We start from the raw sequence: 115343 nt of genomic DNA on the forward strand, positions 1-115343 counted from the left end.
CCAGGCGCAGGGCCGAGAACACCGCTTCGTCGGGGATGAAGTAGGGGCTGGTGATCCATACCCGCTGCGTCGCTGCGTGGATGGCTTCGACGAAGAACAGTGAACAGGTTTCATAGGGGTCGGCCGGACCGCTGGCGAGCAATTGGCAGAGCACGCCGTCTTCCGGGTAGGCGTCCGGCAATATCAGCGGCGGTAGTTCGCGCGCGGCCCAGAACCAGTCTTCGGCAAACGATTCCTGCAAGCACGCCACAACCGGGCCGGTCACCTGCACATGGGTATCGCGCCATGGTGCCAGTGGTGGTTTCTTGCCCAGGTATTCATCGCCGACGTTATGCCCGCCGACAAACCCGGTAATACCGTCCACCACCACGATCTTGCGATGGTTGCGGAAGTTGACCTGAAAGCGATTGAGCCAGCCGCTGCGGGTGGCGAAGGCTTTGACGTTCACCCCGGCGTCGCGCAGCGATTGCACATAACGATGGGGCAGGGCGTGGCTGCCGATGCGGTCATACAGCACGTAGATGGAGACGCCTTCTGCGGCCTTTTCCTTCAACAGGGCGTGCAACTGCCTGCCAAGTTCGTCGTCATGAATGATGAAGAACTGGAACAGCACCGCCGTCTTGGCGCTGCGGATTGCCGCGAAGATCGCACTGAAGGTGGCGTCGCCATTGATCAGCAAACGCACTTCATTGTTGGCCAGGCACGGCATGCGGCCCAGCTTGGGCATGGCGCGCAGCGAAGCGTAGGCGCTGGAGTTGCGTGCCGCCAGGGCTTCTTCGACCCACGGGCGCCAGTTCAGCTCGGTGATGGCGGTGTGCATTTCCTGGTTGGCCTGGCGACGGGCCTGGATGTAGGCGTCGAACGTGCTGCGGCCGAAGATCAGGTACGGGATCAGCGTGAGGTAGGGCATGAACATCAGCGACAAAGCCCATGCGATTGAGCCTTGGGCGGTCCTGACGGTCAGCACCGCGTGGATCGCGGCGAGGGTCCCGAGGAAATGCAGCGTGGCGATGAAGTAGGCGAGCAGGTGCGGGCCAAAGAAATCCATGGACGACGTTACTCCAGGCAATCCAAGTGCCTAACAGACCATGTCTGGTCAGGAATGTCGCTATTTTATTTGCCGTGCAACCCTGGCACCTTTGCGGCGTCTAACGCCCAACATTACCCAGGAGTTACCCGATGAATGCTCGTCTGCTGTCTTTGGCCATGATGATTGGTGTGTCGCTGCCGGTGGCGGCGCAGGCGCAGATGCTGGCGCCGGGCTTGTGGGAACTGACCACCAGCAATATGAAAGTCGATAACCAGGACCTGCCGGACCTGTCACTGATCCTCGGTCAGCTCAAGCAACAGATGACCCCGGAACAACGCGCCATGCTCGAAAAACAAGGCATCACCATGGCCGGTAAAGGTGTGCAGGTGTGCCTGACTCCGGCGCAGGTCGCCTCCGATTCGATCCCGCTGACCGACCCGCAATCGGGCTGCAAGCAGGAAGTGACCGACAAGACCGGCAACCAGTGGAAATTCCGTTTCAGTTGCCCGAAAGCCCAAGGCACAGGCGTAGCAACTTTCCAGAGCCAGAAAGAATTCACCACCACCGTCAACGGCACCTTCAATGCCACCGGCATTCAACAGAAGGGCAGCCTGGACAGCCATGCCCAATGGCTGGGCAACGATTGCGGGACGGTCAAGCCTCGCGCTTGAGCCTTTCGCACAGGGCTTCGACACTCATCTGACCGAGGTCTTCCCCCAGGCGGCTACGCAGGCTGACGTAGCCGCCGGCTTCTTCCCTCTCGCCAACAATCACCAGATACGGCACTTCATGCAGGCTGTGCTCGCGCATCTTGTAGCTGACCTTCTCGTTGCGTCGGTCCACCACCGCCCGTATACCCACACGTTTCAATGCTTCACAGACCTGCTGGCCGAAGTCGGCCTGGCTTTCACTCAGGGTGAGTACAGCAGCCTGCTGGCTGGCCCAACAGGTGCCGTAAATGCGTTGCTGCGACGCGTTGATGGTGACCTTGGTCAGCTTGAAGGCTCGGATCACACCGGTGCTGGGCACATGAAGACCTTGGCACAGGGTTTCAAAATCGCCCAGGCGCCGCACCGAATGATTGGTGTTCGCCAAGTGGCGCATGCGTTCTTCGATCTGTTCAAGGTCGACCGGTGTGAAGGCGCGTTCGTAGGCCAAGTCGTAGAAAAAACCATCGTCGATGGGCGACCCGGCTGTCAGTTGAGCGATAGGAAACAGTTGCTGAGTGGCCATCGCCAACAGACTCGCGCAGGAGCGTCGCAGAATCTCCAACCCCTCGGGATCCTGGGTGGTGATGATCTGGAGCCGGGCGTCCTGCTCCAGCAGGTGTTCGCAGCCCACCAGCACACCGTCAACGCGGCCGGCGACCGACGTTTTGGCCAGCCCCACGCCGATGCTGGCAGCGACTTCGTAAACCGACAGCGCCTCGTCGTACTCGCGTTGCGTGCCGTCTGGCAAGGTGATGCGGATCATCGCCGTCGTCTCTAACGCTGGAAATGCAAAGGTAATCCTTGGCAGCTGTCGATTACCTGGCCGTTATGAAAAGCCAAGTGGCCGGAAACCAGGGTGGTGCTGACACTGTGACGAAAACTGCGGTCGGCGAAGGGCGTCCAGCCGCAACGGGCCAGGATAGGTTGGCTGCTGACCGGCTTGCCCTCGGGCTCGGGTTTGATCAGCACCAGGTCGGCCCAATAACCTTCACGCAGATAGCCGCGATCGGGGATGGCGAATAGGTCGGCGACGCGGTGGCTGGTTTTTGCGACCAGCGTGGTCAGCGGCAGCAGCCCATCGGCCACCAGCTCCAGCAGCGCCGGCAGCGCGTGCTGCACCAGGGGCAATCCCGACGGCGCCTCGCGATAAGCCAACTGTTTTTGCGCCCAGGTATGCGGCGCGTGATCGCTGCCGATCACGTCCAGGCGGTCGCTCAGCAACGCCAGGCGCAGGGCGTCACGGTCGGCGCGGGTCTTGATCGCCGGATTGCATTTGATTTGGTGGCCGAGGCGATGATAGTCGCGGTCATCGAACAGCAGGTGGTGCAGGCAGACCTCGGCGGTGATGCGTTTTTCGGCAAGGGGCTTGTCTTCGAACAGCGCCAGTTCGCGGGCGCTGGTCAGGTGCAGCACATGCAGACGGGTGCCATGGCGCTTGGCCAATTCCACGGCAAAGGATGACGAGCGATGGCACGCCTCGGCATCGCGGATCAGCGGGTGCGCGACGGCGGGGATGTGCTCGCCGAAACGCTCGCGCAGGCGCAGCTCGTTGGCCTGGATGCTCGGCGTGTGTTCGCAATGGGCCAGCAGAATGGTGGGCACTTCGGCGAACAGGCGTTCCAGGATCCGAGGGTCGTCCACCAGCATATTGCCGGTTGAAGCGCCCATGAACACTTTGACCCCGGCCACCTCGCGTGGGTCGAGGGCGGCGACGGCGTCGAGGTTGTCGTTGCTCACGCCGAAATGAAAGCCATAGTTGGCCACCGAGTGCAGGGCGGCGCGGCGTTTCTTGTCGGCCAGGGCGTCCAGGTCGAGGGTGGCCGGGTTGGTGTTGGGCATGTCCATGAAGCTGGTGATACCACCGGCTACCGCTGCGCGGGATTCGCTGTAGAAGCTGCCTTTGTCTGGCGCGCCAGGTTCGCGAAAATGCACTTGGTCATCGATCATGCCGGGCAGCAACCAGTGACCTTGAGCGTCAATGGCGACGGGCGCGTTGCTGTCCTGGATGCTGCTGGCGATCTTTTCGATACGACCATTGGCGACCAATACATCGGCGTCGAATTCCTGGCCTTCGTTCACCAGGCGGGCGTTGCGGATCAGCAGGCGGCTCATGGTTCAGAACTCGTTTTGCAGGGCTTTGTAGCCGCGCACCAGGTCAACGTTGGTGCGCGCCACGTCTTCGGAAAATTCCGAGGCACTCACGCTCACCGGCGGGAATTGCGAGAGGTCGGTGTTGGGTCCGATGCGGGTGGTGGAGGGCACATAGAACGCCGCAGGCAAATCACGGCCGTCGACCACCGAGTTGTGGCGCACCACGCAGCCGTCGCCGACGGCGCAGTTGAACAGCACGCTGTTGAAACCGATGAACACGCGGTCGCCGACGGTGCAGGGGCCGTGGACGATGGAGCGGTGCGCAATGGAGGTGAATTCTCCGATGGTCACTGCCGCGCCGGATTTGGAGTGGATGACCACGCCGTCCTGGATATTGGAGTTGGCGCCGATGATGATCGGGTCCATGCCGCCGCTGGCGTCGACTTCGTCGGCACGGATCACGGCGTAGGGGCCGACGAAAACGTTTTCGCCAATGATGACCTTGCCGCAGATGATGGCGGTCTTGTCGACGTAGGCCGACTCGGCAATCACGGGCAGATCGCCGGACGGGTTTTTGCGGATCATGCTAAGGGCTCCGTAATGATGTGGACGTAGTCGCCGTCGATGGCGTTGTAGAAGCAGGTCGGCCGACCGGTGTGGCAGGCCGGACCTTGCTGGTCGACGATCAGCAAGACCGCGTCGCCGTCGCAATCCAGGCGTGCTTCCACCAGCTGTTGCCAGTGACCGGAGCTTTCGCCCTTGCGCCACAACCGCTGACGTGAGCGCGACCAGTAGCAGACCTGCCCGGTGCCCAGGGTTTCCTTGAGGGCCTGGCGGTTCATCCAGGCCAGCATCAACACCTCGCCGCTGCCATGTTGCTGGGCAATGGCGGCGATCAGGCCGTCTCTGTTCCACGGCAGGGCATCGAGCACGGGTTCGAGGGGAAAGCGGCTGCCGACGGTAGCCCCTTCCAGGTCGAGCATGCTCAGGGTCATGGCTTGCTCAAGGCTGCGCACAAGGTATTGAGGTTGTATTCGAACAGCCCGGTAAAGGTGCTGGCCGGGCCTTCAGCGGCGAGGGCGTCGGAGTACAGCGTGCCGCCGATCTGCGCGCCGCTTTCGTCAGCGATCTGCTTGAGCAGGCGCGAATCCTTGATGTTTTCCATGAACACGGCTTTGACTTTGTCTTTGCGGATCTGGGTGATCAGTGCGGCCACTTCGGCTGCGGACGGCTCGCGTTCGGTGGACAGGCCCTGTGGCGCAAGGAACTCGATGCCGTAGGCCTGGCCCAGGTAACCGAAGGCGTCGTGGGAGGTGACGATGCGACGATTACCGGCGGGTAGAGCGCCGAACTTGGTCTTGGCTTCGGCCAGCAGACGATAGATTTCTTTCAGGTAGGTTTGGCTGTTGTGCTGGTAGTCGGCCTTGTTGGCCGGGTCGGCAGCGATCAGCGCCTTGGTGATGTTGTTCACGTAGATTTCGGCGTTCGCCAGGTTGTGCCAGGCGTGCGGGTCGGGGATGGTTTCGCCGTCCTCGTCCATGGTGTGGGAGATCACGCCTTTGCTGGCGGTCACCACCGTGGCTTTGGTTTCGGTGCTGGTCACCAGACGGTCCAGCCAGGGTTCGAAGCCCAGGCCGTTCTTGATGATCACCTTGGCCTTGAGCAATGCCTTGGCATCGTCCGGGGTAGGCTCGTAGGTGTGGGCGTCGGCGTCGGGGCCGACCATGTTGCTGATCTGGATGTGATCACCACCAATCTGGTGAGTGATGTCATCGAGGATGCTGAAGCTGGTAACCACCTGAAGCTTGTCGGCGGCCTGCGCCGTCGACAACGACAGGACGAGACTGAACAGCACGAGTAGAGCGCGCATCGGGAAACACCTCATTGGGATGACAGCAAAGGCGGGCGGCGCAGCAAGCCGTGCACCGGACCGAAGACTACGGACAGCAGATACCCGGCGCCCGCCACCAGCACGATCGCCGGGCCGCTGGGCAACGAGTAGTAGAACGACAGCAACAAACCCAGCCATACCGACAGGCATCCCAGCACCGCCGATACCGCGATCAACACCGGCAGGCGCCGGCTCCAGAAACGTGAAGCGATGGCCGGCAACATCATCAGGCCCACCACCATCAAGGCGCCGATGGCCTGGAAGCCGATCACCAGGTTCAGCACCACCAAAGTCAGGAACAAACCATGGGCCAGCGGACCGAGGCGGCTGACGGTTTGCAGGAACAACGGGTCGAGGGTGTCCAGCAGCAGGGGTTTGTAGATCAACGCCATGGCGATCAGGCTGAAACTGGAAACCCACAGCATGCCGGTGAGGGTGGTTTCGTCCACGGCCAGGGCGGAGCCAAACAGCAGATGGAGCAGGTCCAGGCGTTTGCCGGCGAGGCCCAGGATCAGTACGCCGGCGGCGAGGGAGATGGGATAGATGGCCGCGAGACTGGCGTCTTCGCGCAGGCCGGTACGACGAGTGATCCACGCGGACAGGCCGGCCATGCTCAGGCCCGCGCCGAGGCCGCCGATGGTCAGGGCGGGCAGGCTGAGGCCGGCGAACCAGAAGCCGAGGGCTGCGCCGGGCAGGATGCCGTGGGCGACGGCGTCACCGATCAGGCTCATGCGTCGCAGGATCAGGAACACTCCCAGTGGCGCAGTGCTGCAGGCGAGCACCAACCCGCCGATGAGGGCGCGGCGCATAAAGACGAAATCAACAAAAGGCATCCACAGGTGGGCGGCGAAATGCATTAGGCCACCTGCATCTGTGGCTGCGGGCGGATCAGCTCTTTGCTCGGGCCGAACACGCAGCCGCTGCTTTTGATCTGCACCACTTGCTGGGTGTGGTGGCGCACGGAGGCGAGGTCATGGCAGACCACGATCAGCGTGCGACCTTGCTCATGCCACGCGTGGATATGTTTCCAGCACAGCGCCTGGCCTTCTTCATCGAGGGCGGCGTGGGGCTCGTCGAGTAGCAGAACCGGCGCTTCGGCCAGGCTCATGCGGGCGAGCAGGGCGCGTTGCAGTTCGCCACCGGACAGCGCCATCAAGGGGCGGTGTTCGAGGCCGCCAAGGCACCACTCTTCCAATACCGCTTCCAGGCGCTGGCTGCGTTGTTGCGGGGAAAGTTGCGTGCCCCAGAAGCCGGCAGCGACCAGCTCTTGCAGGCTGATGGGAAACTGTCGGTCCAAGTGCTGCTGCTGGGGCAGAAACGACAGGCCGCCACGGCGTGGAACATCCACCGTGACTTTACCCGCCAGGGGTTTCTGCAGGCCGGCGATGACTTTAAGCAGGCTGCTTTTGCCGGTGCCATTGGCGCCGATGATGCCGGTGAGGCTGCCTTTTTCCAGGGTGAGGTCGATGGCGGGCGTCAGCGGCTGGCCGGGTGCGCCCCAGCGTAAAGCGGTGCAGGTGATCATGCAGGGTGTCTCGTCCAGCGGCTTTCAGCCACGGCATCGTGCGCGTGCAGGCTTTCGGCATGGACCACTTTCAGGTGGAAGGCTTTGACGGCATCCGAGCGTTTCAAGGCGAGGTTCAGGCGGCGGGCGGCGTCTTCGCAGAACATCAGGTTCTGCCCGTTGGCCAGGGCGAAGGCTTGTTCGTCCGCTCGTTTTACGGCGGTTTGTACGGCGGTGCCGAGGGCGGTTTCGACGGTGTCGATCAACGCTGTGAGAGGCACTTGCTCGCCTTGCAGCTCGACATGCAACTGCGCACTGCTGCGCTGGCTATGAGGCGTGGCGACGATGCCGTTGGCGCTGCCAAGCCAGGTCAACACGTCTTCATGCTGCAACGGTGTGTTGGCGAAGTCGTCGAGAAATTGTTGCTGAATCAACTGCCTGGCGAGGGCAGCGGAGCATGGGCACGTTGAGGAATAAGTAACGTCAATTTTTAGTTCCACGTGGAACATCTGGTTTTCCATACGCGCTTCGATGCTCACCGGGTAGCCTTTCCAGCCGGCCAGCGGGCTGACCAGCGCCGGGCGTTTGAGCAGCAAATCGGTATGAATGCGTAGGTAGGCGTTATTAGATAAACCTTCATGACTGTCGAGAAAACGCTGCAGTACATTACGCAGAAGTGCGGGCGTAAGCGGTTGCTGGTCGAGCATCTCCAGCGCCAGGTACAGGCGAGACATATGAATGCCACGGGCGGCGCCATCGTCCAGGCTCACGCCGGCATCGGCGGTTGCGGTCAAGCGCTGGCCGTCGATGAGAATCGGCAGGGCGATACCGCACATGCCCACCCAGTCGAGTGGCAAGGCTTGGCGTGAAGCCTGCGCGGCGATATCCGGCAGAGTCAGCGCATTCATGAGCAGGTCCATCGTTGGGAATAAAAAGACATGTTATATTATAACTATTGAGTCGACGATGATTTTTCTGCTCCAGCCTTTTTTCAGTCATGTCGAGCAGGGACGCTCCTTTATTTGCGGTATTTTTCATGCACAGACGTCAGCTCCTAAACCTGCTTCTGGCCAGCCCGCTGTTCACCTTGCCGTTTACCGCCCACGCCACGCAGATCAGCAACGCCCGCCTGTGGCGCTCGGACGACAAGCTGCGGCTGGTGTTCGATCTCAGCGGTCCGGTCCAATACAAGACGTTTACCCTGAGCGCGCCGGAACGCTTGATCATCGACCTCAGCGGCGCCGGGCTCAGTGGTGATTTCTCTCAGTTGGCGCTGAAAAACAGCGGGATCACCTCGATCCGCTCCGGGCATTTCGGCAAAGGCGATACGCGCATCGTGCTGGACCTTGCCGCACCGATGCAGCTCAACAGCTTTCTATTGCCGCCCCAGGATGGCCAAGGCCATCGCCTGGTGTTGGACCTGACCAGCGCCACCCAGGCGCCTCGCCAGATTGCGGCCGAGCCCAAGCCTTTGGTGGACAAGGCCCACCCCAAACGCGACATCATCGTGGTGGTCGACCCCGGCCATGGCGGCAAGGACCCAGGCGCCGTCGGCTCCAAAGGCCAGCGCGAAAAAGATGTGGTGCTGTCCATCGCCCAACTGCTGGCCAAACGTTTGAAGCGCGAGAAAGGCTTCGACGTGAAGTTGGTGCGCAACGACGATTTCTTCGTACCGCTGCGCAAGCGCGTGGAAATCGCCCACAAGCACAATGCCGACATGTTTATTTCGGTGCATGCGGACGCGGCGCCGCGTATCACGGCGTCGGGCGCTTCGGTGTATGCCCTGTCCGAAGGCGGCGCCACTTCCGCTACGGCGCGATTTATGGCGCAACGGGAAAACGGCGCCGATCTGCTCGGTGCCACCAGTCTGCTCAATCTGAAAGATAAGGACCCGATGCTCGCCGGGGTGATTCTGGATATGTCGATGAACGCCACCATCGCGTCCAGCCTGCAACTGGGCAACTCGATCCTGGGCAGCCTGGAAGGCATCACCAGCCTGCATCAGAAGCGCGTGGAACAAGCCGGATTCGCGGTGCTCAAGTCACCGGATGTGCCGTCGATCCTGGTCGAAACCGGGTTTATTTCCAACGCGCGGGACAGTGCGCGGCTGGTCACCGCGCGTCATCAACAGGCGGTTGCCGATGGCCTGTTCGAAGGCCTGAAGAAATACTTCCAGAAGAACCCACCGATGAACAGTTACATGGCGTGGGTGCAGGAACAGAAGAACGGCCAGGTCTAACAGCCGGTTATACGGCTACAGGTGAATTTGGCGCTGGCGCCGCCTGAACTGGAGAACCGGTTGAGGGTGGTCCAGCCCACGCGTCGTGTGTAGCCGACCCACGCCTCACCATCCGACGCCAACCCGGTAAAGAACGTCAGTTGCCCGTAGCGGCTGTTGGTCTGTGCCCAATAGCGTTTGCCGATCACCTCGTACCCGCGCAAATACGTGGTGCTGCCGACCGTCGCCACGCTGTAGGCGTTGCCTAAAGGGTCAACGCAAGCGAGCAGGTTGGCGCTGCGCGTGCAGTTGGCCAGCAGGCTCGGCACCTGGGCGCAGACAGGTCCTGCGGCAACCAATAACAGGGCGCACACCAAGCGTTTCATCGGGTTTCTCAAGGTCGGAAAGTATTCAAGCATTGCGCCCTTCGTCGTGGCGAGCAAGAGGGGATGGCTTATCTGCATTGTTATACTATAACATTAAAAAACAGCCTGACCCGTGAACCGCTCCCCATGACTGAACAAGACCTCCTGGCCCAGCCTTCCGCCAACTACATGAATGAAGCCCAGCAAGGGTTCTTCCGTGAGTTGCTGCTGAGCCAACGTAGTGAATTGCAAGCCCGCATCGACGCCGAGTTCCTGGTCCTGCGCGAGCAGGAAACCAACAGCGACCCCGCCGATGTCGGCAGCGCCGAAGAACAGCGCCAATGGCAGCTGCGCCTGCTGGAGCGGGAAAAGAAGCTGTTGGACAAGATCGACGACGCCCTCGACTTGCTGGCGCGCGGCGAATATGGCTGGTGCCGCGAAACCGGCGAGCCCATCGGCCTACAGCGCTTGTTGCTGCGTCCTACCGCCACCCTGTGTATCGAAGCCAAAGAACGTGAAGAGCTGCGCGAACGCCATAAACGGGCGATTTGACCGGCCAACCCTGATGAGGAATACCTGATGCCCAATCGTCTCCCCGTTACTGTGTTGTCCGGCTTTCTCGGCGCCGGTAAAAGCACGCTGCTCAACTATGTCCTGCGCAACCGCGAAAACCTGCGGGTGGCGGTGATCGTCAACGACATGAGCGAAATAAACATCGACGGCAGTGAGGTCCAGCGCGACGTCACGCTCAATCGCGCCGAAGAAAAACTGGTGGAGATGAGCAACGGCTGCATCTGCTGCACCTTGCGGGAAGACTTGCTCGAAGAAGTCGGAAAACTCGCCAAGGAAGGTCGTTTCGATTACTTGCTGATCGAGTCCACCGGTATCTCCGAACCCTTGCCCGTGGCCGAGACCTTCACCTTCCGCGACGAAAACGAGCAGAGCCTCGCCGACATCGCACGCCTGGACACCATGGTCACCGTGGTCGACGGCATGAACTTCCTGCTCGACTACCAGGCCGCCGAAAGCCTGGCGTCACGTGGTGAAACCCTAGGTGAAGAAGACGAGCGCTCCATCACCGACCTGCTGATCGAGCAGATCGAATTCGCCGACGTGATCCTCATCAGCAAAATCGACCTGATCAGCAGCCGCGAACGCGAAGAGTTGATGGCGATCCTTGAACGCCTCAACGCCCAGGCGGAAATCATCCCGATGGTCATGGGTGAAGTACCGCTGAACAAAATTCTCAACACTGGCCGTTTCGACTTTGAACGCGCCGCGCAAGCGCCGGGTTGGTTGCAGGAATTGCGTGGTGAACATGTACCGGAAACCGAGGAATACGGTATTGCTTCCACCGCTTACCGTGCGCGCCGTCCCTTCCATCCACAGCGTTTCTTCGACTTCATCGACCGCCCGTGGGTCAACGGCAAACTGCTGCGCTCCAAGGGTTTTTTCTGGCTGGCCAGCAAGCACCAAGATGCGGGCAGCTGGTCCCAGGCCGGTGGTTTGATGCGCCATGGTTTTGCCGGACGCTGGTGGCGCTTTGTGCCAAAAAGCCAGTGGCCTCAGGACGAAGAAAGCATCGCGGCGATCATGGGCAACTGGCAACTGAGCACCGGTGATTGCCGCCAGGAACTGGTGTTTATCGGGCAGAACATCGACTTCACCCAACTGCGTGCCGAGCTGGACGCGTGTCTGCTCAACGATGAAGAAATGGCCCTGGGCGTCGACGGTTGGCGCCTGCTGGCCGATCCTTTTGGCCCTTGGTATGAGGAGGCAGCCGCCTGATGCTGGCCCCGGTGATTCCCCTGCGTCCCGTGATTCGCCAGACCCGTGGCGAAACCCCGCTGGCGCTGTCCGACATCCTGGAAGATGGCGTCAACCTGGCCGTGTGGGAGCGGCAGTTGCCGTTGCACATCGCCGAGTTCGGCGCCTTGCTGGTGGCGCTCAACGAGCCGTTGGCCGACTCCATGGTGATCGAGCTTAACAACGAAGACGCCATGCCCGACTTGCAGGGTCTGGCGTCCAGTTGCCGTGATCTTGAGGGCTACGAAGGCTTTATTGCCGATGTGTCGTGGCTGGTCAGCGCATTCGCCTGCTTGCTGGGCGCCAAGCGTATTGGTGTGCGTTTGAGGTTGCTGGATAAGGCGATGTGCCCACGTTTTCACGTCGACCATGTGCCGGTGCGGCTGATCACCACCTATGCGGGGGTCGGCAGCCAGTGGTTGCGCGAAGGCGTGATGGACCGGCGCAGGCTGAGCCAGCCGGAGGCCGAGCCCACCGAGCGTGTCGAACAGATTCACTGCGGCGAAGTCGCCCTGCTCAAGGGCACCAAATGGCACGGTAATGAGAATTACGGCTTGATCCACCGGTCACCGGCGCTCAAGGCCGATGAGCGCCGATTGATCCTGACACTGGATTGGCTCGCATAACCGCGTAGGATCAAACGCTCTACACGGTCCGAACGATGCCCTTCATGCTGCAGAACATTCCCACCCACGTGATTGCCGGGCCTTTGGGCGCCGGCAAGACCAGCCTCATCAAGCACCTGCTCGCCCAGCGTCCGGCCAACGAGCGCTGGGCCGTGCTGATCAACGAGTTCGGGCAGATTGGCCTGGACGCGGCCTTGCTCACTCAGGATGACGACGGCATTGCCTTGGGCGAAGTCGCCGGAGGCTGCCTGTGTTGCGTGAACGGTGCACCGTTTCAGGTAGGACTGGGTCGTTTGTTGCGTAAGGCCAAGCCCGACCGGCTGTTTATCGAACCGTCAGGTCTGGGCCATCCGGCGCAATTGCTCAAGCAGTTGCGACAGGCGCCATGGCAGGGCGTGCTGGCCGTCCAGCCTTGCGTGCTGGTATTGGATGCCCAGGCGCTGGCCGCAGGGAAACCATTACCGCCAGCGCAGCAAGAGGCTCTGACGAGTGCCGGGTTGCTGGTGTTGAACAAGGATGAAGGGGTGGACGCTGGGCAGCGCCGAGCGATCGAACTGCAGTTGCCAGAATGCCCGCTCTACTGGACCCGTCAGGCGCAATTGCCCCTGCAACAATTACCCGGCCTGAACACACAGGCTTCAGCCGCTGTGGATAACATCGAAGTGCCCGAAGGCCTCGCGCAAATGCCGGCGGTGTGGAGCGATCCCACTCAACCGATCTGCCTGAGTCAGGCCCAAGAGGGTGGTTGGAGTGTCGGCTGGCGCTGGCACCCGAGCCAGCAGTTCGATACCCGCCGCCTCGACCAGTGGCTGACAAGCCTTGAATGGCGCCGCGCCAAACTGGTTATCCACAGCGCCGAAGGGTGGGTTTCGACCAACGCGGTGGATAACAGCGAGCTGACTTGGCAGGCCAGCGAGTGGCGCCGCGATTCACGTATCGAATTGATTTTCAGCGAGCCACAGGACCTGGCTGCCTTGCAGGCCGCACTAAAGGCCTGCCGTTACTGACGGTTCTTGGCGTGGTCCTGGCGCCACTGGCTCAGCTCGATCACCTCGGCACTGGGCAGCGGCGTCTTGATCTCGAACGGGTAGGGCGCCAGTTCGATCTGCGCACTGTGGGCGCCAAATTGGGTGATGGTGCCCGGGTGGCGGGTTTCGCCGGTCACGGTGAATTCAAAGTTGTAGATACGCGCCAGGCGCCGCCGCCCGTTGGCATCTTTCACAAACCCGATGCGCTTGAGCGCCACCGCGCCGTCCAACAGTTCGATGTCGAGCTTGGCGCAATGCTGCTTGACCCGCTCCAGTGCCCGCTCGCGCAGGCCGTGGTTGTGCCACACCCAGGCGGCACCGGTCGCCAGCAGCATCAACACGAAGATGTTTCCCAGGGTCAGCATGCGAAAGACTCCAACAAAGTGAGAGCAGCTTAACTGTGTCGCCGGTCTGTCGTACAGGCTGCGTTTAGTCGCATACTGCGCGGCCAGAATTTCAATGGCTTTACGGAAATCCCGCGCATGAAACGCACACCTCATCTGCTTGCGATCCAGTCTCATGTGGTCTTTGGCCACGCCGGAAACAGCGCCGCCGTATTCCCCATGCAGCGTGTCGGGGTGAACGTCTGGCCGTTGAACACGGTGCAGTTCTCCAACCACACCCAGTATGGCCAATGGGCGGGCGAAGTGCTGGCGCCGCAACAGATTCCGGCGCTGGTGGAAGGCATCGCCGCGATTGGCGAGCTGGGCAACTGCGATGCGGTGCTGTCCGGTTACCTGGGCAGTGCAGACCAGGGCCGTGCGATTCTCAGCGGTGTGGCGCGCATCAAGGCCATTAACCCCAAGGCCCTGTATTTGTGCGACCCGGTGATGGGCCATCCGGAAAAGGGCTGCATCGTGCCCCAGGAAGTCAGCGATTTCCTGCTGGACGAAGCCGCGGCCATGGCTGACTTCCTGTGCCCCAACCAGCTGGAGCTGGATAGCTTTGCCGGGCGCAAGCCGCAATCGCTGTTCGACTGCCTGGCTATGGCCAAGGCGTTGCTGGCACGCGGGCCGAAGGCAGTATTGGTTAAGCACCTGGATTACCCCGGCAAGCTGCCGGACGGTTTCGAGATGCTGCTGGTGACCGCCGATGGCAGTTGGCACCTGCGCCGGCCGCTGCTGGCGTTTCCGCGTCAGCCCGTGGGCGTGGGCGACCTGACCTCGGGGTTGTTCCTGGCGCGGGTACTGTTGGGCGATAGCCTGTTGGCGGCGTTCGAGTTCACTGCCGCAGCGGTGCACGAAGTACTGCTGGAAACCCAGGCTTGCGCCAGTTATGAACTGGAGCTGGTGCGTGCTCAGGACCGTATTGCCCATCCACGCGTGCGGTTTGAAGCCACCCCTATAGATCTATAAGTACACAAAACTCCATGTGGGAGCGGGCTTGCTCGCGAATGCGGTGCACCAGACCCTGATGAGCCGGCTGACACACTGCCTTCGCGAGCAAGCCCGCTCCCACAGTTTGATTGGGTTTACAGTTTGAGATTTACGGCGCTTCAGCCTTTGATTTCCTGATACCGCTTCTCCAGCTCCTGGCGGATCTGCCGGCGCTGCTGTGCCTGAACGAACCGGCGCTTATCTTCGCTGTTCTGCGGCTGCAACGGCGGCACGGCGGCCGGTTTGCGCTGGTCGTCCACGGCCACCATGGTGAAGAAACAGCTGTTGGTGTGGCGCACCGAGCGTTCGCGGATGTTCTCGGTCACCACCTTGATGCCCACCTCCATCGAGGTGTTGCCGGTGTAGTTGACCGACGCGAGGAAGGTCACCAGCTCGCCGACATGGATGGGTTCGCGGAAAATCACTTGGTCCACCGACAACGTCACGACATAACGGCCGGCATAACGGCTCGCACAGGCGTAGGCCACTTCGTCGAGGTACTTGAGCAGGGTGCCGCCGTGGACATTGCCTGAAAAGTTGGCCATATCAGGGGTCATCAATACCGTCATCGACAGCTGGGCGTTTCCGGGTTCCATAGCACACTCACGGGTTGTAGGCATTGGTTGGGGGGCACCTCTGCGGGTGCTGGACTCTTTGCTGCGCCTTCCTTAACGGGACGCCAGTGGTCGGCTTGCCGTCACGCGCGTACCGATCTGTTTCCATATATTGCACCGGCTTTCTGCCGGAAGTCGCGGTGTTAACCTTCAAAAGCCCATCCCAGGGCATTTCTTACGATCAAGGCAGACTTTTCCTTTCGCTCTTTGCGACATTTCAAAGGCGCGGGCGGAAGTGGGAAAAGCGCCAGTACCCTCAAGGAGCCCCTCGCCATGCACGCCATCAGCTTTATCCAGGACCTGGCCGTGATCATGCTGGTGGCTGGGGTTGTCACCATCCTGTTTCACCGCCTCAAGCAGCCGGTGGTCCTGGGCTACATCGTCGCCGGGTTCATCATCGGCCCCCACACCCCGCCATTCGGCCTGATCCACGACGAAGACACCATCAAGACCCTCGCCGAGTTGGGGGTGATCTTCCTGATGTTCTGCCTGGGCCTGGAGTTCAGCCTGCGCAAGTTGTTCAAGGTTGGCGCCACTGCGTTTATCGCGGCCTTCCTGGAAATCATCCTGATGATCTGGATTGGCTACGAGATCGGCCGCTGGTTCGACTGGAACACCATGGACTCGCTGTTCCTCGGCGCGATCCTGGCGATTTCCTCTACCACCATCATCGTCAAGGCACTCAATGACCTGAAGATGAAGAACCAGCGCTTCGCCCAGCTTATTTTCGGTGTGCTGATCGTCGAGGACATCCTCGGCATCGGTATCATCGCCTTGCTGTCGAGCATTGCCGTCAGCGGCACGGTCAGCTCCGGCGAGGTGTTTTCCACGGTCGGCAAACTGTCGTTGTTCATGATCGTCGCGTTGGTCATCGGCATTTTGCTGGTGCCGCGTTTGCTGGCCTACGTGGCCAAGTTCGACAGCAACGAGATGCTGCTGATCACCGTATTGGGCCTGTGTTTCGGTTTCTGCCTGCTGGTGGTCAAGCTGGAATACAGCATGGTGCTGGGCGCGTTCCTGATTGGCGCGATCATGGCTGAATCCCGTCAGTTAATTAAGATCGAGCGCCTGATCGAGCCGGTTCGCGACATGTTCAGCGCCATCTTCTTCGTGGCCATCGGCTTGATGATCGACCCGCAGATTCTGTTGCAATACGCCTGGCCGATTGCGGTGATCACCGTGGCGGTGGTGCTGGGCAAGATGTTGTCCTGTGGCCTGGGGGCGTTTATCGCCGGCAATGACGGCCGTACCTCACTGCGTGTCGGCATGGGGCTGTCACAGATTGGTGAGTTTTCCTTCATCATCGCGGCGTTGGGGATGACGCTACAGGTGACCAGCGACTTCCTTTACCCTGTCGCCGTAGCGGTTTCAGCGATTACCACACTGCTCACGCCGTACCTGATTCGTGGTGCCGACCCACTGTCCTTGAAGATCGCGGCTGTCATGCCCAAGCGAATGAGCCGGGTGTTCGGCATGTACGGTGAATGGCTGCGCAGTATCCAGCCCCAGGGCGAAGGCGCGATGTTGGCGTCGATGATCCGCAAGATCATCCTGCAAGTCGGGGTGAACCTGGCGCTGGTGGTGGCGATCTTCTTTGCCGGCAGCTTTTTCGCGGCGCGTATCGGTGGGTATCTGGAAGGCTGGATCAGTGATCCAAGCTGGCAGAAGGCGTTGATCTGGGGTGGGGCGTTGCTATTGTCGCTGCCATTCCTGATCGCGGCGTATCGCAAGCTCAAGGCGCTGTCGATGCTGTTGGCGGAGATGAGTGTGAAGCCGGAAATGGCCGGGCGGCATACCCAGCGCGTACGACGGGTGATCGCGGAGTTGATCCCGATTCTTTCGCTGCTGGTGATCTTCCTGCTATTGGCAGCCTTGTCGGCCAGTATTCTGCCGACCAACAAGTTGCTGGTGCTGATCGCCGTGGTCACGGCTGCAGTGGCGGCTGTGCTCTGGCGGTGGTTCATCCGCGTGCATACGCGGATGCAGGTCGCCTTGTTGGAGACGCTGGATAACCACAAGGACACGCCCGAACACTGAGGTAAGCGGGCCGCTTACTGTGGTGAGCGAGCTTTTTGTGGTGAGCGAGCTTGCTCGCGCTGGGCTGCGTAGCAGCCCCAGTCCAGGCGACGCGTTCTTTCAGGTTTTGCGATGTGAGGCTTTGGGGCTGCTACGCAGCCCAGCGCGGGGCAAGCCCGCTCACCACAGCAAGCCGGTCACCCTTGGTGCAGGGCTCAGCTTTCCAGCCAGACGTCCCGCGCCCAGTGCCACACCGATTCCCAGGTTTCCTCGGTGACGATTTCTTCTTCGCCAGACCACAGCACCACAGTGCCGTCTTCCTCAACGCAGTAGTAGTCGTCGCCGTCCTGGCAGATCGGGATCAGGCTACGATCAACACCGGCGTCCCAGGCGTTGGCGGCCACGTCCGGCAGGTAGGTGTGGGATTGCGGGTCGGTGACGGTCACCGGCTCCAGGCTGCCGTACACCACGTCGCTGACGGTCAGCAGGAATTCACGAAAGACGAACGGGATGTCGATGAACAGTTGTTCCTCGATTTCCACCAGTTGGTCTTCGTCAGGCAGCTCCAAAGGAACCGGGACCGGTTCGTTGGCTTCACGCAATTGTTCGATGATTTCTTCCACGGCCGGGATCCTCTTGCTAGATGGCGCGGTTTATAGGGGCGTTTTATACAGTAGCTCGCTATAAGTGCAACCGTGAAATAGAAAACCCCGGACAGGTCCGGGGTTTTTTGTAACTACTTGCTCAAGCGTGCAAGGATCAGCCGTTCTGGCGGATACCGGCGACCAGCCAAGGCTGGTTGTCGCCCTGGGCACGTTCCATGTTCCAGCTTTCGCTGAACACTTCGCCCTGGTCGAAACGCGAGGTCTTCGACACACCGCTGAAGGTCAGGGTGGCGATGGTCTTGTCGGCGCGGTCATCCACACCTTCCAGTTGGACGCGCAGGTCGTCGATGTAGGTCGACTGGAAAGCATCGCCAATGTCGGCACGTTCGCGCTTGAGGAACTCCAGCAGTTGCGGGGTCACGAACTCGGCGATCTTGTCCATTTCGTTGGCGTCCCAGTGCTGCTGCAGGGACTGGAAGTGGCTACGGGCCGCCTCGACGAAACGCTCTTCGTTGAACCAGGCCGGCGCGTTGATCACCGGACGGGCTGCAGCAGGCGCTGCCGAACCACCGAAGATCGAACCCATGGCTGGTTTTTGCTCGAACACTTCACGTTGCATCGGCGCGCCGGCTGGAGCCAGGTGCTCCTGCTGCTTGCGGCGACGAGCGGCGATAAAGCGAAAGATCACAAAGGCGATGACCGCCAGGATCAGCATGTCGAAGATCTGCATGCCTTGGAAGCCGCCACCCATGAACATGGAAGCGAGCAGGCCACCGGCGGCGATGCCGGCCAGGGGGCCCAACCAGCGCGAAGCACCGCCGGCCTTGGCAGCGGCGCCAGCAGCACCGGCTGCGCCTGCGGTCGCGGCTGCACCGCCCATGCCGCCGGCGGATGGAGCCATTTGGCTGGTCTGGTGAGTCGGTGCCGCACCGGAACTTTTGCCGCCACCGAAGCGTTTGGCGTTGGCGTCGATGCTCATCGTCAGGCCGATGCACAACGCCATGGCGATGCTAAGAAAACGTTTCATAAAGGGAATTCCCATTTGTGGATTGCACGCGCGCCATGTTGCACAGGTGGAGTGACAGTGGCTAGCGACATAATGTTTCGGGCTTTTGCGTAAGATCGATTCAGAAGGGTCTGTAGGACTGATTACAGATATTGGCCCGAGCGGGTAAAAAACAAGGGAGGGGCGCGATTCTTCACCTTTAGGAGCCCGGCTTGCCGGCGATAGCAATCTTAAGGCCGCTATCGCCGGCAAGCCGGGCTCCTACAATAAGGGTGCAGTGTTTCAGATGGCTTCGAGCTTCGCGTAACCCATCATCAGCCATTTGCTGCCTTCGGCGAAATTCACCTGCACTCGCGCCTGGGCGCCCGCGCCTTCGAAGTTGAGGATCACGCCTTCGCCGAATACCGAATGCCTCACCTGCTGGCCAAGGCTGAACTGGGTTTCCGGAATCTCGGAACCGGCGAACAAGGTGCTGGCGCTCTGCTGCTGGCCACCACCGAACGGGCGGCTGACACTGTTGGACAGGCGCACTTCCTGGATCAGACCCTTCGGCACTTCACGTACGAAGCGCGACACCTTGTTGTAGGTCTCGCTGCCGTACAGGCGTCGGGTCTCGGCGTAGGTCATCACCAGGTTCTGCATGGCGCGCGTGATGCCCACGTAGGCCAGGCGGCGTTCTTCCTCAAGCCGGCCGGGTTCTTCCAGGCTCATCTTGTGCGGGAACAGGCCTTCTTCCATGCCCACCAGGAACACATAGGGGAATTCCAGGCCCTTGGCGCTGTGCAAGGTCATCAGCTGGATGCTGTCTTCATGCTCATCCGCCTGGGTATCGCCGGCTTCCAGCGATGCATGGCCGAGGAACGCGGCCAGCGGGGTCAGCTCCTCGTCTTCCTCGGTGTTTTCGAACGCACGGGCGGCGCTCACCAGTTCTTCAAGGTTTTCTACCCTGGCCTGGCCTTTCTCGCCTTTTTCCGCTTCGTGGTAAGCGATGAGCCCGGACTGTTCGATCACGGTCTGGGTCATCAGGTGCAACGGCATTTCCGCGCACTTGGCCGCCAGGTTCTCGATCAGCTCGACAAACACGCCCAAAGCGCCGGCTGCGCGGCCGGTCAGGCCTTTATTGACGATGAGCAAGCGCATGGCTTCCCACATCGACACATCGGCATGGCGCGCATGGTCACGAATCGCTTCGACGGTTTTCTCGCCGATGCCACGGGCCGGGATGTTGATCACCCGCTCCAGCGCCGCATCGTTGCCACGGCCTTCCAGCAAGCGCAGGTAAGCCATGGCGTTCTTGATTTCGGCACGTTCGAAGAAGCGCTGGCCGCCATAGATGCGATACGGGATGCGTTCGCGCAGCAAGGCTTCTTCCAAGACCCGCGATTGGGCGTTGGAACGGTACAGAATCGCGATGTCGCTGCGCGCCAGGCCGGTCTTCAGCGCGCTTTCGATGGTTTCCACCACGTAACGCGCTTCATCGTGCTCGTTGAACGCGGCGTACAGGTTGATCGCCTCGCCTTCGCCGCCGTCGGTCCACAGCTCTTTGCCCAGGCGCCCGGTGTTATTGGCGATCAAGGCGTTGGCGGCCTTGAGGATCCCGGCGGTGGAGCGATAGTTCTGTTCCAGACGGATGGTCACCGCGTCCGGGAAGTCTTCGGAATACTGATAGATGTTCTCGATTTTCGCGCCACGCCAGCCGTAGATCGACTGGTCGTCGTCGCCCACCACCATCAGGCTGTCACCGCCCTTGGCCAGCAGGCGCAACCAGGCGTACTGCACGGCGTTGGTGTCTTGGAACTCGTCCACCAGGATGTGGCGGAAGCGTTTCTGGTAATGGGCCAACAGGCCTGGGTTGTCGCGCCACAGGTCGAGGGCGCGCAGCAGCAGCTCGGAGAAGTCGATGACCCCGGCGCGCACGCAGGCAGCCTCGTAGGCTTCATAAATGCTGCGCATGGTGGCCAGGAACAAATCGCCGCTGGCCTGGATATGTTGCGGGCGCAGGCCTTCGTCTTTCTGGCCGTTGATGAACCATTGCGCCTGGCGCGCTGGCCAACGCTGTTCGTCGAGGCCGAGCTCGCGGATCACGCGCTTGACCAGGCGCTGTTGGTCATCGCTGTCGAGGATCTGGAAGGTCTGGGCCAGGCCCGCCTCCTGCCAGTGCGCCCGCAACAGGCGGTGCGCCAGGCCGTGGAAGGTGCCTACCCACATGCCGGCCGGGCTGATGCCCATCAACTGCTCGATGCGGTGGCGCATCTCGGCAGCGGCCTTGTTGGTGAAGGTCACCGACAGGATGGAATGCGGGGACGCGTTTTCGACCTGGATCAACCAGGCGATACGGTGCACCAGCACTCGGGTTTTACCGGAGCCAGCACCGGCCAGGACCAACTGACGGCCAACGGGGGCCGCTACGGCCTGGCGTTGGGCATCGTTGAGGGAGTTCAGCAAAAGGGAGAGATCATCGCGCATCGGCGCATTCTAGGGTGCCCGGGGGAGTGGGGCAAATACCAATGCCGGGTGGTCGACGGAAAACCGCCAGGCTGATGACCGGTCGGTCAATGGCCACAGCCCGCGCGGCGTCTCGCTCAAGCCGTCTGGCCCGGAAGTTTGCGCTGCGCGACCGTGCAGTTTTTATGACGCAGAGCAGTTTGGCCCAGGCGCTTGCTTGTGTATGCTCCGTCGACGTTTCGGGCTCACCATTATAAGAACACTGCCTATGACCCTCAGCACCGACCTGCTCGGCCCCTCGGCGGCCCCCGCGCAGGTTCTTCGCAAACACTACGCCACGGAGATGGCGGTCGAGCGCACACGCCTGCTGTATCAAGGCTCGCTGCTGCCGACCCTGTTGATGCTGGTCAATGGCCTGGTCTGCGCCTGGCTGTTGTGGAACCCCAAGCAATACCTGCTGGACAGCATCTGGCTGGTCTGGCTGCTGGCCCTGGTGGCGATGCGCGTGATCCAAGTGGCGGCGTTCGATTCGGCTATGCCCAGTCGCCAGGCCCAACCGGTGTGGCGGCGTATGTTCATGCTCGGCTCGGCCGTCAGCGGCCTGACCTTGGCTACGGCCGCCATCGCGCTGGTGCCGGTGGACAGCTTCATGCAACAGGCCTGGGTGTTCGGCCTGATCGGCGCGGCGACGCTGTCGGCCAGCGTGGCCTATGCCGTGAGCTTGCCGGCGTTCTTGTCGTTTGCCTTGCCGTGCCTGGTGCCGGCTATCGTCTATTTGTTCTGGACGGGCGATCCGCAGCAGCGCGGTTGGGGCGTGCTTGGCCTGATCCTGCTGGCGTCCTTGAGCCTGGTGGCGTGGCAGGTCAATCGCCTGATCCAACGCGGGCTGCTGCGCCGTTTTCAGAATCAGGCGCTGATCGAACATCTGCAACAGGCACAACAGCGCAGCGAGCAGCTCAATCAGGAGTTGGTGCGCGAAGTTGAACAACGTCGTCAGGTCGAGCAAGAACTGCGCGAAGCCCAGATCAGCCTGCAAGACCGCGTGGCCCAACGCAGCCAGGAGCTGGACGCTGCCAGCCTGGCCCTGAATAAAAGCGAAGCGCGCCTGGCCATGGCGCTGCAAGCCAGTGAGTTGGGCCTGTGGGACTGGAACCTGCAAACCGACGAAGTCCATCACACGCAGCTCAAGGAACTGTTCGGCCTGGAGCCGGAATACGTCACGGCGATGCTCAGCCACCTCAAGCCGCGCCTGCATCCCGAAGACCTGCCGCTGCTCAAGCGTGCCTTGGTGGAACACCTTAAGGGTCGCAGCGAGGACTACCAGGTGGAATACCGCGTGCGCCACGGCGATGGGCACTGGGTGTGGATCGAAGACCGTGGCCGCGCCGTAGAGCGCACGCCCAGTGGGCGGGTGACGCGCATGCTCGGTACACGCCGCGATATCACTGCCGGCAAGGCTCTGGAAGAACAGCAGCGTTTGGCATCGACGGTATTCGAGGCCGCCAGCGAAGGGATTGTGATCCTTGGCCCCGACTACAAGCTGATCGCCGTGAACCAGGCGTTCAGCCGCGTCACAGGCTTTGAAACCGACGACATGATCGGCCGCAATGTGGTCGAACTGCCCAGCAGCCGCGATGCACGTCGCCACTTCCCGGTGATCCGCCAGGCGTTGCTCAGCCACGGCACTTGGCAGGGTGAGTTGGTGGAAACGCGCAAGAACGGCGAGCTGTACCCGCAGTGGCTGCAATTGAATGTGGTGCGCGATATCCGGGGAAACGTCAGCCATATCGTGGGCTTCTTCGCCGATCTCTCGGCGCGACGTGAGTCCGAAGAGCGCATGCGCTACCTTACGCATTACGACGAATTGACCGGCCTGGCGAACCGCTCGCTGTTCCGCGAACGGCTGCGCGAGGCCCACCAGCGGGTCCGCCAGGGCGGGCGTAGCCTGGCGCTGCTGCACATCAACCTCGACCGCTTCAAGCTGCTCAATGACAGCCTGGGTCATGAAGTCGCCGACCAACTGCTGCAAAAAATGGCGCGTCGCCTGATCAATGCGTTACCCGAGGCTGACACTATCGCTCGTCTGTCCGGGGATGAGTTCGCCGTACTGTTCGACGCCTACGGCAACCTGTCGAGCCTGGCGCGGGTCGCCACGCGGCTGCTGGCCAAACTGCGGGTGCCGGTGACGGTGGAAGGGCATGAATTGGTAGTGAGTGCCTCGATGGGCGTCAGCCTGTTGCCGGACAATGCGCGGGAAATTTCCGCACTGGTCAGCCAATCCAATATGGCCATGCAACATGCCAAGCACCTGGGCGGCAATAACTTCCAGTTCTACACCGACAGCCTGCAAGCCAGCACGCTGGAGCGATTGCAGCTGGAAAATCATCTGCGCAAGGCTATCGAAGAGCGCCAGCTCACGGTGTTCTACCAACCCAAGCTGTGCCTGGCCACCGGCAAGTTGAATGCCGCTGAAGCGTTGATCCGCTGGGAGCATCCGCAGTGGGGCATGGTGCCGCCGGGGGATTTTATCGGCCTAGCCGAAGAGACCGGCCTGATCGTGCCGCTGGGCGAGTTCGTGCTGCGCGAGGCCTGCTGGCAGGCGTGTGAATGGCAGCGCCAGGGCCTGGCGCCGATCCGGGTGTCGGTGAACCTGTCGGTGCATCAATTGCGCCAGGGCAAGCTGGTCAGCCTGGTGCGCCAGGTGCTCGAAGAAACCGGCCTGGACCCGCAATACCTGGAGCTGGAGCTGACTGAAAGCCAATTGCTCGACAGCGTCGAACACATCATCGCGACCTTCCAGCAACTGCGGGACCTGGGCGTGAAGCTGGCGATCGACGATTTCGGCACCGGTTATTCGTCCCTCAGCTACCTCAAGCGCATTCCCGTGGATTACGTGAAGATCGACCAGACCTTCATCCGTGGGCTGGGCCAGGGGCGTGAAGACGCCGCTATCACCCGCGCCATTATCGCTATGGCCCACGGCCTTGCGCTCAAGGTGGTGGCTGAAGGCGTGGAAGATCAGCAGCAGTTGGATTTCCTGCGCGGTGAGCGTTGTGACGAAGTGCAGGGCTATTTGATCAGTCGGCCGATGCAGGCCGAAGGGCTGGCAGATTTGTTACGGAAAAATGCAGATTTTTCCCAGTGATGCCTGGGGCGCCCCTGTGGCTACAACTTGGCCGCCCCTAGATTCAAAGGGGAGCAGGGCGATTTAGTGATGCGTCGGACGGGCAAAACGACAATTCTTGTAGTATAACTACAAGCTTGCTACATCCCTGGCCCTGCCCATAACAAGAGTCCTGCCCTTTGAACCTGTTGCAACATATCGCCCAGTCGCGCCACCTGTTACGCAAATCGGAACTCAAGGTTGCCGATCACGTGCTGCTTGACCCTGCGGCTGTGATGCACAGTTCCATGGCCGACCTGGCGCACAGCGTGGGCATCAGCGAACCGACCATCGTGCGCTTCTGCCGCGCTATTGGTTGCTCCGGGTTCCAGGACTTGAAACTCAAGCTGGCGCAAAGCCTGGCCGCTGGCGCCAGCTTCGGCCAATTTGCGATCCATGAAGACGACTCCGTCGCCGACTACAGCCTGAAAATCTTCGACACCACCTTGCACACCCTGATGGAAGTGCGCGAGAAGCTCGACCCGGTGGAGTTGCAAAAGGCCGTGACCGCCATGTCCCAGGCCCAGCGTGTCGAGTTCTATGGCTTTGGTGCTTCGGGCGCGGTGGCTGCCGATGCCCAGCACAAATTTTTCCGTTTGCTGCTTACCGCCGCGGCCTACAGCGACCCGCACATGCAAGCCATGTCGGCGGTGACCTTGAAGCCTACGGACGTGGCCATCTGTATTTCCCAGTCGGGCCGTTCCAAAGACCTGCTGATCACCGCCAACCTGGTGCGTGAAAGCGGTGCGTCGCTGATCACCCTGTGCCCGAGCCAGACGCCGTTGGCGGAACTGTCCACGGTCAATTTGGCGATCGACGTGCATGAAGACACCGAGATCTACACGCCACTGACTTCGCGCATCGCCCACCTGGTGGTGATCGACGTGCTGGCGATGGGCGTGGCCATGGCGCGTGGGCCGAGCCTGGTCAACCACCTTAAGAGCGTGAAGCGCAGTCTGCGCAGCCTTCGCCTGTCACCCAAGTCCGTCAAAGCCCTGGATGACTAAAGCGGTACACAGAGCAAAATGTGGGAGGGGGCTTGCCCCCGATAGCAGTGGGTCAGCCAATGAATTTGCTGGCTGATACACCGCAATCGGGGGCAAGCCCCCTCCCACATTTGGATCTCCTGCGAACCCAGAATCTTCATCAGTCTGTCATCGCTGCGTCATCGCCCAGGGCCATTCTGAACTCCCCGTACTCGCATTGGGAGACTCCAAATGGCCCGGCCCTACGAAGACAGCAACAGCTCCGTTAAAACCCGTCGTCAGCAGGAAGACCAACGCCGCATGGCGTTCCGTCGCGCAATCGAAGACCGTTGCGAGGAGCGCCAGTTGCTCCAGAGCATCAGTGACTACCCGGAACTCCACTGGCAGGCACCCGCGGCTGCCCAGCGAAACGCTCAGCCAGCGCGCTGATCTGCACCCTCTCGCTGCGGATAAAGCCCAGGAACGCATGGGCTACCGGTGACAGGCGCTTGGCCTTGGCCTGTACCAGGCACCAACTGCGGTACAGTGGCAGCTCTTCCACCGGCAGCTCCTTGAGCCCGCCGGTGGCCAGTTCCATGTTGACCGCGTGACGCGTCATCAGCGCCACGCCCAACCCCGCGCATACACACTCACGCTGCGCCTCGGCCGAGGCCACTTCCACCGTCTGGGTGAAGTGCACGCGTTTCTCCTTGAAATACTCCTCGCACGCCAGCCGCGTACCGGAACCCGGTTCGCGCACCAGCAGTGTGTAGGGTTCCAGATCCTGCAGGCGCAGCGGCCCTTGCAGGCTCAGCGGGTGATCGGGTGGCGCCACGGCGACGATCGGGTTGTTGAGGAACGGCAGGAATTCCAGGCCCATGTCCTGAGGCACCATGGACATGATCACCAAGTCATCGCGATTGTCCGAAAGCCTGCGGATCACCTGGGCGCGATTCACCACCGTGAGGTGTAACTGCACTTCCGGGTGCTGGCGCTTGAAGGCGGCAAACAGGTGCGGCACGAAGTACTTGGCGCTGGACTCAATCGCCAGCTTCAACTGGCCTTGCAGCGAACCCTGCATGTCCGACAGCTGCATATCGAGGTTTTCCAGGCGCCCGAAAATGTCGCGACTCGCCCGCTGCAAGGCTTCAGCGGCCTCGGTCATGTAAAGCTTTTTGCCGACATAATCGAACAGCGGCTGCCCGATCAGCTCTTCCAACTGGCGAATTTGTAGGCTAACGGCGGGTTGTGTGAGGGACATTTCCTCGGCAGCGCGGCTGTAGGAGCGCAAATCGCACACTTCATTGAAGATCTGCAATTGACGCAATGTCATACGCATCAATGACTTACGCATATTTAGCACGCTCCCGCTGAACCTGATGAGTTCAACTATAAGTCTTTACTTATGTACGACCCAATAATTATTGATTTTTGTTAATCCCTCGGCGGGCTTAGTGTGTGTCTCGCGACTGTCATGAAACATTTGGTCACGCGCCGACCCGGATCCAGCGGGTCAAAGAACGCAGCAATCGGCTCAAGGGAATTTCCAAGTGATAAAAAAGATCCTGATCGCCAACCGTGGTGAAATTGCCGTACGAATCGTGCGTGCCTGCGCCGAGATGGGCATTCGCTCGGTCGCGGTCTACTCCGACGCCGACCGCCACGCGTTGCATGTCAAGCGTGCCGACGAAGCCCACAGCATTGGTGCAGAGCCCCTGGCTGGCTACCTGAACCCGCGCAAGCTGGTGAACCTGGCGGTGGAAACCGGCTGCGATGCGCTGCACCCCGGCTACGGCTTTTTGTCGGAGAACGCCGAACTGGCGGACATCTGCGCCGAACGTGGCATCAAATTCATTGGCCCGTCGGCGGAAGTGATTCGCCGCATGGGCGACAAGACCGAAGCGCGACGCAGCATGATCAAGGCCGGTGTGCCGGTCACGCCGGGCACCGAAGGTAACGTTGCGGACATCCACGAAGCACTCACCGAAGGCGACCGCATCGGTTACCCGGTGATGCTCAAGGCCACCTCCGGTGGCGGTGGCCGTGGTATCCGTCGCTGCAACAGCCGCGAAGAACTTGAACAAGCCTTCCCCCGTGTCATCTCCGAAGCCACCAAGGCCTTCGGTTCGGCGGAAGTGTTCCTGGAAAAGTGCATCGTCAATCCCAAGCACATCGAGGCGCAGATCCTCGGTGACAGCTTCGGCAACGTGGTGCACCTGTTCGAGCGCGATTGCTCGATCCAGCGTCGTAACCAGAAGCTCATTGAAATCGCTCCAAGCCCGCAACTGACACCGGAACAGCGCGCCTACATCGGCGACCTGTCGGTACGTGCGGCCAAGGCGGTGGGCTACGAGAACGCCGGCACCGTGGAGTTCCTGCTCGCCGAGGGCGAGGTGTACTTCATGGAGATGAACACCCGCGTGCAGGTGGAACACACCATCACCGAAGAAATCACCGGGATCGACATCGTCCGCGAACAAATCCGCATCGCCTCGGGCCTGCCGCTGTCGGTGAAACAGGAAGACATCCAGCACCGTGGCTTCGCGTTGCAGTTCCGTATCAACGCCGAAGACCCGAAAAACAACTTCCTCCCGAGCTTCGGCAAGATCACCCGTTACTACGCGCCCGGCGGTCCTGGCGTGCGCACCGACACGGCGATCTACACCGGCTACACCATCCCACCGTTCTACGACTCCATGTGCCTGAAACTGGTGGTGTGGGCGTTGACCTGGGAAGAAGCCATGGACCGTGGCCTGCGTGCCCTGGACGACATGCGCCTGCAAGGCGTGAAGACTACCGCCGCCTACTACCAGGAAATCCTGCGCAACCCGGAATTCCGCAGCGGCCAGTTCAACACCAGCTTCGTTGAAGCCCACCCTGAACTGACCAACTACTCGATCAAGCGCAAACCCGAAGAGCTGGCCCTGGCCATCGCCGCCGCCATCGCCGCCCACGCAGGCCTGTGAGGAATACAACAATGTCCAAGAAAATCTTTGTCACCGACACCATCCTGCGCGACGCCCACCAATCGTTGCTCGCGACCCGCATGCGCACCGACGACATGCTGCCGATCTGCGACAAGCTCGACAAAGTCGGCTACTGGTCCCTGGAAGTCTGGGGCGGCGCGACCTTCGACGCCTGCGTGCGCTTCCTGAAAGAAGACCCGTGGGAGCGCCTGCGCAAACTGCGCGCCGCGTTGCCCAACACCCGCCTGCAAATGCTGCTGCGCGGCCAGAACCTGCTGGGCTACCGCCACTACAGTGACGACGTGGTCAAGGCATTCGTGGCCAAGGCTGCCGTTAATGGCATCGACGTGTTCCGCATCTTCGACGCGATGAACGACGTGCGTAACCTGCGCGTGGCCATCGAAGCGGTGAAAGCCGCTGGCAAACATGCCCAAGGCACCATCGCCTACACCACCAGCCCGGTGCACACCGTTGAAGCGTTCGTGGCCCAGGCCAAGCAACTGGAAGCCATGGGTTGCGATTCCATCGCGATCAAGGACATGGCCGGTCTGCTGACGCCGTATGCCACCGGCGAACTGGTCAAGGCGCTGAAGGCCGAGCAGACCCTGCCGATCTTCATCCACTCCCATGACACGGCTGGTTTGGCCGCGATGTGCCAGCTCAAGGCCATCGAAAACGGTGCCGACCACATCGACACCGCCATTTCCAGCTTCGCCTGGGGCACCAGCCACCCAGGGACCGAGTCGATGGTCGCCGCCCTTAAAGGCAGCGAATTCGACACCGGCCTGAGCCTGGAACTGCTGCAGGAAATCGGTCTGTACTTCTACGCCGTGCGTAAGAAATACCACCAGTTCGAAAGCGAATTCACCGCCGTCGACACCCGTGTGCAAGTCAACCAGGTGCCGGGCGGGATGATTTCCAACCTGGCCAACCAGTTGAAAGAGCAGGGCGCACTCAATCGCATGAGCGAAGTGCTGGCCGAAATCCCGCGCGTGCGTGAAGACCTCGGCTTCCCGCCTCTGGTGACGCCGACCTCTCAGATCGTCGGCACCCAGGCGTTCTTCAACGTGCTGGCCGGCGAGCGCTACAAGACCATCACCAACGAAGTGAAGCTCTACCTGCAAGGCGGCTACGGCAAGGCGCCGGGCACTGTGAACGAGAAGTTGCGTCGCCAGGCCATCGGCAGTGAAGAAGTGATCGACGTACGCCCGGCCGACCTGCTCAAGCCGGAAATGACCAAGCTGCGCGGCGAAATCGGCGCGTTGGCCAAGTCCGAAGAAGACGTGCTGACCTACGCCATGTTCCCGGACATCGGGCGCAAGTTCCTCGAAGAACGCGACGCCGGCACCCTGGCGCCGGAAGTGCTGTTGCCGATTCCTGAAGCCGGCGGCGTGTCCCGTGCCGGTGGCGAAGGCGTGCCGACCGAGTTCGTCATCGACGTGCACGGTGAAAGCTACCGCGTGGACATCACCGGTGTGGGCGTGAAGGCTGAAGGCAAACGTCACTTCTACCTGTCCATCGACGGCATGCCGGAAGAAGTGGTGTTCGAACCGCTCAACGAGTTTGTCAGCGCCGGCGGCAGCAAGCGCAAGCACGCCACTGCGCCGGGTCATGTCAGCACCGCAATGCCGGGCAATATCGTCGACGTGCTGGTCAAGGAAGGCGACGTGGTCAAGGCCGGCCAGGCCGTGCTGATCACCGAAGCCATGAAGATGGAAACCGAAGTGCAGGCAGCGATTGCCGGCAAGGTGACCGCCGTTCATGTGGCCAAGGGCGACCGGGTCAACCCTGGCGAAATCCTGATTGAAATCGAAGGCTGATACAGCCTTCGACACGACCGTTTAATCCTCGGGGGGGCAGGTGCTCCCCTTTTTTTTGCCCGAAATTTGACGGGGTTAGAAGCTCATCCTCCATTGGCCCATCAAGCCTTGGTTACGGCTGTTTGTACCGGTTTGGGCGCTGTAGGTCAGGCCTAAGGTGTGTTGTGTCGACAACGCGAGGTCCAGGCCGGCTTGCAGGTCCAGGCTATTGCGGTCGATCGAGGTGCCCTTGACGGTGAAGCCGTCTAGCAGTCCTGGCAGGGCACGGTAGGAATGGCGGACTTTGCTGTCGACTTCGCCGTAGAGGTGCTTCCAGCCTGTGCTGAGGTGAGGGGTGAGGCTGATCTGCCTATCGAACCGATACACCGTTGCCAGGCGCAGGCCAAAGGTGCTGCTCAGGTTTTGTTGGGTTTGCGCGCCCACGTTCAACGCGGTCATACCTCCCGTTTCCTTGAAACTGTCGCGGTGGTAGCGTTGGAAGCCGATGCCAGCGAAGGGCTCGACGCTGACATCGGCGCTGCCCAGTTGATAGCCTAGCTCGGAGAACAGGGTTTGGCTTTGAGCGTTGTAGCTGCCCTTTAGCTGCTCCTTGTAGTCGAGCAGGTTGACGTTACGTTTGTTCCGGCCGGCATGGTCGCTGTAGATCGCTCCCAGACGTAGGGCCAGTGGCCCGTCCTTACGCACGGCATAACCCCCCAGGTGCCAGCTGTCCAGGTCGGCGGAGAAGCGTTGTGCATTGAGATTGCTGCTGGATTTGGCGCCCATGACCCCAACCCGCCAAGCATGATCCAGTGCCCAGTCGGCACCCAACAACAGACCGTGGGTATCGTGTTTCAGGCCGGCGCTGCCGCCTTGTTTGTCGAGGCTGCCGCCGTTGCCCACGGCCTGCACCCAGAAGTGACCGTTGTCGTCAGCGGGCAGCGTGCGCAGCGTCGAGAGCAATTGGTTACTCAGTTGCTGCGTGGTGTTTTGCGTTGCGCCAGCGAGGTTGGCGTTCTGGCTACCGGCCAATTGCTCAAGGCTTGCGCCGATCCCGCCGGGTTGCTTATCCAGCGCATCGCCAAATTTTTCCAGGGCTTTGATTTCCTCGGAGGTCAGCTCCCCGGACTCCAGTAACCGAGTCAGCGCAGGCTCCAGCACCTTGGCCACTTGCAAGCCATTGTGGGAGCGGGCCTGTTGGATGAGATAGCCGTCGAGGGGCGCGGCTTCGATTTCGGGCTCGTCAAACCACTCATCTGGCAGCGCATCGTAGGGTTGAAACATGTAGGGCGTGTATTCGATATCGCCTCGCGCTTGCGCGGATTGAAGGCTGGCGGCACTGAGGGCGAGGGCGGTGACAAATGCAAGTCTGTGCTGTGTAAAGGGCATGAATTTCCAACCTCTGATGAATGAGGCCGGGAATTTAGCGAGATGGCGAGGCGATAACTGTCAGGCTACCGACCTCTGGTTTGCGAGAGTTGTCTCTAGTGCGGCGCGATTAAAAACGCATCTGTTATTGGCCGCCTTGAGCTTAGCGGTTGATGGATTTGCATTTTATTGCGTTTTTTAGACAGCGTTCTTTGATTTTATGCACTATATTGCAGTTTAAGTGACGACCCTTGACTTCCAGGTGCATTAAATTGCCGATAGACGCCCCTCTCAGGCTTACCCTCCAGGTTTTTGAAACGGGCCGTTGGCAGGACGCAATGACCTTGGATTTTGCCGAGCCGCAAAAAGGCTTCGACAGCCCGTGTCGTTTTGGCTTGCGTGACCTCGATCAGCGCTTGAAAACCTGGGGGTTGAGATGAGCCTTTCGATTGATCAGCGGGCGCACGTCATTGAGAGTATTGAACAAGGCCTAACCAATGGTTCGCTTGAGATAGGCGACGCCGTACGCCGTCTGCGCACCGAAGTCACTGGCCTGCACCAAAGCCAATTTGCCAGGATGTGCAAAATCTCGGTGCGGACCTTGGTGCATATCGAGCATGGCGAGGGCAATCAGACCCTGAAGTCGCTGAATGCGGTGTTCAGGCCGTTCGGGTTGAGGATGGGCGTGGTGAAGGTTCGGCGCGATCTTTGACGCGACTGTTCCCACCCCTGTGGGAACAATCCTCTACATCATCAGGCCCGGCACTGCGCCAGGCTTTTCACCTGCCCGTCACCGCTCTGATTGGCCTGCGACAACCACTCCTCAAAACCCGCCTCAATCTTCGGCCACTCCGAATCGATGATCGAGTACCACGCGGTATCCCGGTTCTTGCCTTTCACCACTGTGTGCTGGCGGAACACGCCCTCAAAGCTGAACCCCAATCGCTCGGCTGCGTATTTGGAACGGCCATTGGCGTTGTTGCACTTCCACTCCAGGCGGCGGTTGCCTTGGTCGAACGCGTATTTGGCCAGCAGGTATACCGCCTCGGTGCTTTTCGGCGAGCGCTGCATCGGCGCGCCAAAGGTGACGTGGCCGATTTCAATGCGACCTTGCTCGGGGACGATGGACATCAGGCTGAGTAGACCCTGAACCTGGCCGGTGACGCGGTCGATCACACTGAAGAAATACGGGTCTTTGTGGGCCGCGTGGTTGTTCAGCCAGTCATTGAAGGCGCTGCGCTCCGGGAATGGGCCGTAGGGCAAGTAATCCCACAGTTTCGGGTCGGCATTGGGACCTTGCAGCGCTTGAAATAAATCATCGCCATGGCGCGTGGGGTCGAGTTTTTCCAGGCGGATAAAACGCCCTTCAAGCAGTTGCACGGTCGGTGCCGGGACGCCTTTCCAGTCGGCGAGGGAAGTGGACATGCTGCGCTCCTTAAAGGCCTTTGCGAAATTGGATGAAACCCGGGCGTTCGGCGATGCGTTCGTACAGCTGGATCGCGGTGGCGTTGGTTTCGTGGGTCAGCCAGTGCACCTTGGCACATCCATCGGCCTTGGCGGTGGCGTAGACGAATTCGATCAGCTTGCGGCCGACACCGGTGCCGCGTTGGGTCGGCACCACGAGCAGATCCTGCAGGTAGCAGGAGTTTTCGATGCTCCAGTTGGAACGATGGTAGATGAAGTTGACCATGCCCACCGCTTTGCCATCCTGCCAGGCCAGCGCCGAATGGGTCGGCTCGTTGGCGTCGATCAGGCGTTGCCAGGTGCTTTGGCTCACAGCGTCCGGCAGTTCTGTGTTGTAGAACGTCAAATATGCCTGCCACAACGGCAACCACGCGGCGTGGTCGGCGGCGGTGACGGGTCGGATGTCGATCGGGCTCATTCTGAAGCTCCTTGTGGAATGAAGCGGGCGAGGGTCTGGTCGCGCACGTCGGGGCTGGCGGCCAGGCCTTCGCGTACGCCAGCCATGTCGGCCGGGCTGCGGTTCTGGCTGAGTTTGCGTTTGCCGATCAGGCGCTCCACCGGCAGGGCGAAGCCGACGATGGCCTTGAGCATGCCGTCAATGTAGTCGGCCGGGGCGTCGCTGACTTTCCAGGGTTGGGCGCGCCCTGATTCATGGCGATCCGTCAGCGCCGTGACCACGCTGAGCAAGCGCTCGGCGTCGCTGAATACCTCAGGCGTGCCATAGGCGTGCACCGCGATGTAGTTCCAGGTGGGCACCACTTTGCCGTGCTCGGCCTTGGCCGGGTAAAACGCAGGGCTGATATAGGCCTCGGCACCGGCAAAAATGACCAGGGCTTCGCTACCGTTCTGCAAATCCTTCCATTGAGGATTGGCTTTGGCCAGGTGCCCGTACAGCGTGCCGTTCGCGCCCTCATCGGGGTTAAGCAACAGCGGTAAGTGGCTGGCCAGCAAGCCTTGCTCACCAACGGTCACAAGCTGTGCCAGGCGAGTGTGCTGGATCAGTTGCTGGATTTCGGGCAAATCATCGAGGGCAAAGGCGCGCGGTGTGTACATGCAAATATTCCTTGGCGAATGCTTGCATCCTAGGCAGGCTAATGGCTGGTTTAAAGATCCATCTGGCAGCCATTTCATAGGTCCAATATGTCGCCTGTCTCACCGCCCTTGTCGTTCAACCCCGCCGGTATTGAGCTGGACCGTCGCCAAGGGCTGACGCGCCAGCTGTATGAAGCCCTGCGCCAGCGCGTGCTGGACGGGCGGCTGGTCAGCGGCACGCGCTTGCCGGCTACCCGTGACTTGGCGGCAGCGTTGTCGATTTCCCGTAACAGCGTGGTGCGCGCCTATGACCAGTTGTATGCGGAGGGGTTTATTGAGAGTCGGGTCGGTGACGGCACTTACGTAGCCCAATTGCCCACGGCTAAAAAACTATCCACAAAAGTATCCACAGGGTTATCGACAGGCTTATCCCCAGCCTTATCCACAAAATGGGCCAATTTACCGGAGGATCTGGACAGTGAAGTTATCCACAGCCGGGGCTTGGCGCAGATAAAAACCAACCATCTGCCCCAGCCTCCAGCGGGACCGCCACGGGCATTTCGGGTAGGCGTACCGGCGTTCGATCTGTTCCCATTTGAGGTATGGGCCAAGCTGAACGGGGCGTTTTGGCGCAAGCCGGACCTGGAACAACTCTGTTACGGCGACCCTGCGGGCGACGGTCGCCTGCGCGGTTTGATCGCCGCCTACCTGCGTAGCTCACGGGGCATGCAGTGCACGGCTGAACAAATAGTGATCACCAGTGGCGCGCAGCAGGCGATCAGCCTTTGTGCACAGTTGCTGGTCGAGCCGGGCAACGGCGTGGCGCTGGAAAACCCAGGCTACCGCGCGGCAGGGCATGCGTTCGCCTTGGCCGGCGGGCGTTTGCACGGCATACCCGTGGACGGTGAGGGCATTGATTGCCAGGTGCTCAACACGCTGGATGACTGCCGGGTGGCCTATGTCACCCCGTCTCATCAGTATCCGCTGGGTGTGGTCATGAGCCTGGCGCGGCGCCTGGAATTGCTGGCCTGGGCCGAGCGCACGAGCGGTTGGATCATCGAGGATGACTACGATGGCGAGTACCGCTACAGCGGCGCGCCGCTTTCGCCCCTGGCGGCACTGGACCGTGGCGGGCGGGTGTTGTACGTCGGCACGTTCGGCAAGGTGGCCTTTCCCGCGTTGCGCCTGGGCTACCTGGTGTTACCGCCGGGCCTGGTGGATGCCTTCTCCCGGCGGCGCGCGGTGGACATGCGCCACTCCGAAGTCAGCACCCAGGCCGTCATGGCCGAATTCATGGCGGCCGGGCATTTCCAGCGGCACATTCGCCGGATGCGGCGTGCGGCGTTGAGTCGGCGCAACGCGCTGCTGGCCGGCTGGCCTCAAGGTTTGCCGGGTGTGGGCAGCCTGCCGCAGGTGATGGCCGGCTTGCACCTCACCGTGCGGGTCGACAGCCTGGCCCGCGAGCGTGAGCTGCTGGAGCTGGCTCACGCGGTGGGGGTCGAGGTCAATGGCTTGAGCAGTTACTGGCTGCCGGATTCCAACACCGCGCCGGACGCGCGTGCCGGCCTGGTGCTGGGATTTGCCGCCGTGCCTGAGGACGCCATCGATCAGGCGTTGGCACGCCTGCGCGAGGTGTGGCGCTAATCCTTGAAAAACAGTGACCGCGCCAGCTTGGGCCCGATTTCACTGCGGTACACGGCAATATTGCCGCGATCATCGCGCGGGCCAGGCGATTGATACTTGCCGCCCAGGCGCCGCTGCGCCTTGGTCTTCAAGTGCGCGGCGGTGTAGGCCGCTTCGGGCCCGACCAGTTCGTTGTAGTGAAAGTGCGCGTACCACAGCGCGTTCGAGTTGGCGGCGTCGAGGATTTCGTACTCCTTCAAATACCCTTTGTTGCGCCCGGCGAGCTTAGTGCGTGAGCCCGGTATCGGGTTGATGGTGACCTCTTTTTCGTTGTACAGCAGTTCAACATGTGCGGCCGTCGGCGGGCGCTGCTTGAGCATGTCGAGCTTGACCCGGCGGCCCTCGGTGTAGAGACGCTTGATCGCCGTGTCCAGGTTGCGATTGATCTGGGCGGCTGACGTCGATGTACTTTCGGTCAAGTTGGCAGCGGTCAAGGCCTCTTCGATCTCGCGGCCGGCCTCTTCCAATTGTCCGGCCCGGCGGTGAAAGCGCTCTTCGATCTCCACTGGCAGCCGCCGTATGTCAGCGGACAGGCTTTTGGTGCGCTCAACGAAGTGGTCGGTATCATCGAACAACGTCTGGGCACTGGCGATAGTGGCGGTCAAGCTACGCGATGTCGGCCGCACAGGCGGCAAGGTGGGGGACTTGTGTTCAACCCACAGTCCGTCCTTTTCGTGAAAGACGGCAATCACTTTGCCGGTCAATGGCTGCTTGACCTCGACCAAAGGGGTTTTCTCGGCGCCTAGCGGCGGCCGCTCTTCCCCGACGACTATCCCCTTGAAACGGGTCTTGATCACCCTTTGGCGCGGTGTGGACGTAGATGGGCCGGCACTGACCGGCTCTAACGCTTTGCGTTCACGCAACAGCGTAACCAGGCGTTTGACTGCCCGTTGCGCAAATTCTTCGGTGAGGTTTTTCAAAGTTTCGAGAGACGGCCGGTGCACGTCCAGGGGGAAATCCGCCGGCAAGTCTGCCAGGCTTTGATCCACCCCCGTGAATTGGTCCACCAGGTTGTCGAGGACCTCAATCTGTTCATCCAGCGGCGTGAGGTTGTCCGGTTGCAAGGTTTCGCACAGGCTTTGTACCGCCAGGTCGGCTCTGTCAACCAATTGGCCGATGACCGAATAGGCGCCGTCCGGGCTCACCTTAGTGCCGTCGTTCAGGCACAGATAGCGCGACAGCGTAATCCGGAAAGCCTTGAGCTCATCCAGTCCTACTTTGGACAACAGTGGTTCGTAGTGCTGAACCAGTTCTGCGCCTTTGAAACCCAGTGAGTGGGCTTCCTTGAAGCGTGAGTGCATGTATTGGATACGGTCGATCACGTTCTGGGTGGAGGTGTCGACGGCACGGCAATCTTCAAGCGCCATGGGGGTGTCTGGCAGGTCTGTCTTGTCCAGGAATTCCGTGACGGTATGCAGCCCATCCCGAAAGCGAATGAGTTGCTCGGTAGCGGCGCTTTGCCCCAGGATGATCTGGTCCTCAAGGTAGCTGAGCATGGCCTCCTGATAACGAGGCACGGTATCGAGGATGTTCAGCGACTTGAGCTTTGCGATCGGCACGTCCAGTTCCTCAAGGCGCGCGCTAACTTCGGTCAGGTAGGTGGTGCGCGCTGCGGCCTGATTGCCGGGTGATGCCTGTTTGATGGCGGTCTGGAACCCCACCATTTGCTGGCGCCGTCGCTCTGTCTGAGCGTCGAATGCCTCCAGTTGCTCTCGCAACTCCTGGATTTTTGGTGGCCGCAGGGCCTGGCCTTTGCGCCGTTGGCTGCGTAGCCCGCCACCCCGCAGGCGCAGACGGGTGTCGACAAACCATTGGCCCCGCAGGTTGTTGATCAAGGCGGGGCCCTCTCGGCTCGGGTTTTTGGGGTCGATGATCAGCACGGTCTCGTTTTCATCGAACGTCACTTCAAACCAGCGCTGTGCGACGGGGACGTACCACTTCTCGCCCTTCGGGTAGAGGTGCAGGTACGGCCCGGCAGTAGTGTTCTGCCGCCCCAAGCCTTCGGGCTTCGCCAGGCTGAAACTGTCCAGCGTATGGGACAGGCCCAGCGGGCTGCGGGTCAGGGCACCGTGGGTAAGCAGCGTGAGTTCATGGCCAGGGGGCAGGTGCCCGGTTTCGATCAAGGGTTTTTGAAGGATTGACGGTTTGGCCGGCAACGCAGGGGCAGGCGTGATGCCTGGCTTTTCAGGCTCGCTGGCTGGCGCGTGTCGCTGGCTGATGTGCAGCGCCAGGGCCATGGCCAGGTTCAGAAAAATGTCTACCACGGCTGAAATGGTCGTGGTTCGGTCGCCGCTTTCTTTGGCGTCGATGATGACCTGCAGGTCGTCCATGATTTGCCAGATCCAGGCCGCCGCGCCTGCCGTGCGGCCCAGGAACGGCAGTGCAGCGTTAAGGACGATCCAGCCTGCGTGTTTGAAGCTTTCCCAGCGCGCCTCGGCATTGGACACCGACTGACGGTCTGCCAGTGTCAGCAGGGCGCGGGCGTTGGCATTATAAAGCGCCGCGAAGTAGTTTGAGCCCAGTGTCTGGGTGCCGAACTCGATCGGGCCAACCATCGCCAGCGAACTCATGGGTCTGCTGAGCAGCGCGGGCAATACCCAAGGCGAAGGCACTTTGCCAGGGAAGACAAATTGGGCGTAATTCAGGCGTACATTGTCAGGCAACCAAGCAAGTACTGCGTCGCGCAACGGCGTGTCCTGCTTGATTGCGTAAAGCACGTTGGTCAGTGACGGGAACTGCATCAGCGGTTCGTTGGAAAGCGGTCGATACAACAGGCACGGGCCGTTTTTGGGGTCCTGTGGCCCGATGATAAACATGTTTTCGACCCGGTCCGCACCGCCGCCCAGGCGCCATGTGGGGCGCAACGCCAACGGCCTGATTTCGACCGTATAGCCATCCACCTGCCGCTGGTGCGTTTCAACGGTCATCACAGCGCACACATAGCGATAGCCCCGTTCGTCAACGTTGAACAGGCCACGAATCTTGTATTGCAACGCCAGCAAGGGCAGTTGCAGGCGCAGTTGCTCGGCGTACAGGCCTTGACGCTGCAAGACTTGCCCGGGGTTGGCCAGCAGCAGTGTGTTGACCAGTTCGGGGTAGTGTTTACCGATATCAGCTTGGGTGACCAGTCGATCGAGGTACGCTGCTGTCATCCAGTTTGGCGTTGGGCTGCCATCCCGGTAACGCACGGTTTTGTTGCCCAGTGGCAGCGCGACGAGGTTTTGCAGGGCCAGTTCGACAAGGCTTAATGTCACGGTCTGCGTTTCGCCGGGAATCGCCACTGTGCCCCAGACCACTTGGCTGGTGACGGTGATCTCGACATGATCAACGTTCAGGTGGGTGGCTTCGGGATGCTCCTTGATGAGCTGCGCACGAAGCGCTTGGCGGGCAAAGTCGGTGAGGGTTGGCAGATCGTCGACGAAGGTTTTGCCTTCGTTGCGCGTCGTCAGAGCGGCCAGGTCCATCAGGTAGCGCCCATAGTCCGACTGGTCGGTTTCCGAGGCCTGCAGTAGCCAGGACGGCAATGCACGTTGTACGCTGCGAATACGCGTTTGGTTGATCACGGAAAGGTCAGCCGCTTGCGCGCCGACAGGTTCGGCAGCCAACTGCGTGGGCCTGTGGGTTGGCGCCGCACCGATCTGACCGATGGCCTCAATTTGCAAGCCAATCACGCTACAGGCCTGTTGCTCGAAAAAATCACCGTCCGGTTCCAGCAACCGCCAGTTCAGGGTCTTGCCGTTTAAGTTGCCTGCGTAAGGCAACAGTGATTGGCCGAAGGCTTCCAGGTCGGCGAACTTTGCATACCCGCCACCGATCGAGTGGCTGAGGATGATGGTGCGCGCGCCGTGGGTGGCGATCAGCACGGAAAGCGCGCTGACGTTCAGGTGCCGCACGGTTGTACCGTCCTGTATATCGAGGTCGACTAGGTAGGCTCGTGTGCCGTATTTGTCGTGAGGCAGGCGCTCTGCGTAAACGGGATAGTGATACATCGCAAGCGCCACGGCGCAGTCGTCAGCGTCCCAGCCTTCGACCGCTTGTACATTCCAGACATTGCGCAGTGACTTGGCAAGCATTCGCCAGCGTGGGCCATTGGCGTCGACGGTGTGGTTCCAGAACGCCAATTGCTGTTCCTGGTGAGACACAAATAACAGCGGTGCCAGTTCGTTGATCAAGCGGGCTATCGCGTCGATCCTGACGGGAAGGTGTACGTCAGGCTCGTTGCCCAAGGGGTAGACCAGAAAGTGCATGCGATCGAGACAGACCACCGGCTTGTGCGAAACTGCACTGCGCGCCAATAGGCCGGTGAGGGTTTCGGAATGCGGCTCGCCGCGGATGATTTCACCGTCGCGAAGGTACCATCGCGGGTCGTTCACGGTGGCCAGGTCCGGGTTGATGTCCAACCGCGGGTAAAGTTCGCGCAACGCCTCGCGCAAGGTTACCGAGGCGACCTCACGCAGGGACGGGCCGGTAGTCACTTGAGTGAGTAATTCGCTGTTTACTGAGGAGATAAGGTCGTTCATTGAGGCATTCCTTAGCCTTGGAAAAGTGCGATGTCGCAGGTTTGCGTCATGTGGCGAAGAACCATGGCCGCTCCTGACGTGAGGCGCGGTTAGGGCTGGCACACGTTAGGAGCGGCGTCAGGTTGCGGGGTGTTAATTAGTTAGCAGGCTGCGGTTCCAGTGCCAGGAACATCGCTACGGTTTCAGGGGCGGTGAGCTTGCGTTGCTCATAGTCGATGGGTGTCAGGGCGCTTAATTGCTCGCGCAGGGCGGGCATCAGGGTCGCAAGGTAGGGTTCGGCGATTTTCAGGTGGGCCGCACTGAATTGCTCGGCCGGCATGTTCAGGCCGACATAGTGAAAATGCGCGACCCACAGGGGCGCGTCGTTTCGGCTGCGATCCAGGATTTGGTATTCCTGGAAGTAGTCCTGAGCTTTTTGGGTCAGGATCTTGCCGCGTGGGTCACGTTGCAGCTTGATCTGCTGGTGGTCCAGCAGCCACTGAAAGTACGTTTGCCGCGGCTTTTTGCGTTTGAGCATGTCGGCGTGGACGCCAATGCTCGCCCGACGGGTTCTTTCGGCGATTTCGCGCAGTTGCTTGGGCAAGGTGCTGACCGGAAATTCTGAAGAGCCTTCCTCGGTTTGTTTCGCCAGTATGCGTTCGACATCGCGCGCCGCTTGCTCGTATTTGCTTGCCTGCCGGTCAAACAGATGATCGACATCCTCGGCAATTCGGTAGTAGCGCTGTGCATCTAGCGTAGTGCGTTGGATAAACCCGTCGACGCTCTCCGGCAGGCTCAGTTCCAGAGCTTGTTTAACGATAGTGGTGTCGCTGCCGGTGATGGATGTGGGCGTGACGGCCTTGGGCGTGATGATGATCAATTCGGCGGACTCTTCGTCCAGGGACGATGCAGGCTCTGCCGGTGTTGGCGGGCTTGCTGTGGCCTTGCTGGATTTTTTGGCCGCACGGGAAGTGCCAGCCTGGGCCGGAGCGTTTTTTTGCTGTTTGCGTTGTTCGCGCAATAGCGTCACACGTTGTGAAATGGTGTGTGTCTGAAACCCTTGGACCAGCGTGAGCACGCGTTCAAGGGGCCCGCTCTCCAGTTGCTCGGGATACTGTTCAGGCAGTTGCGCCAGGCGTTGGGCAGCGTCGGCAAAACGGTCCACCAGGCCGTCCAGGGTGGTGACATCCTGGCTCGCCGTGGCCGGCGTTTTCTGGCTTTTTTCCCAGCGCAGCAGTTCACTGGCGGCGGTGCAGGTGACCTCGAAAAGCTGCGCCACCGCCGTGCGTGCCTGTGCGTTGGCAGCGTTCCAGGGGAGACTGATACACAGTTCACCGGACAGTCCGATTTCATTGATTTGTAAATACTGCACGTCACGTTGCTTGAGCACGCGCGACGCATTGGCGTTGACCATCCTGATTTTTTCTATTTGTGTCCTGGATAAACTCGGGTTGGTGATCATGGTGGTCAGGCCGGGGCTGGCTTTTTCAAATGTCTGGATGTGATCGATCATTTCGCGTCCCAGCGCAATCACCTGGCGAGTGTGTTCCAGATGTCCGGCATTGGCGGGCACGGTAGTGAAGTCGATGCCGTCCATGGCGGCGCGGGCCTTGACGTTGTAGGTCAAGCGGACATCTTTGAGCCATTGGGTAACGTAGAACAGATGTTCGGCGGTGACTTTCAGGCGCGTTTCGTGGGCCGCCCGCGACCGCCCACCCAGCGTTAACCACTCGTTGAACTGATTGATGGCGCCCTGGCATTGATCCATGGTGATCTTCAATTGCCGCAAGTAAAGGTCCAGGGTTTCCTGCCGGGGGAGCTGCTCATAGGCGTGTTGCCCCATGTCCGCGCGGGCTTTGCGCGCCAGTTGGTTCTTGAGTTGGACAAATTCAGTCAGTTGCTGGTCCAGCGCCGCGAGTTTTGCTTTTCGAGCGAGTTCGGCTTGGGTTTTTCCGCCACCACGCAGGCGCAGTTTCAGGTCCCAATACCATTGTTGGGTAACGGTGTCGTATTTCACCTCGAAACCGGTCCGTCCAGGTTGTTTCGGGTCCTGGATCACATGGGGACCGTTTGGCGTGACCTTGATCTGGAACCAGTGCGCGCCCACCGATGCGTAGTGTTTGCCCTCCCATTCATAGAGGTGGCTGGCTGCGTTCAAATGCGCTTCGATTTCGGTGTGCCTTGGCACGGTGAAGGTGCTGATGTACTGCTCGAACCCAATACCACTGCGCGGCGCGGCGATGACCTCGGGCGCCAAGGCCCCCAGGTGTGGGAGCGGTAGCGTACCCGTGAGCGCAAGCGGTTCGTGGGTGATGCTGACACGCTGCTTGGCCGGAGGCGGGCCGGATGGGGTCGTGGCGAGCCCTTCATGCTTGCCGGCCATGCGTCGTTGCGCCACGCGTTGAGCCATGAGGATGCTGAATGCCAGAAGTACATCGGCAATCGACTTCCAGTTAATCAAGCCCACGCCTTTTTCGTAGTCGCCCAGCGCCCGCTGGATTTTATCGATGCTTTGCCAGACCCACACGGCAGTGCCTGCCGAACCGGTGAAAAAGTTGCTCGCCACGCTGAACACGGCCCAGCCACTTTCCCCCAGTAACGCCCAGCGTCGTTCGCGGTTGGACACCGATTGACGGTCAGCCAGCGCTATAAGCGCATCGGCGTTTTCCCGGTACAGGTGTTCGAGCACGTCGCCGCTTACAGGTGTGGTATCCAGGCTCACATCGCCGATCATGTCCAGATGAATCAACGGCTCGAAAGCCAGTTGGGTCAGGGTCCACAGTGAGGGCAGGTGTTGGCCGAACACATAGCTGGCGTACTCGAAACTCAAGGCCGGGGTGGCCAGCCAGGCCAATACGTTTTCCCGCAGTTCGCCATCCTGGTGCAGCGCGTACAGCAGGTTTTGCGCCGAGGGAAATTGCAGGAACGGTGGGTCGAACATGGGGCGATAGAGTACACACAGCCCATTGGGCGAACCCTGCGCGGTGATGATGAACATATTGGCGACTCGATCGCTGGAACCGCTCAAGCGCCGCTGCGGGATAAACGCCAGTGGGCGTATAACCGCGCCGGTTGCCGGTTTTTCCAGACTCTGGCAGACCAGGCGGTAGCCACGTTCGTCCATTGCACCCTGATGCCTGAGTTTGCACTCCAATGCCCGCATGGGCAGCAACACGGGCAACAGGCGCATGTAGCTGGCCTTGTGGCGAGTTGCCTGAGCGGCATCGTCAAGTAAGGTCTGCTTGATCAGTGCAGGGTAGGTGTCGCCAATATTGAGCTGCTCTGCCTTTTGGTTGAGGTAGTCAAGTGTCAGCCAGTCGGGAACGCTGGTTTGATCGGTAAAGGCGAGGGAGCCCATGAAGGGCGGCGTGTTTTGCAGGGCGAACTCACCCAGCGTTTCTTTTTTGCGGCTGGCGGGATCAGGCAGTAGCAGCCCGCCGACGTCCATGCTGTCGGTGGTGGTGATCGTCAGGTTGTCGAGTATCAGTGCCTCTGCCCCAGGCTTTTTATCGGCTGTAATCGCGTCGCGCATTTTGGTTTGGGCGAAGCTACCGATGGGGAGGATGTCGCCGTTGGCGGCCGACATATCGTATTGCGTGTGAAGTTTGCCCAGGGTTCTCAAATAACGGCTGTATTCCAATTGATCGTCCATGGATGCAGTTTTCATCCAGTCCGGCATCGAGGCTTGGAGTTGAGTAAGGCCAGCTTTGTCCTCGGAGGAAAGCTGGTCCACACGTTGAGTATCGTTATCAAAAGAGGGCATGCCGCCCCCTGAAAGCGTACCGGCGGCCTGGATGTACGCAGCGATAAGGGCCCAGACGACGTAGTCGAAAACACTGCCGTCGGGCTCATAAAGGCGCCAGGTGAGGTGTGACGCGTCCAGATCCCTATCGAGGCGCGCAGCGATGGACTCGCCCAGCTTGCTCATGGATTCAAACGCTTCGTAGCCGTGGCTGATGCTGTACATCAGGTGCATGGCCTGGCGTCTATAAGTGCCACTGATAATCACAGCACCGTCGAGCATCAGATGTTGGTGCTGTTCGCCTCCGACCTGATCAATGTCGGGCAGGCCAACCTTGATTGTGGCTAACGGCGTGAGCAATCGGCGCTCTGCCAGGGTGGGGTTGTCCGCGATCAAGCGGGCCAGGGTGCAGTGGTCTGTGTTCCAGCCAGGTACTCGGCTGACATTGAGTGCCTCCTTGAGCGTCTCGGACAGCTTCTTCCAGCGCGGCAGTCGTTCGACGGTGCCGTTCCAGAAATCCAGCTGACGCTCCTGGCAGGTGACAAACAGCATTTGGTTGCAGGCGTTCAGCAGCCCGCTCAGTTGCGTCATGTCCACATCCAGTTGCACGGGAGCAGCGGCTGTTGGCGTCAGCGTCAGGAAGTGCAGGCCGTTGAAGTAATCGGCGCTGCCACCTTCCAGGGCTTGGGTAATCAGAGTGTGGGTCAGGCTTTCAAAGACAAACGTCTGGTCTGACATGGGCGTGGCGATGGTCGCGCTGTCGGGGTCGATATCCAGCGCAGGCTCAAGGGTTTTCAGTGCGTCGCGCAGCAGTTGGGTGGCCACTTCGTAGAGCGAGGGGCCGAGGTTGGTTTGGTGAGTCAGGTCACTTAGGGTCAGCAGGGCGTTCATGCAGGCAGTCCTGGTCAGGCGGGAAATTCCCGAATGAGCAGAACGTAGCGAGAGACAGTCAGCCCCGGGTAGTAACTAACTGTCCCTTGGCGCAGGGGCTCAGGTGCCCGATTTGATCTTGGTCCAGGCCCGCGTGCGGGCGCGCTCGGCGTCACGGGTCAGCGGCTTGAGCGTGTAGAGCGTGGCCATCGCCGCCTCGGTCGGGTACAGATTGGGGTTGTTGCGAATCGATGGGTCAACCTGTTCGGTGGCGTCCTTGTTGGGGTTGGGGTAGCCGACAAAATCGCTGATCGGTGCGATTACCTGCGGTTGCAGCAGGTAGTTGATGAAGGTGTAGGCGTCCTGCGGGTTTTTCGCACCTTTGGGAATGGCGAGCATGTCGAACCAGATTGGCGCGCCTTCTTTGGGCAGGCGCATGTCTACGGTCACGCCGTTCTTGGCCTCCTTGGCCCGGTTGGCGGCCTGGGAGAAGCTGCCGGAATAGCCGACGGCCACGCAGATGTCACCGTTGGCGATGTCGGCCATGTACTTGGACGAGTGGAAATAGGTGATGTACGGGCGGATTTTCATTAGCAGCGCTTCGGCTTTCTCATAGTCCTTGGGGTTGCTGCTGTTGGGGTCCAGGCCCAAGTGTTGCAGGGCCAGGGGCAGGATTTCCGAAGGCGAGTCCAGCAGGGCGACACCACATTGCTTGAGCTTGCTGATGTTCTCTTCCTTGAAAATCAGGTCCCAGCTGTCGACCGGTGCGTCGCTGCCCAACGCTGCCTTGACCTTGTCGGGGTTGAAGCCGATCAGGATGGTGCCGTACATGTAGGGCACGGCGAATTTGTTGCCCGGGTCATTGGCTTCGATCAGCTTCATCAGCTTGGGGTCGAGGTGGTTCCAGTTGGGCAGTTGGCTGCGGTCCAGCGGTTGGAAAACTCCGGCCTCGATTTGCTTGGCCAGGAACACATTGGATGGCACTACCACGTCATAGCCGGAGTTTCCGGTGAGCAGTTTGGCTTCCAGGGCTTCGTTGGTATCGAAGATGTCGTACACCAATTTGACCGTGGGATTTTGTGTCTTGAAGTCTTCGAGCGCCTTGGGCGTGATGTAGTCGAACCAGTTGTAGACCCGCAGGGTTTTCTCTTCGGCGTGGGCCGCGCCGCCGAGAACGGCAGCGCAGAGGGCAACGTACTTGAGCATCTTCATGGTGCTGATCCTTGTTCGAAACCTTCGAGGACGTTAACGGCGTTGATGCCGATTTCTTCGACGGCGTAGCCGCCTTCCATTACGAACAGCGTGGGTTTGCCCAGGCGGGCGATACGTGTGCCCATCGCCAGGTAGTCCGGGCTGTCGAGTTTGAACTGCGAGATAGGGTCGTCTTTGAAGGTGTCCACGCCCAGGGACACGACGATGATGTCGGCGCCATAGCGTTCAATCTCGGCGCAGGCCTCTTCAAGCGCTGTGCTCCACTGGTCCCAGCCGGAACCTGCAGGCAGCGGGTAATTGAAGTTGAAGCCTTCACCTGCACCTTCGCCCAACTCATCGGCATAACCGAGAAAGAACGGGAACTCTGCTTCCGGGTGGCCGTGGATCGAGGTGAACAGCACGTCGCTGCGCGCATAGAAGATCGACTGCGTGCCGTTGCCATGGTGGTAGTCGACGTCGAGGATCGCGACCTTCTGGTGGCCGTGATCGAGAAAGGCCTGGGCGGCGATGGCGGCGTTGTTGAGGTAGCAATAACCGCCCATCAAATCGCTGGCAGCGTGATGGCCTGGCGGGCGACACAGCGCGAAAGCACTGTGCGCGCCTTGCTGGATCGCCTGTTGCGCCGTGAGCGCCACTTGCGCCGCGCTATACGCTGCTTGCCAGGTGCCGGCGGTGATCGGCGCGCCGCCGTCGAAGCTGTAGTAACCGAGTTGGCCGTGCAGGCTGGTGGGCAACACACGGCGCAAGGTGCGGGCGGGCCAGGTGTAGGGCAACAGGTCGCCGTCCTGGCCGTAGGCGGTCCAGCGTTGCCAGGCGCCTTGGAAGAAGTCGAGGTAGTCGCGGCTGTGGATGCGTTGCAGCGGTGCCAAGCCAAAGTCATGCGGGGCGTGGACCGGGCCCAGTTCGCGGTCTTTTACCCGTTGCAGCACGTGATCGGCCCGCGAGGGCATTTCGAAGCAGGGCATCAGTTGCCCGTCCATCAGTTCACAACGGCCGTGGTGCAGGTGGTGATCGTCTGAGTAGATCGTCAGCATTTGTTGTTCTCCGCAAGCTGTGTCAGTCAATGCAGTCTTGCGGTGGGGCGGTTTTAAGAAAACGGCAAGAGCGGCCAAAAGGGGATAAATACGGCCAAATTGTGTGTCCGCAATTCGCCCCGTTAGCGCGCATCGGCGCGCCATTGCGATGCGTCAGGGGCGAAATTGACTGGGGGCCACACCACTCCAGCGTACAAATGCGTGGCGAAAGCTGGCTGTTTCACTGAAACCGAGTTGTTCGGCGATTCGGTAGATTGGCAGTTCGTTCTGCCCCAGCAACTGTTTGGCGCGGTCGAAGCGCAGCTCGTCGAGCAGTTCTTGGTAGCTGCTGCCCAAGTCATGCAGACGCCGACGCAAGGTTCGCGCGGAACAGTTCATCTGCTCAGCCAAACCTTCAATGCCGGGCGCGGCGTGGAGCTGGGCGGCGAGCAGGCGGCGGATTCGACCCAGCCAGGCCTGACGCCCGGTGAACTCCAGGTTCTGCTTGCGACAGCGATCGGTCACGGCTTGATGGGTGACGGCGTCGGCCAGTGGCAGCGGCTGGTCGAGCCAGCGCTTATCAAACGCGAAGGCGTTGGCGCTGGCTTCAAAATGCAGCGAGCACGCGAAGCACTCGTGGTAGCGCGCGTGATAGTCCGGCGCGCTGTATTCGAAACACGCGCCGAGTAACGGCAGCGGCTGGCCCAGCAGGTCGTCGCAGATGAGTTTCAGCGAAACCAGGCAGAATTCGACGTTGAACATTTCCAGCGCGGGCGTTTCCCGGTAATCGGCGGCAGTCAGCCAGATACGCTCACCGTCGTTTTCCAGGCTCAGCTCGAAAAGTGTTCCCAACAGCGCCGGGTAGCGTAGAGCCAGGCGCAAAGCGTCACCGAAGGTGGCACAGGTGAGCAGGGCATAACCGAGCATGCCGTAGGACGACACATGCATCTTGCGGCCCAATTCGAGGCCAATATCCCGCCGCAGCGCGACTGCGTTGGTACATACACGCATCTCCTGGTTGGTGGTGATGCAGGCGTCGGCGCGGCTCAAGTCCGCGGCGCAAATGCCGCTGCCCGCGAGCAACGTTTCAGCGGGCAAGCCTTCGGCCTTGAACGCATCAATGACCAGCGAGACGGCGTTGAGGGTAGTGAGGTGGGAGTGCAACATAGAGTCTTCCAGCCACGGGATGGCTGGAAGAGGAGCAAGTTACATGCCGCTCAGCGCAACTCGCCGCACAGGTCCAGCTCCACCAGGCGGCGGACTTCCTGGGTAGCGAGCCCGGCACCGATCAGCGCATTGAGCTTGCCGAACGCTGCTTCCCGGGTCATGCCGCCGCCGGACAATACGCCCACGCCGCGCAGGCGACTGCCGGCTTCGTAGACGTCCAGCTCTACGCCGCCTTCATGGCATTGGGTGATGGCTACGACCGCAATCCCTTCAGTCTGCGCGCGCTGCAGGCTGGCGAGGAACGCGGGGTTGTCGCTTGGCCCGGTGCCGCTGCCGAAGCATTCAAGGATCAGTGCCTGGATGCCGCTGACGATCAGCGCATCCAGTTGCGCGGCAGCAATGCCAGGCACCAGCGGCAGCACGCCGACATTAGCCAACGCTTTCGGCTGGCGAAAATGCAGCGCCGCCGGGATTACATCGGCCTGGGCCACGCCGCCGTTGCGTTGCAATGCGGCAAACGGATGACGGCCAAAACTGCGGATCTTCGCGCAGCGGGTCGGCGCCATCAGCGCGCCATGGAAATACAGGTGAACGCCGGGCGCCAGGCCTGCCCCCAGGGCAATCAACGCGCCGCTGACGTTTTCCCAGGCATCGCTGTCGGGCACGCCGGCGGGCAACATCGAGCCGGTAAACACCACTGGCGCAGGCAGGCCGAGCAATTGGAAGCTCATGGCCGCCGCGCTGTAGGCCAGGGTGTCGGTGCCATGCAGGATCAGTACGCCATCGCAGCCTTCATCCACCGCCTCGACCACGGCCGTGCGCAAACGCTGCCAGTAGTCCGGGGTCATGTTGGCGCTATCGATCAGTGGCGACATTTCCCGAAAACGCCAGTTGGGCAGTTGCTCGTTGGCAAGCTGTTCGCGCATGCGGGCTTCGAAGCCGGATGCGGGGGCCAGGCCATTGGCGCTGGCCTGCATGCCGATGGTGCCGCCGGTGTAGAGCACCATGACGTTGTTGGATGCTGACATTGAGATTCTCCTGAACGAAAAACGCCGCCGGGCCCAGAGCATGCCCAAGGCGAGGCGGCGTGTCATCTATCTACGCTTAGCGTTGCGTTTGAGCGCTCAGCTCTGCCGATGGCGCCGCTTCCGGTTTTACCGGATTGGCCGGCCAGGCCTTACGGTCCAGGTCCAGGTCAGGGAATTGACTGGAATCGAACACCGGGGTCTTGATGCCCGCTGCGCGCTGGTTGTCGTAGTCGTTCAGGATGCGCATGGCGATCTTGAACAGGAACGCCAGGGCGAACAGGTTGACGAACGCGAGCATGGTCATGGTGATGTCAGCGAAGGCGAACACGGTGCTCAGGTTCTCGATGGAACCCCAGAAAATCAACACAAGCACCAGTGCGCGGTAGCCCATCAGCACCTTGCGGTTGTTACCGACCAGGAAGCGCAGGTTGCTCTCGCCGAGGTAGTAGTTGTACATGATCGAAGTGAACACGAACAACGCCAGGGCCACGGAGATGAACATGCGGCCCCAGTCGCCGACCACAGCGGCCAGGGAGTTCTGGGTCAGGGCAATGCCGTCGCCTTCAAAGCCTGGGGTGTAGAAGCCGGAAAGCAGGATCAGCAGCGCAGTACAGGTGCAGATCACGAAGGTGTCGAGGAACACGCTGAACGCCTGGACCACGCCCTGGGCAATCGGGTGTTCTACAGAAGCCACCGCCGCCACGTTAGGCGCACTGCCCAGACCGGCTTCGTTGGCGAAGACGCCGCGCTTTACACCCATGATAATTGCACTGCCGACCAAGCCACCGAAGGCTTGGTCGAGACCGAAAGCACTCTTGACGATGGTCGCGAGCATGGCCGGAACGTGGTCGAATTGCAGCACGATCACATACAGGGTCACGGCGATGTACACCAAGGTCTTGACCGGCACCAGCAGGTCGGCAATCGAGGCAATACGCTTGATCCCGCCGATGAACACCAGGCCCAGCAATACAGCCAGCGCAAGGCCGGTGTAGGTGGTGTCGAGGCCGAAGGCGTTGTTCAGCGAGTGAGTCACGGCGTGGGCTTGCAGGCCATTGAACGCAAAACCAAAGGTCACCAGCAGCAGGAAGGCCATGACCATACCCAGCCAGCGCTTCTGCAGGCCGTGCTGGATATAGTAGGCCGGGCCGCCACGGAAGGTGCCTTCGGCGTCAGTGCGTTTGTACAACTGGCCGAGGGAGCACTCGATGAAGCTCGAAGACATGCCCACCAACGCGGTGACCCACATCCAGAACACGGCACCGGGGCCACCCAGGGTCACGGCAATGCCGACGCCGGCAATGTTGCCTGCACCCACACGGCCGGCCAGGCTGAGCATCAGCGCCTGAAAGGAGCTGAGCTGACCGGAGCTGCTCTTCAGGCTGTCTTTGAACACCGAGAACATGTGGAAGAAGTGACGCAGTTGAACGAAACGCGAGCGAATCGTGAAATAACCGCCGAGCCCGACAATGAGCACGATCAGTACTTTCCCTGAGAGGAAGTCGTTGATGACTTCGAGCATGGAGTGTTCCTCGCTGATTTTTCTAATGGCAAACGCAGGACGGTCCGACCACGCCGCATGGCACCAGGCAGTGCGCGGCAGTTCGACCCCAATCCTTTTGCGGGTTGTTATTCATGCGGTTTCGCGCTGTATCCGGGCCTCGTTACCGACGGCCGCAGACGCGAAGAGGGGCGGCACTATACCTAGGCGAACGTGATCCGTCTGCCCGAGGCGATTAAAGGTTTCAGCACTGAGGCGGGCATGCAGGGCGATATTGGATTTTTTATGGGCGTCATTTCACAACCTTGAGGCAAAAAAAAGGGCCTGAAGAACGAGCCTTCAGGCCCTCAAAAGGTGAGAGGTGTCTAGTCCCTCAACCTGGTGAGCGGTGCAACAAACGCTTAGGCCTTCAGCGGGACCAAACGTGGAGCGATCATGTTTTCGGGGCGCAGGATGTCGTCGAGCATGGCGTCGTCGAGCAAGCCTTCTTCACGCACCAGTTCCAGCACGCCGCGGCCGCTTTCGAGGGCGATACGCGCGATGCGGGTGGCGTTTTCATAGCCGATGTACGGGTTCAGCGCGGTGACCAGGCCGATGGAGTGCTCGACCAGTTCGCGGCAGCGTGCTTCGTTGGCGGTGATGCCGACGATGCAGTGCTCGCGCAGCATGTCCATGGCGCGTTGCAGCAGGCGGATCGAGTCGAAGATCTTGAAAGCGATCAGCGGCTCCATCACGTTCAATTGCAATTGGCCGCCTTCGGCTGCCATGGTCAGGGCCAGGTCGTTACCGATGACCTGGAATGCAACCTGGTTCACGGCTTCCGGGATCACCGGGTTGACCTTGCCGGGCATGATCGAGCTGCCTGGCTGGCGGGCCGGCAGGTTGATCTCGTTGATGCCGGTACGTGGGCCGCTGGACAGCAGGCGCAAGTCGTTGCAGATCTTCGATAGCTTCACCGCCGTACGCTTGAGCATGCCGGAGAACAGCACGAAGGCGCCCATGTCGGAGGTGGCTTCGATCAGGTCGGCTGCCGGCACCAGCGGCTGGCCGCTGATGGTGGCCAGGCGTTGTACGGCCAGGGCCTGGTAGCGTGGGTCGGCGTTGATGCCGGTGCCGATGGCGGTGCCGCCCAGGTTCACTTCGGTCAGCAGCTCTGGCGCCAAGGTTTTCAGACGGGCCAGGTCTTCGCTCAGGGTGGTGGCGAAGGCACGGAATTCCTGGCCGAGGGTCATCGGCACGGCGTCTTGCAATTGGGTGCGGCCCATTTTCAGCACATGGCCGAACTCGACGCCTTTGGCGGCGAAGGCTTGGATCAGGCTGTCGAGGCTGGCCAGCAGCGCGTCATGGCCCAGCAGCAGACCCAGGCGGATCGCGGTTGGGTAGGCGTCGTTGGTCGACTGCGCCATGTTCACGTCGTTGTTCGGGTGCAGGTACTGGTATTCACCCTTGTTGTGGCCCATGGCCTCCAACGCGATGTTGGCGATGACTTCGTTGGCATTCATGTTGGTTGAAGTGCCAGCGCCGCCTTGAATCATGTCCACCACGAACTCTTCGTGGAAATCGCCGCGGATCAGACGGGCACAGGCTTCGCTGATGGCAGCGTGCTTGGCTTCGCTGAGCTGACCCAGCTCGCGGTTGGCGTCAGCCGCCGCTTGCTTGACCATTGCCAGACCGACCACCAATTTCGGGTAATGCGAAATCGGAACGCCCGAGAGGCGGAAGTTGTTCACCGCTCGCAGGGTCTGGATGCCGTAATACGCTTGAGCCGGTACTTCAAGTACGCCAAGCAGGTCTTTTTCGGTACGGAATGATGCAGCAGAGGACATGACGGAAATCATCTCGATAGGGACCCGGAACTGGCCGGAACGCTGCGAATGCTAGGCTTGTGGAAGTTTTTGGGCCAATGCTGTTAAACACTGGCCTATGCACAAACGGCATAATGCAGGTGTGACCCGGTTATCATGGCGGGCGTGTGTGCCAAAATGGTGCGTACCCGTGGGAGGAAGTGATGAACCTTGAGAGCAAATGGCTGGAAGACTTCAGCGCCCTGGCGGCCACCCGCAGCTTTTCCCAGGCGGCGGAGCGACGCTTCGTGACCCAGCCGGCGTTCAGCCGACGGATTCGCAGCCTGGAGGCTGCGCTGGGCCTGACCTTGGTCAACCGTTCGCGCACGCCGGTGGAATTGACGGCAGCGGGGCAACTGTTCCTGGTGACTGCACGCACGGTGGTCGAACAACTCGGTGAAGTGCTGCGCCATTTGCATCACTTGGAAGGCGGGCAGGGCGAAGTCATGCAAGTGGCAGCGGCCCACTCCCTGGCGCTGGGTTTCTTCCCGCGCTGGATTGCGCAATTGCGTAACGAAGGCTTGAACATTGCCACGCGTTTGGTCGCCACTAACGTCGGTGATGCCGTGCATGCCCTGCGCGAAGGCGGTTGTGACCTGATGCTGGCGTTCTACGATCCGGATGCGGCGATGCAGATGGACTCGGAAATCTTCCCGTCCCTGCACCTGGGCAACACTGAAATGCTGCCGGTATGCGCCGCCGATGCCGATGGCAAGCCGCTGTTCGACCTGGAAGGCGAGGGCAGCGTACCGTTGTTGGCCTATAGCGCCGGTGCGTTTCTTGGCCGTTCGGTGCACCTGCTGTTGCGCCAGCGCGCCCTACGCTTCACCACCGTGTATGAAACCGCCATGGCTGACAGCCTCAAGAGCATGGCTTTGGAAGGGCTGGGCATCGCCTGGGTGCCGCAACTGAGCGTACGGGCGGAGTTGGCGCGCGGTGAGCTTGTGGTGTGCGGCGGCCCGCAATGGCATGTTCCGCTGGAAATTCGCCTGTATCGCTGTGCCCTGGTGCGTAAGGCAAATGTGCGGTTGTTGTGGCGCAAGTTGGAAGGTGGGGCCGCTGCCGAACGCGCCTGACTGTAGGAGCCGGCTTGCCGGCGATCACGGTGGGTCGGCGAGCCTTATAGTGGCTGGTACACCGCTCTCGCCGGCAAGCTGGCTCCTACAAGGAATGGGGTGCTTTCGCTGACCTGAAAGTCAATAAAACCGCCGCTTTGCGCCACTGGACAGATGGTCATTCAAGGGGCTGTTTATCTGCATTATTACGGTATACTGCGCGGCCTTCGGCCGGTCCAACCGGCCAAAATTCGTACAACAAGCCACGCCGGATTTCCCGCGTGGCTTGTTGTTTTTTGACGCGCCTGCGGGCGCCCAGAGAGAAGAGGCACGACGATGAGTGCATTGGTTGGCGTGATCATGGGCTCCAAGTCCGATTGGTCCACCCTTAGCCACACCGCCGATATGCTGGAAAAGCTCGGCATTCCCTACGAAGTGAAAGTGGTCTCCGCCCACCGCACTCCGGATTTGCTGTTCCAGTATGCCGATGAAGCAGAATCCCGTGGCATCGAGGTGATCATCGCCGGAGCCGGCGGTGCAGCGCACCTGCCCGGCATGTGTGCGGCCAAGACCCACCTGCCCGTGCTCGGTGTACCGGTGCAGTCGGCGATGCTCTCGGGCGTGGATTCGCTGTTGTCCATCGTGCAGATGCCGGCCGGGATCCCGGTGGCCACCCTGGCGATCGGCAAAGCGGGCGCGATCAACGCCGCGTTGCTGTCCGCGAGCATCCTGGGCGCCAAGCACCCGCAATTCCATGCGGTGCTGAAAAAATTCCGTGCTGAGCAGACAGACAGCGTGCTGGACAATCCAGACCCACGTATCGCCTGAGGTTGTTGACGATGAAAATCGGTGTAATCGGTGGCGGCCAGCTGGGCCGCATGCTGGCCCTGGCGGGAACCCCGCTGGGGATGAACTTCGCTTTCCTGGACCCGGCCCCGGACGCCTGCGCGGCCGCGTTGGGTGAACACCTGCGGGCAGACTACAGCGACCCGGACCACCTGCGCCAACTGGCCGACGAAGTCGACCTGGTGACTTTTGAGTTCGAAAGCGTTCCGGCTGAAACCGTGGCCTTCCTGTCGCAGTTCGTGCCGGTGTACCCGAGCGCCGAAGCCCTGCGCATCGCTCGCGACCGCTGGTTCGAGAAAAGCATGTTCAAGGATCTGGGCATTCCGACCCCAGCCTTCGCCGACATCCAGTCCCAGGCAGACCTGGACGCTGCCGTTGCCAGCATCGGCCTGCCGGCCGTGTTGAAAACCCGCACCCTGGGTTACGACGGCAAGGGCCAGAAAGTCCTGCGCACCGCCGCTGATGTGGTGGGCACCTTTGCCGAACTGGGCAGCGTTGCCTGCCTGCTGGAAGGCTTCGTGCCGTTCACTGGCGAAGTCTCGCTGATCGCCGTGCGTGCTCGTGATGGCGAAACCCGCTTCTACCCGTTGGTGCACAACACCCACGACAGCGGCATCCTCAAGCTGTCCGTGGCCAGCACCGACCACCCGTTGCAGGCCCTGGCGGAAGATTATTCCAGCCGTGTGCTCAAGCAGCTGGATTACGTCGGCGTGATGGCGTTCGAGTTCTTTGAAGTCGACGGTGGCCTCAAGGCCAACGAAATCGCTCCGCGCGTGCACAACTCCGGGCACTGGACCACCGAAGGCGCTGAGTGCAGCCAGTTCGAAAACCACCTGCGGGCGGTAGCGGGCTTGCCACTGGGCTCCACGGCCAAGGTCGGCGAGAGCGCCATGCTCAACTTCATCGGTGTGGTCCCGCCGGTGGAAAAAGTCATCGCCATCGACGACTGCCATCTGCATCACTATGGCAAGGCTTTCAAGGCTGGGCGCAAGGTCGGCCACGCCAACCTGCGCTGCAAGGACCGCGCAACCCTCGAAGCGCAGATCCTCAGGGTCGAAGCACTGATCGCCGAGTAATAAGCCTGGGGGCGGCGGGAACCATTCGGTGACTGTTATCCTCTGATTGCAGGATGCCAAAGCCTGACTAGGCTTTGGCATAGTTCACTTTCAATCAGAGGGAAATGCCATGGGTATCATCGGAACCATCTTTATCGGCTTGATCGTCGGCCTGCTCGCGCGTTTCCTCAAGCCTGGCGACGACAGCATGGGCTGGATCATGACCATCCTGTTGGGTATCGCTGGCTCCCTGGCCGCGACCTACGGTGGTCAGGCGCTGGGTATCTACCAGGCGGGTCAAGGCGCAGGCTTCCTCGGTGCCTTGGTCGGCGCCATCGTGCTGCTGGTGATCTACGGCCTGATCAAAAGAAAGTAATCAGCCGACAAAGCCCTCTGCGCTGCGCAGGCGCAGAGGGCTAGAATGCTCGGCACTTGTACTTGCCGAGCCTCTCCATGCGCCGTCTTCTGTTGACTCTTCTTTTGCTGGCCTCCGGCCTTGCGCACGCTGGCGAATTGCCGGAAACCGACTGGCTGGACCTGATGCCGCTTTCCGACCAGAAAGCCCTCGAAGCCATGCCCGAGATCGACCACAACTCCCCCGAAGCCCAGGGCACCTTCACTGACAAAGGTGGCCTGAAGCAGAGCAAAGGCTTACCGGCGGTGATGTATTCCACCAAGACCGTGGCCGCCATGAACGGCAAGAGCATCCGCATCGGCGGTTACCCGGTGCCGCTGGAAACCGACGCTAAGGGCCGCAGCACCTTGTTCTTCCTGGTGCCGTACCCAGGCGCATGCATCCACGTGCCACCGCCGCCGCCTAACCAACTGGTGCTGGTGCGTTATCCCAAGGGATTGACGCTGGATGATATCTACACACCGCTGTGGGTCACGGGCACCCTCAAAGTCGAGAAGGTCAACAATGACCTGGCCGATGCGGCCTATGCCCTGGAGGCGGTGAAAGTGCGGGCGGTCAAGGAGTCGGATCTTTAACCCATTGTCGACCACCCTGCTTGTGCGGATCACCAGTGTGTCGAGTCATTCTGGCAACGCTGGGTAAAACACCCGCCTGGCCTGTGGCCAATAGATCTCTGCACGATGAATATCCAGGCGCGAGCCTTCGCGAGCAGCATTGGTTTGAGCGTTTGCCCCCAGTGATCGCTGTGCCTGTGTCTTAAGATGGATTTTGCCGGGGACGGTGTGGGAGGCCTGTTCAAAGTGCATGTGAGCGTAGGCCCACGGTTTGTCTCTCACGCGAATCTCAAACTCGTCCAGGAAATCTGGAACTTTTATCCAGGTTCGGCCGCCCGGCTTTTGTATCTGTCGGGTTCCTGCTACTCGGTCCAGGGTTTTACGGAGGCTCAGCACACCCGGTTGACTGTGCAAGAACGCCAGGGCGTTGCCATTGGGGGCTTGCTTGGAAATCAGCTCCAGACGCAACGCTTTCGCCATGAGGTTATAGCGGGTGGCGTTCTCCCTGAAGCGGGTCGCTTGCGCCAGCAGACCTTGTCGGGTTGCCTCATCGGTGATGGCACTGCAGGCCGCCTGAAGGTCATCGGCGCCCTGATTGAGCTTGGTCGCACCGGACATGATGAGCGCTTCGGCACCCGCTGGTTCGGCCGACGTGCTTTTCCGGTAAAACACGATGAGGTCATCATACTCTTCAATCAAATATTGCATTTTCCTGGCGGCAGCGTTCAGTTCCTGCGTGATAGCTGTTTGGTTGGAAGATGCTGGCGCACTCGGCTCTTTGATCTTGATGTTGGATTTGAGCCAGAGCTTGTCTTCGCCGACCCTGATATAGGTGTCGAGGCGCTGACCACGACTGTCGAGGACGTCTGCGACGTCACTGTTCCCGGCTCTGGGCTTGGCGAGTACGGTTCTGGTTGTGAGGGGGTCGTCGCCGGCAATCAGTATTGAGATGCGATTTTTCGGCTCAGTATTTGGGGGCGCCGGCGGCAGAGGGGTGGTGGACGGTGGTTTCGGCGTGCCAGGCGGTACGGAGAGGACGCGTGATGGCCCGGCTGTATTCACCGGGGGTTTTTTCACCGGGAGTTTTTCCAGGACGTCGAGCATGTTTTCCAGTTCTTCGTCCAGCAACGACTTTAACACCTTGGTCTGCTCGATTATGGTGTTAACGACCTTCCGTTTAGCGTCGAGAAAATCGGTAAGCTGTTTAAGTGCGGCATCTTGCTTATCGAATATGTTGGCCTCTATCAACCGTTGAAGACTTTTTTGCTGGGCCTCCAAATAGCCTTCCAGGTTATCAACGATTGCCGCATAACGCGGGCCAAGATTGTCAGCCTTTTCAATGGACTCGATCAGCCGAGCCCTGCCGAGGTCCGGTGTGGTAACGAATTCCTTGGGTTTGAATACTGGAAAGCTACTGTGCTTTGCGTATACCAGGCCCAATTCTTGAGCGGTCTCCAAGTGTAGGAGCGCTTTATCAAACAGCATATTTATCGTATTGAATTCGATTGATCGAATCGCCTGATCCAGCAGGATTGTAGAGGCCTCAACCTTCACGAACATTTGTTCGTAGTGCGCATCCTGTTTGGCATTGGCTTTTCTAAGTTCCTCCAGCCGTCCCCCGGCATGCCCACTTTCGTCGACCGGGAACCAAACCCCGTCCTTATTGACGATGCGGTAAGCAGGGCGTGTTTTGTTGCGCGGGTGAACGATATAGAACTCGACTTCACCTGTGAGGCTGTGGCGGGTTTCGACGACATACCATTGCCCGCGGGCACGCACATAGCTCTGCTGATTTTTTCCATCGTAGATGCCGTTGGCCCGACGGCTGAATTCTGCGGCTTGCTCATACGAGACGGGCGCGATGTAGTCGTCAAGATCCGGGATTTTTTGCAGGCCCGCTTCGCCCCATGGGATGTATCGGGGGCCGAAGACTGTATTGGTCAGTGGATCGATCAGGCGATATTCGGGCAACAGATCGGTGCCGACACTGCGCATGGGAATATGATCGACGCCTGCCACGGTAAACAGACTGTCCTGCGTTTCAAGGGGTTTCCAGACTCGCGGGTCTACCGACTGTAGCGTTCGGCCAGTGGGTGCGATCATTGGTTTACCCAGCGCTTTTCTGAACAACGCCAGGCCTGCATCTACCTGACGCCCAGCTGCAGCGCTGAGCCGCAACACACCTAAGCCTCCGAGTTTGAGCAGAGCTGGCACCGCTTCCAGCGGGTTTAGCTCTCTGATGGCGCCCAGTAAAAAGGTTTTGGTGAGTGTTGCGAACTTCGGTAGCGCCGCCTGAAAACTGATTCTCCCAGCTTGTGCAATTAAGCGTGTCGAACCGCCGACGTATTTACCGATGGGAACCGCGAAGGAGACCAAGTCGGTGAACAATGACAACGCCCCTCTCTCCACGCGTTGCGGATCGCCCGAGGCGATGTCCTCGACGCCGCCCCAGAAGGGCACCAGCATCTTGGCGTAGTAGAGAAAGTCGTCAACGGTTTGTTGCGGGATATCAAGCACGTCAACGTTACGCTTGGCGGTCAATTTGAGCTGAGATTCGTCAGTGTGAAATAGATCATTGGCAACGATGGCTGCCAGTGCTCGACTGCGCAATGAAGACAATGATTGTGCTTCCCACATAGTTTCCGAAGGGGCGGGCGCGGTGGCGGGTAACACCTGGCCGATCTGCTCGGCGATCACCAGGCTGGACTCACCGTCTCGAGGACGACGGCTGTGTTGGTAGGCTTCCCAGTCGAACGGCATGGAGGTCGCGCGCCGAAAGGTTCCTTTGCCCGAACGGCTTGAGCCGCCTGTTGTTTCCACGACAACATTGCCATTGATCGTCAGCGTTTTAATATCCGGGCGTGCGCGGATGATTGCCGCCCGAGGGAACACCTCATAATAAGTGGTGCGGTGCTTCACTTGGGCCCGGATGATGAAGCCGTGGCGGCCTTTGGCGGCAGCGGTGTTCTGCGCGTTTTCTTGCCCAACCTGCAGGTCGCGAATCTCTTGGCGCAGGGCATACAACGTTACCTCGCCGTTTTCGATCGCGGTGCGATCAAGCAATGACAGGTTGGGCAGCAAGGCCCTGATCAAGGTTTGGTAGGCTGCTTTGACACCGCTCAGGTAATCACTAAACCCCACGTCGAAGGCGTCATCCGTGGTGAAGCGCCAGCGGCCAGGTGGTGCTTGAGAAATCGTTTCGGTTGCCTGAATCATTTCCTGTTCGTGTTGCTCCAAGGCTTCTACGGCCAATTGGACTTGTTCAGGGGTGAAGTCAGTTTTTGCCGACGTTAATACGCCATTGGCTTGGGCCCATTCCAGCGTTGGCCCCAATCTGGCTATCGAGATGACCATTTTTTGCTCGGGCGTCGCATCCCGGCTTGCTGTCGCGAGTAACTCGAGCAATTGTTGGAAGGTCATGTGTTGCACCGCGTCGGGTGCAATGGCTTGCGCAAGCATCACGCCAGCCTTGAAATTCACCCAGGCGATGGAGCTGGCGTAACGCAGATCGTCGGGAATGTCCCTCACCCAGATTTCCGCAGCAGAACCCTGTTGCAGCAGGCGCAGGGCCAGTTGCACACCACCGGGGGTGAGTTGGTGAGTGCGGCTCAGGGATCGCTCGATTTGTTGGCGAATATGACTATAGCTGTAGCCCCAATGCCGTGCCGTGGCTATTTCTTCTCCGGCGACTGTCATTCGAGCATTGCCAGTTGGGCGTTCAAAATGCAGCCAAAGTGCCCGCCAGACCAAGTCACGCCGCACTTTTACCGGTGGTGTTTCATCCTCGGTGGTGTACCAATCCAGTGCCTCGACCAGTTGTTTGCCAAGCTCGAGGCATTGCTGGGTATTGAGCCATTGTTCGAGTACTACCGTGGGTGTCTTTAATGCCTGTGCTTCGCGTTGTTGCGTCAAAAAATCTTCGGTCAGTTGCTTGAATATCGAATGGTTATCTGACAATTGACGTTGAGAAAGCCGCCGTTGCAGGATGGTATCTCCTTGCTCGTCAATGACTTCATCAAAAGGCAGCCTACCTTCATCCATCTCGAGTGATAGCGTGGCGGCGCGTTCCTGCAGCCGCTCAATCACATGCTGGAGCGGGCTATCGGGGGCGATGTGGACACCATAGAACTTGAGTGCAAGATCAAGTCGAACAGTGCCGTCTTCTCGAATACCATCACCAATATCGCGACGCGCCGCTATCAGAGAGTGAACATCATTTCTCCAGTACGTGGGCACTTCGCTCAGGGGCAGCAGCTTGCCCTGAATGGTAAAGCGAGTCAGTGGCGAATCCACAATAGCTGGCTGGTTATTGATGAGCTTTTCGAGTACGAACAAAGGCGACCAACCGACCTCGGTCTTGCTCGACCGTGCGTTCAGCCAGGCTGAAAAGTCGGTGTCATTCTTGAGCTTCTGCAAGACGGTGACGGCCTGCGCGCAGGCTTTGTACAGCGGAGATTGGCGATGAGGTGTAAAGAACTGATGTGCCAATGGCTGCGGTGCAGTCTGTGCCTGGAGGCTTTTCAACTGTGCGAGCAAGCCAGTGAAATCAATTGATCGGTCGGTTTGTTGCTGTATCAGCCGTTGCTGAGCGGCGCGCGTCGCCTCCCTGCGTCGTGCGCTGAGGGCTAAGAGCGGGCGGGCGTGTCGTTCGATGGCCTCGCTGAAATCCAGCAACGGTGCAAGGTTCGCCGACTGGTTGATCCGTTCAGTTACGCCGCCCTGGGCGCTGCGGCTGACGGACCAGTGATGTTCGATATCCTGGCGTTGCTTGGTGATGAGCAGGCTGATCTGATGCTCGAAAAAATTCTCGACGGCAGTGACAGGAACCAGGTTGACGCTCCCATCCTGGCTGGCTCTTTGCGTCAGGCTTTCGAACGCCGAATGTTGACGATGTGCAACGCTGATCAGCAATTGCTCACGCCCACGCACGCTTTTCAGCAGTGTTGTCAGATGTGTTTTCAGCGCCGTCGGGCTGGCAAATTCAGCCAAGCGCTGGCCTGGCAGGTAGAGCACTGTGGGATTGGCGGTTGGGTGCTCGTTCGGTGCCCACGTGCTGATGGCAAATGCACCGACCAGCGCAATGGTGTGCGTTGTATCTTGCAAGCAAAGGTGAAAGAGATTCAGCGATTCTGGCGAGGTGGCTGTATTCAGTTGCCGGACCAGCGCAACGCTGGCGGGCTCAAGTGAAGCCGTTTCGAACCTCAATGACGCCTCGCACTGGATCAATAGCGCGACGGCTTGAGCAATAAAGGCTTGATGGGTTTGCTCTGTTGCGCTGTGATTGGCGTTCCAGAATCGGTTCAGATCATTCAGATAAGGCCCAGCTTCCAGTAACGTATTTATCAGGCCTCTGATTTCTGTCTGACTTGAGTCGTCAAGCCTGGTAAATGCTTTGTTTCTATAGATATAGAAGTCACCATGCAGGCTGTAATAATCCGGAATTCGGCATTGACGCACAGCGTCGTTCACCAAACTGATCAGCGCCCTGTCCTGATCAGTGGGCGGGTCAGTCAAGGAGTCTTCTGGGGTTTTCAGGTAGATGTGTTGGGTTGAGTACCGATCAAACAATCCGTTGATCTCTTCCAACACCTGCCTATTTGCGCAAAAGGTCAGTGAGGGTTGTGCGCTGAGTGTCGCGATAAGTGTGTCATTGCACGTGGCCATAAGTTCGGCCACGTCGGCGGGAGACTGTTGCGTTACTTCCTGGGGAGAGGGGATCATCGTGTTGCCTCTGCTATTAGATGCGATTTCGCACTCTAGCGAGGCCGTTCAGACACGCGGTCCTATATAAGTAATGTCCCCGTCCACCGCGCAGCGCAGCGATTAACCCGCAGGTATAGCTGTGATGCTCACCTGCAGCGTGTGCCTTTCACTAGGTGGCAACACCACCACGTCATCCAGCACATTCGCCGTCTCGATGCACAACATGCCATGCCAGCCATCGTCGGCCATGTCGTCGAAAGCCTTGGCGCGCTCGGTCCAGGGGTTCCAGATCACCGTCGACTTCGAGCCCTCGGCAGTGAGCTGAATACGGCGCTGCCAGTCTTTGTCGACGATGTTCAGTTGCGACGGCGTGTCGAGGTAGATGCGATCGGTCTCGGCGGTGAAGTGCAGCAGGCCGGATTGCGTCTTCTCGGTCCAGCCATCGGCGGTGTCGATATAGGCACGCCCGTCCAGCCCTTCGACCTGCACATTGCGCACATCGCTGACGGCGAAGTAGGTGTGCAGTGCCTGGCTGAGGGTTACGGTGTCGGTGCCACGGTTATGGCTGGTCAGGCGGATATGCAGTTGCTCATCCAGCAGCAGGCTCAGTGTCAGGTCGACCTGATGGGGCCAGCCAGGAAAACCGCCTGCCGGGGTCGGCAGTACCAGATCCACGCGGAGCGCTTCACCTTCAAGCTCGGTCGCGGCCAATTCCCACAACGCGGTGCGCACGAAACCGTGGGCGCCGGAGGGCTGGTCACTCTGACGCATCGCCTTGACGCTCTGCGGGTTGCGGTCGAATACACCAAACCACGGCCAGCACACCGGCACGCCGGTCCGAATGCCCTTGCCCTTCTTGAACACCGCTTTAGGGTTCGGCCAGATCAGCGGCTGTTCGCCATCGCGCCCGTAACTGAAGATGTGCGCGCCCTGCTGGGCCACCATCAGTTCGGCACCGTTGTGGCGGATGCGCCAGCAGTCCAGCTCGTCGATTTTCACGGTTTCAACGTGGGGCGTCGGCATAACAAAGCACTCTTTATGGCAGGCAATGGGGCAGTTGACCGTCAAAACCCCGCGAGGTTTAACGTGCGCGCGACGGAACCGAGCGCGTGCGACCGCTGCCGTCGATGGCGACGAATACAAATACCGCCTCGGTCACTTTGCGCCATTCGCTGGACAGCGGGTCGTCGCTCCACACTTCGACCATCATCTGGATCGAGCTGCGGCCGATTTCCAGGGCCTGGGTATAAAAGGAGAGCTGCGCGCCCACCGCGACCGGCACCAGGAATGCCATGCGATCAATGGCCACCGTTGCGACACGCCCGCCTGCAACCTTGCTGGCCATGGCGGTGCCGGCCAGGTCCATCTGCGCGACCAGCCAGCCGCCGAAGATGTCGCCAAAACCGTTGGTTTCACGCGGGAGCGCGGTGATTTGCAGGGCGAGATCGCCTTGCGGGATAGGATCTTCTTGTTCGAGTTCGATCATGCCGAGGGCCTCTGACCCGTAACGCTTCATGGGTATTTCAAGTGGATAGCCGTCTTCGAAAAAAACGTTTCAGCACCAACATACACCGCGTGATGCGTTTCTCGTAAGGCGTACTAAAGGGAAACTCTGCCAAATCGGCTGGATGGCACCCAACGGCGTTTTGGCACAGCAGCCCCTCAAGACTGCGGTTCTTGCGCTTGCAAGGGCCGAGTATATCGAGACCCTGACGCCACGACGACCTCTGGAGGCTCATTTGGTCGGCATTTAGCGGCTGTATCGCGGCTTTTTCCGGCAACTGTGCTTCTGCGCGCCGTTAAAGGGCAGGAATGGGGAATATTTCATCGCTTTGAACTGTTGTTCGCTCAACGCTGTGCTTTTTCTAGCGATTTGCTATCTTGCCAAACCTGCCGCAAGTCCCGCTTGCCCTCCTGATTACTATAAGAGAAGCCTTGCCATGTCCTCCGTGCCTGCAAGCAGTGCGCAACCCTCGCGCCCGCTGACCCGCAACGACTATAAAACCCTGTCGCTGTCTGCCTTGGGCGGGGCGCTGGAGTTTTATGACTTCATCATTTTCGTGTTTTTCGCCACCGTGGTCGGGAAACTCTTCTTCCCTGTGGACATGCCTGAATGGCTGCGCATGATGCAGACCTTCGGCATCTTCGCCGCTGGCTACCTCGCACGCCCACTGGGCGGCATCATCATGGCGCACTTCGGTGACCTGCTGGGCCGCAAGAAAATGTTCACCCTGAGCATCTTCATGATGGCCGTGCCGACCCTGATCATGGGCCTGCTGCCAACTTACGCGCAGATCGGCCTGTGGGCGCCGGTCCTGCTGCTGATGATGCGCATTATCCAGGGCGCGGCAATCGGCGGCGAAGTACCCGGCGCCTGGGTGTTCGTCTCCGAGCACGTACCGCCACGCCATATCGGCTACGCCTGCGGCACTCTCACCAGCGGCCTGACCGCCGGGATCCTGCTGGGCTCGCTGGTCGCCACCGCGATCAACACTATTTACAGCCCGGAGCAGGTCTCGGATTACGCCTGGCGCATCCCGTTCCTGCTCGGCGGCGTGTTCGGCCTGCTGTCGGTGTACCTGCGCCGCTGGTTGCATGAAACGCCGATCTTCGCCGAGATGCAGCAACGCAAGACCCTGGCCGCCGAGCTGCCATTGCGCGCCGTATTGCGTGACCACCGGGGCGCCATCGTGTTGTCGATGCTGCTGACCTGGCTGCTGTCGGCCGGTATCGTCGTTGTCATCCTGATGACCCCGACCGTGCTGCAAACGGTCTATCACTTCAGCGCCACCGTTGCGCTGCAGGCCAACAGCCTGGCCATCGTCGCCTTGAGCCTGGGCTGCATTGCCTCGGGCGCCCTGGCGGACCGCTTCGGTGCTGGCCGCGTGCTGATCGTCGGTTGCGCGCTGTTGCTGGCAACCTCCTGGACCCTCTATCACAGCCTCATCGCTCACCCGGACTGGCTGTTCCCGCTGTACACGCTGACCGGTCTGTTCGTAGGCACTATTGGCGTAGTGCCTTACGTCATGGTCAAGGCCTTCCCGCCGGTGGTGCGTTTCAGCGGGTTGTCGTTCTCCTACAACGTGGCCTACGCCATTTTCGGCGGCTTGACGCCATTGGCGGTGTCGCTGCTGATGAAGGAAAGCCCGATGGGCCCGGCCTACTACGTTGCCGTCTTGTGTGTGATGGGCATGTTGGTGGGCGGGTATCTGTGGAAACGCGGACGCTGAAACCAGCCTGATCCACTGTGGCGAGGGAGCAAGCTCCCTCGCCACATAATGCGTGTTCAATGTTTCGCGCCTCATACGCCTTCGCTTCCAATAGTGGCCTTTCATCTAACTGTCACATTGCAGACATAGAGTGTTCACACGGCCTCCCGATACTTGGCCCCGATCCAACTATCCCTATCTGCTAGGAGCAAGGCATGAAACTGAAACGTTTGATGGCGGCAATGACTTTTGTCGCTGCTGGCGTTGCGACCGCCAACGCGGTGGCCGCTGGTGTTGATCCGGCAATTCCGGCTTACGTTAAGACCACTGGTGTGTCGGGCAACTTGTCCAGCGTCGGTTCCGATACCCTGGCTAACCTGATGACCCTGTGGGCCGAGGGTTACAAAAAGGAATACCCGAACGTCAACATCCAGATTCAAGCTGCCGGCTCCGCTACCGCGCCACCTGCGCTGACTGAAGGCACCTCCAACCTGGGCCCGATGAGCCGCAAGATGAAGGACACCGAACTGGCGGCCTTCGAGCAGAAGTACGGCTACAAGCCAACCGCTATTCCGGTTGCCGTGGATGCCCTGGCCGTGTTCGTGCACAAGGACAACCCGATCCAGCACCTGACCATGGAACAAGTCGACGCGATCTTCTCCTCGACGCGCCTGTGCGGTGGCAAAGCCGACGTGAAAACCTGGGGTGACCTGGGTGTGACCGGCGACCTGGCCAACAAGCCGGTTCAACTGTTCGGTCGTAACTCGGTATCCGGCACCTACGGCTACTTCAAAGAAGAAGCCCTGTGCAAAGGCGACTACAAGCCAAACGTGAACGAACAACCGGGCTCGGCTTCGGTCGTGCAGTCGATCAGCTCGTCGCTGAATGGCATCGGTTACTCGGGCATTGGCTACAAGACCGCCAGCGTGAAAACCGTGGCCCTGGCCAAGAAAGGCAGCACTGACTTCATCGAAGACAGTGAAGAAAACGCCCTGAACGGCAAATACCCGCTGTCGCGTTTTCTCTACGTGTACGTCAACAAAGCCCCGAACAAGCCTCTGGCCCCGCTGGAAGCTGAGTTCGTGAAGCTGGTTCTGTCCAAGCAGGGCCAGGAAGTTGTGGTGAAAGACGGCTACATCCCACTGCCAGCCAAAGTCGCCGCCAAGGCCCTGGCTGACCTGGGTCTGAAAGAAGGCAACTGATTGCCTCTGCGGGGCCGGAGTATCGGCCCCGCATCCGAATTTTCTAGTCCGCTGCCAGCCTTGCTTCGCGGCGGCTTTGTTGCGTCACTGCACTGTCATCTTTCTGTCATACAGGATCGCTAGGGTGTGCGCATGAATGATCTGGCCAATTCCACCATGACGACGACTTCTCCCCCCAAGCGCATTGACTTCAATACGCCTGAGCTGCAACGCAAGCGCCGCATTCGCGCGCTCAAGGATCGCCTGACCCGTTGGTATGTGCTGGTCGGCGGCCTCGCCGTCCTCGGCGCTATCACCCTGATTTTCTTCTTTCTTGCTTATGTCGTCGCGCCGCTGTTCCAAGGTGCCTCATTGACCAAGGAAGACGCCCTGACCCCGGCCTGGATCCAGGACGCGGGCAAGCCGCTGATGATCTCCCTCGAAGAACAGAACCAAGTCGCCATGCGGGTTTCCGACAAGGGCCAGGCGTTGTTCTTTAATGTGGAAACCGGCGCCGAACTCAAGCGTGTCGACCTGCCACTGCCTGCCGGCACCAGCGTTGCTTCTATCGGTGAAGACCAGCCCGGTAGCCCGTTGGTGATCCTCGGTCTGTCCAATGGCCAGTCCATGGTGTTCCGCCACACCTATAAGGTGTCCTACCCGGACGGCAAGAAAACCATTACGCCTGCGATCGAATACCCCTACGGTGAAACGCCGATCGTGCTGGATGACGCCGGTCGCCCACTGGAGCATGTCGCCCTTAACGCCACTGATTCCACCTTGGTGGTTGCAGGTTCCGCCGGTTCGCACTTGAACGTGCTGTCCCTGAGCCGCGAAGAAAACATGATGACCGGCGAAGTCACCAGCGAGCAGAAGCGCATCGAACTGCCGCAGATGACCGAGCCGGTGAAAGCGATCTTCATCGACCCACGTCAGCAATGGTTGTACGTGATCAACGGGCGCGCCCTGGCCGACGTGTTCAGCCTGCGCGACAAGAGCCTCAACGGTCGCTACAAATTGCTCGAAGACGGCAACGCTGAAGTCACCGCCAGCACGCAGCTGGTGGGCGGTATCTCGCTGATCGTCGGCAACTCCAAGGGCGGCCTGGCCCAGTGGTTCATGGCTCGCGACCCGGATGGCGAGCAGCGCTTCAAGCAGATCCGCACCTTCCAGATGGGCACTACGCCTATTGTGGAAATTTCCGCCGAAGAGCGCCGCAAAGGCTTCACCGCCCTAGACGCTTCCGGCAAATTCGGCGTGTTCCACAGCACTGCACACCGCACCCTGTTGGTCGACCCTGTAGTCGATGGTCAAGGCGTGTATGGCATGTCGCCACGGGCCAACCGCGTGATCGTGGAAGCCGGCGGCAAGCTGCAACCGCTGATGCTCGACAACCCGCACCCGGAGGTATCGTGGAGCGCACTGTGGAGCAAGGTTTGGTACGAAAACTACGACGAACCTAAATACGTCTGGCAATCGACCGCCGCCAACACCGACTTCGAACCCAAGATGAGCCTGGCCCCGCTGACCTTCGGCACCTTGAAGGCGGCGTTCTACGCCATGCTGCTGGCTGCGCCACTGGCCGTTGCGGCGGCGATCTACACCGCCTACTTCATGGCCCCGAGCCTGCGCCGCAAGGTCAAGCCGGTGATCGAGCTGATGGAAGCGATGCCGACGGTGATCCTCGGTTTCTTCGCCGGCCTGTTCCTGGCGCCGTATGTGGAAGGGCATCTACCGGGCATTTTCAGTCTGTTGATGCTGCTGCCGATCGGCATCCTTGTCGCCGGTTTTGTCTTCAGCCGCTTGCCTGAATCGATCCGCCTGCGCGTTCCCGATGGCTGGGAAAGCGCGATCCTGATCCCGGTGATCCTGTTCGTGGGCTGGCTCTCGCTGTACATGAGCCCGTACCTGGAAACCTGGTTCTTCGGCGGCGATATGCGCATGTGGATCTCCCACGACCTGGGCATCACCTACGACCAGCGCAACGCTCTGGTAGTGGGTTTGGCCATGGGCTTCGCAGTGATCCCGAACATCTATTCCATCGCCGAAGACGCCGTGTTCAGCGTGCCACGCGGCCTGACCCTGGGCTCGCTGGCCTTGGGCGCCACGCCGTGGCAGACCATGACACGCGTGGTGATCCTGACCGCCAGCCCGGGCATTTTCTCGGCATTGATGATCGGTATGGGCCGCGCTGTCGGCGAGACCATGATCGTGTTGATGGCCACCGGTAACACCCCGGTGATGGAGATGAACCTGTTCGAAGGCTTGCGCACCTTGGCGGCCAACGTCGCAGTGGAAATGCCCGAGTCGGAAGTGGGCGGCAGTCACTACCGCGTGCTGTTCCTCTCGGCACTGGTGCTGCTGCTGTTCACCTTCATCATGAACACCCTCGCGGAGCTGATCCGTCAGCGTCTGCGCAAGAAATACTCGTCGCTTTAAGAAAGGTAGAAGTCTGTGAAACAGAACTCCCTGAATGGATGGTTCAAGAGCGGCGCCCCCGGCGTCTGGATCAGTGGTGGCGCGGTGTCCATCGCGGTCATCATGACCATTGGTTTGCTGGCGGTGATCGCCGTGCGTGGCTTGGGCCACTTCTGGCCGGCCGACCTGATCCAGGCCAACTACAACGTGCCGGGCCAGGCCAACCATATCGTCATCGGCGAAGTGGTGCAGAAGGAAGAAGTCCCCCGCGAGCGCCTGAAAAGCGCTGGCCTGCCGGTGCCGGACCAAGGCCCGGAGTTCATGACCCGCGAGCTGATCAAGGTCGGCAACCGTGACCTGAACGGCAACGACTTCACCTGGATCGTCGGCGAGTGGCTCAAGGACCAGACCACGCCGGCGAACCTGATGACCATCGAGCGTCGTGAGTGGGGCAACTTCTACGGCACCTTGGTCAACGTCAAGCAGGATGGCAAGGTCATCGCTGAAGGCGAAGCCGCATGGCCGGAGCTGCAGGCCCGTGTGGATCGCGTCAACAAGCTGGCCGCTCAACTCAAAACCCTGGAAAAATCCGACATCGGCGCGATCAACGCCGGTTTGGAGCGCATCCGCCTGCACGGCCGCAAACTGGAGCTGGAAGGCAAGCTCGACGCCGCCGCCCAGGCCGACATGGATGCCGACCGCGCCGAGCTGAATGCCCGTTACCAAGACATCGAAGCCCGCCTGGCCGACCTGCACGCCCAGTTCAACCGCGACGCGCTGACCGCTCGCGACGGCAACGGCAAGGAAATCGAAATCGGCATCGGCAAAGTGGTGCACGCCTACCAGCCGAACGCCATGGGTACGATTACCAAGATCGGCTTCTACTTCAGCAAGGTCTGGGAATTCCTCAGCGATGACCCACGAGAAGCCAACACCGAAGGCGGGATCTTCCCGGCTATCTTCGGCACCGTGATGATGACCCTGATCATGGCGATGATCGTCACTCCGTTCGGCGTGCTGGCGGCGGTGTACCTGCGTGAATACGCCAAGCAGAACACCCTGACCCGCGTCATCCGTATCGCCGTGAACAACCTGGCCGGTGTACCGGCCATCGTCTACGGCGTGTTCGGCCTGGGCTTCTTCGTGTATGTATTGGGCGGTTCGGTTGACCGCCTGTTCTTCGCCGAAGCCCTGCCGGCCCCGACCTTCGGTACGCCGGGCCTGTTGTGGGCCTCGCTGACCCTGGCGCTGCTGGCGGTACCGGTGGTGATCGTGGCCACCGAAGAAGGCCTGGCGCGGATTCCTCGCACCGTACGTGAAGGCTCCCTGGCACTGGGCGCGACCAAGGCGGAAACGCTGTGGAAGATCGTGCTGCCGATGGCCAGCCCGGCGATGATGACCGGCATGATCCTCGCCGTGGCCCGCGCCGCCGGTGAAGTGGCGCCGCTGATGCTGGTAGGTGTGGTGAAACTGGCGCCGTCACTGCCGCTGGATGGCAACTACCCGTACCTGCACCTGGACCAGAAGATCATGCACCTGGGCTTCCATATTTATGACGTCGGCTTCCAGAGCCCCAACGTCGAAGCCGCACGGCCGCTGGTGTACGCCACCGCGTTGCTGCTGGTGCTGGTGATCGCCACGCTCAACTTGTCGGCGGTGTGGATTCGTAACCACCTGCGCGAAAAATACAAAGCGTTGGACAGCTAACACGGCCCCCTGTGGGAGCTGGCTTGCCTGCGATGGCATCACCGCGGTTTGACTGAAACACCGCGCCGCCCGCATCGCAGGCAAGCCAGCTCCCACAGGGGCCAGCGTCAGACACAAAATTTGAGTAGATCGCCCCGGCGGTTCAACACAACGAATTGGTAGCACAGGGAGCATCCCATGCAACAAGACACCCACACCCACGGCATCAACATGTCTGCCCTGGGTCGCGACAAGCAGAGCCTGAGCCTGGCCCAGGAAACCGTGGCCATCGAAGTGCCGGGCCTGAGCCTGTACTACGGTGAAAAACAGGCGCTGTTTGACGTCAGCATGAACATCCCCAAGCAGCGCGTGACCGCCTTCATCGGCCCGTCGGGCTGCGGCAAGTCCACGTTGCTGCGCACGTTCAACCGCATGAATGACCTGGTGGACGGCTGCCGCGTAGACGGTGCGATCAACCTCTACGGCACCAACATCTACCGCAAGGGCGAAGACGTGGCCGAGCTGCGTCGCCGCGTGGGCATGGTGTTCCAGAAGCCCAACCCGTTCCCCAAGACCATCTACGAAAACGTGGTCTACGGCCTGCGCATCCAGGGCATCAACAAGAAACGCATCCTCGACGAAGCAGTCGAGTGGGCCTTGAAAGGCGCGGCGCTGTGGGACGAAGTGAAGGACCGTCTGCACGAATCGGCCCTCGGCCTGTCCGGCGGTCAGCAACAGCGTCTGGTCATTGCCCGCACCATCGCCGTTGAGCCGGAAGTACTGCTGCTCGACGAACCTTGCTCGGCACTCGACCCGATCTCGACGCTGAAAGTCGAAGAGCTGATCTACGAGCTCAAGTCCAAGTTCACCATCGTCATCGTGACCCACAACATGCAACAGGCGGCGCGGGTTTCCGACTACACCGCGTTCATGTACATGGGCAAACTGGTGGAGTTCGGCGATACCGATACCCTGTTCACCAATCCGGCGAAGAAGCAGACCGAAGACTACATTACCGGTCGCTACGGCTAGGATGCCGGGATTTTCCTCGCACTGACGCTGCGGTTTTCCGCACCTTACCGGACGCTCCAAGGACGCCAACATGATTAGCAAAGAAGGCCTTACCCACCACATCTCCGCGCAGTTCAACGCCGAGCTTGAGGAAGTGCGCAGCCACCTCCTGGCGATGGGCGGGCTGGTGGAGAAGCAAGTCAACGACGCCGTCACCGCGCTGATCGAGGCCGACTCGGGCCTGGCCCAGCAAGTGCGTGAGATCGACGACCAGATCAACCAGATGGAACGCAACATCGACGAAGAATGCCTGCGCATCCTCGCCCGTCGTCAGCCGGCGGCGTCCGACCTGCGTTTGATCATCAGCATCTCCAAGTCAGTGATCGACCTGGAGCGCATCGGCGACGAAGCCACCAAGATCGCCCGCCGCGCCATCCAACTGTGCGAAGAAGGCGAAGCGCCACGCGGTTACGTGGAAGTGCGCCACATCGGCGACCAAGTGCGCAACATGGTGCGCGATGCCCTCGACGCCTTTGCTCGCTTCGATGCTGAGCTGGCACTGTCGGTGGCCCAGTACGACAAGATCATCGACCGCGAATACAAGACCGCGCTGCGTGAGCTGGCGACTTACATGATGGAAGACCCACGCTCTATCTCGCGGGTCTTGAGCATTATCTGGGTGCTGCGTTCGCTGGAGCGTATCGGCGACCACGCGCGTAATATCTCGGAACTGGTGATTTACCTGGTGCGCGGCACCGACGTACGGCACATGGGCCTCAAGCGCATGAAGGCCGAAGTTGAAGGTTCGGCCGATCTTATCCCTAATGTTCCGGGCGAATCTGACGATAAGTAAGATTGCCCGAGAAATAAACGCCCGGCCTTTGGTCGGGCGTTTTTGTTTGTGGCCGCTGAATTTTTTGCGGATCGGATGAAAAAAGTCTGAACGTGACTACAGGGTTTTGGCAAAATGCCATCAGTCAGGCGTCTTGCGTGCCGAAGTTTTTATAGGATGAAGGGTCGATGAGTAAAGTCAGTGTATTGGTGGTGGATGACGCCTCGTTTATCCGCGACCTGGTGAAGAAGTGCCTGCGCAACTACTTCCCCGGGATCAAGCTTGAAGACGCGGTGAACGGCAAAAAGGCCCAGGCCATCCTGATGCGCGAGACCTTCGACCTGGTGCTGTGCGACTGGGAAATGCCGGAGATGTCCGGCCTTGAACTGCTCACCTGGTGCCGCGAGCAACCTCACCTCAAAGCCATGCCGTTCGTGATGGTGACCAGCCGTGGCGACAAGGAAAACGTGGTCCAGGCCATTCAGGCCGGGGTTTCCGGCTACGTCAGCAAGCCGTTCACCAACGAGCAGTTACTGAACAAGGTCAAGCAGGCCCTGCACAAGATCGGCCGTCTCGACGCCCTGGTCGCCAGCGCGCCGACCAAAATGAACTCGGCCTTTGGCAACGATTCACTCAGCGCCCTGACTGGCGGCAAGCCCGAAGCGCTCAAGTCGGCACCTGTGGCGGCGGCTGCCCCTGCACCGAGCCGAGGCCTGCTCAACAGCCCACCAGTTCAGGCGCCTGCGGCTGCATCCCCTGCCGGTGGCCGTGGCCAAGGCCAGTTGCGCCTGTCCAGTGGCACCCAGCAATGCGTGATCAAGGCGCTGAGCATCAAGGAAGCGCTGCTGGTAGTACGTCGCAGCGAAGTCCTGCCCCAGGTACTGGAAAGCGCCGTGCTCGACCTGGAGCAAGGCGACAACGCCGAAGTGGCCCGTCTCAATGGCTACCTGCACGCTATCGTCGCCTTCGAACCCAAGCCTGACAGCGATTGGCTGCAACTGACCTTCCGGTTCATCGACCAGGACGCGCAGAAGCTCGATTACATCTCCCGTCTGATCGCACGGGGTACGGCGCAGAAGCATTTTGTGCCGGGTGCTTGATCCTGAGGGACACCGTACAACTGTGGGAGGGGGCTTGCCCCCGATGGCGGCGGTTCAGCTAAGCAGTCGGTGGCTGACATCCCGCAATCGGGGGCAAGCCCCCTCCCACATTGGGATCTCCATTGTGGCGCATAGAGTTGTCATGATTCCTTGCTAACCTGCCGGTCAGTCATCCCGGCAGTTTCACGCTATGCTCATGCGCTTACTACTGTGCTGCGGGCTGGCAGCGGTCGTCACTTCGACCCACGCCATCACCCTCTACAAATCCGTCGATGCCGATGGCGTGGTGTTTATCAGCGACCGGTATACGCCGGGCGCCCAGGCGTTCGTGATCCGGGAGCACAAGCTTGAACGGCCGATACTCGACAGGCCTCCAGCCCGCTACCCGCCTCAGGCCTACCGCTATCCCTTGCCCTGGCGCGGCGGCCCATTCCGCCTGACTCAAGGCCCCAACGGCACTTTCAGCCATACCGATAGTAAGAGCCGCTACGCCATGGATATCGCCATGCCCGAAGGCACGCCGATCATTGCGGCGCGTAGCGGTGTGGTGGTGAAGACCGAAAACGCGCAGACCGGGCGCGGCAGTGATGCGTCGGGGAATTTCGTGAGGGTGCGCCACGATGACGGTACCGAGGGCGTGTACCTGCACCTCAAGCAAGGCTCGGTCAGTGTCAGGGTTGGGCAGCGTGTGGCGGTAGGAAGCCCGCTGGCGTTGTCGGGCAATACCGGCAACAGCAGCGGGCCGCATCTGCATTTCGTGGTGCAGCGCGCCACCGAGGCGGGGCTGGTGTCGATCCCGTATGAGTTCAACCAGCCCGTGGGTGCATTGCCCAACTTTGCGTTGGGCAATTGAGGGTCAATCCAGCAGCAGCACCTTGGCCAACACGATCTTCGGCCCTTTCATCTTCTTGATGATGATGCGCAAGCCTTCGACCTCCAGTACTTCTTCCTCTTCCGGCACGCGCTTGAGAGTGTCGTAGATCAGACCGGCCAGCGTTTCGGCTTCAATGTGGTCCAAGTCCACGCCCAGCAGGCGCTCCACCTTGAACAGCGGCGTGTCGCCACGCACCAGCAGCTTGCCCGGCTGGTAGGCCAGGATGCCGCGCTCGGCCTTGCGGTGTTCGTCCTGGATATCGCCCACCAGCACTTCCAGCACGTCTTCCATGGTGAGGTAGCCGATGATCTTGCCGTCGGCTTCTTCCACCAGAGCAAAGTGCGCGCCGCCTTTGCGGAACTGTTCCAGCAGTTGCGACAGCGGCATGTGTCGCGACACACGCTCCAGCGGGCGGGTCAGCTCGGCCAGGTTGAACGACTCAGGGATGTGGTCCAGGGCCGCCAGTTCCAGCAGCAGGTCCTTGATGTGCAGCAGGCCCACGAATTCGTTGCGCACCGCGTCATACACCGGGTAGCGGCTGAATTTGTGGCGACGGAACAGCGCGAGGATTTCCTTGAGCGGGGCGTTGAAGTCCAGGGTGACCAGGTCTTCTCGGGAGTTGGCCCAGTCCACCACTTCCAGCTCGCCCATTTCCACGGCGGAGGCCAGCACGCGCATGCCTTGGTCGCTCGGGTCCTGGCCACGGCTGGAGTGCAGGATCAGCTTGAGTTCTTCACGGCTGTAATGGTGTTCGTGGTGCGGGCCGGGTTCGCCTTGGCCGGCGATGCGCAGGATGGCGTTGGCGCTGGCGTTGAGCAGGTAGATCGCCGGGTACATGGCCCAGTAGAACAGGTACAGCGGCACCGCCGTCCACAGCGACAGCAGCTCGGGTTTGCGAATCGCCCAGGACTTGGGCGCCAGCTCACCGACCACAATGTGCAGGTAGGAAATCACGAAGAACGCGGCGAAGAACGACACGCCCTTGATCACTTCCGGCGACTCGACGCCTACGGCGCCCAGCAGTGGCTCAAGGATGTGCGCGAAGGCCGGCTCACCGACCCAGCCCAAGCCCAGGGAGGCGAGGGTGATGCCCAGCTGGCAGGCCGAAAGGTACGCGTCGAGCTGGCTGTGCACGGTGCGCAGGATTTGCCCGCGCCAGCCGTTCTTGTGGGCGATGGCCTCGACCCGGGTGGCGCGCAGTTTGACCATGGCAAATTCCGCCGCAACGAAGAAACCGTTGAGCAGTACCAGGATCAGTGCAAAAAGAATCATGCCGAAGTCGGCGAAGAGTGTAGCGAGGGTGATACCAGGGGAAGGGTCCATGATGGGGTTTTGCAGGTTCCGTGTGTTCAATAAGGGGTGGCAGGTGGGCCTGGAAGGCAGGCGCAAGTCGGCCAATGTAGCGGCTGACGGGGCGCTTGCCTAGTGCCCACTGCCGGGCGGGCCGTCAGGTGTCCTGATCAATTGCCTTCGATCGTGTCATCTGTGCCGGCGGGAAATGGCAGGTGAACGTACTGCCATGGCCCAACACGCTGCTGATCTCCAGGCGTGCGCGGTGACGCAGCAGCACGTGCTTGACGATCGCCAGGCCAAGCCCGGTGCCGCCAGTGTTGGAGTTGCGGCTGGAGTCGACGCGGTAGAAGCGCTCGGTCAGGCGCGGCAAGTGCTTGGCGTCGATGCCGATGCCGGAGTCCTGCACGCTCAGGTGCGCGCCCTGTTCGTCGGCCCACCAGCGGATGCGGATGTTGCCTTTGTCCTGGGTGTACTTCACGGCGTTGAACACCAGGTTGGAAAACGCGCTGCGCAACTCGCCTTCGCTGCCTTTGAGCAGCACGGCAGGGTCGGCTTCCAGCGTGATCTGCTGCCCGCGTTGGCCGGACAGGGCCTGGGCGTCGTTCTTGATGGTCTGCAGCAGGCTTTGCACGGTGACAGGATGGTTATCCGACGGGTAATCGGTCGCCTCCAACTTGGCCAGCAACAGCAGGTCGTTGAGCAGTGTCTGCATGCGTGAACCTTGCTGCTGCATCTGTTGCAGGGCACGGCTCCAGCGCGGATTGATCTCGTCGACGTTGTCCAGCAGCGTCTCCAGGTAGCCGCAGATCACCGTCAGCGGTGTGCGCAACTCGTGTGAGACGTTGGCGACGAAGTCTTTGCGCATCTGTTCTAGCTGGTGGATGCGGGTGACGTCGCGCACCAGCATCAGGTGCTCGTTGTTGCCATAGCGCGTCAGGTACAGCTGGATGCGCACGCGGTCATTGGTGGGCGAGGGGATTTCCAGGGCTTCTTCGTAGTTCTCCTGTTCGAAGTACTCCTTGAAGCGCGGGTGGCGCACCAGGTTGGTCACCGGCTGGCCGCTGTCCTGAGGCGTCTTGAGGCCCAGCAGGGTCTCGGCGGCGCGGTTCCACCATTCCAGGTTGCCATCGCTGTCGAGCATGATCACCGCGTCTTTGAGTGCGGCGGTGGACTCCTGCACCCGGTCGATCACCGCTTGCAGGCGTCCGCGCACCCGTTGGTCGCGGCGCTGCAAGTGATAGATGCTGTCGAACACTTCGCCCCACAGGCCGTAGCCATCGGGCGGTGCTTCATCGGGTTTGTGCTGGCGCAGCCATTCATGCAGGCGCAGCAGTTGCTTGAGGGTCCAACCCAGGTACAAGGCGATGCCGGCTGCCAGGCTCCAGCCGTAGTAACCGCTGACCAGACCCACCAACAGGCAGCCGGTGATCAGCAAAAGCATGTGGCGGATCAGGGTGCCATGCCAGTTTTGGTTCACTTAAACATGCGTCCTTGTCAGCTGTTAAGGAAAGAAGGGACCGGCTCAGCCTTTGGTTGAAAAGCGGTAGCCCGTGCCGCGCACGGTTTGTACCAGATTCTCGTAGGCATCGCCCAAGGCTTTGCGCAGGCGACGGATGTGCACGTCCACGGTGCGCTCTTCCACATACACGTTGCCGCCCCACACCTGGTCCAGCAATTGGCCACGGGTGTAGGCGCGTTCCTGGTGGGTCATGAAGAATTGCAGCAGGCGGTATTCGGTCGGGCCCATCTCGGCCGGCTTGCCGTCGATGGTCACGCGGTGGCTGATCGGGTCCAGCAGCAGGCCGCCGACTTCGATAGGCGCCTCGCCATCGGTTGGGCCGGCGCGGCGCAATACGGCTTTCAGACGTGCGACCAACTCGCGTGGGGAAAACGGCTTGGTGATGTAGTCATCGGCGCCGACTTCCAGGCCCTGGATCTTGTTGTCCTCTTCGCCCTTGGCGGTGAGCATAATGATCGGGATGTCCCCGGTCAGCTCGTCACGCTTGAGGCGGCGGGCCAGTTCGATGCCGGAGGTGCCGGGCAACATCCAGTCCAGCAGGATCAAGTCCGGCTTGCGGTCGACGATAATGGCATGGGCCTGCTGGGAGTTCTCCGCCTCCAGGCAGTCGTAGCCGGCCATTTCCAACGCAACGGCGATCATCTCGCGGATGGGCGCTTCGTCGTCAACAATCAGAATGCTCCTGCCAACCATGCTCAAAAATCCTCTTGTCATTTAACTGTCTTGCGCCGCATTAGATAACGGAATTATTGCAGTCGTGTGACAGTAATTTAGTCGCTCGGGCAATTCCCGCCTCTCTGGACTACGCTTTGGGTCCGAATCCTGACAACCACAAAAGGAAGGTTCCGATGACTTACAGCACGATTTCCTGGAAAGCCCTGCTGGTAACGGCGGCGTTGACGCTGCCGACCCTGGCATTCGCGGCGGAACCCGCGATGACGAAAGACGGGATGCTGGTCGACCACAAGGGCATGACCCTCTACACCTTCGACAAGGATGCCGACGGCAAGTCAGTGTGCAAGGACCAATGCGCGACCAATTGGCCGCCGCTGAAGGCGGAGTCCACCGACACGTCGATGGGCAAATGGACCGTCATCACCCGCGACGACCAGACCAGCCAGTGGGCCTATGACGGTAAGCCGGTCTACACCTACAAGGATGACCACAAGGCGGGCGACAAGACCGGTGATGGCAAGGGTGGGGCGTGGCACGTCATCAAACCCTGATCACACGATGCCGTTGAAAACATCGCGGGCAAGCCCGCTCCCACAGGGGAACGCATTCCAAATGTGGGAGCGGCGGTGCGACGATTCGACTTGCCCGCGAAGGCGTAAGCCCGGCCGCCACAAAAACCTCAGCGCAACGCATAATCCAGCACAATCCCGACAAATATCGCCAACCCCGCCCAGTGGTTGTGCAAGAACGCCTTGAAGCACTTCATCCGATCCTTGTCCCGGGTGTACCAGAATTCCCAGGCAAAACAGCCGGCCGCTGCCAGCAGCCCCAGGTGAAACCAGCCGCCCAGCTCAAACCGGGCTCCGGCCAGCAACAGGCACGCCAGCGACAGCCCTTGCAGGGTAAGAATGATCACGCGATCAGCTTCACCGAACAGGATGGCCGTGGATTTCACGCCGATCTTCAAGTCATCGTCGCGGTCGGTCATCGCGTAATACGTGTCGTAGCCCACCGTCCACAGCAGGTTGGCGATATACAACAGCCACGCGGCGGCAGGCAGGCTGCCGGTCTCGGCGGTAAACGCCATCGGCATGCCCCACGAGAACGCCGCCCCCAGCACCACCTGTGGGTAATAGGTGTAGCGCTTCATGAACGGATAGCTCGCCGCCAGGGCCAGGCCACCCAAGGACAGCAGGATGGTGGTGGCGTTGGTCAGCAGCACCAGCAGGAAACTGATGCCCATCAGCACCGCGAAAAACACCAGCGCCTCTTTCGAACTGATCTTGCCGCTTACCAGCGGGCGCTGCTCGGTGCGCTTTACATGGCCGTCGACCTTGCGGTCTGCCCAGTCATTGATCACGCAACCACCGGCGCGGGTCAGCACCACGCCGAGCACAAAAATCACAATATTGAGCAGGGACGGCGAACCCTTGCCGGCAATCCACAGCGCCCACAGCGTCGGCCACAGCAGCAGGTAGATGCCGATGGGCTTGTCCATGCGGGTCAGTTGGATGAAATCCCAGGCCCTGGGGTTCAGGTGGTTCAGGGACTTGAGCAGACGTTGGTACATCAGCAGTTCTCCGGATGGGCGTGCAACGCGTGCCAGAAGCTGGGCAGAAAGATCTCCGCGACCAACACGCTCAAGGGCCCGCGATCAAAGCGTGAACGGCGCGCCCACAGGCCGTCGACCTGATCCGCCACAGGCAGCCATTGTTGTGGGTAATGGCACACCTCGATTGGCTGGCGAGTGAATGCCTGGTCGCAGAACAGCAATTCGCCCAGCGAGCGACTGCCCAATTCATCCATATGCAAGCCGTCGCCCTGTAAGGCGCTGCGTGCCGCCACACTGCGCGCGAACACCCAGGGCTGGCCGTGCCCACGCAAATACACCTCGCGCACCCAGCCGATACTGGCCGGTGGCAGTGCCAGCGCTGCGCACTCATCGTCGCGCAGCGGCTGCCAGCCCTCGAACAGCGGCGTCACGCTGAAACCATCGTTGGACAGCCACGTCAGCCGCCGCGTCAGCGAGTCTTCGTTGAACAGCCAGTTGAGGGTCAGGGGCGCGGGCGCAGGGAGTAGACGGCTCTGGATCAGCCATTGGCAAGCATCGGGAGGGTCGATTGAGTGCGGCACGGTGAGTCAGTATTGGCAGCAAAAGAGGCGGCGAGCTTACCATGGCGTCCCGGGTTTTTGCCGGTCTGAACCGGCTGTTTGCGTCGATCGTGCTTGCATCTGCCGGCCCCGATCAGTACAAAACGCCCTGAGCCGCACGGCAATGCGAGTCTATCGACCGTCGGCCAAGATGCCTGGACCCTGAGGAAGTAAGTAATGAAGAAGTGGCAATGTGTAGTCTGCGGCCTTATCTACAACGAAGCGGATGGCTGGCCGGATGACGGAATCGCACCGGGCACCCTGTGGCAGGACGTCCCGGAAGACTGGCTGTGCCCGGACTGCGGCGTGGGCAAAATGGATTTCGAAATGATCGAAATCGGCTGATTTTTGGTTTTCAGATAAGTACTACAAGGAGAAGGGAATGAACGCACCTGTCGTGATCATCGGCACAGGATTGGCCGGTTACAACGTGGCCCGGGAGTTTCGCAAGCTCGACAGCGAGACCCCCTTGCTGCTGATCACCGCAGATGACGGGCGCTCCTACTCCAAGCCCATGCTCTCCACTGGTTTTGGCAAGAACAAGGAAGCCGATGGCCTGAGCATGGCTGAACCTGGCGCCATGGCCGAGCAACTCAAGGCCGAAGTGCGCACCCACACCCGTGTCAGCGGCATTGACCCTGGCCACAAGCGCTTGTGGATTGGTGAGGAAGCGGTGGCTTACCGCGACCTGATCCTGGCCTGGGGCGCCGAAACCGTACGTGTACCGGTGGAAGGTGATGCGGCTGAGCTGATTTTCCCGATCAATGACCTCGAAGATTACGCACGCTTCCGTACCGCCGCTGCCGGTAAGCGCCGTGTGCTGTTGCTCGGCGCGGGCTTGATCGGCTGTGAATTCGCCAACGACCTGATTCTGGGCGGTTATGAAATCGACCTGGTGGCACCTTGCGAGCAAGTCATGCCGACCTTGCTGCACCCGGCCGCCGCAGCAGCGGTACAGGCCGGACTGCAAAGCCTCGGCGCGCGCTTCCACCTGGGCCCGGTGCTCAATCGGCTGCAGCGCACTGCTGATGGCCTGGAAGCCCATTTGTCGGACGGTGAAGTGATCGCCTGCGACCTGGTGGTCTCAGCCATCGGCCTGCGCCCGCGAGTGGATCTGGCAGCCGCCGCCGGCCTGCAGACCAATCGCGGAATCATGGTGGACCGCCACCTCAAGACCTCCCACGCCAACATCTACGCCCTGGGCGACTGCGCCGAGGTCGACGGCCTGAACCTGCTGTACGTGATGCCGCTGATGAGCTGCGCCCGTGCCCTGGCCCAGACCCTGGCCGGCAACGCCACGGCAGTCAGCTACGGCCCGATGCCGGTGACCGTCAAGACGCCGGTCTGCCCGCTGGTGGTCTCGCCACCGCCACGGGGCACCGAAGGCGTCTGGAGCGTGGAAGGCGAGGGCGCCGATATCAAGGCCCTGTGCCGCGATGCCAGTGGCCGCCTGCTGGGTTACGCACTGACCGGCACTGCGGTGATGGAAAAACTGGCCCTCAATAAAGAACTTCCGCCGTTACTGGCGTAAATACCGGTCGTTCTGTCGGAATAACCGCGTTTTTCACCCTAGAAAGGTCGCCGCGAGACTGGCGCGGCGTCCGATGGCATGCCATCCTCACTCCCGTCTGCCGCAGAGTAGAGCCTGCGGCGCTTTGGGCGCTGCTCCAGAAGAGAGCAGCACGGACATAACAACAAAAAACCGTCAAAGAGGCTTCACTTATGCGTAAACCAGAACTCGCAGCCGCCATCGCTGAAAAAGCGGATCTCACCAAAGAACAGGCCAACCGCGTCCTCAACGCCGTTCTCGAAGAAATCACCGGCGCCCTGCACCGCAAGGACAGCGTCACCCTGGTTGGCTTCGGCACCTTCCTGCAACGCCACCGCGGCGCCCGCACTGGCAAAAACCCTCAAACCGGTGAGCCGGTGAAAATCAAGGCCAGCAACACGGTTGCGTTCAAGCCAGGCAAATCGCTGAAAGACACTGTTAACGCGTAAGAGCGTTACCGTCTCGAAGGGGGCGGGGTGGTAGGAGAGATGGGCACGCCGACTGGGTCGGGTGCCCATTTTTTGTAGGCTGGAGAATGTCTGGCCAGTAGTAACCTCCCGGTTACAACTCCCCCCAAGGATCAAATTTATAAGTGGCATCCAACGGTGTGAACGCTAGCCCAAAGAGCGCCTTGGATTCGAACATCGCCTTGAATTCAGCCGAACAGACCGTTTCGTTAATATCCGTGCATAGAAACAGGTGTTGATGAATACCCGGTTTTATCTTGAATGATTCGATGGACTCAAAAACGATAGCGGGTACATCACTTTCTTCTGGTGTCTTGAGTTTGCCGGTGTATTTGTCGCGGTCGATGGTGAATACCGAATGCTCAAGATCAAGCAGGCTGAGTCGGGCGGTCGGAACGAAAAGGTTGTAGCGTTTTTCAGGTGTTTTTTTTCCTTTTAACTCTATCTCGACCTGACGCGTGATATGAGGAATTTCGAGCGTTGCGCAGATGTTCAAGACGGCATCTGTCGCCAGCAACTCCTCAATCATGAGGTCCGCTTTCAACTCCTTGATCTTGGCCTTGACTTTATAAGCGCTAGCAAACTGACTCTCATCCGGTGTTTCTGAAGGGTAATGAAACTCCGGGACGCCAGGAGTCCAGTCCGACTCAAAGAAGCTGGGCGCATCCGTCCCGTTGGTGTGGTAGTTCACGATGAAGAAATCAGCGCTGGCGCCGGTCATAAAAGTCGTCCTGTAACTGCATCAGTTTTGAAGAGGCCATTCTGCAGCCCGCCGCTCGCCCATTTTTGGATGTTCGAGACTTCCAGTGCGAGGTCCATATCAGATAACCCGGCTTGTTGTTTGTTCAAGCTCCTGAGCCTGTCCCTGACAGCATCGGTGTACTTGTTATGGTTCGATCAAGGGATAAAGGAGTCAGATTTATTTATAGTCCCTATCCTGATTAAATAGATCCGTCCCTTTATCGCCATCGCCATTATCGTTGAGTAAGAGGTCTATTTCTATTTGGAGTCAAACAATTCTTGCGTATGCAGGACTGCCTTGTTTACGCGCTCTGAAGCGGTAACGCTATCAATGCGTAAGTCGTCGGGTATGTGCTCATAGTCCATGGCCTCATCCTCTGTTAGCGCTCCACGCAGATGGGCAATTACTCTGAAAATAATGTGATGCATACGCCAGCAAATTGAGGGTTCAATATTTACCAACTGTTCCTCAGATGCGGGCTTGCTTACGCCGCCGGTCCAGATTTCTGACTCAAACGCGAATTGAATTCTGTCGTAACCAGAGGTCGATTTTTTGTAGTCGGGGTCACTGAAAAGAATCTTCCAGCGAGGGATACCTGAAAAACGCATGCTGCAGAAAATCGGTCGAAACAGACGTTTTGAGGTGTCCACCTCGCTGATCGAGGTTGGGACTTGTGTATGGAATTTCGCAAAAACCTCAATCAGGTGTCCTAGTGCAGGAGGGATGAGCTCGATGTAGCGGGCCATCACAAACCCGGGCTCATCTGAAGCATTGAGGGCTGGGACGTAGAAAAGATCACCCGGCTTGGGTGCCTTGAGGGTTTTCATACAGCAGCCTCTTTTAGGTACAAGATTTGATTTTGCTCGGCTTGATGCCCAGCGCTTTGGCCGCAGCCCTGTAGTTTTTATAGTGACTTTTGCCCCGTGCATCAGTGCGGCTTTTATTGATGGGTTCGATGACGTTGCCGGGGAATTTGCCTTTTGTTTTGTATTTCTCTCGGTAGGCCTGTTCGTAACCTTTGGCTTGAGAGTAAGTCATCTTGCCGTCCTGACCTTTCAACACACGCAGCTCTCCTTTTCCAAGCCGCGTGGACCTGTCGTGCTGACTTTCACGCGCCGCAGGATCCTGCTCGGTGTGACCGATGTAGTAAGGCGTTTTAGCACCGGGGGCGTAGAGCCCGTAAACATAGAAACCAGGTTTGTTTAGGGGCGTTGGGGTCCAGCCTAGTGGATCCAGCCAGGTAATAGGGTTTGCACCGTACGAGTAGAGGTTCAGGCCACCCAGCAACCCAATCGGATCCGGCGTCGTAAACCGCCCCACATCCGGATCATAAAACCTGAACGTATTGAAATGCAGCCCCGTCTCCCGATCCAGATACTGCCCCTGGAACCGCAGGTTCTGCTCTTCAATGTAATAAGGCTCGCGCACTTCCTCCAGCGTGTTGCCCCACACCCGATAAGTCGCCTGCCAGACGCCGTGCCCATCTGCCTCGGTCAGTTGTTCCGGCAACCCGTTCAGGTCGTTGTGGTAGTAGCGAATCTTCTGCAACGGGCCCATGCCGTCGACGCGGGCCAGCGGTTCATAGCCGTCATCGTCATAAACATAGAGGCTGGTCTGGCTGTGTTTATGCTCCTGCAGCAACCGCAGTCCATCCCACACAAACTGCGTTTCTCCCAGCGGATACCCGTCACTGCCATGCTCGGTTTTTTCGATGCGTCGGCCCAGCGGGTCGTAGCTCATTCGCACGACGCTGCCGTCATCGTTACGCACTTCAATCAAGCGGCTTTCAGCATCGTAGGCAAACCGCTGCACACCTCGTTTCGCGCTGCGCTTTTCGATCATCCGCCCAAAAGCGTCATAGCGATAACGCTTGTCCTGATAGGTCAGCAACTTGTTATGCACCACCAACCCGGCGCCTGCCTGCGGGCCGTCCAGCAGGTTGGCGGCGGCGTCGTAGGCGAAGGTTTCACGCTGGCCGTGCAGGTTGTCCTGGCTGGCGATGATGCGGCCGGTCGCATCGTAGTGCAGCAGTTGGCGGTGCTGTGCGGCGGGTTGTTGGTCGAGTTTGCCGATCAAGTTGTCGGCGGGATCGTATTCGAACTGCTTTTGCGCAGCCGCCGGAATCAATGATGGCTGACTTGCCAAGCGGCGTTGGCGCGAACGCAGGCGGCCACTACGGTCGTATTCGCTGCGGGTGGTGAGCTGGCCCTGGGTGCGCAGTACTTCGCGGTGCAGGCGGTCACGCTCGAAGTCGCTGATGACCTGGCCGTCGAGGTTGATCTGGTGCAGATGGCCGCTGCCGTAATACAGGCGATTGAGCCAGCGGCCGTCCGGCAGTTGGGTCTGGATCAGGTTGCCGAGTTCGTCGTAGTGGTGTTGCAGGTTGCCCGCCGAACTCTGCTCGCAAAGCAGTTGGCCGAGGGCATCGTAGGCAAAACCCAGGGCTTGGACGTTGGCCTGCGAATCGGTGAAGGTGACAGCCGTGAGCTGGTCCACTGCGTCGTAGCTGTAGTCGGTGCGGCCATCGTCGGTGGTCTTGGCAATCAGCCGGCCCACTGCATCGCGTTCCAATCGATGGACGATAGGCGCGGGCGGCGTTTCGGGCACCAGGGCCAGACCGTTTCCGTAAGGCGCCGGCACGGCAGTCACCGCCGTGACGTTATCCAGCGGGTCATAGCTGTAGTGCTTGGCGCTGCCGTCGAGGTCCTGCTGTTCAACCAGACGGTCGCTGGCATCCCAGGCAAAACGATAACGCTCGCCGTTTTCGTTGATCAGCGCTTGCAGCCGTCCATAGCTGTCATAGCCGAACTGCACCTGCCGGCCATGGGCGTCGATGCGCTGGCTGACCAGGCCACGGCGATTATGTTGATAGAGCGTCGTATGCCCGGCCGGGTCGGTGTAGCCCACCAATTGGCCGCTGACCGCGCGCTGGTACTGCTCGGTACGGCCGTCCGGCAATTGGGTGGTGAGCAGACGGCCCTGGGCGTCATAGCTGAATTGGGTACGCTCGCCCAGGGCATCGGTAATGACCTGCAGATAGCCGCGCTCGTCGTAGCTGAATCGCGTCGGGTAACCTGAGCAGTCGATGTGCTCGACCAGTTGTCCGAACGGGTTCCAGCGCAGCTTTTTGCTTTTGCCGGTGGCGTCAATAATTTCCACGGGCTGGCCGTGGGCGTCATAACGATAGCGCGTGACGTAGCCCAGTGGATCGGTTTCGGCGATGCAGTTGCCGCGTGAGTCATAGCGATATTGCCAGCTGTTGTCCGCGGCGTCGGTTTCCACCAGGGGCAAGGCCCAATGTTCCAACCACAGCGTCGAATCGCTGCGACCCAGCGGGTCGGTTTCGCCGATCAGGTTGCCGGCCTCGTCGTAGCTGTATTCAAAGCGCCCGCCCAGCGTGTCGGTGGCGCTGAGCAACTGGCGCTCGTCGTTCCATTCGAACAGCCAGGTGTGGTCAAGGTTGTCGCTGTAACGAATGATCTGGTGTTGGGTGTTCCAATGCCGGGTACTAACGCGTTGCAAGCCGTCGGTAATACGGGTGATACCGGCCTGCAAGTCATAGTCGAACTGGTAAGCGTCGCCCTCATCGGTCCAGTGCCGGACCACGCGCCATTCCAAACCTTCAACCAAAGACCATTCGTAGAAGCAACGAAGCCCGGTCGGCAGTTGATGCTCCACCATCCTGCGACCGCTGTTGTAGGCAAAACGACGCTGAACCTGGCCTGTCGCATCGCGCACTTCAGCCAGGTTGCCCTGCGTGTCGAAGCCATAACTGACCAGCACTTCTCGGCGCTGATCAGGGTACAGACGTTCGATGCGCGCCAACTGGCCCTGATCACGGATCAACTCAACCTGCACCAGGTCGAATGTGTCGCGTAGCCGCACCATGTGCCCGGCTTCGTCATAATCGATATAGATGCGGTTGTCGTTTCGGTCGCCCAATTGAGTAAGGCGCAGCAGCGACGGGTTGGCGGAGGGTTCAAGCAAGCGATACAGGCCGTCATCGCTCTCGATCAGCAACTGCCCATTGAGGTGACGCCGCACCGCGAGCCCTTCACCGGCGCTGAACACCGCGCCGCCCAAGGGAATCGAACCCATGTCGATAGGCCGACCTTGCTCATCGGTATAAATCAGCGTTTCACCGCCCTCTGAATGGGGCAGGATCTCGACGCACACTTCATATGGGACGCTCCAGCCTGCGCCAAACATTCCGCCCGGGCGCTCATCGCGGCTGTTGTAGAAGCGCTGCCAGTCGATCGGCAGGATGCCGGGCAGCACAAAATCCAGCTCCTCGGCATTGCCCAGCACCTTCGCGCCCGTGGCCGCATGCACCGGATTCGATGAACCCATCGCTGCGTTCGCCACGGCCCCCATCGCGCTGCTGACCGCCATCGACGTGGCCCCGCCGATCAACATGCACGGCAACTTGCTAAAGAACTTGCCCTTGCCACCCTTGAGCATCAACAGTGCCGTGACCGCCAACCCTACGCCCGGCGTCTTGCCACTGCGAATCTCACGCACCACCACCGAGCCGCCGCCAATGGTCACGTTGGAGGAAATCAGGCCGGACGACACCACCGTTGCATCGCAGGTGCTGCGATCACCGCTGCGCGCCGCCGGTTGGCCGTTGATGGTGACCTTATCCGAACCCTCGGCCAGAAACTGCGGCGGCATCGGCGGGTGCTTCATGCACGTGACCAAGTCCAGCGGCTTGGGCTCGGCCCCAGGCGCCGGGGTGGCGACGGTAGGGCGCCACATCTGCGAGAAGAAACTCTCGGCCATGTCCAGGTAGCTGGCTTCGGGCTCCGGCTCGGGCGCTTCCAGCTCGGTACCGGCCGGTGCGACATGGGAACTGATCGCCCCTGCGGCGCGTGCAGCGGGGATGTTGTTGGTCAGGGTATCGGTGGAACCGGTAAGAATATTGGCCTGCACCGTGGGCGGAAACAGCGCGTTGGCGAACGTATCGCATAAACTCGTCAGGCCTTTGTCGGCCCCGGTCTTGCTCATGGCCAGGCCGACAATCGTGCCCACCACGGCACCCAGCAGGAAACAGCCAAGCCCACCGGTGGCGACGGTAATCCCAGTGGCGGCGACGACAGCCGCCGTCGCCACCGCCGTGATCGCGATATTGGCCGCTACCTCCAGTACACCGCCGAGAATGTCCGCCATCATCGAGGTGTGCGAGAGTGCATCGCCCATCCGGGCGGCCCATAGAGCATCAGACATGCCGGCAGCTCATCAAGAAATCGCGTCGAACGACAGCGAATTTTTGATCAATGCCCAATGCGCCGCCTCGGCATCCCCGAGCTTGTCGGCCTTCACATAACTCAAGGCAAGCATCTTGCGCGTCCCCGGCAACACCAGCGCCAGCTGGTACTGGAACACCTTGTCATTGCCCTTGTTGAACTGGCTGCGCAGCTCAATGCCTTCGACCTCTTGCGCGGCGCCCAGGCGCACATCAACACCCGGTTGATAGCGCAAGTCCTGCACCTGTTTTTCCAGGCGCTGGAGTTGGTCATTGAAGTTGCTGTGCAGGGTTTCACCCTCGGCGAGCAAGCTGCGACTGACGATCAGTGAAGTCCCCAGTTCCGGGAACTTGAGGATATTGATCGTCGCGTCCTGCAGCTCGCTGGCCGGCAGTTGGAACTGGAATTCGTTGATTCGATACGTCATGAAAGCAGGTCTCGTCAGGAGCTTTTAGGCGTGGGGAACGCGGCTTTGATATTGGCGTCGATGGCGGCTTTCTGGCCCTGGCCATCGGGCGTGGCGCCGGGGCCGCCGCCGTTGTTCAGGTGCAGTACGCCGCCGGTGTTGAACTCGGCATCGCCGCTGGCATAGAAGCTGATCTGCACGCCGGTGAGGTTGATCTGCCCGCTGGCGTTCAACTCCAGGATGCTTTCACCGCAGACCAGGCGTAGGTTTTCACCGACTTCGATGACATAGCTCTGGCTGATGCTGTCGGTCTTGCGCTGGCCCACCGAGAGGATGTCTTCCTGCTTGACGATGCGCAGGCGGTTGTTGCCGATGGTCACCGTCTCGTTGTGGCCGATGCTCTTGTTGCGGTCATGCCCCACCGAATGGCTTTCATCCACCTCGACCACGATGTCCTGATTACGCTCGGCATGGATGTACAACTGCTCCAACCCCTTCTTGTCCTCCATACGGATTTCATTGAAGTTGGCCGGCGTGCCGCCCTTGCTCGAACGGCTTTTCATGCCGCTCTGGGTCGCGTTTTCCGGCAGGTCGTAAGGCACGGTCTGCTCGGCGTTGTAGACCCGTCCGGTGATGATCGGTCGGTCGGGGTCACCTTCAAGGAAGCTCACAATCACTTCCTGGCCGATCCGTGGGATCTGCATCGAGCCCCAGTTCTTGCCGGCCCAGGATTGCGACACACGAATCCAGCACGAACTGTTCTCGTTGGATTGGTCATGACGGTCCCAGTAGAAATGCACCTTCACGCGGCCGTACTGGTCGGTCCAGATTTCCTCGCCTTTGGGGCCGACCACCAGCGCGGTCTGCGGGCCTTTGACGATAGGGCGGTGGGTGCTGGCCAACGGGCGGAAGCTCTGCTGGGCGTCGATGCAGGTGAGGCTGCTTTCGAACTGTGCCGAGCCCGAACCGCCGCCGCTTTCCAGGCTTTCCTGGACGATGTAGTAGCGGCAGCCGACGATCAGGTATTCACGGTTCTGGTCCTGGCGACTGAAGCCGGTCAGGCTGAACAAATGCCCCGAGCCCAGGCCGCGAGCATTGCCGCTGAACTCGATCTGTTCATGCAGGGTTTGCAGCGCTTCGATGCGGGTCCGCGCATAGTGCTCGCCGTCTTCGCTTTGCACGTAGGTGCCGGGGTAGTCGTACAGCGGATAGTCGCCGGCAGTGTGCGGGCGTGGCATGGCCGAGCGCACGTCGATGCTGGCGCTGGGGCGCTGGAAATCGTAGTCGTTGAGCTCCAGCGAACCCGGCTGCACTTCGTGCGCCAGGTGCCAGTTGTGCATATGGTCGCGTTCGCGCTGCTGCTCGTCCTTGGGGTAGTACGGGATCGACGCGTAGCCCGGCACCGTGGTGTGGGCGCCGTAGGCATCGGCCAGCACCAGTACATGGCGGTCCTGCTCATGGCGGAAGAAGTAGTAGATGCCTTCCTGTTCCATCAAGCGGCTGACGAAGTCGAAGCTGGTCTCGCGGTACTGCACGCAGTATTCCCACTCGCGGTACGGCCGGCTCAGGGCGTCTTCGAAGTCGGAAAACCCCAGGTCGCGAAACACCTGCTTGATGATCTGCGGGATGCTCAGGTTCTGGAAAATCCGGCAGTCGGAGGTGCGGCTGAGCAGCCAAAACCATGGGCGCAGCGTCACCTGATAACTGGCGAACTGACCCAGATCGATGTTCTGGCTGCACCGCGCGACGATGCCGTGGAAGTGCCGCTCGCCACCGTCCGCCAGTTGCAGGCCCACGCTCATGGGTTTGCCGAGCAACTGGTTGAGATCGATGTTGGCGTCCAGGGACGTCAGTTGCAGCTCGTAGTTGAACAGCCTGCCCAGCTCCTCGCCACCGCCCATTTCATTGAGCAGCAGCACATCCGGCCCGAGGGGGCTGGTGATTTTGGCCAGGCGTGAGGCTTGGTTGAATAGCATCGGGCGTCCTGTAAAGGTCTTGATTACTGAAGGAACCGAATCCAATGTGGGAGCTGGCTTGCCTGCGATAGCAATTGAACATTCAACATTGATGTTGACTGATACACCGCTATCGCAGGCAAGCCAGCTCCCACATTTTGACCGTGTTCCGTCAGGTCACTCGGCGTCGCTGAAGGTGTAGTGCAATTCATTATCCCGGCTGCTGATCCGCACCCCCGCCAGCGCCTTGCCTTCGAGCATGCGCGTGAGGAACTCACGACTCATGTCCGGCAGCAGGCTGTTGGTCAGAATGGTATCGATCATGCGCCCGCCACTTTCGGTCTCGGTGCAGCGCGAGACGATCAGGTCGACCACCGCGTCGTCGTAATCGAAAGCCACCTTGTGGGTGGTCTCTACGCGCTTCTTGATGCGGTTGAGTTGCAGGCGGGTGATCGCCTTGAGCATCTCGTCGCTGAGCGGGTAGTACGGAATGGTCACCAGGCGGCCGAGCAACGCGGGCGGGAAGATTTCCAGCAGCGGCTGGCGCAAAGCCTTGGCGATTTCTTCCGGCTCAGGGATGTTCGCCGGGTCTTTGCACACGTGGGAAATCAACTCGGTGCCGGCGTTGGTGGTCAGCAGGATCAGGGTGTTCTTGAAGTCGATCACCCGGCCTTCGCCATCTTCCATCACGCCCTTGTCGAACACCTGGAAGAAGATCTCATGCACGTCCGGGTGGGCTTTTTCCACCTCGTCCAGCAGCACCACGCTGTAGGGTTTGCGCCGTACGGCTTCGGTCAGCACGCCGCCTTCGCCGTAGCCGATATAGCCCGGTGGCGCGCCCTTGAGGGTCGACACTGTGTGGGCTTCCTGGAATTCGCTCATGTTGATGGTGATGACGTTCTGCTCACCGCCGTACATGGCTTCGGCCAGGGCCAGGGCAGTTTCGGTCTTGCCCACGCCGGAGGTGCCGGCCAGCATGAACACGCCAATCGGCTTGCTCGGGTTGTCGAGGCCGGCGCGGGAGGTCTGGATGCGCTTGGCGATCATCTGCAGGGCATGGTCCTGGCCGATGATGCGTTTTTTCAGGTGCTGGTCGAGGTTGAGCACCGTCTCCAATTCATTGCGCGCCATGCGGCCCACCGGGATGCCGGTCCAGTCGGCGACCACCGAGGCCACGGCCTGGTAATCCACGGTGGGCAGGATCAGCGGGGTTTCGCCTTGCAGGGCGGTGAGGCGCTGTTGCAGGTCGACCAGTTGGGCGCGCAGCTCATCGTTGCCACTGTCCACCACGCCCGCCTTTTCACGCAGCGTTGCACGGGTGGCTAGCAACTCGTCCACCAAGGTTTTCTCTTCGGCCCAGCGGCTTTCCAAGGTCGCCAGGCGCTCACGCTCAGCGCTCAACAGCGCCTCGGTGTTGGTTTGGCGCGCACCGATCGCAATGCCGATGGCATGCTCACGGGCGATGATTTGCAACTCGGTTTCCAGCGCCTCGATGCGACGACGACTGTCGTCCACTTCCGCCGGCACCGCGTGCAGGCTGATGGCGACGCGGGCGCAGGCCGTGTCCAGCAGGCTCACGGACTTGTCCGGCAGCTGGCGCGCCGGGATGTAGCGGTGGGACAGTTTCACCGAGGCTTCCAGCGCTTCGTCGAGAATCTGCACCTGGTGATGCTTTTCCATGGTCGACGCCACGCCACGCATCATCAGCAGCGCTTTGTCTTCCGACGGCTCGGCGACTTGCACCACCTGGAAGCGACGGGTCAGGGCCGGGTCTTTCTCAATGTGCTTCTTGTACTCGGCCCAGGTGGTGGCGGCCACGGTACGCAAAGTGCCGCGGGCCAAGGCCGGCTTGAGCAGGTTGGCTGCGTCACCGGTGCCGGCGGCGCCGCCGGCACCCACCAGTGTGTGGGCTTCGTCGATAAACAGAATGATCGGCTTGGGCGAGGCCTGCACGTCTTCGATAACCTGACGCAGGCGCTGTTCGAACTCGCCTTTCATGCTCGCGCCAGCTTGCAGCAGGCCCACGTCGAGGCTGCGCAGTTCCACGTCTTTCAAGGCTGGCGGCACGTCGCCGGCGACGATACGCAGGGCGAAACCTTCGACCACGGCGGTCTTGCCCACCCCGGCTTCACCGGTGAGGATCGGGTTGTTCTGGCGACGACGCATAAGAATGTCGACCAGTTGGCGGATCTCTTCATCACGGCCAACAATCGGGTCGAGCTTGCCACTGCGGGCCTGTTCGGTCAGGTCGACCGTGAAGCGCTTGAGGGCTTCCTGCTTGCCCATCGCGCTCGGTGCCATGGCACCGCTGGCTTCACCGGGCACGGCACCGGCATTGAAACCATCACTGGCGCTCAGCGCGTTCTCCGGCGAATCACCGACGTACTCGTCGAAACGTTCGCTCAGGGCCTCGGCCTTGATCTTGTCGAACTCGGCAGACAAGCCCAACAGCGCATGGCGCAGGCTTGGCGTCTTCAGGATACCGAGCACCAGGTAGCCGGTACGCACCTGGCTTTCACCAAACATCAGGCTGCCGTAGACCCAACCGCGTTCCACGGCTTCTTCCACATGGGAGGACAGGTCGGTGATCGACGTCGAGCCACGCGGCAAACGGTCCAGCGCTTCGGTCAGGTCACGGGCCAGGCGCGCCGGCTCCACGTTGAACTGACGGATGATGCGGTGCAGGTCCGAGTCCTGCAATTGCAGCAACTGGTGGAACCAGTGGGCCAGTTCCACATACGGGTTGCCCCGCAGTTTGCAGAACACGGTGGCGGCTTCGATGGCCTTGTAGGCCACGCTGTTGAGTTTGCCGAACAGTGCGGCGCGACTGATTTCACCCATGCTCTGGATTCCTTGAGGTGGTGGCGTGATCGGCGTAATGCCGGGCCAGGATTAGGTCGTTGGCGTCATGCTCGGGCTTGCCGAGCCAGGTGTTGAAGCCCAGGCGGAACTGACCATTGAGTCGCAGCGCCGGCACTTCGGGTTGTTGCAAAACCAGGTTGAGGTCCCAGTCCAGTTCATGGCCCAGGTACTCGGCCACCCACGCCACTAGCTCGTTGAACGGCTGGTGGCCAGGCAGCATGCCCATGTAGTCATCCAGCGTGAGCGGCCCCAGGCGGATGCGGAATTTGTGCTGGCGGTCCCACACGAAACTGCCCAGGCAAAAGTCCACGCCCAGGCGGTTGGCGCTCACGCTGACGCGGCTGCGCTCGGGTAGTTCCAGCCATTGGCCGACGTACTCTTCAATCTCCACCGGCAGGCCGAAGTACTCGCTGAGAATGGCTTTCAGGCCGTCTGGATAGCGGGTTTGCGCCGACAGGTGGCCGCTGTAATGCAGCTTCGCGGTGTCCGGGATGAGCCCCTGATTCAGCAGGCTCGGCATGCCCCGTCCACTCAAAGCAGCGAGGCGCGCGGACCAGTAATCATCATCCGGTCGGTCGTGGCTGACTGTTGGCCGCGCCTCGGCCCAGGCCCGGTAAAACAGGCTGAGCAGGCGATGGTGGAACACATCGAGGAACTGTTTGCTGGTGCTGTCGGCGTTGTTGCGCTGACGCTCGCGCACGTACTCGGTGATGTGCAGCGGCAGCGGGCCATTGGGGCCGCCAAGGCCAAAGAAGAATTGCTCCAGCCGCGCCGGCTTGCCGTCGCCACCGGGATCGACCGAGGCCAGGGTGGCCGGCGCAAAGGTGCAATCAGCCTGTTGCCCCAGGCGCAGCGGGTCATCCGCCAGGCGCAGGGAATGGCCCAGGCGCGGCAGGTCTGGCGATTCGCACTCGATACGGCGCAGCGCCTGGAAGAAATCGTATTCCCAGGGCTCCTGATGCATCGCATCCAGGGTACTCACAGGGTCGGACGACGTCCGGGCTTGGCTTTCCATCGCATGATCTCGCCGCGTTCGGTGGTACGGATCACCGTCTCGGTAAAACTGTTAATCGACACGTAGCGTGCCAGGAAGCGCTCCAGCACCGCACCGAGCAGGAACACGCCGGTGCCGCGAAACGCGTTTTCATCGAACTCCAAGGTGATTTCCAGGCCACGGCCAAACACGATCGGGCCGGGCATCGGCAAACGTCGGGTCACGGCTTTGCTGCTGACCTCGCGCAGGCCTTCGATCTGCAATTGCAGGGCGGCGTCGTTGCTGTCGCCGTACAGGCGCAGCAGTTCGCGCAAGGCCGCCGCGCCTTGGCCCTGTTCGCTCAGGGACAGGTAGTTAAGCGACAACTGGCTGATCAAGCGCCAGGCCTTGGCGTCATGGGCATGGCTGGCGCGTGGGCGGCTCGGGCCTGCCACACAACGCACGGACAGCACCGGGGCGCTGTCGGCCAGGGTGAAGTCGGTCTTGCCGTTGCCGATGCTCATGAACAGGGGCAAGTCGCGGTTAGTGCACAGCGCAGTCACGCCGAGTTGGCGCAAGTCATGGCCGTAGGGCGCTTGGCGACTGTCCACCAGGCTGACAAAGGTCTCACTGCCCACATAGGTGGAGCGTGGGCCGTTGCGGCGCTGGTCGCTGGATAAGACGCGGGGCTCCCGGCGTACGGTGTAATACGCCTGGTCACGGCCGTAGCGCGACGGATCACGCACGGCATAGAACGGCAAAAACGGCTGCTCCGGCCCGGTACCGTGACCGGTGATGCCGCTCAACGAGTGAATCTCGAAGTCCATCGGCCGCGTGCGGTCGGCGATCACATGGTGTTCGTTGACCCGGTCGGACAAGTGGATGCGGTCCACGCGCTTGGGGAACAGGTTGATTGCTGGCGTGCAGAACGGCAGGAACTGCGCCGCGCCGACGCTGCCTTCCAGGCTCGGCTCATGACGGTCGAACAACACGATCAATTCCAGCTCCTGGCCATCGCAGCGTTTGACCGCACGGCTCAGTTCAGCGAACTCGACGAACAGGTAACGGTGGGGCAGGGCGAAGTATTCCTGCAACAGGCGATAGCCCTGGAACGCGCGTGCGACCACCGGCATGGCGGCGTCGGCATCGTCAAAACCACGGGAGCGCATTGCATCCTGCGGCAGGCGCTCGACCCAATCGCCACCCGGCTTGCGTGCAAACACCGCGCAGGCATTGCCCAGCAGTTGTTCGTAGAGGCGGAATGGTTGCTCGTCGGCACCGCTGAGGTAGAGCGGCAGGTTATCCAGGTCAAGGCTGTTGAACGGCAATTCGGCGCCGGTGCGCAGGGTCAGGCGCAGGCCGGCCTTGGCTTTTGGCTCACTGGCGGCCAGGCGACCCAGCACGGCGGCAGGGTTGCCGAAGTATTCGGCATTGCTGACCTGCAACGGCCACAGCGTCACCGGGTGCGCGGTGCGGTACTCGCAGCAGGTCTGGGTTTCGCGGCCCAGCGCAGCGCGCAATACGGTGTCGCGAGGCAGCGGGAAACCACTGGCCAGCGAACCTTCATCCGGGTCGGTCTGCAATTGCACCACGGTCATCGACGGCGTGGGTGCCAGGTAATGCGGGTAGGCGATTTCCAGCAGGTTGTGGGTGAAGGTCGGGTACTCGGCGTCGAGCTTGAGCTGCACGCGGGCCGTGAGGTAGGCAAAGCCTTCGAGCAAACGTTCGACGTACGGGTCGGCGCAGTCCATGCCGGACAGGGTCAGCCGACTGGCGATCTTCGGATATTCTTTGGCGAACTCGGCGGCGCTTTCGCGCACGTGGTGCAGTTCCTGGTTGTACAGCTCCAGCAGGCGCGGGTTCATGGGCGCCTCCGCTGGTCAGCGTTGACCACGCGTACATGGCCCGATTCCAGGTCCAGGTCGGTTTGCAGCAGCAGGCGCAACGGCACGGGCTGTGCCCACAGGTCGCCTTCGATCTCGAAACTCAGCGCGTTATGGTTCATCTCGCCATGGCCGACACGGGCTTTGACCCGCAAGGTATGGCGCAGGATGCGCGGTTCAAAGGTAGCGATGGCCTGGTAGATCAACGCTTCCAGGGCCTTGATATCCACACTTGAAACACTGTTGCCCGCCAGCGCCGGCAGGCCGTAGTTGACCACCGAAGTACCGGCCGGTGTGTGCAGCGTGGCATCGGCATCGAGCAACGACGTGGTGTTGAGCAGCCACGCCAGGTCGCGCAGCACCGAGGCTTTCAATTGGGTCAGGGACAGCACGCGTTTGTCGGCGCTTTCCTTGGGGTTGGTTGGATCGTCGTCAGTCAACCGGTCCAACAGGGACGGTTGCAGACGGTCTCGGGAAGCGATTTCAGTGACCACCAAAGCGGCTCCACGGACGGGTTGTGAGAGGGACAAGTGGGTTGTGGCCGTGGCGCGAAGCCACGGCCCCAAGGGCTATCAGCGCTTGGTGTTGGAACGGATGTTCCAGCCAAACTTGATCGCGCCGCCATCTTTGGTGCCGTCGGCTTTCTGTGGCTGGTAGTCGACCATCACTTGGGCGAAGTTCAGGGTGACGTTCTCGGTCAGGCGGTCATCGGTGCCCGAACCGCCGGTGCTCAGGGAAGTGACCAGCACTTCTTCCAGGTTGATCACCATGTACTCGACCTGGCTTTCGCCACCGGCCTTGCGCACGGTCAGCTTGACCTTGTCGATGTGCTTGCCGCTGGCACAGTGCATCATCAGGTTCGGCGATGCCTTGTCGACGTACTTGGTCAGCGACAGGTCCTGGATATTCACCTTGCCTGCGCCGCCGCCACCACCTACGTGCATGTTGCCGGACTGGGCCATGCCCCAGCTCCAGTTCAGCACGTCGATTTCGTCCTTGTGGGCCTTGTCCATGGACTCGCCCTTGATGTCGCCGATCTTGATGAAAATATCAACAGCCATGTTTTCTCCCTGTGTGGTCTCAGCCACGATATTTGTTTAAGCCCAATGGGCAATGCTGTTCTGTGGGAGCTGGCTTGCCTGCGATTGCGTCGCCGCGGTCTGACTGGGAGACCGCGTCGCGTGCATCGCGGGCAAGCCCGGCTCCCACAGAAGAGCCGGCTCATTCGTGGTTATGCGCTTTTCGCCGAAGGCAGCTTCGATACCAGGCGCAGCGACACGGTCAGCCCTTCGAGCTGGTAGTGCGGGCGCAGGTAGAACTTGGAGTTGTAGTAACCCGGGTTGCCTTCCACTTCTTCCACGATCACTTCGGCGGCAGCCAATGGGTGCTGGGCCTTGGTGGTTTCGGTGGAGTGCGCAGGGTCACCGTCCACGTAGTTGAGGATCCAGTCCTGCAACCAGCGCTGCATTTCGTCCTTCTCTTTGAAGGAACCGATCTTGTCGCGCACGATGCACTTCAAGTAGTGGGCGAAACGGCAGGTGGCGAACAGGTACGGCAGGCGCGCGGCCAGGTTGGCGTTGGCGGTGGCGTCCGGGTCATCGTATTCGGCCGGTTTCTGCAACGACTGGGCGCCAATGAACGCGGCGAAGTCGGTGTTTTTCTTGTGCAGCAGCGGCATGAAACCATTCTTCGCTAGCTCCGCTTCACGGCGGTCGCTGATGGCGATTTCGGTCGGGCATTTCATGTCCACGCCACCGTCATCGGTAGGGAACGTGTGCGCCGGCAGGTTTTCCACTTCACCGCCGGACTCGATGCCACGGATGCGCGAGCACCAGCCGTAGTGCTTGAACGAACGGTTGATGTTCACCGCCATCGCGTACGCGGCGTTGGCCCAGGTGTATTTGGAGCTGTCGGCACCGTCGGTGTTTTCTTCGAAGGCAAAGGCTTCCACCGGGTCGGTCTTGGCGCCGTACGGCAGGCGTGCCAGGAAACGCGGCATGGTCAGGCCGATGTAGCGCGAGTCTTCCGATTCACGCAGCGAGCGCCAGCCGGCGTATTCCGGCGTGGTGAAGATCTTGGTCAGGTCGCGCGGGTTCGACAGCTCTTGCCACGAGCCCATGCCCATCACGGTCGGCGACGCCGCAGCGATGAACGGAGAGTGCATCGCTGCGCAGACTTTCGACAGCTCGCCCAGCAGTTCCACGTCCGGTGGTGACTGGTCGAAGTAGTAGTCGCCTACCAGGCAGCCGTACGGCTCGCCGCCGAACTGGCCGTATTCTTCTTCGTACATCTTCTTGAAGATCGGGCTCTGGTCCCACGCAGTGCCCTTGAATTTCTTCAGGGTCTTGTGCAGGTCCGGCTTGGAGATGTTGAGCACGCGGATCTTCAGCTGCTCATCGCTCTCGGTGTTGTTGACCAAGTAGTGCAGGCCACGCCAGGCGCTTTCCAGCTGCTGGAAATCCTGGTGATGGATGATCTGGTTGACCTGGGCGGTCAGCTTGGCGTCGATGGCAGCGATGATTGATTCGATCGACTTGATCGCGTCATTGGACACCAGATCGGTTTGCGCCAGAGCCTGTTCGGCCAAGGTGCGCACGGCGGTTTCCACGGCTTCGCGGGCACGCTCGGTCTTGGGCTTGAATTCCTGCAGCAGCAGGTTCGCGAACTCGCTGGCTTCTTCGGTCTGGGTACCCAGGATCTGGCTGCCTTCGCGGGCGGTATTGTCGGTCATGATTACTGATCCCCTGCAGGCTTCGGCGCGCTGGCAAGTGCCTGGAGCAATGCCGGGTCCTTGATCGCCTTCATGATGATTTCTTCAGCGCCGGTCTTGCCGTCCATGTAGGTCAGCAGGTTGGCCAGTTGGGTGCGGGCTTCGAGCAGTTGGTTCAGCGAGTCGACCTTGCGGGCCACGGCGGCCGGGCTGAAGTCGTCCATGCTTTCGAAGGTGATGTCCAGGCTCAGGTTGCCTTCGCCGGTCAGTTCGTTCGGTACGTGGAACGCCACGCGCGGCTGCATGGCCTTGAGGCGTGAGTCGAAATTGTCGACGTCCACTTCAAGGAACTTGCGGTCTGCCACCGGCGCCAGAGGCTCGGCGGGCTTGCCAGCGAGGTCGGCCATCACGCCCATCACGAAGGGCAGCTGGACCTTTTTCTCGGCGCCGTAAAGCTCGACGTCGTACTCGATCTGCACTCGAGGCGCGCGGTTGCGCGCGATGAATTTCTGAGAACTTTGCTTCGCCACGTTGCTGCTCCTGGTCGCTTGAGCGACGGTGTTGTTACTGCGCAGTCGGGCGGCTTACTCGCCGTCCGGGCCACGCAGGTTTTCAAATTGGGACATGCCGTCGGGAATCAGATTGCGCACGATGGCCGCGAAGTCGGCGTGCACCAGATGCTTCGCCCGGTTCAACAGGACCGGCAGCGGGCTCGAAGGCTCGTACCGGGTGTAGTACGCAAGGATCTTGTCGAGGCTGCGCAGCACATCGTCGCGGCTGGCGATGTCGCCAACCGGGCGCGGAGCTGCGGGCGCAGCGGCGAAGTCGGCCGAGGGGGCATTGTCGTCACTGACGGCCTCGGGTTCGCTGCTGCTGTCGGTGCCGGGCACCGCTTGATTGAGGATCTGCAACGCCTGCTTGAGCGGTTGCTTCAAGGCACTGAGGTCCACGCCTTGGGCGGAACCAACCTGATCGTTGACCTGCCGTTCGATGGCTTCGCACGCCGCACGCGCCGCAATCAGCGCGTTACGGGTGGCTTGCAGGTGCTCGGGGTCGCTGTCGAGGAACGCGGCGTTGAGCTGCTGGGCGCCGAGTTGCTCGTCGGGGAAGCTCAACAGGCCACTGGCGTTGAGCGCCGCGCGCAGGGTTACCGGGCCGAAGGTGCGTGAGCGCGTGAGGATGCTTTCGCGCAGCAGGCGGATATTGGTGTCGCAGGTCAGGCCGGTGAGGGCGTTGATGCGCACCGTGGGGTCGTTATCGTCGTCGGCGTCCAGGCGCGGGTGCAGGTCGGCCCAGTAATCGCGCAGCAACGCGTCGATCAGCGTCAGTGCTTCTGCAAGGCCCGCCACACCCTGGAGGGCGAGGGCGCTTTGCAGCAGGAAATGGGTGATGCGCAGGTCTTTGCTGCGCCCGAGCAAGTCGAGGCTTTGCTGCTGGATGCTGCGCCATTCCGGCGGTTCAGCGGGCAGGATGGAGTCGCCCATGCTGCGCTCGGGTTGGCCCTTGGCATCACGCTCCAATTGCAGAAATTGCGCGTCATATTCCATGTCTTCGCCACAGGGCGAAGTCGCGGAAACGGCGGTGAGCAGCAACGGCACATCCACTGAATTTGATCTCCCTATCAGCCCGTTAGACGGCGGGCAATTCATGCATTAGTTGCGCGAGGAACTTTGCATGTTTTCTTGGTCATATAAGCAAGATGCCACTAATGTGCCATCAATGGTATTCAAGAAGTTGTGCATTTTTGGTGTAGTACTTAGGGCTTGTCAAGGTAAGCTATTCGCCCTCTGTGACAGATGTGCGGTGCTTAACAACCTGCGCGACTGGTGGGTCGAACGACGCACCGGGACAGGATTTTTGTCATAGAGCCCAGTTAAGATCAGCGATCATGCTGGCATTGGCAGGTTTTAGACGGTCGATCGCTCGACCTGATGGCGATATCCCGGGAGGCGCTGTCCCGGGAATCGACCGCGCGCGAAGTATCAGCAAGGAGGCAAGATGTCGCTGTGTTTGACTATCACTAGTTATCACAAGATTACCCCTGGGCAGTGCTCCGAAAAGTCCATGAATCAGGGCTCGATGGCTATTGGCCGCAGTTCCGATAATGACTGGGTACTGCCTGATCCAGAGCGCTTGGTCTCCTCGCAACATTGCGTTATTCAATACAAAGAGGGTCGCTATTATTTAACCGATAACAGCACTAATGGTGTGGAGTTGGTTAAAGCCGGTATCCGTATGCGTCGGGGTAACAGCGAACCGTTGCAAGACGGTGAGTTGATCCGCATCGGTGATTACGAGATCCAGGCGCGCATCGACTTCAACGTGCAGGCCGTCGACAGCCAGCCGTTTGCCGGCGATTCGCCGAACAGCTTTGAAGCGCTGATGGGTGCCGTGGCGAGCCAGCCCGCGCCGGTGCCGGTGATCGCGCCGCAATTCCAGGGTGCTTCGTCGATGGACACGCTGCCGGACCTGTTCGACTTCCTCAGCCCCACCGCCGTGCCGCCGCCGACCGTGCCGGACCATGTGCCGTCCGAGCAGCATGACTTCCGTCCGCCGACGCCCGTTACGCTCGAGAAACCCGTGGTTTCGGGCTCGGTGATTCCCGAAGATTGGGACTTGTTTGGCGATGCACCTGCGCCCGTTGCGCCACCGCCCGCACCGGTCATTCAGCCGCCACCTGCGGTCGAGCCTGTGGCAAACACTCAGCAACCCGACCTTCTGCAAGCCTTTCTGCGCGGCGCTGGCCTCGATCAACTGCGCCTGGACAAAGCCCAGGCCGAGGCCCAGATGGAAAACATCGGCCGCAGCTACCGCCTGATGGTCGAAGGCCTGATCGACGTGTTGCGTGCCCGCGCCAGCCTCAAGGGCGAGTTCCGCATGCAGCAGACCATGATCCAGCCCGCTGAAAACAATCCGTTGAAATTCGCCCCGAATGCTGACGAAGCGTTACTGCTTTTGCTTCGCCACGGCAACCAGGCGTTTATGGCACCAGACCTCGCCGTACGCGACAGTTTCAACGACCTGCGTGCCCACCAACTGGCGGTGATGGCCGGCGTGGAAGCGGCGATCAAACACCTGCTCACGCGCTTTGAACCGGCGCAACTGGAAGAGCGCATGGGCAAGCCCGGCGGGCTCTCAAGTATTTTCAACGGCTCACGCCAGGCCCAGTACTGGCAGCAATTCACCGAGCTCTACAGCAATATTTCCCGCGAGGCCCAGGAAGATTTCCAGGACCTGTTCGGCCGCGAATTCAGCCGGGCCTACGAAGAACACAGCGCACGACAGCGTCGGTAAAACCGCGCCGCAACACATGGATCAACGGATAGCTAAATACGTCATTGAGGACGCAGGATGATTCCCAGGTTTTTACTCGCAGTCGCCACACTGCTTCTGCTGACGGCGTGTGCCAAAGACGCCGCCAAACCCGAAACAGCCGCCGAGGCCGAAGCGGAGACGGCCGCCGTCGAGCTGCACTTTCATGCGATCAACGGGCTCAACCCCGGCGCCAACGGCCAGGCTGCGCCGGTGCGGGTGCGCATCTTCGAACTGAAAAACGCCGCCACCTTTGCCCGCTCCGATTACTTCGCCCTGGCTGACCGGGCGCAATCGACCCTGGGCCTGGACCTGCTGGACCAGGACGAAGTGATGGTGCAGCCCGGCGAGCAACTGAGCATCCAGCGCGACCTCGACCCGTCCACGCGCCAGATCGGTTTGCTGGTGGGCTATCGCGAGTTGGACCGCGCGCAATGGCGCACGGTGATCAACGTGCCCGCGCGCCAATACACCGAATACCAGATCAGCCTCGATGTGCGTGCCGTGCGCGCCGACGTCGTGGTCACCCCATCCAGCCCTGCCCAATAAGAAGCAATCGGAGCCCCCATGTCCTGGAACAATCGCGTGGTCTGGTCGGAAGGCATGTTCATCGGAACGCAGCACTTCCAGCAGCATGACCGTTACCTGGAAAACCTGATCGACGCCCGCAGCCGCCCTTTGTCGGCCGGGGCCTGGGGTTTTTCCGAGCTGCTGATCGACCAGGGCCTGCTGGCCCAGGGCAAGCTGGCGATCGTCTCGGCGCGTGGCCTGTTGCCCGACGGCACGCCGTTCAACATTCCCCAGGACGATCTGGCGCCGAGCCCGCTGAACATCGACGACAACCTGCGCGATGGCCTGGTGTACCTGGCGCTGCCGCTCAAGCGTGCCGGTGCCCGCGATACCGTGGAGGAAGGCGAAGCCTTGGAGGCGGCGCGTTACGTGAGCCAGGTCCGCGAAGTGCGTGACGACAACGCACCCTTCGAAAACCGCGCACCGGTGGCCTTGGGCTCACGGGCTCTGCGCCTGCTGACCGCCCAGGATGGCATTAGCGATTACGCCGCCATCGGCCTGGTGCGCATCAAGGAAAAACGCGCCGACCGCGCACTGGTACTCGACGACACCTACATCCCGCCCGTGCTGGACGTCGCTGCGAGCAAGCCGCTGACCGCATTCCGCAGCGAACTGCTCGGCTTGCTGCACCAACGCGGCGAAGCCCTGGCGGGGCGCGTGGTCGCTTCGGGCGCCGGTGGCGCGTCGGAGATTGCCGATTTCATGCTGCTGCAACTGGTCAACCGCGCCCAACCGCTGATCCAGCATTTGAGCCAGTTGAGCCCGCTGCACCCGGAGCGCTTTTTCAGCGAACTGGTCAGCCTGGCGGGAGAGTTCTCCACCTTCTCGACCTCAGGCCGCCGTCCCCAGGAATACCCCCAGTACCAGCACGACGACCTGGCGCTGAGCTTTGCTCCGGTGATGGCCGCCTTGCGTGAAGCGCTGTCGATGCTGATCGACAGCAAGGCCACGCCGATCCCGATTGTCGAGAAAGCCTACGGCGTCCACGTGGCGATGCTGGCCGACAAAACCCTGCTCGACAACGCCAGCTTCATCCTGGTGGTACGTGCCGATGTCCCCGGCGAAACCCTGCGCGCGCGCTTCGGCCAGCAGAGCAAAGTCGGCTCGGTGGAGCACATCCGCGACTTGGTGAACCTGCAACTGCCGGGCATCACCCTGTTGCCTCTGCCCGTGGCGCCGCGCCAATTGCCGTACCACGCAGGTTCCACCTACTACGAGCTGGATCGCGGCAGCGAGGCCTGGCAACAGCTGGGCAATTCCGGCGGCTTTGCCTTCCACATCGCCGGGCAGTTCCCGGGCTTGAACCTGGCCTTTTGGGCGATCCGAGGATAATCCGCGATGCATCCCAATGATGATGACCGCACCCAGTTCATGCCGCGTCCGGGTGGCCGGGCGCCGGAACCTGCGCGTGCCGAACCTTCGCCGCTGGCCATGCCGGCCGCGCCGATGCTCACCGGCAAGAGCCAGGGCCTCAACCCGCTGGAAAGCGCCGCCGGCCCGTTGTTGGCACTGCTGACGCGCCTGCGCAACACCATCGCCCACCCGGCGCCGGCCAGCCTGCGCGCGCAGTTGCTGGCGTATCTGCGCCAGTTCGAAGAACGCGCCGAAGCGGCCGGTATCGCCCGCAACGAAGTACTGCTGGCGCGTTATGCGCTGTGCACCGCGCTGGATGAAGCGGTGTTGAGTACGCCTTGGGGCAGCACCAGTGACTGGGGCAAACAGAGCCTGCTGATCACGGTGCATAACGAAGCTTGGGGCGGTGAGAAAGTCTTTCAGTTGCTCGACCATTGCCTGCAAAGTCCACGGGAACGCCTGTACCTGCTGGAGCTGCTGTACCTGTGCATGTGCCTGGGTTTTGAAGGCCGTTATCGCGTAATGAACGACGGCCGTAGTCAGTTGGAAACCCTGCGCGAGCGCACGGCCGCCGCCATTCGCAGCGCCCGTGGCGAACACGAACGTGAACTGTCGCCACACTGGCGCGGCGTGACCGTGGCGCGGGATCGCCTGGCGCAATTCATGCCGCCGTGGATCGCCGTGGCTATCGGCGTGGCGCTGTTGCTGGCGCTGCTGTTTGGTTTGCGCATGAAGCTGGCGTCGGATGCCGAGCCGGTGTTCAAGAATATTCACGCGTTGGGCGAAATCCCGGTGCAGGCCATCGACCGCCCGGTGGCACAACCCAAAGTCATCGAGCGCCCACGCCTGGCCGGTTTTCTGGTGGAAGACATCAAGGCCGGGCGCGTTGCCGTGGAAGATGCGGTCGACCGTTCAGTGGTGACCATCCGTGGCGACGAGCTGTTTGCGTCCGCCAGCTCCAGCATCGTCGATGACTACCAACCGCTGATGCTGCGCATCGCCGATGCCATCCGCAAAGTGAAAGGCCAGGTACGCGTGACCGGGCACAGCGACAACCGCCCGATTGCCACGCTGCGCTTCCCGTCCAACTGGGCGCTGTCGGAAGCACGGGCCAAGTCTGTGCTGGAAATCCTCGCGGCCAAGACTGGCCAGGCGGAGCGCTTCAGCGCCGAGGGCCGAAGCGACACCGAGCCGGTGGCGACCAACGCCACCGCAGAAGGCCGCGCCCGCAATCGTCGGGTTGAAATCACCGTATTGGCGGAGGGCGTCGAGTGAAGGCGTTTTTCAGTTTCATGATTCGCTGGGTGATTCCCGTGCTGGGCCTGATCGCCCTGAGCCTGATCATCTGGTTTGTCGGGCCGTTGCTCGACGTGCTGGTGCCGGAAGGGCGCCGCTGGGCGCTGATCATCCTGGTGTTCGCGGTGTGGATTGCCTACCGCGTATTCCGCATCATCCAGGCGCGGCGTCAGGCCGCCGAAGTGATGCGCAGCCTGGCCGCCGAAACCCCGGCCGACCCCAACAGCGTCGCCACCGCCGAAGAACTCAGCACCCTGCGCCAGCGCATGGACGAGGCCCTGGCGCTGCTGAAGAAGGCCAAGCTGGGCGGCGATGAGCGCCGCAATCTCTACGAGCTGCCGTGGTACGTGATCATCGGCCCACCGGGCTCGGGCAAGACCACGGCGCTGGTCAACTCCGGCCTGCACTTCCCGCTGGCTGCGCAGTTGGGCGCCGGTGCCGTGCGTGGTGTTGGCGGCACGCGCAACTGCGATTGGTGGTTTACCGATCAGGCTGTGTTGCTCGACACCGCCGGGCGCTACACCACCCAGGACAGCAACTCCACGGTGGATAAAGCCGCGTGGCTGGGCTTCCTCGACCTGCTGAAAAAGCAGCGCTCGCGCCGGCCTATCGACGGTGCCTTCATCGCCATCAGCCTGTCGGACCTGTTGCTCGGCACCGACGCCGAGCGCGCCGCCCATGCCGCCGCCATCCGCTTGCGTATCCAGGAGCTGTACACCCAATTGGGCGTGCGCTTCCCGATCTACCTGATGCTGACCAAGCTCGACCTGGTGCCGGGCTTCATGGAGTTCTTCGACAACCTGAGCAAGGAAGAGCGCGCCCAGGTGTGGGGCATGACCTTTGCCCTGGATGACGGTAAGAACAGCGACAGCCCGCTGGCGCACCTGCAAAGCGAGTTCGCCGGCCTGGAACAGCGCCTCAACGAACGCCTGGTCGAACGCCTGCAACAGGAGCGTGACCCGGCGCGCCGCGACCTGATCTACGGCTTCCCGCAGCAGTTCGGTGCATTGAAGGATTGCCTGCAAAGCTTCCTTGAAGGCGTGTTCAAGCCCAATGCCTTTGAAGAGCGCGTGTTGCTGCGCGGTGTGTATTTCACCAGCGGCACCCAGGAAGGCAGCCCGATCGACCGCCTGATCGGTGCGATGGCCCAGAGCATGAACCTGGACCGCCAGCACCTGGCGCGTCAGAGCGGCACAGGGCGCAGTTACTTCATCGAAAAACTCTTCACCGCCGTGGCGTTTGCCGAGCGTGGACTGGTCGGGGTGAACCCCAAGGTCGAGCGCCGACGCAAGTGGATTGCACGCGGCGTGCTGGCCGCCACCGTGGCGACTGTCGTGGTAGTCAGCGGTTTGTGGTGGGTGAGTTACCGCGCCAACCAGGCGTATATCGCCCAGGTCGACCAGAAGGTCGCACCGCTGGGCCCGTCCGTGCAGAACCTGAGCCCGGCGCAGCGTGACATCCTCGCGGTGCTGCCATTGCTCAACGCCGTGAAGAACCTGGCCGGCGACTCGCCGAGCTGGTCCGAAGGCCTGGGGCTGTACCAGGGCGACATGCTTGAAGCCGAGTCCGCCAGTGTCTACCGCAAGCTGTTGATCGCCGTGTTCGCGCCACGCCTGGTGACGCGCATCGAAGAACAACTACACGGCGGCGGCAATTCCGACTTCCTCTACGAAGGCCTCAAGGCCTACCTGATGCTCGCCGATTCCGAGCATTACGATCCGGACTTCATCAAGGCCTGGATCGCCCTCGACTGGGACCGCAACCTGCCGCGCGACTTGCCGGCCGATCAGCGCCAGGCATTGGCCGGGCACTTGCAGTCGCTGTTCGAACGCCATCCGCCGAATGCGCGCCTGGATCCCCGGCTGATCGACGACCTGCGTCGCCAGTTGCAGCAACTGCCGGTGGCCCAGCGTGTGTATGACCGGGTCAAACGCCAGAAACTGCCCGAAGGCATCCCGGACTTTCGCATCAACGAAGCCGCCGGTCGTGATGCGGCGCTGGTGTTCAGCCGCAAAAGTGGCAAACCGCTGGGCGAGCCGTTGAGTGGGTTCTTCACCGCCAAGGGCTATCGCCAGGCGTTTTTGCTGAGCAGCCTGAACCAGACCGGCACCCTGGCTGAAGAGCAGTGGGTGTTGGGGCACGAACAGGCCGACCAGCAGAACGTGGTGAGCCTCGCCGCTGACGTACGCCGCCTGTATTTCCAGGATTACCAGCGCCAGTGGGATGCGTTGCTGGCGGACATCGACTTTGTGCCGATCACCAGCGTGGCCCAGGCGGCCGACGTATTGCGGGTGATATCCGGTCCGACTTCTCCGCTGAAAAAACTGCTGGTGGCGGTGGCCAAGGAAACCGATCTGCAAGCCGAAGAGCGCCAATTGGCCGCCAAAGGCGTGCCGGTGGACGGGGGCGTCGACAAGCTCAAGGAGCGCCTGGGCAGCCTGCTTGGCCAGGAACAACCGGCCGCCAATGCACCTGCTGCTGCGGATGATCCGGTGACCGCACACTTTGCCGAACTCAACAGCATTGTCAGCAAGAACGAAGGCGAGCCGGCGGCCATCGATGGCCTGCTCACCGATATGAATGCGCTGTATGTGCAGGTCAGCGCCATGGTCGGCGCCAGCGGTGATGCCTTGCTCGGTGAGGCGAAGAACCAGGCGTCCGCTGCGGCCACGCGGGTCAGCCTGAATGCCGAACGCCAGCCACCGTTGGTGCAGGGCATGGTCAAGTCGGTGGTCAATTCCACCACCAACAGCATGATGGGCGGGGTGCGCAATCAACTGAACGCGGCCTGGGTCAGCGAAGTGGTCAACGTGTATCGCCAGTCCCTGGCCGGCCGCTACCCGATGTCGCCGGGCAGCGCACGGGACGCCACCCTGGATGACTTCGGCCAGTTCTTCGGCGTGGGCGGAGTGATGGACAACTATTTCCGCAAATACCTGCAGCCTTACGTAGACACCTCCGCGCAGACCTGGCGCTGGCAGCCGGGCGCGGCGCAGAAGCTCGGCATTGCTCCGGGCGTGCTGCAAACCTTCCAGCGCGCGGCGACGATCCGCGATGCGTTCTTCCGCTCGGGTGGCACCCAGCCCATCGTGCGTTTCGAACTCAAGCCGGTGTCGATGGACCCGACCATCACCCAGTTCCTGCTGGACCTGGACGGTCAGCAACTGAGCTACGACCACGGCCCGAGCCGCCCAGTGGCGATGCAATGGCCAAACCCCGGCAGCATTGGCGTGGTGCGTATCTCCATCATGCCGCCCTCGGCCAGTGGCCGTTCCGGCGTGACCCTGGACGGACCGTGGGCCTGGTTCCGCCTGCTGGAGCAATCGGACCTTACGGCTGGTAATTCCCCGGACCGCTTCAACCTGCGCCTGCGTGTCGACGGTGCGAGCATTGCCTACGAACTGCGCGCCAACAGCGCCTTCAACCCGTTCAAGAGCCGCGTGCTCAGTGGCTTCAGCCTGCCGGAGCGGCTATGACGACGCTGGGTTTCTACGGCAAGTTGGCCAGTCGTGGTGACTTTGTCAGCCGCGCACTACCCCAGAGTTTTATCGGCCCGTGGGACAGCTGGTTGGCGGCGGGTCTGCTCGCCAGCCAGAGCAGCCTGGGCGGCGACTGGCTCAACACCTACCTGGTCAGCCCGTTGTGGCGCTTTGTGCTGGCGCCGGGTGTATGCGGACCGGACGCGGCGGCGGGTGTGGTGATGCCGAGCATCGACCGGGTCGGGCGTTACTTCCCACTGGCGGTGGTGACCTTGCTCGATCACGACACCAATCCCGCGTCCCTGGTCGGCGGGCCGGACACCTGGTTCGAGCAGGCCGAAGCGTTGCTGCTCAGCACCCTGGATGCCGGTGCCACCTTCGAACGCTTCAATGAAGGCCTCGATGGCCTGGGTTTCCCAGCGAGCGAACCGCGTACCGTGGGCAGCCGTTTCGCCGGCCTGCAACGGGTGGCTACCACCGTGCCTCAGGGGCGTCTGACCGCCCTGGCCGAACAGGCCTGCGAAGGCGCGAGCCTGTGGTGGGGCCGTGGCTCGCAGACGATTTCCCCTGGTTTGTTGCGGTGTCAGGGCCTGCCTGCCGCCGACGATTTTGCGCAGTTTTTGCTCGGACAAGAAGGTGTGGTGTAGATGGGGTCGACGTACAAATCCGCGAGCAAAAGCCATGTGGGCATGGTCCGCCAGGTCAACGAAGACGCCTGCCTGGACCTGCCGGAAAACCGCCTGTGGGTGGTGGCCGACGGCATGGGCGGGCACGCGGCGGGGGACTACGTGAGCAGCCTGATCGTCGACAGCCTGCGCAGCGTGCCGGTGGGGCGCTCGCTGGATGAATACACGGCGGCGCTGCGCAACGACCTGCTGCGCATCAACGCCGCCGTGCGCGAAGAAACCGCCCATCGTGGCGTGACCATGATGGGCAGCACCGTGGTGTTGTTGGCCGCCCGTGGCCTGCGCGGCGTTTGCCTGTGGGCTGGCGACAGCCGCTTGTACCGCCTGCGCGACGGCGTGCTGGAAGGCATCTCCCGCGACCACAGCTACGTGCAAGACCTGCAAGACAGTGGCCTGCTCAGCGAAGCCGACGCCCGCACGCATCCACGCGCCAATATCGTCACCCGTGCGATTGGCGTGGAAGCGCACCTGGAACTGGCGGTGGTCGACCTGCTGATCGCTCCCGGTGACAGCTATTTGCTGTGCAGCGATGGTCTGAACAAGACCGTCGAAGACCATGAGATCCGCGAAGTCCTCGGCCACGACACGCCGGATGAAATCGTGCGCAGCCTGGTGCACCTGGGGCTCAACCGGGGTGCGCCGGACAACATTACCGCCATCGTTGTGAAGGTATCGGCATGAACATCCTGATTCCGGGTTATGACATCGAAGGCGAGATCGGCGAAGGCGCCATGGCCAGCGTGTACCTGGCGACCCAGCGTTCCCTGGAGCGCAAGGTGGCGTTGAAGGTGATGGCGGCGGCATTGGCGGCTGACCCGAGCTTCTGCGAACGCTTCCTGCGTGAGGGCAAGACCCTGGCGCGCTTGTCGCACCCGCACACGGTGACCATCCATGACATCGGCAATGTCGGTGAGCTGTATTACATGGCCATGGAATACCTGCCCAACGGTACGCTCAAGGAGCGCATCGCGGCCGGCATGACGCCGGAGCAGGGCGTCACGCTGATCCGCCAGATCGCCTCGGCGCTGGGCTATGCCCATGCCCAGGGCCTGGTGCACCGCGATGTGAAACCGGCGAACATTCTGTTCCGCGCCGATGGTACGGCGGTGCTGTCGGACTTCGGTATCGCCAAGTCGCTGGATGATCGTACTCAATTTACCCAGGCCGGGTTCGCCGTAGGCACGCCGAGTTACATGAGCCCAGAGCAGGCGCGGGGCCAAGAGATTGATGGTCGCGCCGACCTGTACGCGTTGGGTGTGGTGCTGTACGAGATTCTCGTCGGCAAGCTGCCATACACTGGCACCGATGCGCTCTCCACGGCGCTCGCGCACCTGACTGAACCGCTGCCCGAATTGCCGGTGCACCACGGTCGTTATCAGGAGGTGCTGCGCAAGCTGTTGGCCAAGGATCCGGCGGAGCGCTTCGCGGATGCGGCGGCGTTGTTGCGGGCGTTGGATAACCTGCCGTCGGAATCGCCAGAGGCTACGTTGGTGCGGCCGTTGCCGATCCCGATGAATTTTGAGCTGGCGGGTATCACTCCGGAATCCATCGAGATCCCCACCGAGAAACCCCAGCCGGTGCGCCAACCGGTGGTGCCGCCGACCCAGCACAGCGAGCAGCGCCGTGGGCCGGTGTTGGCACTCGCCGCTGTTGCAGTGGCGGTTGCGTTGGCCATTGGTGGTGCGAGTTATTGGTGGTTGAGCGGCAGCGATGAGCCCGTGGCCAAGCCCCCGGCTGCGGTGGTTGTGCCCCCTGTGGCGGCGCCTGTGGCAGAAGTGGATGGCGGCCAGCGTCCGTTGCTGATGGCGGGTAAGAAAACCCTGTTCCAACGCGTCCTCAGCAAACCTGGCGCCAAGCTTTCAACGGACGCCGGCAGTGCGCCGGGCAAGGCCTTGCCGGCGTTTTCCGTGCTTTACGTCTACCAACGCAAGGACGTTGACGGCAACCCATGGGTACGCGTCGGCGCCGCCACCGATGGCCGCAGCGACGGCTGGTTGCCTGCGTCCCAGGTCAGCGACTGGAAGCAGAGCCTGGTGCTCAAGTTCACCGAGCGTTCAGGCCGCGCGCCGGTAATGTTCCTGCGCCAATCCGCTGAAGTGGAAAGGTTGCTGGCTGACCCGGCCGCCGCCAAAGGCGTACTGGCCAAGGCGCAGAAAAACAGTGAGGACAACAGCCAGATCCTGGCCCTGGAACCGACCGCCAGCGCTGTGCCGCAAAACCAGTTCTACCTGCTGCCGATCTTCGACGCCAAAGAGAGCTTCGACGAAAACGGCCAGCCGGTGCAGTTGCTCAATGTGGCTTCCATCGACCCAGGCACCAGCGCCGCTAAACCGGCCACGCCGGTGATCAACGCCAATGCTGACGCCTTCCGCACGGCTGTTGTGCTGGTGGTGGACACCACCGTTTCCATGCAGCCCTACATCGACCAGATCCGCGACGTGGTGCACGAACTGCAAACGCGCATCGGCGAACGCGGCGAGTTGGACAGCGTGAGCTTCGGCATGGTCGGCTTTCGCAGCAGCATCAAGAAAACCCCTGGCCTGGAATACGTCGCCAAGACCTTGATCACCCTCGATCAGGGCCGCGACCCGCAACGTTTCCTCGACATGGCGCGCCAGGTCAAGGCGTCCACTGTGTCCAGCCATTCGTTCAACGAAGATGCGTTCGCCGGCGTAATGCAGGCAGTGGATGGCATGGATTGGTCCGGCTATGGCGGACGCATCATCCTGCTGGTCACCGATGCCGGTGCGCTGCGCAAGAACGATCCGTTCGCCGCCACCCAGATGAACGAAGCCGAGGTACGCCAGGCCGCGCTGGGCAAACAGATCAAGATCTACGCCCTGCACCTGCGTACCGACGCCGGCAAGAAAACCCATGCCGGCGCCGAGAGCCAGTACCGCATCCTCACCGCCGACGCCAACCCGCAGATCGGCGACCTCTACACGGCGGTGCCCGGTGGTGATGTGCGCAAGCTCGGAGAGCGTGTGGATGAGATCGGTACGGTGTTCGCCAATCTTGTGCATCAAGTGCGCAGCAACACGCCACAGCCGGTGCCGTTGTTGAACAGCGCGCCGAGTCTGGCGGATAAGTCCGCCGCCGTCGGTTATGCCATGCACATGGATTTCCTCGGCCGTAAAGCCGCGAGTCAGGCACCGCAACTGGTCAGCGCCTGGACTGCCGACCGCGACCTGACCAACCCGGCACTGCCGGCGTTCCAGGTGTGTGTGATGCTGACCAAGTTGCAGCTCAATGACCTGCAGCAGTCGCTGAAATTGATCGTCGACGCGGCGCGCAAGACCCAGACGTCACCCAAGGACTTCTTCCAGGAAATCGCCAGCGCCTCCGCCTATATGAGCCGCGACCCACAGGCCCTGCGCAAGGGCGGCAACCTGGCCGACGGCGGCATCTTGGGTGAATACCTGGAAGGCCTGCCGTACCGCAGCAAGTCGCTGAACATGACCCAGGACCTGTGGTTGTCGTTGAGCGTGGCCGAGCAGGAAGACTTTATCGACGAGCTCGATTCGAAGATCCGCCTCTACGAAACCTTCCACAATGATGTGGCCAACTGGGTCCGTTTCGGCGATGCCGAGCCGGGTGACGCGTTGTACCGCGTGCCGTTGTCGACGTTGCCGTGATGCTGAACCTGAACGCGGTGCACAAGAGCCGGGGCGTCGGCAGCCAGCGCTACAGCCTGGTGATTCCGGCGCTGACGCTGCGTGCGGGTGAGCAATTGGCGATTGTCGGGCCCAGCGGTTGTGGCAAAAGCACCTTGCTGGATTTGCTGGCGTTGGTATTGGCACCGGATCAGGTCGGGCAGTTTGAATTTCATCAGCAGGACATTGCCGGATTGTGGCGCGGTGATCAGCAATCCACGCTGGCCGCGCTGCGTAGCCAGCATCTGGGCTATGTGCTGCAAACCGGTGGTTTGCTGGGGTTTCTCGATGTGCGCGGCAATATCGCCTTGTCACGGCAACTGTTGGGCTTGAAGGACGACGGCAGCGTGGCGCGCCTGGCCAAGCAGTTGGAAATCAGCGACCAGTTGGCCAAGAAACCGGCGGCGCTCTCGGTGGGCCAGCGCCAGCGCGTCAGCTGTGCCCGCGCCCTGGCTCATGCGCCGCAATTGGTGTTGGCGGATGAACCGACGGCGTCCCTCGACCCCTTGAATGCCGAGCGCGTGATGCAGGCGTTGCTGGCCCAGGCGCGCGAACACCGTGCCGCCTGTGTGATTGCCACCCATGACGAACCCCTGGCCCGCGCCAGTGGCTTGCAGGTGCGGCGTATCAGTTGCCGTCGCGACACCGACGGCGGCGTCACCGCGACCCTCGGGGAGGTGTGCTGATGCGCCTCGGTCTGGTGGCGTCGCTGGCCTGGCAGGACTATCGCAACGATGCCTGGCTGTCGGTTTGTTCGGTACTGGCGCTGGTCGCCGTCATTGCACCGTTGCTGGTGTTATTCGGCCTGAAATTTGGACTGGTTAGCAGTTTGACCGAACGTTTGCAGACCGACCCCGCCACCCGTGAAATTATTCCGTTGGGCGGTGGTCGATTCAGCAGCGCCTTTATCGAGCAACTCGGCCAGCGCAGCGATGTGGCGTTTGCACTCCCGCGCACGCGACAAATTGCGGCGACCGCGCAGGTGGGCGCCTTGGCCCTGGAAATGCTGCCGACCGCATCGGGTGATCCCTTGCTGGCGGGTCTTCCGGTGCCGAGGGGCCTGGACCAGATGGTGCTGAGTCACACCGCCGCCGAGAAGCTGGCAGCGCGGCCGGGGGATTGGCTGGAGACCAGCTTTGCACGGCAAGTGGCAGGGCGCTTCGAGGCCCAGCGCGCGCGTTTGCAGGTGCTGGCGGTATTGCCGCTGGAAGCCTTCGCCCGTGATGGGCTGTTTGCCGATTTGAAATTGCTGGAAGCAGCAGAAGATTACCGCGATGGTCGTGCGGTGCCGGCCTTGGGCTGGGAGGGTGAAGCGGTCGGTGTGAGTGAACAGCGCGTGTACCCGGCATTCCGCCTGTATGCGCGCAACCTCACCGATGTGGAACCGCTGCGGGTGTTTTTCGCCGGGCAGAACCTGCTGGTGTCGACCCAGGCGCAGACCATCGCGCAGGTGCAGTCGTTGAGCCGCAACCTGTCGATCGTGTTCTGGGTGATCTGCGGGTTGGCGTTGGCGGGGGCGTTTGCGGCGATCTTTGCTGGAGCGTTGGCCGCCGTGGTGCGTAAGCGTCGGGAATTGTCGGTGTTGCGCCTGTTGGGGTTTTCCACCGGTGGGCTGTTGTTGTTTGTGGTGGTGCAGGCGCTGTACAGCGCAGGTTTCGCCGCCGTGCTCAGTGCCGGCCTGTATGGCTTGGCCGAGGCGGCTTTGAACACGTTATTTGTGCAGGCGCCGGGCGAACACGCCAGCCACCTGTTGGCGCGTCATTACGGCCTGGCCCTGGCTGCAGTCATGGGCGTCAGCGCCGTGGCGGCGGCCTGTGGTGGCTGGCGAGTGGCGCGGATCCAGGCTTCTGAAGGAATCAGAGATGTATAAGTTACTGGGCGCCTGTGTGGCGCTGACCCTGGCCTCTATGGCCTGGGCCGATGAGGCGAGTGACAAACTCGATAACCCCAAGCCGCTGGAGGGCGACGTCAGCCTAC

Annotated in this window: 92 protein-coding genes (2 of these 92 cut by a window edge); 43 read left to right on the forward strand and 49 right to left on the reverse strand. The window is 61.0% G+C overall.

What is annotated here, in order from left to right:
- Positions 1-1048 carry the 5' portion of a cardiolipin synthase gene (gene cls, locus EJ576_RS00805; protein WP_126569417.1) on the reverse strand. Its footprint begins 392 nt before the window's first position, so 1048 of the gene's 1440 nt are visible here — the first part of the coding sequence; its start codon is at positions 1046-1048; the stop codon falls past the left edge of the window.
- 131 nt (positions 1049-1179) lie between these two features.
- Here cls and EJ576_RS00810 point away from each other — a divergent pair, with 131 nt between their 5' ends.
- Positions 1180-1701 carry a DUF3617 domain-containing protein gene (locus tag EJ576_RS00810; protein WP_016978689.1) on the forward strand — a complete coding sequence of 174 codons (522 nt, stop codon included), beginning with the start codon at positions 1180-1182 and terminating at the stop codon, positions 1699-1701.
- Here the strand turns inward: EJ576_RS00810 and EJ576_RS00815 are convergent.
- The 8 genes from EJ576_RS00815 to folE2 are packed head-to-tail and all read right to left on the reverse strand — an operon-like array spanning position 1685 to position 8134.
- The gene (locus EJ576_RS00815; protein WP_126569418.1) at positions 1685-2503 is read right to left on the reverse strand and encodes a His/Gly/Thr/Pro-type tRNA ligase C-terminal domain-containing protein; all 819 of its coding nucleotides are present in this window, start codon (positions 2501-2503) and stop codon (positions 1685-1687) included. The genes EJ576_RS00810 and EJ576_RS00815 overlap by 17 nt on opposite strands.
- Positions 2504-2514: 11 nt before the next feature.
- A complete protein-coding gene (locus tag EJ576_RS00820) occupies positions 2515-3852 on the reverse strand; it encodes a dihydroorotase (RefSeq protein WP_126569419.1) in 1338 nt (445 codons plus the stop codon).
- Positions 3853-3855: 3 nt separating this feature from the next.
- The gene (locus tag EJ576_RS00825) at positions 3856-4416 is read right to left on the reverse strand and encodes a DapH/DapD/GlmU-related protein (protein ID WP_028618554.1); all 561 of its coding nucleotides are present in this window, start codon (positions 4414-4416) and stop codon (positions 3856-3858) included.
- Positions 4413-4826 carry a phosphoribosyl-AMP cyclohydrolase gene (gene hisI / locus EJ576_RS00830; protein WP_123478420.1) on the reverse strand — a complete coding sequence of 138 codons (414 nt, stop codon included), beginning with the start codon at positions 4824-4826 and terminating at the stop codon, positions 4413-4415. Before hisI ends, EJ576_RS00825 begins: the two co-directional genes overlap by 4 nt.
- Positions 4823-5701 carry a metal ABC transporter substrate-binding protein gene (locus tag EJ576_RS00835; protein ID WP_095014060.1) on the reverse strand — a complete coding sequence of 293 codons (879 nt, stop codon included), beginning with the start codon at positions 5699-5701 and terminating at the stop codon, positions 4823-4825. Before EJ576_RS00835 ends, hisI begins: the two co-directional genes overlap by 4 nt.
- An 11-nt stretch (positions 5702-5712) precedes the next feature.
- Positions 5713-6579, reverse strand: coding sequence for a metal ABC transporter permease (locus EJ576_RS00840; protein ID WP_122729988.1), 867 nt, complete (start codon positions 6577-6579; stop codon positions 5713-5715).
- Positions 6579-7247 (reverse strand): metal ABC transporter ATP-binding protein, encoded by a 669-nt coding sequence (locus EJ576_RS00845; RefSeq protein ID WP_126569420.1) that lies wholly within the window; start codon positions 7245-7247, stop codon positions 6579-6581. The genes EJ576_RS00840 and EJ576_RS00845 overlap by 1 nt, the downstream gene beginning before the upstream one ends.
- On the reverse strand, positions 7244-8134 hold the full coding sequence (gene folE2 / locus EJ576_RS00850; protein ID WP_126569421.1) for a GTP cyclohydrolase FolE2: 891 nt from the start codon (positions 8132-8134) through the stop codon (positions 7244-7246). The genes EJ576_RS00845 and folE2 overlap by 4 nt, the downstream gene beginning before the upstream one ends.
- 128 nt (positions 8135-8262) lie before the next feature.
- On the opposite strand from folE2, the gene EJ576_RS00855 reads away from it, so the two are divergent.
- Positions 8263-9465, forward strand: a complete 1203-nt coding sequence (locus EJ576_RS00855; RefSeq protein ID WP_126569422.1) for an N-acetylmuramoyl-L-alanine amidase — start codon at positions 8263-8265, stop codon at positions 9463-9465.
- Here EJ576_RS00855 and EJ576_RS00860 read toward each other — a convergent pair.
- Complete coding sequence (locus EJ576_RS00860) at positions 9462-9830, reverse strand: glutamine synthetase (protein ID WP_095014056.1); 369 nt, start codon at positions 9828-9830, stop codon at positions 9462-9464. The genes EJ576_RS00855 and EJ576_RS00860 overlap by 4 nt on opposite strands.
- Positions 9831-9956: 126 nt before the next feature.
- On the opposite strand from EJ576_RS00860, the gene dksA reads away from it, so the two are divergent.
- Genes dksA through EJ576_RS00880 form a run of 4 tightly spaced genes read left to right on the forward strand, consistent with a single transcriptional unit; the run spans position 9957 to position 13248 of the window.
- Positions 9957-10361, forward strand: a complete 405-nt coding sequence (gene dksA / locus EJ576_RS00865; protein WP_122729981.1) for an RNA polymerase-binding protein DksA — start codon at positions 9957-9959, stop codon at positions 10359-10361.
- A gap of 27 nt (positions 10362-10388) precedes the next feature.
- The gene (gene zigA, locus EJ576_RS00870; RefSeq protein WP_122729979.1) at positions 10389-11597 is read left to right on the forward strand and encodes a zinc metallochaperone GTPase ZigA; all 1209 of its coding nucleotides are present in this window, start codon (positions 10389-10391) and stop codon (positions 11595-11597) included.
- Positions 11597-12241 (forward strand): DUF1826 domain-containing protein, encoded by a 645-nt coding sequence (locus EJ576_RS00875; protein ID WP_122729977.1) that lies wholly within the window; start codon positions 11597-11599, stop codon positions 12239-12241. The genes zigA and EJ576_RS00875 overlap by 1 nt, the downstream gene beginning before the upstream one ends.
- Positions 12242-12285: 44 nt before the next feature.
- Positions 12286-13248: a GTP-binding protein gene (locus tag EJ576_RS00880; RefSeq protein WP_126569423.1), complete on the forward strand. Its 963-nt coding sequence runs from the start codon at positions 12286-12288 to the stop codon at positions 13246-13248.
- On the opposite strand, the gene EJ576_RS00885 is transcribed toward EJ576_RS00880, so the two are convergent.
- A complete protein-coding gene (locus EJ576_RS00885) occupies positions 13242-13634 on the reverse strand; it encodes a DUF3301 domain-containing protein (RefSeq protein WP_016978674.1) in 393 nt (130 codons plus the stop codon). The two genes, EJ576_RS00880 and EJ576_RS00885, sit on opposite strands and share 7 nt — an antisense overlap.
- Before the next feature lie 117 nt (positions 13635-13751).
- Between EJ576_RS00885 and pdxY the strand changes: the two genes are divergently transcribed.
- Complete coding sequence (gene pdxY, locus EJ576_RS00890) at positions 13752-14624, forward strand: pyridoxal kinase PdxY (RefSeq protein WP_028618541.1); 873 nt, start codon at positions 13752-13754, stop codon at positions 14622-14624.
- Between the two features lie 140 nt (positions 14625-14764).
- Here pdxY and EJ576_RS00895 read toward each other — a convergent pair whose 3' ends face one another.
- Positions 14765-15241, reverse strand: a complete 477-nt coding sequence (locus EJ576_RS00895) for an acyl-CoA thioesterase (protein WP_028618540.1) — start codon at positions 15239-15241, stop codon at positions 14765-14767.
- Positions 15242-15532: 291 nt separating this feature from the next.
- On the opposite strand from EJ576_RS00895, the gene EJ576_RS00900 reads away from it, so the two are divergent.
- The gene (locus EJ576_RS00900; RefSeq protein ID WP_122729974.1) at positions 15533-17296 is read left to right on the forward strand and encodes a cation:proton antiporter; all 1764 of its coding nucleotides are present in this window, start codon (positions 15533-15535) and stop codon (positions 17294-17296) included.
- Between the two features lie 194 nt (positions 17297-17490).
- On the opposite strand, the gene EJ576_RS00905 is transcribed toward EJ576_RS00900, so the two are convergent.
- The 3 genes from EJ576_RS00905 to uvrD form a co-directional block, all read right to left on the reverse strand.
- The gene (locus tag EJ576_RS00905) at positions 17491-17898 is read right to left on the reverse strand and encodes an SMI1/KNR4 family protein (protein ID WP_028618538.1); all 408 of its coding nucleotides are present in this window, start codon (positions 17896-17898) and stop codon (positions 17491-17493) included.
- Positions 17899-18034: 136 nt separating this feature from the next.
- Positions 18035-18907: a Tim44 domain-containing protein gene (locus EJ576_RS00910; RefSeq protein ID WP_028618537.1), complete on the reverse strand. Its 873-nt coding sequence runs from the start codon at positions 18905-18907 to the stop codon at positions 18035-18037.
- 261 nt (positions 18908-19168) lie between these two features.
- On the reverse strand, positions 19169-21352 hold the full coding sequence (gene uvrD, locus EJ576_RS00915; protein ID WP_028618536.1) for a DNA helicase II: 2184 nt from the start codon (positions 21350-21352) through the stop codon (positions 19169-19171).
- Between the two features lie 247 nt (positions 21353-21599).
- Here uvrD and EJ576_RS00920 point away from each other — a divergent pair, with 247 nt between their 5' ends.
- The 3 genes from EJ576_RS00920 (at position 21600) to EJ576_RS29905 (ending at position 25909) form a co-directional block, all read left to right on the forward strand.
- The gene (locus EJ576_RS00920) at positions 21600-24476 is read left to right on the forward strand and encodes an EAL domain-containing protein (RefSeq protein ID WP_126569424.1); all 2877 of its coding nucleotides are present in this window, start codon (positions 21600-21602) and stop codon (positions 24474-24476) included.
- A gap of 158 nt (positions 24477-24634) precedes the next feature.
- Positions 24635-25501 carry a transcriptional regulator HexR gene (hexR, locus tag EJ576_RS00925; protein WP_003177007.1) on the forward strand — a complete coding sequence of 289 codons (867 nt, stop codon included), beginning with the start codon at positions 24635-24637 and terminating at the stop codon, positions 25499-25501.
- A gap of 210 nt (positions 25502-25711) precedes the next feature.
- Positions 25712-25909 carry a PA3496 family putative envelope integrity protein gene (locus tag EJ576_RS29905; RefSeq protein ID WP_073860054.1) on the forward strand — a complete coding sequence of 66 codons (198 nt, stop codon included), beginning with the start codon at positions 25712-25714 and terminating at the stop codon, positions 25907-25909.
- Here the strand turns inward: EJ576_RS29905 and EJ576_RS00935 are convergent.
- Positions 25839-26813 (reverse strand): LysR family transcriptional regulator, encoded by a 975-nt coding sequence (locus EJ576_RS00935; RefSeq protein ID WP_028618533.1) that lies wholly within the window; start codon positions 26811-26813, stop codon positions 25839-25841. The two genes, EJ576_RS29905 and EJ576_RS00935, sit on opposite strands and share 71 nt — an antisense overlap.
- Before the next feature lie 196 nt (positions 26814-27009).
- Between EJ576_RS00935 and EJ576_RS00940 the strand changes: the two genes are divergently transcribed.
- Positions 27010-28425, forward strand: a complete 1416-nt coding sequence (locus EJ576_RS00940) for an acetyl-CoA carboxylase biotin carboxylase subunit (protein WP_016978663.1) — start codon at positions 27010-27012, stop codon at positions 28423-28425.
- Between the two features lie 11 nt (positions 28426-28436).
- Entirely contained in the window at positions 28437-30245 is a 1809-nt protein-coding gene (gene oadA / locus EJ576_RS00945; RefSeq protein WP_126569425.1) for a sodium-extruding oxaloacetate decarboxylase subunit alpha, read from the forward strand.
- Positions 30246-30320: 75 nt separating this feature from the next.
- Here oadA and EJ576_RS00950 read toward each other — a convergent pair whose 3' ends face one another.
- Positions 30321-31613 carry an autotransporter domain-containing protein gene (locus EJ576_RS00950; RefSeq protein WP_126569426.1) on the reverse strand — a complete coding sequence of 431 codons (1293 nt, stop codon included), beginning with the start codon at positions 31611-31613 and terminating at the stop codon, positions 30321-30323.
- Positions 31614-32028: 415 nt separating this feature from the next.
- Between EJ576_RS00950 and EJ576_RS00955 the strand changes: the two genes are divergently transcribed.
- On the forward strand, positions 32029-32304 hold the full coding sequence (locus EJ576_RS00955) for a helix-turn-helix transcriptional regulator (RefSeq protein ID WP_122729964.1): 276 nt from the start codon (positions 32029-32031) through the stop codon (positions 32302-32304).
- A 41-nt stretch (positions 32305-32345) separates the two neighbouring features.
- On the opposite strand, the gene EJ576_RS00960 is transcribed toward EJ576_RS00955, so the two are convergent.
- Genes EJ576_RS00960 through EJ576_RS00970 form a run of 3 tightly spaced genes read right to left on the reverse strand, consistent with a single transcriptional unit; the run spans position 32346 to position 34109 of the window.
- On the reverse strand, positions 32346-33017 hold the full coding sequence (locus EJ576_RS00960) for a GNAT family N-acetyltransferase (protein ID WP_068937797.1): 672 nt from the start codon (positions 33015-33017) through the stop codon (positions 32346-32348).
- A gap of 10 nt (positions 33018-33027) precedes the next feature.
- Positions 33028-33474, reverse strand: a complete 447-nt coding sequence (locus EJ576_RS00965; protein ID WP_122729961.1) for a GNAT family N-acetyltransferase — start codon at positions 33472-33474, stop codon at positions 33028-33030.
- Positions 33471-34109 carry an FMN-binding negative transcriptional regulator gene (locus EJ576_RS00970; RefSeq protein WP_122729959.1) on the reverse strand — a complete coding sequence of 213 codons (639 nt, stop codon included), beginning with the start codon at positions 34107-34109 and terminating at the stop codon, positions 33471-33473. The genes EJ576_RS00965 and EJ576_RS00970 overlap by 4 nt, the downstream gene beginning before the upstream one ends.
- Before the next feature lie 87 nt (positions 34110-34196).
- Between EJ576_RS00970 and EJ576_RS00975 the strand changes: the two genes are divergently transcribed.
- A complete protein-coding gene (locus EJ576_RS00975; RefSeq protein WP_122729957.1) occupies positions 34197-35732 on the forward strand; it encodes a PLP-dependent aminotransferase family protein in 1536 nt (511 codons plus the stop codon).
- Here EJ576_RS00975 and EJ576_RS00980 read toward each other — a convergent pair.
- From EJ576_RS00980 to aspA, 8 genes are all read right to left on the reverse strand, one after another.
- Complete coding sequence (locus EJ576_RS00980) at positions 35729-40291, reverse strand: dermonecrotic toxin domain-containing protein (RefSeq protein WP_126569427.1); 4563 nt, start codon at positions 40289-40291, stop codon at positions 35729-35731. The two genes, EJ576_RS00975 and EJ576_RS00980, sit on opposite strands and share 4 nt — an antisense overlap.
- Positions 40292-40427: 136 nt before the next feature.
- Positions 40428-44903 (reverse strand): dermonecrotic toxin domain-containing protein, encoded by a 4476-nt coding sequence (locus EJ576_RS00985; RefSeq protein ID WP_126569428.1) that lies wholly within the window; start codon positions 44901-44903, stop codon positions 40428-40430.
- Between the two features lie 99 nt (positions 44904-45002).
- Entirely contained in the window at positions 45003-46094 is a 1092-nt protein-coding gene (locus tag EJ576_RS00990; RefSeq protein ID WP_126569429.1) for a polyamine ABC transporter substrate-binding protein, read from the reverse strand.
- Complete coding sequence (locus EJ576_RS00995; RefSeq protein ID WP_122729950.1) at positions 46091-47128, reverse strand: histone deacetylase family protein; 1038 nt, start codon at positions 47126-47128, stop codon at positions 46091-46093. Before EJ576_RS00995 ends, EJ576_RS00990 begins: the two co-directional genes overlap by 4 nt.
- A 153-nt stretch (positions 47129-47281) precedes the next feature.
- Positions 47282-48274, reverse strand: a complete 993-nt coding sequence (locus EJ576_RS01000; protein WP_122729948.1) for an AraC family transcriptional regulator — start codon at positions 48272-48274, stop codon at positions 47282-47284.
- 50 nt (positions 48275-48324) lie between these two features.
- Positions 48325-49302 (reverse strand): asparaginase, encoded by a 978-nt coding sequence (locus EJ576_RS01005; protein WP_126569430.1) that lies wholly within the window; start codon positions 49300-49302, stop codon positions 48325-48327.
- Between the two features lie 76 nt (positions 49303-49378).
- A complete protein-coding gene (locus EJ576_RS01010; RefSeq protein ID WP_126569431.1) occupies positions 49379-50824 on the reverse strand; it encodes a sodium:alanine symporter family protein in 1446 nt (481 codons plus the stop codon).
- 380 nt (positions 50825-51204) lie between these two features.
- Positions 51205-52629 (reverse strand): aspartate ammonia-lyase, encoded by a 1425-nt coding sequence (aspA, locus tag EJ576_RS01015; RefSeq protein WP_028618519.1) that lies wholly within the window; start codon positions 52627-52629, stop codon positions 51205-51207.
- Between the two features lie 182 nt (positions 52630-52811).
- On the opposite strand from aspA, the gene EJ576_RS01020 reads away from it, so the two are divergent.
- From EJ576_RS01020 to EJ576_RS01040, 5 genes are all read left to right on the forward strand, one after another.
- Positions 52812-53723, forward strand: a complete 912-nt coding sequence (locus EJ576_RS01020; RefSeq protein ID WP_028618518.1) for a LysR substrate-binding domain-containing protein — start codon at positions 52812-52814, stop codon at positions 53721-53723.
- A 315-nt stretch (positions 53724-54038) separates the two neighbouring features.
- Positions 54039-54530, forward strand: a complete 492-nt coding sequence (purE, locus tag EJ576_RS01025; RefSeq protein ID WP_003176980.1) for a 5-(carboxyamino)imidazole ribonucleotide mutase — start codon at positions 54039-54041, stop codon at positions 54528-54530.
- Positions 54531-54541: 11 nt separating this feature from the next.
- Positions 54542-55624 carry a 5-(carboxyamino)imidazole ribonucleotide synthase gene (locus tag EJ576_RS01030; RefSeq protein WP_126569432.1) on the forward strand — a complete coding sequence of 361 codons (1083 nt, stop codon included), beginning with the start codon at positions 54542-54544 and terminating at the stop codon, positions 55622-55624.
- A 109-nt stretch (positions 55625-55733) separates the two neighbouring features.
- Positions 55734-55979, forward strand: a complete 246-nt coding sequence (locus tag EJ576_RS01035) for a GlsB/YeaQ/YmgE family stress response membrane protein (protein ID WP_003231726.1) — start codon at positions 55734-55736, stop codon at positions 55977-55979.
- A 77-nt stretch (positions 55980-56056) separates the two neighbouring features.
- Positions 56057-56593, forward strand: coding sequence for a DUF3299 domain-containing protein (locus EJ576_RS01040; protein WP_126569433.1), 537 nt, complete (start codon positions 56057-56059; stop codon positions 56591-56593).
- A 45-nt stretch (positions 56594-56638) separates the two neighbouring features.
- Here EJ576_RS01040 and EJ576_RS01045 read toward each other — a convergent pair whose 3' ends face one another.
- The 3 genes from EJ576_RS01045 to EJ576_RS01055 all read right to left on the reverse strand — a co-directional run bounded on the left by EJ576_RS01045 (position 56639) and on the right by EJ576_RS01055 (position 63761).
- Complete coding sequence (locus EJ576_RS01045; protein ID WP_126569434.1) at positions 56639-62293, reverse strand: hypothetical protein; 5655 nt, start codon at positions 62291-62293, stop codon at positions 56639-56641.
- Between the two features lie 102 nt (positions 62294-62395).
- A complete protein-coding gene (locus EJ576_RS01050) occupies positions 62396-63298 on the reverse strand; it encodes a D-hexose-6-phosphate mutarotase (RefSeq protein WP_126569435.1) in 903 nt (300 codons plus the stop codon).
- A gap of 58 nt (positions 63299-63356) precedes the next feature.
- Positions 63357-63761: an acyl-CoA thioesterase gene (locus tag EJ576_RS01055; RefSeq protein ID WP_003176975.1), complete on the reverse strand. Its 405-nt coding sequence runs from the start codon at positions 63759-63761 to the stop codon at positions 63357-63359.
- Positions 63762-64215: 454 nt separating this feature from the next.
- Between EJ576_RS01055 and EJ576_RS01060 the strand changes: the two genes are divergently transcribed.
- The 8 genes from EJ576_RS01060 to EJ576_RS01100 all read left to right on the forward strand — a co-directional run bounded on the left by EJ576_RS01060 (position 64216) and on the right by EJ576_RS01100 (position 74565).
- A complete protein-coding gene (locus EJ576_RS01060; protein ID WP_126569436.1) occupies positions 64216-65505 on the forward strand; it encodes an MFS transporter in 1290 nt (429 codons plus the stop codon).
- Positions 65506-65699: 194 nt separating this feature from the next.
- Entirely contained in the window at positions 65700-66686 is a 987-nt protein-coding gene (locus EJ576_RS01065; RefSeq protein ID WP_016978637.1) for a phosphate ABC transporter substrate-binding protein PstS, read from the forward strand.
- Between the two features lie 384 nt (positions 66687-67070).
- Positions 67071-69104 carry an ABC transporter permease subunit gene (locus EJ576_RS01070; protein WP_178083520.1) on the forward strand — a complete coding sequence of 678 codons (2034 nt, stop codon included), beginning with the start codon at positions 67071-67073 and terminating at the stop codon, positions 69102-69104.
- Between the two features lie 15 nt (positions 69105-69119).
- Positions 69120-70790, forward strand: coding sequence for a phosphate ABC transporter permease PstA (pstA, locus tag EJ576_RS01075; RefSeq protein ID WP_016978635.1), 1671 nt, complete (start codon positions 69120-69122; stop codon positions 70788-70790).
- A gap of 177 nt (positions 70791-70967) precedes the next feature.
- On the forward strand, positions 70968-71801 hold the full coding sequence (gene pstB / locus EJ576_RS01085) for a phosphate ABC transporter ATP-binding protein PstB (RefSeq protein WP_010207582.1): 834 nt from the start codon (positions 70968-70970) through the stop codon (positions 71799-71801).
- A 70-nt stretch (positions 71802-71871) separates the two neighbouring features.
- Positions 71872-72633 carry a phosphate signaling complex protein PhoU gene (gene phoU / locus EJ576_RS01090; protein ID WP_010207581.1) on the forward strand — a complete coding sequence of 254 codons (762 nt, stop codon included), beginning with the start codon at positions 71872-71874 and terminating at the stop codon, positions 72631-72633.
- A 167-nt stretch (positions 72634-72800) separates the two neighbouring features.
- Entirely contained in the window at positions 72801-73712 is a 912-nt protein-coding gene (locus EJ576_RS01095) for a response regulator (RefSeq protein WP_122729929.1), read from the forward strand.
- 190 nt (positions 73713-73902) lie between these two features.
- Positions 73903-74565 carry a M23 family metallopeptidase gene (locus EJ576_RS01100; protein WP_126569438.1) on the forward strand — a complete coding sequence of 221 codons (663 nt, stop codon included), beginning with the start codon at positions 73903-73905 and terminating at the stop codon, positions 74563-74565.
- A 3-nt stretch (positions 74566-74568) separates the two neighbouring features.
- Here the strand turns inward: EJ576_RS01100 and EJ576_RS01105 are convergent, their stop codons facing one another.
- The 3 genes from EJ576_RS01105 to phoB form a co-directional block, all read right to left on the reverse strand.
- Positions 74569-75909 carry a hemolysin family protein gene (locus EJ576_RS01105; RefSeq protein ID WP_010207573.1) on the reverse strand — a complete coding sequence of 447 codons (1341 nt, stop codon included), beginning with the start codon at positions 75907-75909 and terminating at the stop codon, positions 74569-74571.
- A gap of 124 nt (positions 75910-76033) precedes the next feature.
- Positions 76034-77320 carry a phosphate regulon sensor histidine kinase PhoR gene (phoR, locus tag EJ576_RS01110; protein ID WP_240037379.1) on the reverse strand — a complete coding sequence of 429 codons (1287 nt, stop codon included), beginning with the start codon at positions 77318-77320 and terminating at the stop codon, positions 76034-76036.
- 81 nt (positions 77321-77401) lie between these two features.
- Positions 77402-78091 carry a phosphate regulon transcriptional regulator PhoB gene (phoB, locus tag EJ576_RS01115; protein WP_003176964.1) on the reverse strand — a complete coding sequence of 230 codons (690 nt, stop codon included), beginning with the start codon at positions 78089-78091 and terminating at the stop codon, positions 77402-77404.
- 155 nt (positions 78092-78246) lie between these two features.
- Here phoB and EJ576_RS01120 point away from each other — a divergent pair, with 155 nt between their 5' ends.
- Complete coding sequence (locus EJ576_RS01120) at positions 78247-78624, forward strand: hypothetical protein (RefSeq protein WP_126569439.1); 378 nt, start codon at positions 78247-78249, stop codon at positions 78622-78624.
- 128 nt (positions 78625-78752) lie between these two features.
- Here the strand turns inward: EJ576_RS01120 and ubiA are convergent, their stop codons facing one another.
- The gene (gene ubiA, locus EJ576_RS01125) at positions 78753-79643 is read right to left on the reverse strand and encodes a 4-hydroxybenzoate octaprenyltransferase (RefSeq protein WP_122729923.1); all 891 of its coding nucleotides are present in this window, start codon (positions 79641-79643) and stop codon (positions 78753-78755) included.
- The gene (locus EJ576_RS01130) at positions 79643-80206 is read right to left on the reverse strand and encodes a chorismate lyase (RefSeq protein WP_123478443.1); all 564 of its coding nucleotides are present in this window, start codon (positions 80204-80206) and stop codon (positions 79643-79645) included. The genes ubiA and EJ576_RS01130 overlap by 1 nt, the downstream gene beginning before the upstream one ends.
- Before the next feature lie 195 nt (positions 80207-80401).
- Here EJ576_RS01130 and EJ576_RS01135 point away from each other — a divergent pair, with 195 nt between their 5' ends.
- From EJ576_RS01135 to EJ576_RS01145, 3 genes are all read left to right on the forward strand, one after another.
- Positions 80402-80569, forward strand: a complete 168-nt coding sequence (locus EJ576_RS01135; RefSeq protein ID WP_032856748.1) for a rubredoxin — start codon at positions 80402-80404, stop codon at positions 80567-80569.
- Between the two features lie 37 nt (positions 80570-80606).
- Positions 80607-81755, forward strand: coding sequence for an NAD(P)/FAD-dependent oxidoreductase (locus EJ576_RS01140; RefSeq protein ID WP_126569440.1), 1149 nt, complete (start codon positions 80607-80609; stop codon positions 81753-81755).
- 191 nt (positions 81756-81946) lie between these two features.
- Positions 81947-82222, forward strand: a complete 276-nt coding sequence (locus tag EJ576_RS01145) for an HU family DNA-binding protein (protein WP_003176958.1) — start codon at positions 81947-81949, stop codon at positions 82220-82222.
- 112 nt (positions 82223-82334) lie between these two features.
- On the opposite strand, the gene EJ576_RS01150 is transcribed toward EJ576_RS01145, so the two are convergent.
- The 13 genes from EJ576_RS01150 to tssA form a co-directional block, all read right to left on the reverse strand.
- Positions 82335-82961 carry a hypothetical protein gene (locus tag EJ576_RS01150; protein WP_100491872.1) on the reverse strand — a complete coding sequence of 209 codons (627 nt, stop codon included), beginning with the start codon at positions 82959-82961 and terminating at the stop codon, positions 82335-82337.
- 278 nt (positions 82962-83239) lie between these two features.
- A complete protein-coding gene (locus EJ576_RS01155) occupies positions 83240-83809 on the reverse strand; it encodes a hypothetical protein (protein ID WP_123478444.1) in 570 nt (189 codons plus the stop codon).
- A 13-nt stretch (positions 83810-83822) separates the two neighbouring features.
- Positions 83823-88208, reverse strand: a complete 4386-nt coding sequence (locus tag EJ576_RS01160) for an RHS repeat-associated core domain-containing protein (RefSeq protein ID WP_123478445.1) — start codon at positions 88206-88208, stop codon at positions 83823-83825.
- A 12-nt stretch (positions 88209-88220) separates the two neighbouring features.
- Positions 88221-88655 (reverse strand): DcrB-related protein, encoded by a 435-nt coding sequence (locus tag EJ576_RS01165; RefSeq protein ID WP_010207557.1) that lies wholly within the window; start codon positions 88653-88655, stop codon positions 88221-88223.
- A gap of 14 nt (positions 88656-88669) precedes the next feature.
- Positions 88670-90610 (reverse strand): type VI secretion system Vgr family protein, encoded by a 1941-nt coding sequence (locus tag EJ576_RS01170; RefSeq protein ID WP_123478446.1) that lies wholly within the window; start codon positions 90608-90610, stop codon positions 88670-88672.
- 156 nt (positions 90611-90766) lie between these two features.
- Entirely contained in the window at positions 90767-93430 is a 2664-nt protein-coding gene (gene tssH / locus EJ576_RS01175; RefSeq protein ID WP_126569441.1) for a type VI secretion system ATPase TssH, read from the reverse strand.
- The gene (gene tssG / locus EJ576_RS01180) at positions 93423-94466 is read right to left on the reverse strand and encodes a type VI secretion system baseplate subunit TssG (protein ID WP_126569442.1); all 1044 of its coding nucleotides are present in this window, start codon (positions 94464-94466) and stop codon (positions 93423-93425) included. The genes tssH and tssG overlap by 8 nt, the downstream gene beginning before the upstream one ends.
- The gene (gene tssF, locus EJ576_RS01185) at positions 94430-96289 is read right to left on the reverse strand and encodes a type VI secretion system baseplate subunit TssF (RefSeq protein ID WP_126569443.1); all 1860 of its coding nucleotides are present in this window, start codon (positions 96287-96289) and stop codon (positions 94430-94432) included. Before tssF ends, tssG begins: the two co-directional genes overlap by 37 nt.
- Complete coding sequence (tssE, locus tag EJ576_RS01190; RefSeq protein ID WP_005792513.1) at positions 96286-96801, reverse strand: type VI secretion system baseplate subunit TssE; 516 nt, start codon at positions 96799-96801, stop codon at positions 96286-96288. The genes tssF and tssE overlap by 4 nt, the downstream gene beginning before the upstream one ends.
- Positions 96802-96879: 78 nt before the next feature.
- The gene (locus EJ576_RS01195) at positions 96880-97368 is read right to left on the reverse strand and encodes a type VI secretion system tube protein Hcp (protein WP_005792512.1); all 489 of its coding nucleotides are present in this window, start codon (positions 97366-97368) and stop codon (positions 96880-96882) included.
- Positions 97369-97538: 170 nt separating this feature from the next.
- A complete protein-coding gene (tssC, locus tag EJ576_RS01200; protein WP_028618496.1) occupies positions 97539-99038 on the reverse strand; it encodes a type VI secretion system contractile sheath large subunit in 1500 nt (499 codons plus the stop codon).
- 2 nt (positions 99039-99040) lie between these two features.
- Entirely contained in the window at positions 99041-99547 is a 507-nt protein-coding gene (gene tssB, locus EJ576_RS01205) for a type VI secretion system contractile sheath small subunit (RefSeq protein WP_010207547.1), read from the reverse strand.
- A 54-nt stretch (positions 99548-99601) separates the two neighbouring features.
- Entirely contained in the window at positions 99602-100621 is a 1020-nt protein-coding gene (tssA, locus tag EJ576_RS01210) for a type VI secretion system protein TssA (protein WP_126569444.1), read from the reverse strand.
- A 394-nt stretch (positions 100622-101015) separates the two neighbouring features.
- Here tssA and tagH point away from each other — a divergent pair, with 394 nt between their 5' ends.
- The 11 genes in view from tagH to EJ576_RS01265 are tightly spaced (at most 57 nt apart) and all read left to right on the forward strand, a layout consistent with a single transcriptional unit that may run on beyond the window.
- Positions 101016-102311, forward strand: coding sequence for a type VI secretion system-associated FHA domain protein TagH (tagH, locus tag EJ576_RS01215; RefSeq protein WP_126569445.1), 1296 nt, complete (start codon positions 101016-101018; stop codon positions 102309-102311).
- 57 nt (positions 102312-102368) lie between these two features.
- Entirely contained in the window at positions 102369-102878 is a 510-nt protein-coding gene (gene tssJ / locus EJ576_RS01220; protein WP_028618493.1) for a type VI secretion system lipoprotein TssJ, read from the forward strand.
- 18 nt (positions 102879-102896) lie between these two features.
- The gene (tssK, locus tag EJ576_RS01225; protein ID WP_028618492.1) at positions 102897-104231 is read left to right on the forward strand and encodes a type VI secretion system baseplate subunit TssK; all 1335 of its coding nucleotides are present in this window, start codon (positions 102897-102899) and stop codon (positions 104229-104231) included.
- Positions 104232-104237: 6 nt separating this feature from the next.
- On the forward strand, positions 104238-105527 hold the full coding sequence (locus tag EJ576_RS01230; RefSeq protein ID WP_028618491.1) for a DotU family type VI secretion system protein: 1290 nt from the start codon (positions 104238-104240) through the stop codon (positions 105525-105527).
- Positions 105524-109024, forward strand: coding sequence for a type VI secretion system membrane subunit TssM (gene tssM, locus EJ576_RS01235; protein WP_126569446.1), 3501 nt, complete (start codon positions 105524-105526; stop codon positions 109022-109024). The genes EJ576_RS01230 and tssM overlap by 4 nt, the downstream gene beginning before the upstream one ends.
- Positions 109021-109674 carry a type VI secretion system-associated protein TagF gene (tagF, locus tag EJ576_RS01240; protein WP_122729895.1) on the forward strand — a complete coding sequence of 218 codons (654 nt, stop codon included), beginning with the start codon at positions 109021-109023 and terminating at the stop codon, positions 109672-109674. Before tssM ends, tagF begins: the two co-directional genes overlap by 4 nt.
- A complete protein-coding gene (locus tag EJ576_RS01245) occupies positions 109675-110394 on the forward strand; it encodes a PP2C family serine/threonine-protein phosphatase (protein WP_028618488.1) in 720 nt (239 codons plus the stop codon).
- Positions 110391-113348: a serine/threonine-protein kinase gene (locus EJ576_RS01250; protein WP_126569447.1), complete on the forward strand. Its 2958-nt coding sequence runs from the start codon at positions 110391-110393 to the stop codon at positions 113346-113348. Before EJ576_RS01245 ends, EJ576_RS01250 begins: the two co-directional genes overlap by 4 nt.
- Entirely contained in the window at positions 113348-114052 is a 705-nt protein-coding gene (locus EJ576_RS01255) for an ABC transporter ATP-binding protein (RefSeq protein WP_126569448.1), read from the forward strand. The genes EJ576_RS01250 and EJ576_RS01255 overlap by 1 nt, the downstream gene beginning before the upstream one ends.
- On the forward strand, positions 114052-115236 hold the full coding sequence (locus EJ576_RS01260) for an ABC transporter permease (protein ID WP_126569449.1): 1185 nt from the start codon (positions 114052-114054) through the stop codon (positions 115234-115236). Before EJ576_RS01255 ends, EJ576_RS01260 begins: the two co-directional genes overlap by 1 nt.
- Positions 115229-115343 carry the 5' portion of an SUMF1/EgtB/PvdO family nonheme iron enzyme gene (locus EJ576_RS01265; protein ID WP_122729887.1) on the forward strand. 1595 nt of this gene lie beyond the right edge of the window, so the window shows 115 of its 1710 coding nt (coding positions 1-115); it begins with the start codon at positions 115229-115231; the stop codon falls past the right edge of the window. The genes EJ576_RS01260 and EJ576_RS01265 overlap by 8 nt, the downstream gene beginning before the upstream one ends.

The organism is Pseudomonas sp. C 49-2 (genome assembly GCF_003970195.1).
Taxonomy (GTDB): Bacteria; Pseudomonadota; Gammaproteobacteria; order Pseudomonadales; family Pseudomonadaceae; genus Aquipseudomonas; species Aquipseudomonas canadensis.

Coding starts and splice junctions, on each gene's coding strand:
- EJ576_RS00810 (WP_016978689.1), top strand. CDS start 1,180: ATGAATGCTCGTCTGCTGTCTTTGGCCATGATGATTGGTGTGTCGCTG.
- EJ576_RS00815 (WP_126569418.1), bottom strand. CDS start 2,503: ATGATCCGCATCACCTTGCCAGACGGCACGCAACGCGAGTACGACGAG.
- EJ576_RS00820 (WP_126569419.1), bottom strand. CDS start 3,852: ATGAGCCGCCTGCTGATCCGCAACGCCCGCCTGGTGAACGAAGGCCAG.
- EJ576_RS00825 (WP_028618554.1), bottom strand. CDS start 4,416: ATGATCCGCAAAAACCCGTCCGGCGATCTGCCCGTGATTGCCGAGTCG.
- hisI (WP_123478420.1), bottom strand. CDS start 4,826: ATGACCCTGAGCATGCTCGACCTGGAAGGGGCTACCGTCGGCAGCCGC.
- EJ576_RS00835 (WP_095014060.1), bottom strand. CDS start 5,701: ATGCGCGCTCTACTCGTGCTGTTCAGTCTCGTCCTGTCGTTGTCGACG.
- EJ576_RS00840 (WP_122729988.1), bottom strand. CDS start 6,579: ATGCATTTCGCCGCCCACCTGTGGATGCCTTTTGTTGATTTCGTCTTT.
- EJ576_RS00845 (WP_126569420.1), bottom strand. CDS start 7,247: ATGATCACCTGCACCGCTTTACGCTGGGGCGCACCCGGCCAGCCGCTG.
- folE2 (WP_126569421.1), bottom strand. CDS start 8,134: ATGAATGCGCTGACTCTGCCGGATATCGCCGCGCAGGCTTCACGCCAA.
- EJ576_RS00855 (WP_126569422.1), top strand. CDS start 8,263: ATGCACAGACGTCAGCTCCTAAACCTGCTTCTGGCCAGCCCGCTGTTC.
- EJ576_RS00860 (WP_095014056.1), bottom strand. CDS start 9,830: ATGAAACGCTTGGTGTGCGCCCTGTTATTGGTTGCCGCAGGACCTGTC.
- dksA (WP_122729981.1), top strand. CDS start 9,957: ATGACTGAACAAGACCTCCTGGCCCAGCCTTCCGCCAACTACATGAAT.
- zigA (WP_122729979.1), top strand. CDS start 10,389: ATGCCCAATCGTCTCCCCGTTACTGTGTTGTCCGGCTTTCTCGGCGCC.
- EJ576_RS00875 (WP_122729977.1), top strand. CDS start 11,597: ATGCTGGCCCCGGTGATTCCCCTGCGTCCCGTGATTCGCCAGACCCGT.
- EJ576_RS00880 (WP_126569423.1), top strand. CDS start 12,286: ATGCTGCAGAACATTCCCACCCACGTGATTGCCGGGCCTTTGGGCGCC.
- EJ576_RS00885 (WP_016978674.1), bottom strand. CDS start 13,634: ATGCTGACCCTGGGAAACATCTTCGTGTTGATGCTGCTGGCGACCGGT.
- pdxY (WP_028618541.1), top strand. CDS start 13,752: ATGAAACGCACACCTCATCTGCTTGCGATCCAGTCTCATGTGGTCTTT.
- EJ576_RS00895 (WP_028618540.1), bottom strand. CDS start 15,241: ATGGAACCCGGAAACGCCCAGCTGTCGATGACGGTATTGATGACCCCT.
- EJ576_RS00900 (WP_122729974.1), top strand. CDS start 15,533: ATGCACGCCATCAGCTTTATCCAGGACCTGGCCGTGATCATGCTGGTG.
- EJ576_RS00910 (WP_028618537.1), bottom strand. CDS start 18,907: ATGAAACGTTTTCTTAGCATCGCCATGGCGTTGTGCATCGGCCTGACG.
- uvrD (WP_028618536.1), bottom strand. CDS start 21,352: ATGCGCGATGATCTCTCCCTTTTGCTGAACTCCCTCAACGATGCCCAA.
- EJ576_RS00920 (WP_126569424.1), top strand. CDS start 21,600: ATGACCCTCAGCACCGACCTGCTCGGCCCCTCGGCGGCCCCCGCGCAG.
- EJ576_RS29905 (WP_073860054.1), top strand. CDS start 25,712: ATGGCCCGGCCCTACGAAGACAGCAACAGCTCCGTTAAAACCCGTCGT.
- EJ576_RS00935 (WP_028618533.1), bottom strand. CDS start 26,813: ATGCGTAAGTCATTGATGCGTATGACATTGCGTCAATTGCAGATCTTC.
- oadA (WP_126569425.1), top strand. CDS start 28,437: ATGTCCAAGAAAATCTTTGTCACCGACACCATCCTGCGCGACGCCCAC.
- EJ576_RS00950 (WP_126569426.1), bottom strand. CDS start 31,613: ATGCCCTTTACACAGCACAGACTTGCATTTGTCACCGCCCTCGCCCTC.
- EJ576_RS00955 (WP_122729964.1), top strand. CDS start 32,029: ATGAGCCTTTCGATTGATCAGCGGGCGCACGTCATTGAGAGTATTGAA.
- EJ576_RS00960 (WP_068937797.1), bottom strand. CDS start 33,017: ATGTCCACTTCCCTCGCCGACTGGAAAGGCGTCCCGGCACCGACCGTG.
- EJ576_RS00965 (WP_122729961.1), bottom strand. CDS start 33,474: ATGAGCCCGATCGACATCCGACCCGTCACCGCCGCCGACCACGCCGCG.
- EJ576_RS00970 (WP_122729959.1), bottom strand. CDS start 34,109: ATGTACACACCGCGCGCCTTTGCCCTCGATGATTTGCCCGAAATCCAG.
- EJ576_RS00975 (WP_122729957.1), top strand. CDS start 34,197: ATGTCGCCTGTCTCACCGCCCTTGTCGTTCAACCCCGCCGGTATTGAG.
- EJ576_RS00980 (WP_126569427.1), bottom strand. CDS start 40,291: ATGAACGACCTTATCTCCTCAGTAAACAGCGAATTACTCACTCAAGTG.
- EJ576_RS00985 (WP_126569428.1), bottom strand. CDS start 44,903: ATGAACGCCCTGCTGACCCTAAGTGACCTGACTCACCAAACCAACCTC.
- EJ576_RS00990 (WP_126569429.1), bottom strand. CDS start 46,094: ATGAAGATGCTCAAGTACGTTGCCCTCTGCGCTGCCGTTCTCGGCGGC.
- EJ576_RS00995 (WP_122729950.1), bottom strand. CDS start 47,128: ATGCTGACGATCTACTCAGACGATCACCACCTGCACCACGGCCGTTGT.
- EJ576_RS01000 (WP_122729948.1), bottom strand. CDS start 48,274: ATGTTGCACTCCCACCTCACTACCCTCAACGCCGTCTCGCTGGTCATT.
- EJ576_RS01005 (WP_126569430.1), bottom strand. CDS start 49,302: ATGTCAGCATCCAACAACGTCATGGTGCTCTACACCGGCGGCACCATC.
- EJ576_RS01010 (WP_126569431.1), bottom strand. CDS start 50,824: ATGCTCGAAGTCATCAACGACTTCCTCTCAGGGAAAGTACTGATCGTG.
- aspA (WP_028618519.1), bottom strand. CDS start 52,629: ATGTCCTCTGCTGCATCATTCCGTACCGAAAAAGACCTGCTTGGCGTA.
- EJ576_RS01020 (WP_028618518.1), top strand. CDS start 52,812: ATGAACCTTGAGAGCAAATGGCTGGAAGACTTCAGCGCCCTGGCGGCC.
- purE (WP_003176980.1), top strand. CDS start 54,039: ATGAGTGCATTGGTTGGCGTGATCATGGGCTCCAAGTCCGATTGGTCC.
- EJ576_RS01030 (WP_126569432.1), top strand. CDS start 54,542: ATGAAAATCGGTGTAATCGGTGGCGGCCAGCTGGGCCGCATGCTGGCC.
- EJ576_RS01035 (WP_003231726.1), top strand. CDS start 55,734: ATGGGTATCATCGGAACCATCTTTATCGGCTTGATCGTCGGCCTGCTC.
- EJ576_RS01040 (WP_126569433.1), top strand. CDS start 56,057: ATGCGCCGTCTTCTGTTGACTCTTCTTTTGCTGGCCTCCGGCCTTGCG.
- EJ576_RS01045 (WP_126569434.1), bottom strand. CDS start 62,293: ATGATCCCCTCTCCCCAGGAAGTAACGCAACAGTCTCCCGCCGACGTG.
- EJ576_RS01050 (WP_126569435.1), bottom strand. CDS start 63,298: ATGCCGACGCCCCACGTTGAAACCGTGAAAATCGACGAGCTGGACTGC.
- EJ576_RS01055 (WP_003176975.1), bottom strand. CDS start 63,761: ATGATCGAACTCGAACAAGAAGATCCTATCCCGCAAGGCGATCTCGCC.
- EJ576_RS01060 (WP_126569436.1), top strand. CDS start 64,216: ATGTCCTCCGTGCCTGCAAGCAGTGCGCAACCCTCGCGCCCGCTGACC.
- EJ576_RS01065 (WP_016978637.1), top strand. CDS start 65,700: ATGAAACTGAAACGTTTGATGGCGGCAATGACTTTTGTCGCTGCTGGC.
- pstB (WP_010207582.1), top strand. CDS start 70,968: ATGCAACAAGACACCCACACCCACGGCATCAACATGTCTGCCCTGGGT.
- phoU (WP_010207581.1), top strand. CDS start 71,872: ATGATTAGCAAAGAAGGCCTTACCCACCACATCTCCGCGCAGTTCAAC.
- EJ576_RS01095 (WP_122729929.1), top strand. CDS start 72,801: ATGAGTAAAGTCAGTGTATTGGTGGTGGATGACGCCTCGTTTATCCGC.
- EJ576_RS01100 (WP_126569438.1), top strand. CDS start 73,903: ATGCTCATGCGCTTACTACTGTGCTGCGGGCTGGCAGCGGTCGTCACT.
- EJ576_RS01105 (WP_010207573.1), bottom strand. CDS start 75,909: ATGGACCCTTCCCCTGGTATCACCCTCGCTACACTCTTCGCCGACTTC.
- phoR (WP_240037379.1), bottom strand. CDS start 77,320: ATGCTTTTGCTGATCACCGGCTGCCTGTTGGTGGGTCTGGTCAGCGGT.
- phoB (WP_003176964.1), bottom strand. CDS start 78,091: ATGGTTGGCAGGAGCATTCTGATTGTTGACGACGAAGCGCCCATCCGC.
- EJ576_RS01120 (WP_126569439.1), top strand. CDS start 78,247: ATGACTTACAGCACGATTTCCTGGAAAGCCCTGCTGGTAACGGCGGCG.
- ubiA (WP_122729923.1), bottom strand. CDS start 79,643: ATGTACCAACGTCTGCTCAAGTCCCTGAACCACCTGAACCCCAGGGCC.
- EJ576_RS01135 (WP_032856748.1), top strand. CDS start 80,402: ATGAAGAAGTGGCAATGTGTAGTCTGCGGCCTTATCTACAACGAAGCG.
- EJ576_RS01140 (WP_126569440.1), top strand. CDS start 80,607: ATGAACGCACCTGTCGTGATCATCGGCACAGGATTGGCCGGTTACAAC.
- EJ576_RS01145 (WP_003176958.1), top strand. CDS start 81,947: ATGCGTAAACCAGAACTCGCAGCCGCCATCGCTGAAAAAGCGGATCTC.
- EJ576_RS01150 (WP_100491872.1), bottom strand. CDS start 82,961: ATGACCGGCGCCAGCGCTGATTTCTTCATCGTGAACTACCACACCAAC.
- EJ576_RS01155 (WP_123478444.1), bottom strand. CDS start 83,809: ATGAAAACCCTCAAGGCACCCAAGCCGGGTGATCTTTTCTACGTCCCA.
- EJ576_RS01160 (WP_123478445.1), bottom strand. CDS start 88,208: ATGTCTGATGCTCTATGGGCCGCCCGGATGGGCGATGCACTCTCGCAC.
- EJ576_RS01165 (WP_010207557.1), bottom strand. CDS start 88,655: ATGACGTATCGAATCAACGAATTCCAGTTCCAACTGCCGGCCAGCGAG.
- EJ576_RS01170 (WP_123478446.1), bottom strand. CDS start 90,610: ATGCTATTCAACCAAGCCTCACGCCTGGCCAAAATCACCAGCCCCCTC.
- tssH (WP_126569441.1), bottom strand. CDS start 93,430: ATGGGTGAAATCAGTCGCGCCGCACTGTTCGGCAAACTCAACAGCGTG.
- tssG (WP_126569442.1), bottom strand. CDS start 94,466: ATGGAAAGCCAAGCCCGGACGTCGTCCGACCCTGTGAGTACCCTGGAT.
- tssF (WP_126569443.1), bottom strand. CDS start 96,289: ATGAACCCGCGCCTGCTGGAGCTGTACAACCAGGAACTGCACCACGTG.
- EJ576_RS01195 (WP_005792512.1), bottom strand. CDS start 97,368: ATGGCTGTTGATATTTTCATCAAGATCGGCGACATCAAGGGCGAGTCC.
- tssC (WP_028618496.1), bottom strand. CDS start 99,038: ATGACCGACAATACCGCCCGCGAAGGCAGCCAGATCCTGGGTACCCAG.
- tagH (WP_126569445.1), top strand. CDS start 101,016: ATGTCGCTGTGTTTGACTATCACTAGTTATCACAAGATTACCCCTGGG.
- tssJ (WP_028618493.1), top strand. CDS start 102,369: ATGATTCCCAGGTTTTTACTCGCAGTCGCCACACTGCTTCTGCTGACG.
- tssK (WP_028618492.1), top strand. CDS start 102,897: ATGTCCTGGAACAATCGCGTGGTCTGGTCGGAAGGCATGTTCATCGGA.
- EJ576_RS01230 (WP_028618491.1), top strand. CDS start 104,238: ATGCATCCCAATGATGATGACCGCACCCAGTTCATGCCGCGTCCGGGT.
- tagF (WP_122729895.1), top strand. CDS start 109,021: ATGACGACGCTGGGTTTCTACGGCAAGTTGGCCAGTCGTGGTGACTTT.
- EJ576_RS01245 (WP_028618488.1), top strand. CDS start 109,675: ATGGGGTCGACGTACAAATCCGCGAGCAAAAGCCATGTGGGCATGGTC.
- EJ576_RS01250 (WP_126569447.1), top strand. CDS start 110,391: ATGAACATCCTGATTCCGGGTTATGACATCGAAGGCGAGATCGGCGAA.
- EJ576_RS01255 (WP_126569448.1), top strand. CDS start 113,348: ATGCTGAACCTGAACGCGGTGCACAAGAGCCGGGGCGTCGGCAGCCAG.
- EJ576_RS01260 (WP_126569449.1), top strand. CDS start 114,052: ATGCGCCTCGGTCTGGTGGCGTCGCTGGCCTGGCAGGACTATCGCAAC.